This window comes from Alcanivorax borkumensis SK2, assembly GCF_000009365.1.
GTDB lineage: Bacteria > Pseudomonadota > Gammaproteobacteria > Pseudomonadales > Alcanivoracaceae > Alcanivorax > Alcanivorax borkumensis.
The window spans coordinates 522,029-637,371 of record NC_008260.1 but is presented as its reverse complement, the minus strand read 5'-3'; the positions used below and the strand labels follow the sequence as shown (position 1 = coordinate 637,371).

Here is a 115,343-nt window from a genome sequence, read left to right as displayed (position 1 = left end):
CGCCAGGGAAATGATCACCTGTGCGCCCCAGTAAGACATATTGCCCCATGGCAGCACGTAACCGAGGAAACCCTCAGCCATCAGAGCCAAGTAGATCAGCATACCAAAGATCCATACCAGCTCCCGTGGCGGCTTGTACGAGCCGTACATCAGGCCACGGAACATATGGATATAGATTACTGCGAAGAACGCAGACGCGCCGACCGCATGCATGTAACGGATCAACCAGCCCCACTCCACATCACGCATGATGTACTCAACAGAGGCAAAGCCTTCGTTTGGAGAGAAGAACATGGTCAACCAAATGCCGGTCAGCAACTGATTAATGAGCACGACCAGAGAGAGAACACCGAAGTAGTACCAAAAGTTAAAGTTCTTCGGCGCATAGTATTCGGACATGTGCCGCTTATAAGAGTCCACCACGGGCAGACGGGCATCTACCCAATCGACAACGCGATTCACCATTCCCATCATGCCTTAGTCTCCCCTTCCTCAGAGCCGACGATAACGACAGCTTCGCTCAGGTACGAATGTGGCGGCACCACCAGGTTGGTCGGCGCAGGAACACCCTTGTAAACCCGGCCAGCGAAATCAAACTTGGAGCCATGGCACGGGCAGAAGAAGCCCCCGAATTCCAGCTCGACCGTAGGCTGTTCCTCAAACAAAGGAGAACAGCCCAGGTGAGTACAGGTACCCACAAGCACCAAGTATTCTTTTTTAATTGAACGCCATTCGTTCCTGGCGTAATCAGGCTGCTGATCCACTTCTGACGCAGGGTCACGCAGCTTTTCATCCAGCTGAGGCAGAGTATCCAGCATATTTTCCGTGCGACGCACCACCCAGATGGGCTGGCCCCGCCATTCTTCTACTACGCGCTGTCCTGCTTCCAGCCGACCAATATCCACTTTTACCGGCGCACCGGCATTCTTGGCTTTGGCACTGGGTTGCCAGGACTTCACGAAAGGTACAGCCACGCCAACGGCTCCTGCGGCACCAATTGCCGAAGTTAAACCGATCAGGAAAGTGCGGCGGCTGCTATTAACACCGTCGTTGCTCATTGAGATGTTCTCCCCTTAGATCCCACGCTCGGGGTTAGTCCGAGACTCGAGGTTTATCCTCGCGTTACGGGCGGAGTAAGGCGGCGCAAATGGTAAAGAAAAAGCCCACACCTGACAACAGGTTATTACTCCGCCAGAAGCGCTAAACAGCTGATTCGAACACAAAAAAGCCCAGCAATGCTGGGCTTTTTTGTGAATCTGCAGTGCTTGAAGCTTAACGCTTGGAGAACTGCGGACGACGACGCGCCTTACGCAGACCCACTTTCTTACGTTCCACTTCACGCGCATCACGTGTCACATAGCCTGCACGACGCAGCTGACCACGCAGCTCACCGTCATACTCCATCAGCGCACGGGTGATACCGTGGCGGATGGCGCCAGCTTGACCGTTATTGCCGCCACCACTTACGGTAACGAGCACATCAAACTTATCAGTCGCTTCTACCAGTTCCAGAGGCTGACGAACAACCATCTGGTTGGTTTTACGACCAAAATATACATCCAGCGGGCGACCATTAACACTGATCTTGCCACTGCCCGGACGCAGAAAAACGCGAGCGGAAGAGGTCTTGCGGCGACCGGTTCCGTAGTTGGTTTCTACAGTTGCCATCGACAAACCCCTTAAATTTCCAGCTGCTGCGGCTGCTGAGCGGTATGCGGATGCTCAGTGCCAGCGTAAACTTTCAGTTTGCGGAACATGGCGCGGCCCAGCGGGTTACGCGGCAGCATGCCCTTGATCGCCTTTTCGATGATCATCTCAGGTTTTTCTGCCTGCAGAGTCGCAAAGTTGGCTTCTTTCAAGCCACCCGGGTAACCGGTGTGACGATAATACATTTTGTCTGACGCTTTCTTACCGGTAACGGCCACTTTATCGGCGTTGATCACAACAATGTAATCACCGGTGTCGACATGTGGAGTAAACTCCGGCTTGTGCTTACCGCGCAGACGGCTGGCGACTTCAGTAGCCAACCGACCCAACGTTTTGCCGGAGGCGTCTACCACATACCAGTCGCGCTTTACGCTTTCCGGTTTTGCGCTGTAGGTCTTCATGGAATTCTGCCCTAAATTCAATATGTTACGGGTAGCAAACACCCACCGGCGACAGTTACGCCGGGCAAGAGAGCGCGAATTCTACCCAAGCCCCCCAAAGAACACAAGCGGTTCACTGGCATTTGTTGTCATGACACTAAGTCCCCCTTAGCTAAGGCCATTCTCCGCCCTGCAAAAGGATCATTGTGAACCCGCCCCTGCCATGTTGTGATTGAGCGTAACTCTACACCTTTGCCCCACCCTTTTTAAAGGAACAAACAATGCAACATCGTCGTCTCGGGCGCACGGATCTTAAGGTAAGCGCCCTCTGTCTAGGCACCATGACCTGGGGAAGCCAGAACACCGCACAAGAAGGTCATGCCCAGATGGACATGGCTCTAGATCATGGCATTAATTTTTTTGATACTGCCGAAATGTATGCTGTGCCCGCCAGCCCGGATACCTCTTTTCGCACCGAGACCATCATTGGCGAATGGTTTGCGCGCACCGGTCAGCGAGATAAAGTTGTACTGGCCACTAAGGCCGCCGGCCCCGGTGAGTACGTTAAACATATCCGCGGCGGTCCGCGGTTCAGCGCGAAAAGCTTGCAGGACGCCGCGGAAGGCAGCCTCAATCGGCTACAAACCGATGTGATCGACATCTATCAGCTGCACTGGCCTGAACGCACCACCAACTTCTTCGGCCAGTTGGGCTATAAACATCGAGAGGGCGAAGAAGGCATCGCCATCAGCGAAACCGTTGCTGGCCTGAAAGCGCTGGTGGATACGGGGAAAATTCGCCACTGGGGCCTTTCCAATGAAACCCCTTGGGGCACCATGACCTTCATTCATGAAGCAGAAAAAATCGGCCTGGCGCCTCCGGTCAGCATTCAAAACCCCTATTCACTGCTCAACCGTAGCTTTGAGGTGGGCTTGGCAGAAATCGCCCATCGGGAACAAGTCGGATTGCTGGCTTACTCGCCGCTTGCGTTCGGTATGCTCAGCGGCAAATACCGCAATGACCAGTGGCCGGAAGGCGCCCGCCTCACGCTGTTCAAACAATTTGCGCGCTACAGCAATCCCCAAGCTATCGCTGCCACTGAAGCCTATTGCGAACTAGCCAGTGAACGAGGCGTCAGCCCAGCCCAACTCGCCTTGCAATTTGTCACCACACGCCCCTTCGTGACCAGCAACATCATTGGTGCCACCACCCTCGCGCAACTGGAAGAGAACCTGAAAAGCATCGACGTACCCTGGGACAAAGATTTTGGAAAAAGCGCTAAACGCGATTCACACCCGTTTCCCGTACCCAGCACCCTAACCAGAGTCACTAAATGCACCATGCCGCATTGATGCTGACCTCGATAATGGAATCGTAGGTCGAAAATCGCTTTAGCCGATTTTCGACCTACCAGCCCCAACCTTCTCCTAACCAATAAAAGACGATTGGCGGTAGCTTTACATACATGCCGATGTTAATGCTGTTAACGTAACCTGGAAGCAACATACCCAGAGCCGCATACCATCATGGTGTCCCCCACTCGCAAGCCCATGGCCAAAGCGACAGCGCCATCATCGGCTTTGCTGCCTTGTACCAACAGTTATTAGCCGTGAATCAGCATTCACTCGACGCGGCCCTAATCAACACCCTCCTATCGGGCGCCGCAACTCAGAGGTAAGGATGTGATAGCCTGTGCCGCAATCGACGCTATTGTTGACGGCCTTTTCATCACCGTAGCCATCAGCAGCTTAAAAGGCCTGCCGCTGTCGAAAAAATGTTCGTGGGCGAAGCTATGCACCTGCCTTTCTGGTTCACTTTTGGGATTCTCAGCCCCGTGGCCATCCCGTTGGCACTGTACACGCCGCACCGTGGTACGGCTACCCGAAGCCGACGGCGAGCCCTTGGGCCAGTGGGGCCATGGCGCCCCAGCCCATCGCTTACTGGTAGTCGGCGAGTCCACAGCGGCAGGCGTGGGCGTCCTTCACCACCATCAGGGACTGGCCAGCCAACTGGCCCTACAGCTGCACCAACAATCCGGGCAGGCGGTAGCCTGGCACACCTTTGGCGTTAACGGCATCCGTGTGGAGGAACTACTCGCCCGCCTTGCTGACACGGCCCTACCTCCAGTGGATCAGATATTCATCAGCATGGGAGTTAATGACACCACAGGCTTCACTTCCCGGCGCCGCTATCGCATAGGGTTACTGCAGCTGATTGAGGCACTGAGCAAGCAACATCCCCACATCCGAATAACCTTACTCGCCGTGCCCCCCATGCATAAATTTACCGCCCTTCCCATCCTGCTCAGGCAGCTACTCGGCTGGCGCGCCCGACAACTGGATCAACAGCACCGTCGCGTGGCCCGCAATGTCAGCCTCGCGCGCTACCTCGATTATCCTGCTCTGCAAGACCCTGCCCTGCTCGCTAAAGACGGCTACCACCCAAACGCCAGCGGCTACCGAGCCATGGCAGCCGCACTGACAGAACAAAAGAGCAGCAAACAAAAAACGTGACTCCTGCACCTACTCCTGAAGGGCGCCCAGTCCACAGTAACACCCCGCCACGGAGCCTCCCGGTGCACCAATGACGGCAGCCGGGTCATCCGCGGCTTTTAGAGCAACCTGATCACAACGACCGATGCGTTGCATGTTGCGTGAACAGTGCAGTAATTACATCGCGGCAAAAAAAAAGCGAACCCTAAGGCTCGCTTTTCTACTTCTGCCATCCCGCTGGTTTTAGAAACGATAGCTCAGCTGAGCACCGATAATATCGGCATCCAACTCAAAGTCTCCTTTCAGCAAGCCTCGTTCAGTCAGGTTTGTCTCTGCATCGTCAATGAAGATATGGCTATAAACCACATCAATGGTCATATTATCTGTTGGGTTAAAGCCTGCCCCAATAGACACACCGATTTTGTCTGAGTCTGGCGAGGCGGGAGAGCGATTCTCACTGCTCTGAGTGGAGTTCTCTTTATAGACACCACCTCGCAATACCGTTCCTTTGGCAAGCACATGCCGCACACCGGCAGAGAAACGGGTTGTATCACCCCAACCAAATTCCTGCACCGCCGGGCTTGGAATCGGCGCACCCGAGTGATCGACTACAAGCTCATCAAGGCTACTCCACTCCATCCACTCAACGCCGAATAAAATTTGTGTTCGCTCAGAAAGGTCCCCGGCATATGAAAATTGAGCTGACGCAGGCAAATCCACAGAGGTGCTCCCACTGTATTTACCCGCTAAGGCTGTAGCTACCGGCAATGGCTGCCCACTAGCCACCAAGGGCAAGGGGGAGAAGGTAATGTCGCCATCAAGGTCATACTCCACGGCTGAGCGATACGCCAAACCAAAGTGGTTGTTATCATCAGCATCAAACACCAAGCCGACGTTCCAACCATAGGCATCATCGTCCCCTTCAAGTCGGGTAAACGAGCTTTCAAGATCGGCCTCAAGACGCTGGTAACTAACCCCGACCCCCAGACGAAGACGATCCGTTACCTGAACACCCAACGCTGGGTTAATGTTATAAGCCTTTAGATCAGACATGGTGGCATAGCGGTCACCCGTCGTCGGAGACAGTGGCGCCAAAGGATCGGTAGCCACAGAGCCCCAGTTATCTTCATAGTCAATTTTCGAGCCAAAGGGAGCATTTATCCCCAAGCCAAACGTCATTTTATCACTGAGGGGAATAGCCAAAAACGCGCTTCCTACCACTGGGCTAAAATCTTCAAAATCACCGGGGCCCGAACCGCCCTCGGCTTTAAAGCTCGTATCGATGATGACTTGCTGAACAGCCGCTGTAATTTCTGTTTTCTTCAAGCCTGCCAATGTGGCCGGGTTATACCATTGATTTGACGCATTTTCGCTCAGTACTGCCGCGCCAGCAAAAGCGGTACCTTGCGCAGAAACAGATTGCTCACTGACAGCAAAACCTGTAGCTATCGCTTGCGTCGATAAAGCCGCAAAGGCTGAACCGATTAGTAGCGCACCTGTTTTTTTCATTGTTGTTCTCCTTCTTCCTAGAATTATTAGCTTACACGCAAGACCATCCCTCAATCTGAGTTCACTTACACTTATACACAACTTAGGCGAATAACAGCAACACCTCGATCACCTAATACTTTCCTATTAGCCCATTTTTTTGTAAAATATCCGCCATTGACAATGAGGCGGCCCGCTATCACGGCCAAAGAAAATCCTTTGTGGCAGCCCCCGATGGAGATATCCATGCATTAGGCAACCGCAAAAAGACAAAAAAAAGGGCTGCCGAAGCAGCCCTTTCATTTTGACCTGACCCGGAATTAATCGGCCAGCACCGCCTTGGCGATAATACCTTTCATAATTTCGTTGGTGCCGCCGTAAATCCGCTGCACCCGTGAATCTGCAAACATGCGGGCAATCGGGTATTCCCACATGTAACCGTAACCACCGTGCAACTGTAGGCATTCATCAATCACTTCACACTGCAGATCGGTAATGTAGTACTTACCCGCCGCAGCCGTAGGAATATCCAGCTCTTTTTTCAGGTGCAGCTCCAAGCAACGATCCACATAGGCTCGCGCCACTTCAAGCTTGGTATGCATTTCGGCAATTTTGAACTGGGTGTTCTGGAAGCCAGCGATAGGCTTACCAAAGGCCTTTCTTTCTTTCACATATTCAATGGTATGCGCCAATGCAGACTCGGCCATGGCCAGGCCACCAACGGAGATACCAAGGCGTTCCTGGGGCAGCTCTTTCATCAGATAAATAAAGCCCATGCCCTCTTCACCCAACAGGTTCTCTGCCGGTACGCGCACATCCTGGAAGAACAGCTCGGAGGTATCTTGGGCTTTCATGCCGACTTTCTTCAGATTCTTACCTTTCTCGAACCCTTCAGAGTCGGTTTCTACCACAAACAAGCTAATGCCCTTGGCCCCTTTAGTCGGGTCGGTCTTTGCCACCACAATGACGATATCTGCATTCTGGCCATTAGTGATGAAGGTTTTAGAGCCGTTTAGCACATAATGGTCACCGTCTTTTATTGCCGTGGTTTTCACACCTTGCAAATCAGAACCGGCACCGGGCTCTGTCATGGCGATGGCACCAATCATTTCACCGGTAACCATTTTCGGCAGATACTTCTGCTTCAATACTTCTGAGCCATTATGCTCAATGTAAGGCGCCACGATTTCCGTGTGCAGCCCCCAACCGATGCCAGTGAGGCCCAGCTTGGAAATTTCTTCATTGATCACCACGCTGTAAAGGAAGTCAGCGCCAATACCGCCATACTCCTCACTCACCATCGGACATAGGAAACCCTGCTCGCCAGCCTTTAACCATACGTCTTTGGGGACCACGCCTTGCTGCTCCCATTCTTCATTGAATGGCACGGCTTCGTTTTCAAGAAATTTGCGGACGGTATCGCGAAAAGTTTCGTGGTCAGAACTAAATAGCGTACGGGGAATCATCATGCTCTCCGGTAGTCAGGTTATCGGGGGGGCCCACGCCGGGCTGGCAGGGGTAGAGAATGCTCCATAATGTTGATAGAGCTTGCCGTTGAGCAATGACCAAAACGCTCACCCCCACGGCCAGTGATGAAAACCGGACAATGACCTTGCAACCACAAGCTGATCAGGCGCGGTGTTCGCGCCCTAAATATTCGGAGGATTGCATCTCCTGAAGGCGAGAACAGGTACGCTCAAATTCGAAATCCAAACGCCCTCCGGCATAGATATCCTCAATGGGCACTTCTGCGGTGATCACAAGCTTCACCGCACGGTCGTAGAATTCATCCACCAGATTGATGAATCGCCGGGCCATATCGTCCTTACTGGCCCCCATTTGCTCCACATTGGCGAGCAATACCGTGTGGAATTCACGAGCGATTTCGATGTAATCCGTCTGGCTGCGCGGACCATCGCACAACTCCTTGAACTCAAACCAGACCACATCATCAGCGCAGATAACAGTGGCGATCTTACGGCCTTCAATAAGCACATTGCCACGATCACGATGCCGGGAGTGATCCTGTTCCAATGTCTCGAAACGCTCCTGAAGAAACGCATCGGCCCCTTTCCCCAAAGGGCAGTGATAAAGCTCCGCCTGTTCCAGTAGCCGCAAGCGGTAGTCGTTCCCCCCATCCACGTTCAACACTTGAGTGTGCTCTTTAAGCAAATCAATGGCGGGAAGAAAGCGAGCCCGTTGCAGCCCATCCTTGTATAAACCATCTGGCTCAATGTTAGAGGTGGCAACCAGGGTTACACCGTTGGCAAACAGTTCCTGCATCAGGCCGGCCAGGATCATCGCATCGGTGATATCTGTAACGAAGAATTCGTCAAAACACAGCACCCTAGCCTGGCTGGCAAACTTGCGAGCGATACTGATCAGTGGGTTTTTTTCCCCCTGCCGTTCACGCATTTCACGATGCACCTTCTGCATGAAGCGATGAAAATGCATGCGACGCTTTTCCTCGAACGGCAGCGTCTGGAAAAAAACATCCATCAGATAGGTTTTTCCACGACCTACTCCCCCCCACATATACAAGCCCATCTGGGGCCGTGCTTTACGGAAACGCCCAAATAGCCCTCCCGAGGCAGGCTCTGCAAGTAATCGATGATAAAGCTCATCCAGCGCGGCGACCGCCCGCTCTTGGGCCGGATCCTGAAAGAAGTCAGCTCGCTCTAGGTCGGCCTTATATTGCTCAAGAGGGGTCATGGTTCGCAAACCTGCCACTATGTAGTAGTTGAAACCGGTTCCGGGCCTGAAATAGGCCCCACAAGGGGCGGTCAATGTAGCGCTGAGGCCACCAACTGACAACCGGCAGAGAGTGAAATTCACTCATAGAGCGACAGCGCTTAGCGAGGCAGGTGGCTGGCCGCCACTTGTTTTAAGTCCACCAACTTGCCGTGAAAAAAGTGGCCGCAATCAGGGAAGCGCAACAAATCGGGAGCTAATGGGGTTTGCTCTGCCCAGCGATACACCTGCTCAGCCGGGACGACTTCATCATCATCTCCCTGCACCACCGTCACCGGGCAGCCGGTGTCTTCAATTTCATCAAATGGGTAATGGTGTACCGGAGGCGCCACCAACAACAGCTCCCGAGCGGGCACCCCGTTAGCCTTGAGAATTTCCGCCCCACGCGCCGCAACGAAACTGCCAAACGAAAAGCCCGAGAGCCAGAGTGGCAATTGCGGATACTTGTGTGTCAGCCAGCTATGGATGGCCAGCAGATCTTCGGTTTCCCCAATGCCATCACTGTAAGCTCCCTGGCTTTCACCCACACCACGAAAGTTGAAACGCACCACCACAGCGCCTTCATCACGGGCCAAGCGGGCCAGGGTCGTCACCACCTTGTTATCCATGGTGCCCCCGAACAGCGGATGCGGATGGCAGACAATGGCGACGAACGGCGGCGCCTCACTACCGTACTCCACCACCACCTCTAACTCCCCTGCTGGTCCGGGTAAAGTTTGCCGTTGTGCCATCATTTTCTACTCCTGTTCCATCCTTTTACGCCTTTCACCCTTGGCGATTGCGCAGCTCTGTGCTGCAATAGCCAAAGCGTTATCGCCAGCGTCTTGGCGATACCTTACAGGAGTATGCCATGGATATGCTGACAACTGGGGTGCTGTGCTTTGCTGCCGGCGTGGTAACAGGTGCAGGACTGCTTTTCTGGTTGTTACCGGCACGGCGGCAAGCCGGCCAATTGATTCGCGATCGCGACGAGGCTCGTCAGGCACTGAATCATTATCGGGACAAAGTGGATGACCATTTTCTTCAGACCGCTGATCTGGTCAACGATATGACCCAGGCCTATCGCTCCGTGCACGAGCATTTATCGAAAGGGGTGCAAGTACTGTGCTCCGAAGTAGGCCGTAAGCGAGCCGTCGCCAAGTCTCTGGATTCCGCTCCGGGCAACGACAACAGCGAGCCCATGACACCGCCACTGGACTACGCGCCCAGCGCCAAAGGGACGCTATCAGAAGACTTTGGCCTGCAACAGAAACCCACGGGCCCTTTTGCTCCCGTAGATGTAGCAGACAACCCGTTACCAGACATAGTGGTGCAGCCGCCCCGGGATTATGCCGACGGCGACACGCAAGATACCGACACCACCAGCAACAAGACACCTGGCTGATTCCGGCAACGTTGCCATAACAACGCCAACCAGCAGACACAAAAAGCCCGCATCAGCGGGCTTTTTGTTAGATTCCACCAAATACTACCTGGCTGAGAGCCCTGGCTCATGGCTGAATAATCGGTCCGTTCCAATTTTACTTTCTCAAAGCCCTGTAAGCCGACGTAATACCGCCACATCACCATCATTGAGCGGCTTACCCAGCTTGTACCGGACATCAGCACACAGTCTGCCGCTTCGTGCGGGCAGGTACGCATGGAGGCTATGGTGCCGCACTTGTTGCACCAGAAGGTTCAGTCGTTCTTCAGCGGCTGGGTGATCAACGCGTCGTCAGCAATCTTGTCGAAAACGTAATAAGCGTCGAGCGGACCGTAGTAATCGCCAACACCCCACGCTTCACACTTTCCCTTCAAGACGTATAGCAAAGCCTTATGAATCAAATAGGGCTGGCACCCGCATTCGCACCGGCGCGCTTTCCACTTCAATCTCTGCAGGCAAGCTGCCCGCCGGGTCACCGTCTGCCTGGATTGGCTCATTCTGGTTTTCGCAACGGATATGCACCCGCTGGGCACGCAGGCTGGCCACGCCATCCACCCGCTCCATACGCCCGAATAACAAGGCGATCAGGCAGCGTAACAAGAACCGTACTCCCTGCTTCTGAAATAACAGCACTTGGACCTGCGGGCGCAGAATATTGGCTTCGCGGCTCAACACGAAACTGCCGCCATAGTGGCGGCCGTTGGTAATGATGGCCGAGAAACAATCCAGCGGCCGACCATCTACTTCCACCCGGTAGTGACTCTGGCCGTAACGGCCAATCTGGCCAAGCATGGATTGCACATAGGCCAGCTTGCCGAAGCGTTCTTTAATGCCTAGGTTCACTCCGTTTACCACCCAGGCATCGTAGCCGACCCCGCACATCATGAGAAACCGTCGGCCGTTCAAACGCGCCGGCGTCACCGATACACTTTTACCCTGCACCACCACCTGAGCGGCCTGTTCCGGCTTTTTCGGCAGTTCCAGCTCCTTGCCCAGCACATTGGCTGTACCGGTAGCGAAAACGCCCAGCGCGACGCCGGCGGCTAGCCCATTGAGCACTTCATTGGTGGTACCATCGCCGCCCACGGCCACCACGCAATCGCCCTGGTCTGCCAGCCCCTTGAGATAATCAGTAGCATCGTGGGGGCCTTTGGTATGGTACTGGCACACCGTCGCGCCCAGGCGCTCCAGTTCAGCCACAAATCGGTAAAGCAGCGCTTCCCTTCCGCCGCCGGCAGCCGGGTTATAAATCACAGTGACTTTCATCAGACAGGAAACCCTCGTACTACTCCCGGTTCAAGCCGGGTTATCGATATCAATAAAGGTATGCTCGATACCATAATGATCACTAAGCCACTGCCCTAGCGCCATGGCGCCATAACGCTCGGTGGCATGGTGACCACAGGCAAAATAGTGCATCCCGGTTTCCCGGGCAAAATGGGTGGTCGGTTCTGAAATTTCGCCACTCAGGTAAGCATCCACGCCCTTGCTCTGAGCCTTTTCGATAAACCCCTGGGCTCCGCCAGTGCACCAGCCGATGGTTTCAATTTCATCCCCAGGATCACCAATATGCAGTGGTGTACGCCCCAGCACCGCTTCCACATGGGCCGCGAATTCCGACGCGCTCATAGGGCTATCCAACCGCCCCACATTGCCGATAGGTCGAGGAGAGTCATCGAGCCCTCCCTCGGTGGTCAGACCCAACCGTCGAGCCAGCTGCGCATTGTTACCCAGCGTCGGATGGGCATCCAATGGCAAATGGTACGCAAACACGTTGATATCATGCCGTAGCAGGGTTTGCAGCCGCTGTTTCTTCATGCCTCGAATCTGCTGGCTTTCCCCTTTCCAGAAATAGCCATGATGCACCAGAATCGCATCCGCTTCTTCTACTATGGCAGCATCAATGAGTGCTTGGCAGGCCGTCACCCCGGATACCACACGGTGGATCTGCTCGCGGCCCTCCACCTGCAAACCATTAGGGCAGTAATCCTGAAAACAGTCCACCGCCAGTTCCTGGTCGAGCAGAGACAACATGTAATCGCGCTTGAGCATGGCACCTACCGGAAGGTCGGAAAGTATAAATATGGTCACAGAACCCGTGATCGTCGATCACCGCGCCAACCCGATCATCGGCTGCACGGTGTAAGCTAATCTATGACTATGTGCTGTCGAGAGCATAGCAATAGGGGGCGTGCGGCCGTTTGTAGCAGTCAGCGGGTGGTAGCAATCGCCCTTCACAGGTTCTACTATTGCGCGCAGTTTACCTATCTGACCCCACACTTGTCTCGCAGAGGCCCTTCACCAGGCTACTCACGAAAAGGGGAACCGCATAACGAGGGCATTACCGGTGATCAAACTGCTTCGTTTTCTGGCCGGCCCGGTGCTCACCGGCCTAGCCGTCGGCCTTGTCGCCCTCTGGTGGTACCAGTGGGGCCCAAACGCCGCACCGGCACAGCATGACACCGGCGTGGCCAGCTACGCTGGTGCGGTGAACCATGCGGCCCCAGCAGTGGTGAACATCTATACCACCCAGATTATTACCAATGAAGAGGTGGCCAAAGACCCCCTGTTCAATCGATTCATGGAACAGCCCCGCCGCGAACGCGCCCTGAGCAGCCTAGGCTCAGGGGTGATTGTCGATGATAGCGGCTATGTGCTGACCAGTTATCATGTGATACGCGATGCCGATGAAATTCTGGTGGCCTTGCGCGATGGCCGTGATGCTCCTGCCCGGGTGGTGGGCACAGACTCGGAAACGGACCTGGCACTGCTGCATATTGCTTTGGAAAACTTGCCCGAAGTGGAACTCAACGGCAATGGCCCGGTACAGGTCGGCGACGTGGTACTGGCCATCGGCAACCCGCTGGGCGTGGGCCAGACCGTCTCCATGGGCATTGTCAGCGCCACCGGCCGCAGCCATTTGGGGATCGCCACCTTCGAAAACTTTATCCAGACCGACGCGGCCATTAACCGAGGCAACTCCGGCGGTGCACTGATCGATACCCGCGGCCATTTGATCGGTATCAATACCGCCATCCTCTCCGCCGACGGTAGCTGGCAGGGCATCGGCTTTGCCACCCCTGCATCCATTGCCAGAGAAGTGATGGACGATTTGATTGACCACGGCCGAGTGATTCGCGGTTACTTGGGCGTCACCGTGCAGGATATGACGCCCTCGCTAGCTGAAAGCTTTGGCGTGGAAGACGTGCGCGGAGGCGTAGTAACCGAGGTGGTAGTCGATAGCCCTGCCCATAAAGGCGGCTTGCAGCCCGGTGATGTGCTAGTGGGTATCAACGGTGACATCATGGCCGATGGCTATGAAGCGATGAATCGGATCGCGGGTATGAAGCCTGATGACAAGGTGACGCTAGAGGTTATCCGTAACCGTCAGCCGGTATCCGTAGACGTGGTCATTGGTACCCGCCCACCAGCGGAAACCGATTAAAGAGTTGAAGGCTGAAATGCGCATAGACATAGCCTGTTCGTTTAGTGCCAACAGGTAACGCCAGCAGGCCGCGCTCAAACTTTTTAACGTTGGGCGCGGTCTGCTGGCTTAAAACGTAGCCTCTACACCCTTATCCGTTTCATTTTTCAACGTTGAACTTTCCTCACAAGCCCTCTACACCGCTCAGAATTGCATCTTCAGGGTAGCGAATTTCGAAACCTTGTTTGAGGCTTTCTTCGCCCCCGGCGGGCAAGGTGAACTGCCATCGTTGCAGTCCTTTCACGCCACTCACATCCTTGGCATCTGCGGCCTTGCCCTTGGCTGTGATAGTAATATTGTCGTTTCCGGCGACCGGAAGTCGATCCAACAAATTCACCGTCACGGCCTTATCGTAATGGGACGACAGAGTAATATTCTTCAACGCAGAGAGCGTGCTTTCTTTATTGATCAAGCCCACCTCTCCTTGCTGTGAGGGTTCGCGCACCACCGCAATCTGCAAGCGCGGATCATCACCGAAACTCATCTTCACGTGCTCGCCCTGCTTAATACTGTTGCCGCGGTAATAACGGGCCAAGCGTTGGCCATCACGCAACAGGGTAACGTGACCGGGCAACCAGGGCAGCGGGCTGGAGTTCTGCCACTCCCCCACCAGTAACACTGCCGGCTGCTGCCATAAGTAACTTTCGCGGGTCAAAGTTACCGGCAGCGCCGCCTGCTGATAAGGAAGCCGCGCGGTAGCGTCACCACTGGCCAGATTGAGCGGCGCTGAAAGCGGTACACGCATATCAAAACCGTGCGCCACAGGCGCTGCCACGGGCATCGCCTGGATACGCTGAGCCATATCTGTCTCATAGGCCGCAGATTCCGCCATTACGGAATGCAACGATGACTTACGCATCGCCGGCTGTGGTGTCGCCAGGCGTACCAGCCAAGGGTGCAGATCCGGGAGGGGGCGATAACCGGCGGGCACTAACCCTAGGGTGGCACTGACATTCTGCCAGTCCTCACCGGTACGGTTGTGAATCTGGGCAATGCCGGTCACCGCTACGGTCTCGTTGCCGCTATCCAGATCTACACGCAACTGATTCTGCCAACCGGCCTGGCCAGTAAAATAGGCAAGTTCCACCTGCGCGGTGGACTTGTTAGGAGCCGCCACGGTCAGTATCAACTGGCGGCTACGAGTCTGCCCCTGGCCCAGCAGCTGACGCTCCTGACGAAGGGCATCCAACTCCTGCTGCTGCCCATGCCGAATCTCCGCCCGCTGGTTGATAGCTGTTTGCCGTTGCGTCACCGCTTTGCCAATGGACTCCCAGGCGCTGGCCCATTTTTCTACCGGCACCTGGGCAAACACGGCCTGTCCTTGAGGTGCCTGGCCCATCAGGGATTGAAGGTGATTGATTTGCTGTTGATCAAGATCATCGGCTGCCTTGGCTTCGGCCATGGCCTGCTCCAGCTTGCGAATTGCCGCCTCCAACTCAGCCCGGTGAGCTGATACATCCACGTCCCCAACGGCAAACCCTTGCCGGATTGCCAGCAACTCAGCGCCGTTAACCGCCACTTGCAGACTATCCAGATCCAACTCAGGCAACCCCTTCACCACCAACTGGTGCTCACCGGCGGGCAAGGCCTGACTAAAAGTGCGAGTAAGATGCGCCTGAGCAGGAAACAACACGGCCTTATTCACCGGCGCGGTGACCGCAAAGTCGGCAGCGAAAAGAGAAAGCGGAATCAGGGCGCAAGTAAGCAGTAACACACGTTTCATTTTTAGGAGCCTTACCGTTGGGCGAATACCTGTTAGTACCGCAGGTAAGGGGAAAGGTTCAAGCAGGCGAGACTCTGCCAGCCTAAGCGACCGGGGTTGAGGCGTCTTCCCTGCTAAAAGCTCAAAAGCGAGTAAGCTGCAATGTTACTCCTTTACATAAAGAGGCCGCGCCCAAAGTTTGGGCACGGCCTCTTTATGTAATTTCAGCAAAAAATTACCCGGCGTTTTTCCACTTTGAAATCAACCCATCTAAAGCCACAATCAACGCCTGATTTTGCTCAGGCGTGCCAATAGTGATTCTCAGGTAGTCAGCGATACGCTCAGGCTTGCCAAAATGACGCACAATAATGCCTTGCTCGCGCAAACCCTGGGCCAGAGAGAGCCCACTATGCTGCTCGTGGCGAGTGAAAAGAAAGTTGGCCGCCGACGGCAAGCTCTCAAAACCTCGCTGCCCGAGCTGCTCGTTGAGCCACTCGCGCTGCATGATTACTTGCTCACAGCCTTTTTCGAACCACTCCTGATCTTTAAACGCGGCCACGCCAGCGGCAATGGCCAGACGATCCAACGGATAGGAATTGAAGCTGTCTTTAATCCGATTTAGCCCATCAATCAGCGCGCCATCACCAATCGCCAAGCCGATACGCAAACCCGCCAGAGAGCGGGATTTTGACAAAGTCTGAGTCACCAACAGGTTCGGGTAGCGGTTTACCAAAGCGATGGCCGTAGCGCCGCCCTGCCCTTGGGGGCCGGCAAAGTCGATATAGGCCTCATCGATAACCACCAGGGTTTGCGTATTCGCCTGCAACAAACGCTCAATTTCACTCAGCGGCAACAGCTTACCGGTGGGCGCATTAGGGTTAGGGAAGATGATGCCACCATTTGCGCGTGGCTTGTCGCCTTCTAGATAATCGTCCACCGCAATACCCAGAGCATCATCGAGCGGCACAGGCTGATAGTCGATTTGATACAGGCCGCAATAGACCTTGTAGAAACTATAGGTGATATCTGGGAAAAGTAGCGGCTGATGCTGTTTGAAAAAGCCCATGAACAAATGCGCCAGCACTTCGTCGGAGCCATTGCCAACGAACACCTGAGAACGCTTTATCCCATAGCCCAGGCCGGAATAATAGTCGGCGATGGCCTGCTTCAGCTGGCTGCTATCCGGGTCCGGATACAGCCGCAGCCGATCGTCCACTTCGCCCCGAATCGCCTCGATTACCTTCGGCGACGGACCCAGCGGGTGCTCGTTGGTATTTAACTTCACTAACTTGTCCATCTTCGGCTGCTCGCCGGGAACGTAAGGCTCCAAATGGTGAACGAAGTCGCTCCAATATTTACTCATACGTATTCCGCCTGCATGCATCAGGCAACACGCATCACCCGTGGAAACGTGATGCGTGAGGCGTGTTAGCGTTTCTTGATTCTATATTCCGCACTGCGGGCATGGGCCGTGAGGCTTTCGCCACGGGCAAGCGGAGAGGCAATTTTTGCAAGACTGCTAGCCCCTTCCGGGGAGCAGCCAATCAGCGAACTGCGTTTCTGAAAATCGTACACACCCAATGGCGAAGAAAAGCGGGCGGTGGCACTCGTAGGCAGCACGTGGTTCGGCCCGGCGCAGTAATCACCCAACGCTTCGGGAGTGTGGCGACCCAGAAAAATCGCACCGGCATGGCGAACTTTTTTCGCCCATTGCTCCGCGTCATCAATGGATAATTCCAGATGCTCAGAAGCAATGCGGTTGGCGATTTCGATGGCCTGATCCAGATCCTTCACCTGAATCAACGCCCCCCGGTGCTTCATGGACGTGCGAATAATGGTTTCCCGCTCCAGAGTCGCGGCCAAGGTTTCCATGGACTGCGCAACCTGCTTCAAAAAATCGGCGTCCGGTGACACCAAAATGGCCTGAGCTTCCTCATCATGCTCAGCCTGAGAAAACAGATCCATGGCAATCCAGTCCGGGTTGGTCTTGCCGTCACAGACCACCAAAATTTCCGAAGGGCCGGCAATCATGTCGATGCCTACTTTGCCAAACACCTGCCGTTTGGCTTCGGCCACATAGATATTGCCGGGGCCGACAATTTTATCCACCGCCGGCACCGTCTCTGTACCGTAGGCCAAAGCGGCCACCGCTTGCCCGCCGCCCAGAGTAAAGAGCTTGTCGACACCCGCAATAGCCGCCGCCGCCAGCACCATGTCATTGATGATGCCCTCTGGGGCAGGCGATACCATTATGATCTCGCCGACACCCGCCACCTTTGCCGGTAGCGCATTCATTAATACTGAGCTGGGGTACGCGGCTTTACCGCCGGGCACATAAATACCGGCCCGATCCAAAGGCGTCACCTGCTGGCCCAGCAAGGTGCCGTCCGCTTCCCGGTAGTGCCAGGAATCCTGTTTCTGCTTTTCATGGTAGCGACGCACACGATCAGCGGCCGCCTCCAGGGCTTCGCGTTGTTCAGCGGGAATACGCGCCAGCGCGGCCTGCAACTGAGCCTGATCCACTACCAGCTCATCCATGGCCGACACATCACGACGGTCAAAGCGGTTGGTGTACTCCACCAGTGCCACGTCGCCACGCTGGGCCACACCCTTGAGGATGCCGCGCACACGATGCGCCACCTCTTCGTCACGCTCTTCCGACCAGGCGGTTAGCGCGGCGAGCTTGGCATCGAAATCCGCATCTTGGGCGTTAAGCCAGGTGGTTTCCATGGTTGGCACCGTTTTAAAAGTCAGAATCTATTTTTACCACAGAGGGCTCAGGGTTCACGGAAAAAAAGCGACGCTTTTTCTATCGCAAAGATAAGCAAAACCTCTCGCTCAACATCACATCAAACAGGTATATTTTTAGCTGTTTACGCTATGCGATCTATGATGAAAGGCCTTTAACCTGCCTTGCGAGAGGCTACCGCCTCTACCAGCTTGTCCAAAATCGTTTGGATATCACTATGGCGAGTTTTCATGCTGGCGCGATTAACAATCACCCGGGTAGAAATATGGGCAATTAGCTCTGTGGGTTCTAGCCCATTAGCACGCAACGTGTTGCCGGTATCAACGATATCCACAATGCGGTCCGCCAGCCCCACTAACGGGGCCAGTTCCATCGCGCCGTATAGCTTAATCACTTCCGCCTGCTTGCCCTGCTGGGCGTAGTAGGCTTTGGCCACGTTTACAAATTTAGTGGCTACGCGCAGCCGGCTACCGGTTTCCGGAGCATCCTTCATAGCTGCCACCATCAATTTGCAGCGAGCAATATCCAGATCCACTGGCTCAAACACCCCGTCACCGCCATGCTCCATGAGCACGTCTTTTCCGGCCACACCAATATCCGCCGCACCATGCTGCACATAGGGGGGGACGTCCGTGGCGCGAATGATGATAATTTTTACATCGTCTCGGGTGGTGTCAAAAATCAGCTTGCGCGACGCTGCCGGGTCTTCCAGCAGCTCAATGCCTGCGGCTTTCAGCAGCGGCAGGGTTTCCTTGAGAATGCGCCCTTTAGAAAGGGCGATGGTCAATGGCTTACTCATCACAGGTCCCGATCCGGTCAGCGTGGTACGCGACGGATGATCGCGCCCAGCGATTGCAGTTTCTCTTCGATACACTCATAACCGCGATCAATATGGTAAATACGGTCCACGGTGGTTTCACCGGACGCGGCCAATGCCGCAATAACCAGTGAAGCAGAGGCGCGCAAATCCGTGGCCATCACCGGTGCTCCAGTGAGTTGCTCCACGCCACGGCAAATAGCCGTATTGCCTTGCACCTCGATATCCGCGCCCATGCGGTTCATTTCCTGCACGTGCATAAAACGATTTTCAAAAATGGTTTCAACAATAGTACCGGTGCCTTCGGCCACTAGATTCAGGGCCATGAACTGGGCCTGCATGTCAGTGGGCATGGCCGGGTATGGGGCTGTGCGCAACGACACCGCCTTCGGGCGACGGCCTTGCATATCCAGCTCAATCCAATCGTCACCGGTAGTAATCTTCGCACCAGCTTCTTCCAGTTTCTGCAGTACGGCATCAAGGGTACCCGGCACCGTGTCTTTAGTCTTAATGCGCCCACCAGTAATGGCCGCGGCAATCAGGTAGGTACCGGTTTCGATGCGATCGGCAATCACCTGATGATGACATCCGGTCAGGCGTTCCACCCCTTCGATGGTAATGGTATCGGTGCCGGCACCGCTGATCTTGCCGCCCATGGCATTGATGAAATCGGCCAGATCCACCACTTCAGGCTCACGGGCTGCGTTTTCAAGATAGGTAGTCCCTTCGGCCAGCGCCGCGGCCATCATCAAGTTTTCGGTACCAGTTACGGTGACCACATCCATGACGATGCGTGCTCCTTTGAGCCGGCCATCCACAGAAGCATTCACATAACCGTTAGTCACCTCGATATCCGCGCCCATGGCCTCCAAGCCACGCAGGTGAATATCCACCGGCCGCGAGCCAATAGCACAACCGCCGGGCAGCGATACCGATGCTTTACCAAAATGCGCAACCATGGGACCCAGCACCAGAATCGAGGCACGCATGGTTTTCACCAGCTCATAGGGGGCCGTCAATTCCTTGATGGTGGTGGCGTTCACTTCCACGTTCATGCGGTCATCGATCACCACATGGACACCCATCCGGCCCAACAATTCGATCAGGGTGGTCACGTCCTGCAAATGCGGCAGGTTGCCCACCGTTACCGGCTCGTCAGCCAACAAAGTGGCTGCCAGAATCGGCAGCGCCGCATTCTTGGCCCCAGAAATGCGAATGTCGCCGTCCAACCGCTGGCCACCGGTGATGATCAATTTATCCATGAACTGTCTCTAATGGTTTCTTTCTTCCAACCCGTTCAGCCAAAGGCCGGGGTCAGGACAGGCCCTGATTCTGGGCTTTTTCCCACTCCGCCGGAGTAAAAGTAATGATCTGCACGGCATGGATAGTGTTACTTTTAATCTGCTCGTCGATGGTGGCATACACCATCTGCTGCCGCTTTACCGGCATCAAGCCACTAAAGGCCTCCGACACCACGCGAATCTGGAACCGGTCACCGCCGCCTTCCACTGCCACGTCGGCACTCTCAAAACCAGCTTCTACCAGCGTGATTACGTCTTCCGGATTCATCTTTACTCCTCATCAGGGCCTTCGCCAGGCCCAAACAGCATTGGAGCGGCCCGGGGCCGCTCCATCAAAATTGTTATCAAGGGCGCAATAATACGCGAGCGCGTTGCCCCTTACCACGGCGGCACCGTCCCCAACACCATCCACGGCCCCAGCGCAGCAAGATTATTTACCCTGCTAGCCTTCTTCTTTTAGGCCCGCATCAATTTTGGCATCCGCAGACCAGTTATCGACCACTTTGTCGATATCATTGTACTGTTGCATGCCTTGGGCGAACTGGCTTTTGAAAGTGTCTCGCAGATCCAGACCATTCACGTACACATTGATTACCCTCCACTGATCATCACGCAAGAATAGGGTGTAGTAGATGGGCACCACCTGGCCGGAGTTAGTCTTCACTTCCATGCGCACTCGGGCGTAATCGCCTTTACGATCGCCATCCTGCATTGGCAAGATGTCGATTTTCTGTCCGTCATACAGGGTAATGCCGGACGCATAGGTGTTGATTAAGCTGTTTTTGAAGACATCCAAAAACCGGTATTTCTGCTCCTTGCTAGACGGCCCAAAGTAATCGCCCATGACCATGCGGGTGATGCGCTTGAAATCCACCAGATCCGCCAGCTCTTCACGCACCAGCTCTTTGGCCCTATCCGGATCGGCTTTCAACGTCTCTCGCTCCGCCTCAACACGAGACGTCATGCGCTCCACTGCATCCGCCACCACCTGGCGAGGATCACTCTGGGCCTGGACCAGTGCTGCCATTGCGGTCAGCATGACCACCAACCCGACGCGAAGCCAGGCGGCCATATACCATTGTAAATGCATAGATTACTCCCTATTTAGTCTTCGGCGGTTTTACGGTGTTCTTTACCTGCTGTCCAGTGATCAACAACCGCAACACACTGAACCTCAGTGCTTTTATTGGAGTCACAGAGTGCAAGGCGGTTCCCTTCAACGCGATCGAGTTACCGATTACGGGTCAACGTGGAGGCCACAACACGTGTATAATCGCCGCCAATATCAAGGAGAGCGCATGAGCCACAACCACATCAGCGTTGGCCAACGGGTACTAGAAATCGAAGCCCGGGCCGTGGATGCTCTGAAAGACAGCCTGGACACCAGCTTTTGCGCCGCCTGCGACCTGATGCTGAACGCCAAAGGCCGCGTCATCGTCACCGGCATGGGCAAAAGCGGGCACGTAGGCAGCAAGCTAGCCGCCACCCTTGCCAGCACCGGCACCCCCTCTTTTTTTGTTCACCCTGGCGAAGCCTCCCATGGTGATTTGGGCATGATTACCGCTGACGACGTGGTACTGGCACTGTCCAACTCCGGCGAAACCGCCGAAGTGCTGGCCATATTACCGGTCATCAAACGTAAGGGCACCGCCTTGGTCGGCATGACCGGGCGCCCACAATCTGCATTAGCGCAACTGTCAGATGTACATCTGACCGTGGCCGTAGCGGAAGAGGCCTGCCCCCATAATCTGGCACCGACTTCTTCGACCACCGCCGCGCTGGCCATGGGCGATGCCTTGGCTATTGCCCTGTTAGAAGCCCGCGGCTTCACACCGGAAGACTTTGCCCTCAGCCATCCCGGAGGCAGCCTAGGCCGGCGCCTGCTATTGAAAGTGGATGACATCATGCACACTGGTGAGCAGCTTCCCGTGGTCAGCACTACCACCTCGCTTAGCGAAGCCCTACTGGAAATGACCCATAAAGGCCTGGGGATGACCGCCATCACCCACACAGACGGCACTCTAGCCGGCATTTTTACTGATGGTGACTTGCGCCGCATCCTCGACCGGGACATCGATATTCGAAAAGCCACCATTGCCGAGGTTATGGTTTCTGATCCAATCACCATTGCCCAAGGTCATCTAGCCGCTGAAGCTTTACAAATCATGGAAAACCGCAAGATTAACGGCTTAATGGTTTGTGACAGTGATGGCAAACCGCTCGGCGCTTTCAACATGCAAGACCTACTGCGCGCGGGAGTAGTGTAAATGGCCATGCAACTGCCCCCTATAGATGTCCAGAACTTGCGCTTGATGGCGTTTGACGTGGATGGTGTGATGACCGATGGCCGTCTGCTGTTTGGCCCCAACGGCGAAGAGCTGAAAGTTTTCAATACCCTGGATGGCCACGGCCTGAAAAAGCTGGCGGCCAGCGGCGTCACCCTAGCTATCATTACCGGGCGCAACTCGCCCATGGTGGCCAAACGCGCAGCGGACCTGGGCATCAAGCATGTTATTCAAGGCCGCGAAGACAAGGGCGTCGCCTTGGAAGCTCTGGCTGACTCGCTGAACATGCGCGCCAGTGAAACCGGCTACGCTGGTGACGACGAACCTGACGTTAGTGCCTTGCTCTGGGCGCAACTGAGTTTTGCCCCAAACAACGCCCACGACTGCGCCAAAAATGCGGCAAATCACATCACTGTCCGTCGCGGTGGAGAGGGTGCGGTACGGGAAATCTGTGACGCCATTCTTGCCCTGCGGAGCCCGGCATGAAACGTCAGGGGCTATTAAGTGCCACCGGCATTCTGCTGCTGGGGCTGGTGATGCTGATGACCCTGCACGAGTGGGACAGCGCTCTGCCTGGCCAAGACAATGCGGTGGCTATGGCACCGGCAATCATTGCTGACCAGGTTAGCGCGCGAGCCTTCAGCGAAAAAGATGGTAGCCTGCAGTACCACTTAACTGCGGACAGTTTAGTGCAGTTCGACCACAATCCGCTCACCAAGATGCAAGCCCCAGTACTGATCATGGCCAACGACAAAGGCAGCTGGACCATCACTAGCGAGCAAGGCATCGTGCAAGAAGACGGCGACCTGATCTCTTTTCTTGGCAAGGTCAATGTGAATAATCCGATCCAGAAAATGACCGTGAATACAGAAGAACTGCATTTCAACAGCGACACTAACATCGCCACCACCCCCGGCGACGTAGAAATGCGGTTTGACTCCGGCCAGACCCGTGCTGGCGCCCTGGAAGCAGATCTCAACAAGGGCGTTCTGGAACTAAAACAAGGAGTAAAGAGTGAATTTGAAGCACCGGCTTCATAGCACCTGCAATCTCGCCGTACTGGCATTGCTTATAGCTTTCCCCTTGGGCGTTCAGGCCGCCCCCATGGAAGGCACGATCCAGGTCACGGCAGACAACGGTCGTTTCGAGCAGAGTGCCGGCAGCGGCGTGTACAGCGGCAACGTGGAACTGATTCAAGGCAAGCGCAAACTGTTTGCCGATGAAATGCGCATGTTCACCCAAAATAGCGAGCTGGTTCGGGTGGAAGCTACCGGCACCCCGGTGCGCATGGAAGAGGGTGAAGGCCTTAACGCCCACGCTGAAAATCTGGTTTACAATATTAAAGCTCGCACCTTGGTCCTGACCGGCGATGCCTACATCGAACACCAGGGCAACACTTTCGAGGGCGCCAAGGTAGAATACAGCCTAGACTCCAAGCGAGTGGACGCCAGCAGTGAAGGTGACCAACGGGTGCGGCTGGTAATCCCCGCCGAAAACCAGACAACCAATGCCCCTGTCGACGCGAATATTGAAGCGAATAACAGCAACCCAAACGACACCCAAAGTGAAGGCAGCGACAGCGCATCACCTAAGGCGGAGCCCAACACACCATGAGCCATTTACGCGCCCATCACCTAGCAAAAAGCTACAAGGGTCGCCGGGTTATCGAAGACGTTTCCCTGGATGTAGAAGCCGGCCAAATTGTCGGGCTACTGGGGCCCAATGGGGCCGGCAAAACCACCTGCTTCTACATGATTGTTGGGCTAGTGGAGGCCGATGCCGGTCGCATTGAAATCAACGACACGGACATTACCCACCTGCCTATGCACGGTCGCGCCCAGCGGGGGATTGGCTACCTGCCTCAAGAAGCCAGTATCTTTCGCCGTCTAACGGTGGAAGAGAACATCATGGCCATCCTAGAAACCCGCAAGGAGCTTAGCAAAGCAGAACGCCACGAGCGCATGGAAGGCCTGCTCAAGGAATTCCACATCGGGCACATCCGCGATTCGCTGGGGATGAGCCTGTCCGGCGGCGAGCGCCGCCGCGCGGAAATCGCCCGAGGCTTGGCCACAGACCCTGACTTCATTCTGCTGGACGAACCTTTTGCTGGCGTTGACCCCATCTCGGTTAACGACATCAAAGGCATCATTCGCCACCTCAAAGAACGCGGCATCGGCGTCTTAATCACCGACCACAATGTACGCGAGACCCTGGATATCTGTGACACCGCTTATATCGTCAGCGCTGGCCACATCATCGCCTCCGGTGACGCGGATATTATCCTTGCCAACCAACAAGTGCGAGACGTCTATCTGGGCGCCGATTTCAGACTATAAGGTCCGCCGCAAATCCTCTCTTCTATTGTGACTTGCGGTCATCCCTAGCACACAGTTTCACCTGGCACAAATATTGCTTAGCGTGTAGATAGACTGCTATCCTGGGTTTTTTGGGGACTAGCAGAATACTGAGCAGTATGAAGCCCACACTACAATTACAAATTGGCCAGCAGCTCACCATGACACCGCAGCTGCAGCAGGCCATTCGCCTCTTGCAGCTATCCACTTTAGACCTGCGCCAGGAAATCCAGCAAGCAGTAGAGAGCAACCCCCTGCTGGAATTGGCAGACGATTTCGGTGACGATGCCCTCCCCGAGCATGACGAAGAACGTCAGGATGAAGAGCTCGACACCGACCGTGATAACGCCCTAGAAGAACTGATACAAGACGAGCCCGAGGTGGAAACCGAATGGGATGACGTCTATTCCGGCCAGAGCACCAGCAACAGCGCCGCACTCCCCGACGATGCCGACGAATGGCAGCAACGACACGCCGTTTCCGGCAACTTACAGGACCACTTGCTCTGGCAGCTAAACCTCACCCCCATGAGCGATGTAGACCGGATAATCGCCATAACGATTATCGAGTCCCTGGACGACCGTGGTTACATCACTGCCCCCCTAAGCGATATCGTCGACATGGTGAATGCCCAGCCAGACCTACTCACCGAAGGAGACGAACTGGAGCACGATGAAGTGCTTGCCGTGCAGCACCGGTTGCAACAGTTCGACCCGGTGGGCGTCGCCAGCGTCAACCTAGCTGACTGCCTCGGCGTCCAGCTGCGCCAACTGCCAGCGGACACCCCATTGCGCGACGAAGCCTCTGCCCTACTGGAACATCTGAACCTACTAGAAAAGCACGATTACACCGCACTGCGCCGCACCCTTCAACTCTCTGAAGAGGTCCTTCTAGAGGCTTTATCCCTACTGCGCACCCTGGACCCAGCCCCCGGTGAGCAAATTGGCGAACCTCAAGTGGACTACGCCGTTCCTGACGTGATCGTCCGCCAACATCAAGGTCGCTGGCAGGTGAGCCTAAACGACGACGTCCTTCCGCGGGTCAACCTGCAACAGCAATACGCGAGCATTGCCCGTACCACCAGCGGTGAAGACGGGCAATATTTGCGCAATTGCGTTCAAGAAGCGAAATGGTTCATCAAGAGCCTGCAAAGCCGCCACGACACTTTGCTCAAGGTGGCCACCCGCATCGTGGACGTGCAACAAGGGTTCTTCGATTATGGCGATGAAGCCATGAAACCCCTGGTTTTGGCGGATATTGCCGATGCTGTTGAAATGCATGAGTCAACCATCAGCCGGGTCACCAATCAGAAATACATGATGACACCACGCGGCGTCTTTGAGCTGAAATATTTCTTTTCCAGTCATGTGGGAACCGACGGCGGCGGTGAGTGTTCCTCCACTGCTATTCGTGCCATTATTAAGAAACTGGTCGCTGCAGAGAATCCCCGCAAGCCACTCAGTGATAACAAGCTGGCGAGCTTGCTCAATGAGCAGGGAATCAATGTAGCGCGCCGGACCGTCGCCAAATACAGAGAAGCGATGAGAATACCGTCTTCTAGCGCCCGTAAACGTTTAGTGTAGAGCGCCAGAACGGACCCAGGAACGCGGGGAAAACCTTGCGAGGCCAGCCTGAAAGGCTGAATAAACAAGGTCTTTATCCCGGGTTTCTCAAACAGGTAAAGGAGCCAGCCATGCAAATTAATATCAGCGGTCATCACCTGGAAATTACCGATGCCTTGCGCACTTATGTGGGAGATAAATTTTCCCGCCTTGAGCGCCATTTCGACCAAATTACCAGCATCCAGGTGATTCTTTCCCCGGAACCCAAAAGCCACAAAGCCGAGTCCACAATTCATATTTCCGGGGCCGATGTCTTTGCCACCGCTGAGGCAGATGACATGTATGCTGCGATCGATAAACTGACGGACAAATTGGATCGTCAGATTCTTAAACACAAAGAAAAAGCCGTCAGCCACAAGCACGGTCACTAACCCAAAGCGACAATTATGCGAGTTCGCGAACTACTGACTCTGGCCCGCACCCATCACGGCGTGCAGGCCAGCAGCAAGAAACAACTGCTTGACCAGGTTGCACAGCTGGCAGCTGCCAGCTGTGGCAGCCTTAATGAGCAGGAAGTCTTCGACGCTCTGGTCGCCCGGGAAAAACTGGGCTCCACGGGCATTGGCGAAGGCATTGCCATTCCTCATTGTCGACTAGGACATTGCCAACAGGCTGTAGGCCTGTTGTTAAAACTAGAAACCCCCATTGATTTCGACGCCGTTGACGGTCAGCCTGTGGATTTGGTGTTTGTATTACTCGTCCCCCAGGACAACCCGGAACAACATCTCAAAACCCTCAGCCATCTGGCCTCCCTGTTCAACGACGAGACTTACCGTACAGAACTGCGACGCAGCATTGACAACCAGCAGCTCTACCAGGCGGCGATAGAATCTGAGGCAGAGTTACGATTGGCATCATGAAGCAACACAGCAGGCTCTCGCGCATTATGCCGCGCATCCAAAACACGTCCTCACCTATCGGTCTTGCGTTCCAATATACTGCGAGCCACCCGCGAGCGGTGCAACCATGAAACTCACCATTATCAGTGGGCGCTCCGGTTCAGGGAAAACCACCGCGCTGCAGGCACTGGAAGATCAAGGCTTTTACTGCGTCGACAACTTGCCAGTCGGCATGCTACCCACCCTGGCAAAACAACTCAGTGAAGGCGACCCCCCAATTGAGCGGGTCGCCGTTGGTATTGATGCTCGCAACCTCCCCGCCCAGTTACTGGCCTTCGACAACATTCTTCACGCACTTAATGAACAGCAGGTTCGCAGCGAAATCATCTACTTAGATGCGGATGATCACACTCTTCTTACTCGCTTCAGCGCTACCCGTCGCCGCCACCCACTGGGCACCGATCAACGCTCTCTGGCCGACGCCATCGGCCATGAACGTGAGCTACTGGCCAACATCCGCCAACGTGCCGACCTAGTCATCGACAGCAGCAACCATGACGTCCACACCCTGCGCAATCTCATGCGTGAACGGGTAGCTCGCCGTGAAGCCACACTGTCATTGCAACTGGAATCCTTTGGCTTCAAGAATGGCCTGCCCACCGATGCCGACCTTGTGTTCGATGTGCGAGTGCTGCCCAATCCTCACTGGCATGCAGACCTGCGTCCTTTCACCGGCAAGGATGACTGCATTATCGAGTTTCTTAGCCAGCACCAGGCCAGTCACGACATGCTCAAAGATATTGGCGATTTCGTTGTGCGCTGGCTACCGGCCTTTGCCAACAGCGACCGCAGCTATGTCACCGTGGCGATCGGTTGCACCGGCGGCCGCCATCGCTCCGTCTTCATCACCGAACAGCTGGCAAAAAATCTGCGCGCAGAAGGCATTGTCCTTCAGGTCCGCCATAGGGAACTCTAACCCAGCAAGCAGCCACCTCCTCCGACCACAAGATGACCGATGATTGAAAAACAACTCGATGTAATCAACAAACTCGGCCTGCATGCCCGCGCTGCCGCCAAAGTAGTCAGCGTGGCATCACGCTACAACAGCAGCATCCTAGTACTGCACAAAACGCAGACCATCGACGCGAAAAGCATCATGGGCTTGCTCATGCTCGGGGCGGCCAAGGGAAGCCGCATCACCTTTCGAGTGGAGGGCGATGATGAACAACAGGCTATGGACGAACTGAAAGACTTGTTCTCTCGCCGTTTTGACGAAGGAGAATAGACGCAGATCAAGGTTTTGTATCGTATACAGGGTTTATATCGATCACTTATTGCGCTCCCGCCTTTGCAGCTGTAACTATCCTAAACAGGCTTGTTAACAAGCCGCCCCCGTCATACAACCATGAGGCAGGGAGGTCCTATGGTTGCAGAAGGAATGGCACGTGCGGAGCAACGCCGCGCGCTAGTCTTCTCGACCTTTGCGTTCACCCTCTGTTTTGCAGTATGGACAATGCTGTCCATACTCGGGTTACAGATTAAGGATGAACTGAACCTCACCGATACCCAGCTGGGCCTGCTCATGGCAACCCCAGTGCTTACCGGCTCCATCAGCCGATTATTTCTTGGTTACCTAACCGATCGTTTTGGCGGCCGCAAGGTGTTCAGTCTGCTGATGCTGCTCACTGGCGTCTTTGTCTTCCTGCTGTCTCTGGCCAACACCTACTGGTTACTACTGCTCGGTGCGCTGGGCGTTGGCCTAGCCGGTGGCTCCTTTATTGTTGGGGTGGCTTACACTTCCGCCTGGTATCCCCCCGAGAAACAAGGTACCGCGCTGGGCATCTTCGGGGCCGGCAATGTGGGCTCGGCAATCACTAGCCTGTGCGCGCCCTCCCTGCTACTGGCCTTGGGCTGGACCGGTACCGCCCAGCTTTACGCGGTAGTTATCGCCGCCAGCGGGATATTTTTTCTGCTGTTCGCCCGCACTGACCCCCTAAGCCAGCAGCGTGCTGCCAACCCGGTCTCTCTTAAAGAGCAATTTGCTCCGCTTGGCGAACTACGAGTATGGCGCTTTTCCCTCTATTACTTCTTTGTGTTTGGTGGTTTCGTCGCTCTAGCGCTGTGGCTGCCTCACTATCTGGTGGAAGTCTACGGCTTGAGCATTACTGTCGCAGGTGTTGTGGCCGCCCTGTACACCATTCCCGCCTCACTATTCCGGATTCTCGGAGGCTGGCTGTCCGACCGCTACGGGGCCCGAAAAGTGATGTACTGGACCCTAGTCGTGTCAGTGCTGTGCTGCTTCCTGCTCAGCTACCCACCCACCGACTACGTCATTGATGGCGTCAACGGAAAATTACGCTTCTCCATGGCCATGGGACTGATCGGCTTTATTCCCCTAACTATGGTATTGGGCTTTTTCATGTCCCTGGGTAAAGCGGCAGTGTTCAAACACATCCCGGCCTACTACCCCAACAATGTGGGTACCGTGGGCGGCCTGGTGGGCATGGTCGGCGGGCTCGGCGGCTTCCTGCTGCCCCTCACCTTCGGCATGCTCAACGATGTCATTGGCATCTGGCAAAGCAGCTTCATGCTGCTGTTCCTAGTCTCGGCCTTTGCGCTACTGTGGATGCATTACTCCATTCTGCGCGCCAACAGAATAGAACTGGGCGAAGATATACAAAGCCGCGACCTGCCCGAGCTCTCTACCCCAAAAGCATTCGTACTGGATGACTGGCGTCCGGAAGAACCCGCCTTCTGGGAAGAACAAGGCAAGCGTATTGCTCAGCGCAACCTATGGATATCCATTCCTTGCCTGATACTGGCATTTTCAGTGTGGATGGTGTGGTCTGTGGTCGTTGCCAAATTACCCAGCGTGGGCTTTGACTACAGCCCCAACCAACTGTTCTGGCTCGCTGCTCTGCCCGGGTTATCCGGGGCGACTCTGCGAATCTTCTACAGCTTTATGGTGCCAATATTTGGCGGGCGGCGCTGGACCGCTCTTTCCACCGCGTCACTACTGCTGCCGGCATTGTGGATTGGTGTGGCAGTGCAAAACCCAAACACCTCTTACCTGGTCATGCTGATCCTGGCTCTGCTATGCGGTTTTGGTGGCGGCAACTTTGCTTCCAGCATGGCCAACATTTCTTTCTTCTATCCCAAGCATGAGAAAGGCAAGGCCATGGGCCTTAATGCTGGGCTAGGAAACTTGGGGGTCAGCCTGATGCAATTTGTGGTGCCCCTGATCATCACCACCGGGGTATTCAGCTTCGTGGCAGGTGGCCCACAAATTACCGCTAGCAACGACGCCATATGGTTGCAGAACGCCGCCTTTGTCTGGGTCCCCTTCATTGTCTTGGCAACCATTGCCGCCTGGTTTGGAATGAACGATATCGCCAGTGCGCAATCTTCGTTTAAAGACCAAGCCACCATTTTCCAGCGTAAGCACAATTGGCTAATGTGCGTGCTCTACACCGGAACGTTTGGCAGTTTTATCGGCTTTTCCGCCGGCTTCCCGTTACTCAGCGCCAACCTGTTCCCAGAAGTCGATGCTCTCAAGTATGCCTTTCTTGGCCCACTGGTTGGCGCCCTTAGCCGCGCGTTTTCAGGCGGCGTTGCCGACCGCTTTGGCGGCGGCAAGGTCACATTATGGGTCTTTATCGGCATGATCGTTGGCGTGAGCGGGACGCTGTTTTTCCTGCAAAAAGAAAGTTTTCAGGGTTTCTTTTTCATGTTCCTGTGGCTGTTCTTCGTTTCCGGGGTAGGCAACTCCAGCACGTTCCAAATGATCCCCACCATTTTCTCCACCTCGATCCCGCGCATCATGCCTTCGCTACCGCAAGACCAGCAGCGTATTCAAATCGAGCGTGAATCAGCGGCCACCGTAGGCTTCACCTCGGCTATCGCCGCCTACGGGGCCTTCTTCATCCCCAAGGCGTTCGGCACATCACTGAGTCTAAGCGGTAATGCCAATGTGGCGCTGTACGGTTTCATTCTCTTTTACGTGTTGTGCCTGGGTATTACTTGGTTCTACTACACACGCAAGAAGGCTGAGATTCCGTGTTGAGCGCCTGATATTCAACATCCATAGGGAGACATCCATGAGCCACTTTCTCGATCGTCTGAAGTACTTGGGAAAAAAACCAACCGACTTTTCAGACAAACACGGGGAGACCCGTGACGAGGACCGGCATTGGGAAGACGGCTATCGAAGCCGCTGGCAGCACGACAAAATCGTGCGCTCTACCCATGGAGTGAACTGTACCGGATCCTGCAGCTGGAAAATCTACGTCAAAAACGGCCTGGTGACCTGGGAAACTCAGCAGACGGATTACCCCCGTACTCGCCCCGACTTACCTAATCATGAACCCCGAGGCTGTCCACGTGGGGCCAGTTATTCTTGGTACCTATACAGCGCCAATCGCCTAAAGTACCCCCTAATTCGACAGACCTTGCTGAAATTGTGGCGCGACGCCATTAAGGAACACTGCGATCCAGTGGATGCATGGGCTTCCATCATGGAAACCCCGGACAAAGCGCAGCAATACAAACAAGCCCGCGGCATGGGCGGTTTTGTGCGCGGCGACTGGGACGAAATGAACCGTATCATTGCCGCGGCTAACATTTATACCGCCAAACAATATGGACCTGATCGGATCATCGGTTTTTCTCCGATCCCAGCCATGTCCATGGTGTCCTATGCTTCCGGGGCTCGCTACCTGTCACTGATCGGCGGGGTCTGCCTGTCCTTCTACGACTGGTACTGCGACCTCCCCCCCGCCAGCCCACAAACCTGGGGCGAACAGACCGATGTGCCAGAATCCGCCGACTGGTACAACAGTGGCTATATCATTGCCTGGGGCTCCAACGTACCTCAAACCCGGACCCCGGATGCTCACTTCTTCACCGAAGTACGCTACAAAGGCACCAAGACCGTGGCCATCACGCCCGACTATGCCGAAGTTTCCAAATTGTGTGACGAATGGCTGAGCGCCAAGCAGGGCACAGATGCCGCCCTGGGGTTAGCGATGGGGCATGTCATCCTCAAGGAATTCCATCTCAACAATCCCAGTGAATATTTCACCGACTATGTACGGCGCTACACCGACATGCCCTTCCTGGTGGAACTGGAACCCCGTGACGACGGCAGCTACGTTCCCGGTCGTCAACTCCGCGCCAGTGATTTCGACGCATCCCTCGGACAGGACAACAACCCGGAATGGAAAACCGTGGTGTGGGACCCTGCCCGAGATGCCCCAGCGGTTCCGCGAGGCTCCATTGGTTTCCGTTGGGGCGAAAAGGGAAAATGGAACCTAGAACCACTAGACGCCGCCGGCAATAGCATCACGCCACTACTCACTCTGGCCGATCACCATGACAACATCGCCAAAGTGGCGTTCCCCTATTTCGGCGGCATCGCACGTGAACATTTCAATCACGTGGCCGGTGACGACATCCTCCACCACTCGCTGCCCGCCAAGCAACTATCCCTAGCAGATGGGCGACAGGCGCTGGTAGTCACCGTGTTTGATCTGATGTGTGCAAACTATGGCATCGACCGAGGGTTCGGAGACGATGACGGTGCCACCCATTACCGCCAACTCAAACCTTACACCCCCGCTTGGCAAGAACAAATTACCGGGGTCCCCGCTGAACAAGTAGCACGGATTGCCCGGGAGTTCGCCGACAACGCTGACAAGACTCGGGGCCGCTCCATGATCATTGTCGGTGCCGGCATGAACCACTGGTACCACATGGACATGAATTACCGAGGGCTGATCAACATGCTGATCCTGTGTGGCTGTATTGGTCAGAGCGGCGGCGGCTGGGCCCATTATGTAGGCCAAGAAAAACTGCGTCCGCAAACCGGCTGGTTGCCTCTGGCCTTTGGCCTGGATTGGACCCGTCCGCCCCGACACATGAACGGCACCTCGTTTTTCTATAATCATTCAAGCCAGTGGCGTTACGAAAAGTTGGACGTCAGCGAGCTGCTATCGCCGCTGGCCAAACCAGAGGATTACCAGGGCAGCCTGGTGGATTTCAATGTACGCGCCGAACGCATGGGTTGGCTGCCTTCAGCCCCCCAACTCGGGCGCAACCCGTTACAGATTGCCCGGGAGGCACAAGCGGCAGGAAAACCCGTTACAGATTATGTAGTGGAACAGCTCAAGTCTGGCAACCTGCGTTTTGCCGCTGAACAACCGGATGACCCAAAAAACTTTCCACGCAACATGTTCGTCTGGCGCTCCAATCTTCTGGGCAGCTCCGGCAAAGGCCACGAATACATGCTCAAGTACTTACTTGGCACCCGCCATGGCCTTCAAGGCAAGGACCTGGGCGAAATGGATGGCAACAAGCCCATGGAGGTGGACTGGGTCGAGCAGGCACCGGAGGGCAAGGTGGATCTATTCACCACGCTGGATTTCCGCATGTCCACCACCTGCCTGTATTCCGACATTGTTCTGCCTACGGCCACCTGGTACGAAAAAAACGACCTGAACACCTCAGACATGCACCCTTTTATTCACCCACTCACCGCAGCCACCGATCCGGCTTGGCAATCGCGCAGCGACTGGGAAATTTACAAAGGTATCGCCCGCACTTTTTCACAACTGTGCCCCGGTCATCTGGAGGAAGAAACCGACGTGGTCACTCTGCCACTACAACACGACGCCCCGTCAGAACTATCGCAAAGCTGCGTACAGGACTGGAAAAAAGGCGAATGTGACCTGATCCCCGGCAAAACCATGCCTTCACTGGTTGAAGTCAAGCGGGACTACCCCGCAACCTATGAGCGTTTCACCGCCTTGGGACCGTTACTGGATAAACTAGGCAATGGCGGCAAGGGCATCTCCTGGAACACCGACAAGGAAATCCAGTTCCTCGGCGAACTCAATCACACCAAGCAGGACGGCCCGGCCAAAGGGCGGCCAAAAATTGAAACCGCCATTGACGCCGCCGAAGTCATCCTCTCTCTTGCACCAGAAACCAATGGCCAGGTCGCCATAAAAGCCTGGCAGGCATTATCAGAATTTACCGGTCGAGAACACGCACACTTGGCGCGCCCTAAAGAAGAAGAAAAAATTCGTTTCCGAGATATTGTCGCGCAACCGCGTAAAATTATCTCCAGCCCTACCTGGTCAGGTTTAGAGGATGAGCACGTCTCCTACACCGCAGGCTACACCAATGTGCACGAGCTGATCCCTTGGCGAACCCTCACTGGCCGCCAGCAACTCTACCAAGACCACCCCTGGATGCGAGCTTTTGGTGAAAGCCTGCTGGTTTACCGTCCTCCCATCGACACCAAAGCCGTGGCCAGTGCATTCAGCGTGCCCAACGGCAACCCAGAGAAGGCTCTCAATTTCCTGACGCCGCACCAGAAGTGGGGCATTCACTCCACTTACAGTGACAACCTGCTAATGCTGACGCTAAATCGCGGAGGCCCTGTGGTATGGCTATCCGAAAGTGATGCAGCTGACATTGGTGTGGCCGACAACGACTGGGTTGAACTGTACAACGCCAATGGCTCCATCGCTGCCCGCGCAGTAGTCAGTCAGCGGGTAAAGGACGGCATGGTAATGATGTATCACGCCCAGGAGCGCAATGTGAACGTGCCTGGCTCAGAAATCTCCGGCACCCGTGGCGGCATTCATAACTCTGTAACCAGAGTCTGCCCTAAACCCACCCACATGATCGGTGGCTACGCTCAACTAGCCTACGGATTCAACTACTACGGCACCGTCGGTTCCAACCGCGACGAATTCGTCATGGTCCGCAAAATGCGCAATGTGAACTGGCTGGACGGTGAAGGTCACGACAGCATACAAGAGGCCGTAAAATGAAAATTCGCTCCCAGGTCGGTATGGTGCTCAATCTCGACAAGTGCATTGGCTGTCATACCTGTTCCGTCACTTGCAAAAACGTATGGACCAGCCGGGAAGGTGTGGAATACGCCTGGTTCAATAATGTGGAAACAAAACCGGGCATTGGCTACCCGAAAGAATGGGAAAATCAAAAAAAATGGAACGGTGGATGGATGCGGCGGCTTGGCGATGGGAAAATCGAGCCTCGTATCGGCGGCAAGTGGCGAGTGTTGGCCAACCTATTTGCCAACCCGGATTTACCGGAAATTGATGACTATTACGAGCCCTTCGATTTTGACTATCAGCACCTGCATACGGCCAAGGCCGGCAAGCATCAACCCGTTGCACGGCCCCGATCGCTAATTACGGGCAAACGTATAAAAAAAATAGAATGGGGTCCCAACTGGGAAGAAATCCTCGGCACCGAGTTTGCCAAACGCCGCAAAGACATCAACTTCGAACAAGTTCAGGCAGACATCTACGGCCAGTTTGAAAACACCTTCATGATGTATCTGCCACGGCTATGCGAGCACTGCCTAAACCCTACCTGTGTTGCCTCCTGTCCCAGTGGCGCTATCTACAAGCGAGAAGAAGATGGCATCGTATTGATTGACCAGGACAAGTGCCGCGGCTGGCGCATGTGCGTATCGGGCTGTCCCTACAAGAAAATTTACTACAACTGGAAAAGCGGAAAATCAGAGAAATGCATCTTCTGCTACCCACGTATCGAAGCAGGGGAGCCCACCGTCTGTTCGGAAACCTGTGTTGGCCGCATTCGTTATCTAGGCATACTGCTCTACGATGCCGACCGGATTTCCGAGGTAGCGAGCACCGCCGACGAACGCGACCTATACCATCGACAACGGGATATTTTCCTTGATCCCAACAACCCAGAAGTCATCGCCCAGGCACAACGCGACGGAATCTCTGACAACGTCATTGCCGCAGCCCAGGCTTCGCCTGTGTACAAACTAGCCATGGACTGGGGGCTCGCCCTGCCCCTTCACCCGGAATATCGCACCTTGCCCATGGTCTGGTATGTCCCTCCACTCTCCCCAATCCAGTCAGCTGCGCAAGCCGGCAAGATCGAATACGACGGTGTACTGCCGCGTATCGAGTCCTTACGAATTCCAGTGCGGTATCTAGCAAATATGCTCACCGCGGGTGAAGAACAACCCGTAGTGCTGGCCCTCAAGCGCCTGATGGCCATGAGAGTTTACATGCGTGACAAGCATGTGGAAGGTCACATCAATAAGGAAGTCGTTGATGCCGTAGGCCTAAGTGAACAGCAGGTGGAAGAAATGTATCGCTATCTGGCCATCGCCAACTACGAAGATCGCTTCGTGATTCCCTCCAGCCACCGCGAACAGGCGCGTGAAGCCTTTCCGGAACGCGGCGGCTGCGGTTTCAGTTTCGGCGACGGTTGCCACAGCGGCCAAAGCAAAAGCAACCTCTTCGGAGCCCGCCCGCAAACACGCACTCTGGTCAGCCCCCAGACCTATGACCCGCAGGAGAGCCCCCATGAATGAGCCCATTCAACGCACCCTACGGGTGCTAGCCCGGCTGCTGGATTACCCCCAGGCTGAACTGCAAGACGCCAGCGAAACGATGCAGGCCATCATCCAGGCTGATCCGCGCCTGTGCGCCAAGCGCAAACAGGCATTAAACGCCTGGTGTGAACAAATCCAACATAATGAGCTGCTCGACCAGCAAGCGGAGTACGTGGCCCTGTTCGACAAGGGGCGCTCCACCTCTCTACTGCTATTCGAGCATGTTCACGGCGAATCGCGTGACCGTGGACAAGCCATGGTCGACCTGATCAATGAATACGCGCAGGCTGGCCTGATACTCGATAGTCGGGAACTGCCTGATTACCTGCCGCTGTTTCTGGAATACTTGTCCACACGTGACGAAACCACCATCGGCCAGTGGCTTGGCGATATTCGTCACATTCTGGCCCTTCTTACCGCTCGGCTGGAAGAACGCGATGCACCGCACGCACTCGTTACCCGCACCCTGCTCGCACTGATTGGCGCCGAGCAAGACGTGGCCCTCCATCGCCAAACCGTCAGTGAGGAAAAACCGGATCATACCCCCGAGGCACTGGATGCGGTCTGGGAGGAAGAGGCTGTTCGGTTCCATGCGGACTCAAATCAAGATTGCGGCAGCCAAACCGCCCAGCAACAACACCTGACCCAGCACCGTCACCGCGTGCAGACTCAAACAGTCACCATTAAGGATTCCACCCGCCCTGCGGCTGGAGGGCACCATGGATAACCTCTCCCAATATCTGAATACCGTCCTGTTCGGTCTTTACCCCTACTTTGCCGTCACCGTATTTCTGGTCGGCAGCCTGCTGCGCTTCGACCACGGCCAGTACACATGGAAAACCGGTTCCAGCCAGATGCTTTCCAGCCGCCACATGCGCCTGGCCAGCAACTGCTTCCATGTGGGCATTCTGGTGATTTTCTTCGGCCATCTAGTGGGATTACTGACCCCGCACTGGGCCTACGAATGGATTATTAGTCCGGGAAACAAGCAAATTATGGCGATACTGGTGGGCGGCATCGCCGGCATTTTTTGTTTCATCGGTGGCGCCATGCTGCTCTGGCGACGACTGTCCAATCCCCGTGTACGTGCCACATCCAGCGCGATGGATACCTTCATCATTTTTCTACTCGTGGTGCAGGTCACGTTAGGGCTGGGCACTATTATTCCCGCCATGGATCATCTCGACGGTGGGGTTATGCTGCAACTGGCAAACTGGGCACAGTCCATCGTTTTCTTTAAAGGTAATGCAGCGGTTCACCTGCAAGGTATCAACTGGGTCTACAAGATTCATATCCTTATCGGGCTCACCCTCTTTTTGCTCTTTCCCTTCAGCCGCCTAGTGCATGTATGGAGCGTGCCGCTGGGCTACCTGTTCCGCCGCTACCAAATTGTTCGTCGCCGCGGATAATCACACCAATAGAGGCAACCATGAAAAGAATTGATACCCATCAAGTGGAAGCCCCCAATGCCCTGCCCCTAATTACCGTGGGCGACCAAACCATCACCCAAGACGAGATAGCCCAGGAAATGCAGTATCACCCGGCTACCGATCTTAATCAGGCGCAGCACAATGCAGCACGGGCATTGGTGGTCCGTCAGCTACTATTACAGCAGGCCCAAACCATGGGCCTTGCTATCGACTGTGAGGGAGATGAAGCCGTCATTAGCGCCCTGTTGGAGCGGGAGCTCACCGTGCCAAAGCCTCAGGATGAGGACTGCCGCCGCTTCCATAAAGTAGAAATTGATCGTTTCAGCGAGCCTTGCCAGGTGCTTACCCGGCACATTCTGCTAGCCGCAGGCCCTGACGACGCCCGTTCCCGCGACAGCCAATACCACCAGGGACAAAAGTTGATCCAGCAACTGCGCGACGCCCCCCAGCGATTCCCCGAACTGGCCCAGCGTTTTTCACAGTGCCCTTCGAAGGATCAAGGCGGCGAACTGGGCTGGCTACAGCTTGGACAAACCATCCCGGAGCTGGACAAGGTGTTACAGCGCTTGCCTGAAGGATTGCATGCCCGCCCCCTTCCTACCCGTTATGGCTGGCATGTGGTACACATTATTGAACGTAGAGAAAGCCGCCCACTACCCTACGAACAAGTGGAAGAGCGAGTCCGTCATACCCTCACAGAACAGGCTACCCGGCGCGCCTTGCGCCACTATCTACTAGCCTTGGAAGCTGACATCGGGGTGAAGGGCTTTCAGCTCGACCCCGACTCCAACAGCCCGCTGATGCAATAATGGAGATCTCTTGCAGGTCACCCATGCCAGAACGACTGGACAGTTTAGACCCTCACATTTGTTATCTGCGCCTGACGTCCCAACCGCCGTAGGTAACCTGTGCTGCACGCAGCGTATGCGCGAAAGCGTAAACACGCCTACTTCGCGATCAAGTGCTAACACGGAAAAATGCATCAGCTAATTCGCAAATACTATTAGGGCACCTCAAAAAATTCCTTACCCGCTCAGTGTTTCAGGCAGGAGCGCACTCTACACCTCATTCAAAGCACAGAAGGCGCGCCCCTCAAAGGGCGCACTTTTGTAGGCACGCGCCTTGTTGTTAATGAAGTGCAGCAAAGGGGCCGTGCCACCCAGGAGGACCCGAAGGGCGTGGCCATAATCGCTCTCTTCAATCACCGGTCGATAAAGCGTAAAAACCCGTTAACCTTTGATCTTTAAACACTAAAACAGTACCACCGGCACAAAAGGGCTGTTAATGTCTGGTTCGAGACTTTCACCGCAGTGTGTAATTTGCTCGCTTTTTGCGTATGAGTAGGTGCGAAAAAGTCACCCGCTCATCGCTCACGGTATTTTCCCGCTGTTAACGATTCACGATTCACGGTTAACGAATTTTTCATGCCCGCCGATAGCAGCCGTAGCCAACAGCATCTAAAAGCCATTAACCGCGCCCTCGCCAGCGGGACCTATACGCAGGTACGCCAGCTGATCAATAACCTGCCCGGCGCTGAAGCGGCACATTTACTGGAATCCTCGCCGCCACGAGAACGGGAAATTCTGTGGCAACTACTGCATAAGGATCAGGAATCCGAAGTCTTGCAGTACCTGGGCGAAGAAGTGCGGGGGGAGTTACTGCGTGACCTGTCCACCGACGAACTGGTCTCGTTGGCCGAAGACCTCGACACAGACGACTTAGCCGACCTGCTGCAAGAGCTGCCGGACCATGTCACCTCCCAAATCATGGCCAACCTGGATGCTCAGAACCGAGAACGGCTCGAGCATGTCCTCAGCTACCCGGAAGACACCGCCGGTGGCCTAATGAATACGGACGTGATCACCGTGCGCCCGGAAATCACCTTCGAAGTGGTACAGCGCTACCTGCGTCGGCGCGGCGAAATCCCCCGCACCACGGATAACCTGGCGGTAGTTAACCGGAAAAACCAGTTCATCGGGCTGCTACCACTGACCAAGGTACTGATCAGTGATCCCGGCACCACTGTGCGCGAAGCTATGATCACCGACACAGAGTCCATCACTGCCACCCTGCCCGCCCACCAAGTGGCAAAAATCTTCGAACGCCACGATTTGGTCACCGCCCCGGTGGTGGACGAAGACGGCATGCTGGTGGGTCGGATCACCATTGATGACGTAGTAGACGTCATCCGTGAAGAAGCGGACCACTCTCTAATGAGCATGGCCGGTCTAGATGAGGATGAAGACACCTTCGGTTCCGTGTGGCAAACCGCACGCCGCCGGGCGCTATGGCTGGGCATCAATCTTCTCACCGCACTCGCCGCTTCCGCCGTTATCGGCCTGTTTGAAGCCACCTTGGAAAAGGTGGTGGCTCTGGCGATTCTGATGCCCATCGTCGCCAGCATGGGCGGCATTGCCGGCAGCCAAACACTGACACTGGTAATCCGCGCCATGGCGCTGGGTCAGATTCAGTCCAACAACACCCGTTACTTGCTGTTCAAGGAACTGTCCGTGGGCGCCATTAACGGTTTGCTTTGGGCTACGGTCATCGGCATTACTGCCGGGCTCTGGTTCAACGACCCGAATCTGGGTTTGGTCATCGCCGCCGCCATGGTGATCAACCTGGTGATGGCCGCCAGTGCCGGCGCCCTGCTGCCGATCACCATGAAACGGCTGGGCATAGACCCGGCACTGGCGGGCTCCGTGGTACTGACCACCATTACCGATATTGTCGGCTTTTTTGCCTTCCTCGGCCTGGCCACGGTGCTCTATGCCCACCTACTAGCGTGACAAAGAAGGCAGGCCATTATTGGCCTTTCCCCTAGCCAAAAAACAAACGAATCACAGGGGCAACTTATCGGCCAGCCACCTTAATGGGCGACAGCAGCAGAGACCCACAGGCAATATTGCCGCGATAGTCCACATCCGTACCGCTCCCTTGGATGCCTCTGAGCATCTCTCCCAGATGGCCGGCAATGGTAAACTCTTGTAGTGCACCTTTTACAACACCATTCTCAAACCAAAAACCGCTTGCCCCACGGGAGTAATCCCCGGTCACCAAATTAATACCCTGGCCCATGACTTCGGTAATTAGAATACCTTTGGGAACCTTGGCCATCAGCGCGGCCAGCGAATCACCGGTGTCAGTGAGGCGCACATTACGTACCCCTCCGCCATTGCCGGTGGGAGCCATATTCAGCCGCCGGCTGGCATAGAGCCCCAACGCATACTGTTTCAGCACACCATCTTCTACAAACGCTTGAGGCCGCGTGGGCAGACCATCTCCATCGAAAGGCGCTGACGCGTTACCCGCCGGCAGGTGAGGATTTTCCGTTAGCTGAAAACCGGCCGGTAACACTGGCTTGCCCAGGCTATCCTGCAAAAAAGAACTACGGCGATAAAGTGCACCACCACTGATAGCAGACACCAGATGCCCGAGCAAACCTGAAGCCACCTCTGGCGCAAAAATCACCGGCAGCTCACCAGTCTCCGGCACTTGTGCCCCCAGGCGAGCCAGCGCGCGCTCACGAGCACGCAGGCCCACCTCTTCAGCTGAAGCCAACTGATCACCCACCCGTCCACCGTCATACCAATAATCACGCTGCATGCCGGCATCATCCTCTGCAACGACGCTGCACACGCGGCTATGGTTAGTGCCACGATAGCCATGCAGAAAACCTTCCGAGGTGGCATACACCCTTAGGCTAGCGCCACTGTTCACTGACGCCCCTTCAGAATTGACGATACGAGCGTCATCACGAGCTACCGCTTCACAATGCAGAGCGTCCTCAATGGCGGATTGGGTATCCATGGCCCAGGGGTGGTACAGATCTAGGTTCGCCACGTCGCTAGCCAGCTGATTGGCTGGCGCTAGGCCCGCATAACGATCCTCTTCGGTGTAACCAGCAATGGCCGTGGCCGCCGCTAAGGTATCGCGCAAACTGTCACGATTATCGTCGGAGCTACTGGCGTGACCTTTACGCAGACCCTTGTACACGGTGACGGAAACCCCACGGTCACGGTGGAATTCCACCGTCTCCACCTCTCCCTGGCGCACATTTACCGAATAGCCCTGGGACAGGCTCACACCCACTTCCGCCGCATCGGCGCCCTGGCGTTTTGCCTCTTCTATCAGCCAGGCAGCAGTATCTTTTGCCTGTTCTAGCTGCGTATTGTCGAGTTCGGCTGTCGTTGCGGAGGAATCAGACATAAAATAGCGGTTCCATTGATGGGTATTAAACAGTTATGACCGAGTATAGCGACGAGCAAATCACCAGCAAGGGCCAGCAAAAACGCGAAGACAATGCCTTGCAAGAACTGGGTCTGTTACTGATGGACATGAAACAGGTAGAGCGCGAACGCTTGCCCCTGCGTGACGATCTGCAATATGCGCTGGCTGAAGCTACCCGCATCACCAGTCATGAGGCCCGCCGACGTCACGCTCAATACATCGGCCGGCTCATCCGCGAGACTAACAGCGAACAGATTATCAAAGCATTGGAATTGCTCAATGATCCCTTTCGACAACAGCGGCTCAGCAACTGGGTCGAGCAGATTGTTGCATGTGAACAGCTGAAAGACGCGGGAGCCACCCTACAACAAATTTTGGAATTCTTTCCTCACGGCGACCGTCAGCAACTACGCAATCTCACGCGCAATGCCCTGAAAGCTCAAGTCGAAGATCCGGCCACGGCTTCCACGGCAGAAAAAGACAAATTCAAACGCGAACGCCGCAAACTGATCAATTACCTCAACCAGCTGGATAAAACCGCACCGCTGTACTGACTCCACGAGTAGACTTGCAAGTGGAGTCAGGGCCTTACCGGAATCACCACTGCAGTTTTATCCGCCTGCCACCATTGCAAGAAGTTCCCGCCGACGGATTTCTGGGGCAAGGATAGGTCGTCATCTTCGGTGCCCCGCTCCTTTTCCATGAGCGAGACATTTTCTTCAGCCGCCTCAAACCAGGCGTCGGGGTCTTGGACCCCGGCCAGCATTGCTTCGCCATACAGCGCCTTACTGAACCAAGTTCGCTCGGAATCATCACCACAACCAAACGAGGTACGGTCCGCCGCAGCAGAGGAAAACACCACTCGCTCCGGTGAAGCCAAGCTTTCCACCCATTTACCCGAGTAACAGGCCGACACCACCAGCCATTGATGACGAGCAGCAAGCTCATCCAGCCACGCCTTACCATCAGCAACAGAAAGATTATTGAGCTTGAGGCTCTTATCATCCAGTACCAAATCCCCGTTGGGCGATCCGTGGCTAACAACATGCATCAGTAACAGATCTTCATTTGGGTCCATCAAGGCATCCAGCGCTTTAAGGCTTTCCTGGATACTAGTTCGGGTGGCCAAGGGCAAATCATCACTGCCCCCATTAATCAAACGCACGTGCCGCCGCTTCAAATTAAACACAGAGTCCAGCCGTTGTGCGACCCAATCCACTTCACGGGCAAACACCGCTTCAGTGCCATCTCCGCCCACCACCAATAAATAGACATCACGCACGCCCGGCCGCTGGGGCGCCAGTGACGACAACACCGACTGCAAACGGCTTGATTCCGTGTACAGCCTCGCTTCCATGGCTGCCGCCTGCCGCTGCTTACGCTGACGCCAGGCCTTTTCGCTAGGGTAATAGTCACCTCGCACAAAAAAACCCTTTTCCACCACCGCCGTTCCTCCATCATCGAAACGAGTGCGGGTGCCAGGGCCTTGCGCTTTGCCCTTTTCAAAATCGGCCCGAATCACGGCGCCGTCCGGGCGGGTCAAAACACCTTTTCCCTCGAAGGTAAAAAAATCAAATTCACCCTGATAATGATAGCCTTCATCGTTGCGGTAGGAACCTTTGACCATGTAGCCATCGGCGAATGTCCCTTCAAACTGCTCCCCGGATGCAGTAACCCACAGCCCCTGCCCATGGGGTTGAAAATCGCGAAATTCACCCTGGTAGGAATTATCATCCAGATATTCCACTGAGCCTTTAATCAGTTCGCCATCTTTGAACTCTCCCTGCCAAGAAGCATCTTGGCAGGTGTAAGCGCCTTCGCCATTAAGAACACCATTAACGAACTGGCCCTCCTGAACACAACCGTCGCGTTCCTCCAACCGACCCTCGCCGGTCATTAGCCCGTCCTGAAACTCCCCCTTATAACGCCGGCCACCGGGCCAAGTCAGAGTGCCCTCACCGTGAAACAAATTGCTCTTTACATCACCTTCATACACAGCGCCATCGGGCAGCCGCACATCCGCAGGTAACTGTCCCGGATCACAGGCCGCCAGCAACATTAGCCACACAAACAGACAAAGCGTTCTCATAAGCAACGGCTCTTCATTAACCCACCGGCAGTTTAAATTGTGCCAGCTGGGACGATGTACGACGCAGGTGAGTGCATAACAGGCGAGCAATATTTTCCATCACCAAGCTCACCGCATGAGGGCTGCGTTTGCGTAACTGTTCAATCCCTTTGCGGGTCAACACAATCAAAGTAGCGTCTTCTGCGGCACGCACCGTTGCCGACCGTGGCTCATGATCCACCAATGCCATTTCCCCCATGCAATCACCGGGTCGCAGGTGGGCAATCACCACTTCACCGCCTCCCTCATTGTTCTTCACAATATCCAGGCAACCTCGCACCACAAAACAAACAAAATCGCTACGGTCCCCTTCGCGGCAAACCACATCACCCACTGGCACCCGATTGACGAACACTAGTTTTTCCAATATTGCTAATTCGTCCTCGCTCAGACCGGCAAACAGCCGCATACGCGACAGAATATCCAGCACCTGGGACATCAGGCCGTGCCTCCGACGGTCAAAGCATCCACGCGCAGCGTCGGCTGCCCTACCCCCACCGGCACGGATTGACCATCTTTACCGCACACGCCAATTCCAGAATCCAGCGCCAGGTCATTGCCGACCATGGAAATACCGCGCATGACTTCCGCACCACTGCCGATCAAGGTGGCGCCTTTCACCGGGCAAACAATTTTCCCTTTCTCTACCAGGTACGCCTCGCTGGTGGAAAACACAAAACGCCCGGAAGTAATATCCACTTGCCCTCCGGCAAAATTCACCGCATAGATGCCACGGTCCAGGCTGGCAATGATGTCCTGCGGATCACTCTCGCCTGGCAACATGTAAGTATTGGTCATGCGAGGCATAGGCAGGTGCGCATAGGATTCACGGCGACCATTACCGGTAGGAGCCACCCCCATTAACCGAGCATTAGTTTTATCCTGCATGTAGCCTACCAACTTGCCGTTCTCGATCAGCGTGTTGCAAGCGGAAGGCGTCCCTTCATCGTCCACATTCAGGGAACCACGGCGGTCCATCAAGGTGCCGTCATCCACCACGGAGCACAGTGGTGACGCCACCTGTTCGCCCATTTTTTTAGCAAACATGGACGTACCCTTGCGATTAAAATCGCCTTCTAGTCCATGCCCAACCGCTTCATGCAACAACACGCCAGGCCAACCCGGCCCCAGCACCACCGGCATGGTGCCGGCCGGCGCCGCTTCTGCCTCTAAATTCAGCAGCGCACCGCGCACTGCTTCCCGAGTCCAGGTTTCAATACGCTCTTCTTGCAACAACCAATCGTAGGCAACCCGCCCACCGCCGCCGGCACTACCACGCTCACGGCGCCCTGCACGTTCAGCAATCACGCTCACATTGCAGCGAATTAACGGACGCACATCCGCGGCCAGCGTGCCGTCGCTAGCCACCACCATCACCACATCCTGCTCGGCACTGAGGCTGGCCGTTACTTCGACAATGGCCGGGTCCAGTGACCGGGCCATTGCATCGATACGCTGCAACAGGGCTACCTTCTCTGTTGCTGGCCAGTCTAGCAACGGATCCATGGCGCCATAGCGGGCGGGCGGGGCTGCACGGCTGGCCAGCTGAATTTGGCGATCCTGACCTTGCTGGGTAATCGCCCGGGCCGCGCCGCTGGCCTGCTGCAAAGCAGCCAAGGTAATGTCATCGCTGTAGGCAAAACCGGTTTTTTCTCCCTGCACAATACGGACACCGGCACCTCGCTCGGTATTGAAACTGGCATCGCGAACGATGCCATCTTCAAGAACCCACGCCTCATGACGACTATGCTGAAAATAAATATCAGCGTAATCCGCCTGCCCGGTGAGTTTGTTATTCAGCAGTGAAGCCAGGTGCTGGGTGTTCAGATTAGCAGGTGCAAGCAGCACCGATTCTGCAATAGAAAGAACGTCATCAGTTCGTGTCATAGGGGCCTTCAATACGTAATCGTTGATGCTGTTGCACCGGCATACGCTGCCGAAGCTCATACAAGGTAGCAAGGTCCAACGGCGTCACAAGTACACCCGGTGCATTCCCCAGACTTGCTACCACGTCACCCCAGGGTGACACTAGCATGGAATGGCCGTAACTGGCACGACGCGGGCTATGTTGCCCACACTGGTTGGCGCCCAGCACATAACAGCCCGTCTGCACCGCCGTCGCTCGCAGCAGCAGCTCCCAATGCGCCTTACCGGTTACCGCGGTGAACGCGGACGGGTATACCAACAGTTCTGCCCCGGCACTCGTCAGCCGCTGAGCCAGCGCGGGAAAACGCAGGTCGTAGCAAATCGCCAGGCCAACTTGAACACCGCCAAGCGGCGCGGTAACGATGGCTTCACCTGGCTCGAAAAAATCCGATTCTCTGTATTGGCCCTGGGCATCGTGTACCTGGGCATCAAACAGATGCAGCTTGTCGTAACGACCTACCACCTGACCTTCAGACGAAACCGCCAAAGAGCGAGTACGCACCCGTGGCGCCGGCACGGGTTCTCCGTCAGGACGGGTCAACGAAGGGATGCTACCGCCAATAATCGCCATACCCAACCGGGATGCCTGCTCACACAGCCACTGTTCCAACCTTTCATACTCAGCGGCCAGTGCTCGATAATCGACGCCATAACCAGCAAAATTTTCCGGCAGCACCGCTAGGCTAGCGCCCTGGTCATGGGCCTCCTGTAACAGCTGAGCAGCCTGCTCTAGATTGGCCTTTGCACTTTCTACGCTGGTCATCTGTATTGCAGCAACGTGTACCACGGCATCTGGCTCCATCATTCGAAAATCCCTTCTGTCTCAGACACATCGGGGCCCGACCAGCTACCACTTACTCGGTACTCCATGGTCGCGGTCTTGTCCAATTCATCGCCCCATATTCGCTCTACCACAAAGATACCGGCACACGCAGCAGGTCCAGCCAAACACCCAGCATACAAGTTACTGGACAGGGGCAACGTGACTTCCATTTGATGGTTCAGGGTTTCTTTTTCAAGATTGATCGTCCCTTTCACGCGAATTGCCGCAGAAGGCGAATCAATCGCTAGGTTGCTTGTAGACACATGAGGCCCGTCGAGGGCGAAGTCCCCGGTGATGCTGTCGCAACTCAAGCCTTTTTTATACAGATCAGAGAAATCCAGTCGCAAGCGACGCTGGATGGTGCCCAGATTGAGGATCCCCAACAGCCGCAAGAACGACGTTTTGGTATCGGTATCGGGTATCCGGCATTCACCAATATCTACCCGGGCCTGACCGTTCAGGGCAAGATAGTTTGGCGCCAACGGCCATTGCGCCCACCCTAGCGACACCTTGGCTGTGGCATCTTCTGATTCAATCATTTCCGGTAGCCCCCAGGCGCGCAATGAACGGCCCAGATTGTCCGACGTCAGCGAGCCATTGAAGCGGGTGTATTGGGCGCCGTCATCCTCCGTCCAGTCCACCGTGCCCAGAATGCGGCTAGCCCGCCAACGGCCTTGCAAATCATTGATTCGCAGCCCCTGCTCTGTGGGGCGTAGTTCCGCCTGCCACTGGCCAAAATCCTCGCCATCGATACGCAAATTAGCTAACCGGGCGTTTACCGACGGCAAATCCATTGGCGACAAGGGCGCGCCGGATTGTGGATCAGCGCTGTCTGGCAAAGTCAGGTTCATCCGCGAGACGGATAGATCGAGCGGCACCTTGCCTCGGGCCGAAAACCCTTCAGGGATGGCCACCGAGCCGGCCACGGACGGGCTGCTCAACGCCAGATCCCAACCATTAGCACGAGGCAACACGGACAGACTTGCCTCCGACACATCCACACCAAACAAATCCAGTGTGGCCACCTGCACATTAACCTTGTTCAACCCACCCTGCTGGGCCCCATTACCGCCACCGCCCGAAGCGTTCGAGTCCATGGCTGGCAGCAACTCATTGCTGACGAAATCAATCCACGCTTGCGCGCTGGCCCGAGCCAACCGCCCCTGCACATCGATGCCGGAAGCAGGGATGTGTGGAGTACCGACACCCAGTCTAACCCCACCCCGCACGGTTTCATTAAGAGCGAAAGCGCCGCGCACGGTATCACCATATTGTAACGCCAGATGTTGACCATTATGGGTAAGGTCCAGCGCCAGATTCCGCGATTGAGAGGCCGTCTTCCCCAGCGGAACAGGCGCATCCACTATGACGCCCTTAAGTGAAGAGGTGGCATGCAGGGCGAAAGAATTTCCCTGCCAAGGCACTTGGATTGCCATAGCCAACGGTAACGAGCCACTGGCCGGCGCCAGCCAATCGAAGCCCAACCAATTGCGCAACGACTCCACCGGCACTTCGCCATCCAAGGTCAGCGTGCTTTTACCCGATCCGGTAATCCATTTACCCGTCACCTCGCCGCCCAAAGTGGAGGCGCTAAGCCGTGACATTTGCAGCCCGTTACGCAAATGAAAATATACCGGCGCCTGTACGTCGGTGATAAGCAAATTACGCTCACGGTTTTCCACCTGCCCATCAGCCACGGACGCATTCACGATCACCATGGGCGAGGTCGACCCTTTCTTGAGTGGGATATTCAGGGTCAGCTGCCCTTTCATGTTACCGCCCAGATAGCGCCAGTCTTTTACCTCTTGGGGGAGCTGCTCAGCCAACGGCGTGTTCTGAAACACTGTATCCAGGTCTTCGAGCGGACCACTGACTTGGCCGGCCACAATCACGCTGGGGCCGCTCTCATCATCAAAAGCGGGCACGTCTACATGCACCTCGGTGAGCTGACTATTCAACAGGCTCCCTTGGCTGGCCACTCCTTGCACCTCACGACCATTAACCCACACATCCGCCTTAACACCAGTGGCCTCCGGCCAGTCCGGCAGAAACGACAGGCGCACATCGTCGGCCTGATAGCGCATCTGAAAAGTGCGGTCCTGCTGTCGACTTTTGTCGATTTTTACCGGCCCCTGATAGAGCAATTGCCCGCGCTGAAGATGACCATCGCCAATCGCTTGCGACAACCACCCGGACAGCCCATCCGGGAGCGGCTTCAGGGGAATGTAGTGACTGGCCCGCGCGCCATTTCCATCGTAAATTTCCGCGGCCAGACGCAGCTCGGGAATTTCTCCCGGGCGCAAGGTAACGGCCATCATGGCTTCGCCGTAGGCATCTGGGTTCACCACCCGCAAGCGGCTGGAGCGCACCGAGAGCGCCTCGCCCTCCCGCTGCCAACCAAACACGCCGGCCAGTTGGCCGCCCAGTGCATGATCGTACAGTCGCGGTAATTGCAGCGACACATTGTCACTGTAAAGGTGCGCCAACCCCTGATTCGGAGACCCTGCCACCCAGCCATTCAGCCCCTTAACACCAGGGATATTGTCATCCGCCTCGCTCGCCAGCCCAGCAAAACGCACCTGAAACTGCTCCAAGTCTCGCGCATGACCGCTCAGATACACCCCTTCCACTACTCCCCGGGGGGACGCCACCGCTATTTTTTCACGCCATTCACTGGCCAATTTCGGCAACGTAAACGGCCAGTCTTTGAATTGCTGAGTTATGGCATGCAAGGGCAACGCATTGGCCCGCAGCTGCCATTCACGCCGCTCGCCCTGGGTTTCCCATCGCAACGCCATATCCCCCAGCGTCAGCGGACCGGTAGGTGAGTTTCCTGTCAAATTGGATAGCGACAACGTGGCCTTCTGGTCCTCACGCAGCAGCGATGCCCGCAACGACAGGCCACTCAAAGGCAACACTGTATCTGCCTGGAATAGTGTCAGTGCAGGCACATCAACCTGCAGCTGCCCGGAGGTAGGCTCCCCCCCCTGCAGTGTCCCCCATAGGGCTACAGACGCATCCAGCGAGCCCAGTTCCAGCGGCATGGCGTCGATTTGAGGCAACCATTCGTTCAGCCGCTTGCCTTCAAAGCGAGTAAAAATATCCGCATCCACTTGATCCAACGTGTAGGCATCTTCATGCAGGTGAATTTTTGCCAGCAAAGACAGGGGCCGATCACGGGCCTCCACCCGCACCGCCAGCCGATGTTCGTCACCATCGTTGGTCATGGTGGCATCCAGCTCGGATGCTGCCAACGGTGGCATTCCTGGCCACTCTAAAGACAGCCGTGCATCGCTGATCGACAGTAATTGCTGTCGATAAAACAATTTTAGAATACGTTCCAACGGTGGACGATTATCAGGGTCACTTTGCCCAAGCACATCCAACCCTCGTAGACGAATCTTGCCGTCATCGCCGCGCACCAGACTCAAATCGACACCGCGCACACTGAGCTCTTCAAGCACCAGATCCCGGTGCCACAAGGAGCGCAAGACATCGATGCTAAGCACCACTTCGCCCAGCACCAAAGGCGCTTCGCCTTCGGGGGCTGGCAGGCGAATCTGGCGAGCCACAAATTGTGGCACCAACCCGGACATGGTGCCGTTCAGCTCGGCAATGGTTAGTGGGGTCTGGATACGTTTTTCAAATATCTGCTCAAGGCGCTCACGGTAATCGGGCACCAACAACATAAGCTGACGCCCCACCACCACGTAAGCGGCCATCAGCAATAAAACTGTCGCGACCGTCCACCACAGGGAAGGAAAAAATCGGCGCCAGCGTGCGAAGCGGGTCAATACCATAAGTTAGTCGATTTGCCAGTAAGGAATGTCGGCCCATTCAAGCAGTTCCACCGTTTGCTCCAGCGGCAGGCCAACCACCCCACTGTAACTGCCAGACAACGACTCCACCAGTGCGCCACCCAACCCTTGAATGCCGTAACTGCCCGCTTTGTCGCGCCCTTCACCCGTGGCCACATAGACCTCTAGCCGGGCGGCTTCAAACGGTCGAAATTGTACGGTTGTTACCGTGTGACGCACAGCCTGCCGACCTTCACTGCACACACACACCGCTGAGATAACCTGATGAGACGTCCCACTCAGCTGCGTCAACATGGCCAGCGCCTCTGTATCATCGGCAGGCTTACCCAGAATTTGGTCTCCCAGTACCACCGCCGTATCAGCCCCCAACACAGCACCAGGCGTAGGCATACGAGCCTGGCCCACCAATGCCTTTTCGCGGGCCATACGTCGCACATAGTCCACTGCCGCCTCGGCCGACCGAGGCGTTTCATCAATGGACGGCGCCGGTAGCACCGTAAAGGGAACCGCAATCTGCTGAAGCAATTCAGCACGGCGAGGAGAACCGGAGGCAAGGTAAAGAATCATAGGGCCAGAAAAAATGAATAATTGATAAGGGAAAATGGATAGCGAAGAATTCTAACTACTCGTCATTGCGCCCACTGCATGACGACAGTTTCGTTATCAATTATCCATTATCAACTGTCAATTGCTCTTTAGCGTACTAGAAAGCGCAACTGAATCCAGCGTAACACCGCACATACCGGACGCCACACTAAAGCGCTGGACACAGAAGAATAGAGAATGGTGTAAGGCGGATACAAGGTACGGCCCACGGATTCCTGCACCAGGAAAGCCAGCAAGCTCACCGTACCCACCAACAAGAAAATCACAGCGCACTGCTGTAGCCCGTTGAACACTCGCATGCGCTTGTACGCAGCGAGCATCACAAAAGCGCCTAGCGCTGTCGCCAGGCCCCATTGTCCCAGCGTAGTCCCCACCAGCACATCGTGATAAAGCCCCACAAAAAAGCCCCACAACACGCCAATACGATGCGGCAGGACAAGTACCCAATACACCAGCACCAGTAGCATCCATTCCGGGCGAATCCAGTCAATGCTCGCAGGTAGAGGGATTACCTCCAGCAGAGCCGCCAACAGTAAGGTAACGATGATAACGCCGGTACCGGCAGGACGATCACTGACCATTGTCAGCCTCCGCTGGAGTCGGCCTAGCCTGAGGCGCTTGCGTGGGCTGAACCAGCAGCACATGGCTGGCACGATCAAGTTGGGCTGTGGGCCGCGCAGTAATGTGAGCAAACGGTGTGCCCGCCTGATGGTTCACCGAAGTTACGCTCGCCACCGGGTAACCTCGAGGATACAGCTGCCCTAAACCGGTACTCACCAACAAATCCCCCTGTTGAATGCCCGCCGTGTCAGGTACATATAAAAGCTTCAGTCCACTGGACTGCCCCACCCCGGCTAATACCGCGCGCACGCCATTACGATTTACCTGCACACTCATCGCGTGGCTGGCATCGGTAATCAACAGCACCCGTGAACTGAGCGGACCGGCATCCACTACCTGACCAATCAGTCCTTGGGAATCGAGCACCGCCTGGCCTCGGAAAACATTGTCTCCCGTACCCTTGTTGATCACGATTTCCTGGCGGTTCGGGTCGGGATCCACACCGATGATTTCTGCCACCAGTACATTGGCATCCAAGTCGGCCGAAGAATTAAGCAACTCACGCAACCGCACGTTTTCCGCTTCCAGCACCGCCAAACGCTGCACCTTCTGCTCCAGAATCAAAGCCTGACGCTGCAAGCGACGATTCTCGTCGAGCAGCGTGCCACGGCTTTGGGTCTGTTCGGAGAGCCATTCACCACTGTCTACCGGCAGGTGGGCCAGATAATGAATGGGCGCAGTCAGGTAGCCCAGCACATGTCGCACCGGGGCGGCCCAGGGGGTTCGCTGATCCAACACCATCATGACGACAGCAAGGACCAGCGCGATAATGACGCGGTAGGAGGATTTGGCCGGGGCCACCATGGGAATTAACCCATGGCCAGCATGTCAAAGCCTTGGCTGTCCATCAGCTCCAGTGCCTTGCCGCCGCCACGGGCTACACAGGTCAACGGGTCATCGGCAACAATCACCGGCAAGCCTGTTTCTTCCGAGAGCAGACGATCGATATCGCGCAACAAAGCTCCGCCACCGGTAATCACCAAACCACGCTCGGCAATATCCGAGGCCAGCTCAGGCGGAGAGGCTTCCAGTGCATTCTTCACCGCATTGACGATGGACGCTAGGGGCTCTTTCAGAGCCTCCAGAATTTCTTCGGAATTCAGCGTAAAGCTGCGCGGCACACCTTCCGCCAGATTACGGCCACGCACATCAATTTCACGGATCTCGGCGCCTGGGTAAGCAGTCCCTATTTCGTGTTTGATACGTTCAGCGGTGGACTCACCAATCAGAGAGCCATATTCCTTGCGCACAAACGCCACAATCGCCTCATCAAAGCGATCACCGCCGATACGCACGGACTCAGAGTAGACCACCCCGTTAAGAGAGATCAGCGCGATTTCCGTGGTGCCACCACCGATATCTACCACCATGGAGCCACGGGCTTCTTCTACGGGCAGGCCAGCACCAATGGCCGCCGCCATAGGTTCTTCGATCAAATACACATCACGGGCGCCAGCACCATAAGCGGAATCTTGAATGGCACGACGCTCTACCTGGGTAGATTTGCACGGTACACACACCAGCACGCGGGGCGCCGGCGGAAAAAACCCGGTGTCATGCACTTTCTTAATAAAGTACTGCAGCATTTTTTCGGTCACGTCGAAATCGGCGATAACGCCGTCTTTCATGGGCCGAATAGCCGTAATATTGCCTGGGGTACGCCCCAACATACGCTTAGCATCAGCGCCAACGGCCGCCACACTTTTCTGTGCACCATGGTGACGGATGGCAACCACGGAGGGTTCATCCAATACGATGCCGCGGCCACGCACGTAAATAAGGGTGTTTGCGGTCCCCAAATCGATGGACAAATCGGTGGAGAACATCCCCCGAATACGCTTAATCATGGACATCCTGGCCAGTTTCCTGAACTTTTCGCGAAAAAACGATGCCTAGCGGGAAAAAGCCGAGCATCTCATAAGATGGCGCAACTCTAGCAACGGCAAGGTCATTGGGCAAGCTGACATACTGTGGGTACAGTGGCCCCGGATAGGCGGTCTATGGTACTTTTTGCGCCTTTCAGCCCTTAGTGCCTGTTTGTAATCTATACGCAACCGCGCCGGCGTTCCTTTTTTCGTTAGATCGTGCTTGCGAACGCGCTGTGTAGCTGCTCTATATAAACAGGCTCTTACCCTCCACCAGCCTTCGGCGGGGGATGCTTACGGAGAGAACCATGGCCATTAATTCCAAGGTGGTTGCCCAGGTGGCCCATCTGGCACGTCTAAAAGTGGACCCCCAGGACAGCAACGCCCTGTCCGACCGTCTGAATGACATCCTCGCGATGGTAGACCAGCTGCAGCAGGCCGACGTGGACGGCGTGGCCCCCATGGCCCACCCGCTGGACGTTACTCAACCTTTGCGCGACGACGTAGTGACGGAACCCAACATCCGTGACAAGGCACTGGCCATTGCCCCGGCAGTTGAAAACGGCTGCTTCTTGGTTCCCCGGGTCATTGAATAAACATGACCGTTTAAAGGCGAAAGAAAAAACATGCATACCAAAACCCTGACCGAACTCAAGGCTGGCCTAGCTGCCGGAGATTTTTCCTCCCGCGAGTTGACCGAACACTTCTTGGCCCGCATCAAACAGTATGACGGCGAACTCAACAGCTTTGTCACCGTGACCGAGGAACAAGCACTGGCCCAAGCGGATGCCGCCGATGCAACCCTTGCCACTAACCGTGCATCCTCCTCAGTGAGCGGCCTGCTCACCGGCCTGCCCATCGCCCACAAGGATATTTTCTGCACCGAGGGCGTGCGCACCAGCTGTGGCTCAAAAATGCTGGACAACTTTATTGCCCCCTACACCGCCACCGTGGTGGAAAAAATGGCGGCTGAAGGCGCCGTCATGCTGGGCAAGACCAACATGGACGAGTTCGCCATGGGCTCCTCCAATGAAACCAGTTACTACGGCCCAGTGAAAAACCCATGGGATCTAGAGCGGGTGCCTGGCGGCTCCTCCGGCGGCGCAGCCGCTTGCCTGGGCGCCCGCCTAGCGCCTGCTGCTACCGGCACCGACACCGGCGGCTCCATTCGCCAACCTGCGGCGCTGAATAACATCACCGGCCTCAAACCCACCTACGGGCGAGTCTCACGCTGGGGCATGATTGCCTTTGCTTCCAGCCTGGACCAAGCCGGCCCCATGGCCCAAAGCGCTGAAGACTGTGCGTTGATGCTGCAAGCCATGGCCGGCCACGATCACCGCGATTCCACCAGCCTCAACGAAAAGGTGGGCGATTATCTTGGCGCCCTTAAAGACGACATCCGCGGCCTGACCATTGGCATCCCGGAAGAGTTTTTCCCAGACACCCTGGATGGCGCTATCGCCGACAACAGCCGTGACGCGATCCGCGAACTGGAAAAACTCGGCGCAAAAGTAGTATCCGTCTCCTTACCCAGCATCAAGCTATCCGTACCAGCCTACTATGTGATTGCCCCGGCAGAAGCCAGTGCCAACCTTAGTCGTTTTGACGGTGTACGTTTCGGCCATCGATGTGATGACCCACAGGATCTGGAAGACCTGTACAAGCGCTCTCGCTCAGAAGGGTTTGGTGATGAAGTAAAACGGCGCATCTTAGTCGGCGCCTACGCGCTGTCCGCTGGTTACTACGACGCATACTATCGCCGCGCCCAACAAGTGCGCAGTTTAATCCGTGACGACTTTGCCCGCGCCTTTGAAAAAGTAGATGTGCTGATGGGACCCACAGCGCCTGAAACCGCCTTCAAGCTCGGAGCGAAGAAAGATGATCCGGTCAGCATGTACATGGCCGACGTGTTCACCATCGGCGTTAACTTAGCCGGCCTTCCTGCGCTGTCCATGCCCACGGGATTCATCAACGGCCTGCCCACCGGCACCCAGATCATCGGCAACTATTTCCGTGAAGGGCAAATTCTTAACGTGGCCCACAAATACCAGCAGGCCACAGACTGGCACAAACAAGCGCCAGCGTTTGGAGGTGCACAATGAGTTGGGAAATCGTCATCGGCCTGGAAGTCCACGTCCAGCTCAACACCGCCAGCAAACTGTTTTCCGGGAGCAAATTATCCACCGGCGCAGAACCGAACACTCAAGCCTCATTGGTCGACCTGGGCCTGCCCGGCACTCTGCCAGTGGTGAACAGGGAAGCGGTACGCAAGGCTGCTTTATTCGGCTTGGCCATTGATGCGGACATCTGCCGTCACAGCGTTTTTGAGCGGAAAAATTATTTTTATCCAGACCTACCCAAAGGCTACCAAACCACGCAGTTGGCCGAGCCTATTGTGGGTGCCGGCACCGTTGAAATTCAGCTTGATAACGGTGAGAAAAAAAGCATTCGCATCCACCATGCGCATCTAGAAGAAGATGCAGGCAAGTCTTTACACGAAGACTTCCATGGCATGACGGGCATCGATCTAAACCGCGCCGGCACCCCGCTGATTGAAATCGTCAGCGAGCCGGACATGGCCAACGCAGAAGAGGCCGTGGCCTTTGCTCGCAAGCTGCACGCTATCGTCACCTCCATTGGTATTTGCGATGGCGACATGTCCCAAGGCAACATGCGTTTTGATGTAAATATTTCTGTTCGCAAACCTGGCGAACCCCTGGGCACACGCACTGAAACCAAAAACCTCAATTCTTTCCGCTTCATGGAAAAGGCCATCGCCCTTGAAGTGGAACGGCAAATTGACGTTTTGGAAGACGGCGGAGAAATCGTTCAAGAAACCCGCCTATACAACGGCGACACGCATACCGCTCGCTCCATGCGCAGCAAGGAAGACGCCAATGACTATCGCTACTTCCCCTGCCCAGATCTGTTGCCAGTGGCCATTACCGATGCCGACATCGAAGAATTGAAAGCGGCCATGCCAGAGCTGCCTGATTCACGCAAAGCCCGTTTCACAAACGATTATCAGCTTTCTGAATACGATGCAGACCTGCTATCCGGCTCCATCGCTACTGCCGCTTTCTTTGAAGCGGCCGCAAAATCCGGCGGCGACGCCAAGCTGGCGGCAAACTGGGTGATGGGTGAGCTGGCCGCCAAGCTGAACGCCGAAGAAAAAAGCATAACCGACAGCCCAGTCAGTGCCGAGCAGCTTGGCCAGCTGATAGCACGTCTGAAAGACGGCACCATCAGTTCGAAAATTGCCAAGCAGGTATTTGAGGCCTGCTGGGCCGGTGAAGGTAATCCGGACGAGATTATCGAAGCCAAAGGCCTGAAACAGATGAGCGACACCGGCGAGCTGGAAAAAATTGTCGATGACATCATCGCCAACAATGCCGCTCAGGCAGACGACTACCGCAACTCTGATGATGCCAAGAAAAAGAAAAAAATCGGTTTCTTTGTGGGCCAGGCCATGAAAGCCACCCAAGGCAAAGCGAACCCGCAGCAATTGAACAAACTGTTGCAGGAGAAACTGCAATGAGCCTGATCCGCGACCGGGTAAAACTGGAAAAGAAAGACGGCATTGCCTACGTCACCCTGAGCCGAGCCGACAAGTATAACGGCTTGGATTTTCCGATGATGGAAGGGCTGGTAGAAACCGCTCGACTGATTCGTAAAGATCGTCAATTGCGCGCCGTTATTCTTCAGGGCGAAGGCAAAGCGTTCTGTGCGGGGCTGGATTTCGGCACCGTCATGAAACAACCGGTCAAGCTACTTCGCAGCTTTACCAAATACGGCATCAAAAAAACCAATCTGTTTCAGGACGTCTGCTGGTGCTGGCGCGAACTGCCAATTCCGGTGATTGCGGTACTCCACGGCTACTGCTACGGCGGTGGCATGCAGATCGCCCTGGCTGCAGATTTCCGTATCACTACGGCGGATTGTGAAATGTCCATCATGGAAATCAAATGGGGCATGATCCCCGACATGACAGGTACGGTAACCCTTCGCGAGTTAGTCCCCATGGATGTGGCCAAAGAACTGACCATGACCGGGCGGCTGTTTAGTGGCGACGAAGCCAAAACCATGAACCTAGTCACCCGCGTGGCGGCGGATCCACTAGAAGAGGCCGAGAAGCTGGCTCAAGCCATCATAGGGCGCTCCCCAGATGCCATCAGTGCCAGCAAGGCCCTGTTTCAACAAAGTTGGAATGTACCGGAGGCCCAGGCGTTCGACGTGGAAAGCAAACTGCAGTTCAAACTGCTGCGTAGCAAAAACCAGCGCCGCGCTATGCAAGCTAACATGAAAAAAGAAACGCCCCAATTCGGCCCCCGCGAACGCGATTACTGAGCGAATTTGCTCGCATCAAAACGCCTTACCCGCGAGCCTGTTTTAGACTGATATTGTGCGGCAGACTCAATAGAAAAACCGAGCATTGTTGGTTGAGGCAACACATGTTTTGTGTAGCCGCTTTTGCGCTCAGCCCCGCCGGCATAAGCACCCCATCAACACACTGATGGGGCTGCGGCTGTTACAGCCGAGAAATCTGCCTCTAGGCCCGCACAGACGACGCCTTAAAGTACGACGTGTGCCGCCCACACCACACTATCGATATAGAAACCAAGGGAGCATGGCCCACCCTGACGCGCAAACGCGCCCTTGTTGCCGACGAACAGATCGCTCGGCTCTGAGCACACATCACCACCAACCAGCAGAGCATGCTGACATGACTCTTGCCCCCTATATTTCTGACAAGCATCACACCACATTGAGCATCGCCTATTTTGAGTTCGGCGATGCTATTATTTGAAAAAGAAAACCCGCCAATTATGTATTCAGCCTATTCGAGGCTAATGTAGAGGCTCTGGTGGATAACCCGGCGGTTGGTCATGCCGGCGAAGGGAGAGGTTACTGGCGCTATTGGCCCCGCGCAGTGCGGCAGCCCGCTGCTCGATAGTCAACAAGCCCAAGCGCGTGTCCATTAATCTGATTCGAACCAGCCCAAGCATGATCCATCAGCTTGGTAGCGGCATAGCCTGGCAGGGAACATCATGGTGTAGTCAGGTAACGGATATCTGTCGGCCTGATTCGATAGCGCCGACGCCTAGGCAACAAAGCACAACGTAAACAACCACCCAAGGAGGGGCGCTCACAATGAAACATCTCATCGGATGGGCTTTTTTGATTGTTGTCATCATTCTGGTTCTGATTGGCTTAATGGCGGAAGAACCGCCGATCATGGCCGAAGGCATGGAAGATATACCCACGGCCACGGACAATCAGCCCGACAACTAATTCATCGCGCAAACCGGGCATTCGGGGTCACGGGGAATCGCCACTTGGCGCCAACTCAATGTCCGACCGTCAAACAAATGCAGAACCGATGCCACAGAGGTACCGGTGAGGGTTCGTATGGCCGCCAATGCCTGCAAGGTGCCCACCATACCCACTACAGGCCCGAGAATCCCCGCCTCGCTACAGGCCAGATCCCCCTCTGAACCCTCGCCGTACACGCAGGCATAACAGGGGCTGTCTTCCGTGCGTAAATCGAACACCGCCAACTGACCATCCATGCGAATAGCGGCGCCACTGACCAGCGGTGTACGGTGCGCCACACAGGCACGATTGATGGCCTGGCGAGTGGAAAAATTGTCAGTGCAGTCCAGTACTAGGGTGGCGTCAGCAACAGCCTCATTCAGCCACGCATCATCCACCCGCACCACAGCGGAACGAATATCCACATCCGCATTCAACAGTTGCAACTGATCGCGCAAGGCTTCCGCCTTGGCCTGATTCAGCTGGTCACCCCGAAACGCCACCTGTCGATGCAGGTTGCTCAACTCCACCCGGTCGTCATCCGCTAGCACCAGCTGCCCCACCCCAGCACCCGCCAAATACAGCGCAGCAGGATTGGCTAGGCCACCACAACCCACCACCAATATCCGCGCCTTGCTCAAAGCTTCTTGCCCAGGCAAATCGAATTCTTCCACCATCAACTGGCGACTGTAGCGAAGCAGCTGGTCATCGTTGAGCATAATCGTCTCCCTGGCACTCAAAGGCGTGGGATTCTATGGTACAGCTTGCTGCACTTCGTGCACCCAACAGATCCGTTCCTGGCTTTGCTGTGCAAATGTTCAACTCTTGGATCCAGCAGCACATTGCTTGCCTAAGGTTACCCGATCATTTCCGCCCAGATCCTGCTCTGTACGCACGTCTTCAAAGCCAATGTCGGCCAACAACGCCCGTACCGCGTCACCCTGCTCAAAGCCATGCTCCAGCAACAACCAACCGCCAGCAACCAGCTTACCTGCTGCTTGCTGCGCAATGGTGATCAGATCCGCCAACCCCTGATCGCCGGCCACTAGGGCCGAGCGAGGCTCGAAACGCACATCGCCTTGTGCCAAATGGACGTCGCCATCTTCAATGTAAGGAGGGTTGCTAACGACAAGGTCAAAAAAACCATCACAGGGGGTCAGCCAGCTGCCTTGCAGGCAACGCACTGTAGCCCCCAACTGGCGGGCATTTGCCGCTGCCACTTGCAGCGCCGCCGCGCTATTGTCCACCAGCGTCACCTGCCAAGCCGGCTGCTCCAAAGCGAGGGTAATACCGATAGCACCGGTACCGGTTCCCAAGTCCACGACCCGTGCGTTAGCAGGCAATGCCAGCGCAAGCACCTGTTCCACCAAGGTTTCAGTATCGGGGCGTGGAATCAGAGTATCGGCGGTTACACTAAACCGGCGGCCAAAAAACTCCCGCTCTCCAATCAGGTGGGCCACGGGCTCACCCTGCTCACGGCGAGCCAGCAGGGCTTCAAACTCCGCCTGCTGAGCCCTGGTCAGTTCCCGCTCCGGCCAAGTAAACAGCCATGTACGAGATTGCTCCAGCACATGGCAAAGCAACACTTGGGCATCCAGCGCTGCGCAAGGGGATGACGCCAACCGATGGCGAGCCTGGCGCAGGGCGTCATCAATGCGCACGGTTAATGCTCGCCTAAGGCCGCTAGCTGATCCGCCTGATACTCTGCCAGCAACGCACCCAAAATCTCATCCAAATCTCCTTCAACGATTTCATTTAACCGGTAAAGGGTAAGATTAATACGATGATCAGTGACTCGTCCCTGAGGATAGTTATAGGTACGGATACGCTCTGAACGATCGCCGGACCCGACGAGGGATTTACGCTCCGCAGCCTGCTCGGCATGGGCCGCATTCTGCTGCGCGTCATACAGCTTAGCGCTCAGTAGGCTCATAGCCCGAGCCTTGTTCTTGTGCTGGCTACGCTCATCCTGGCACTCCACCACCACCCCGGTGGGTAAGTGAGTAATGCGCACAGCCGAATCCGTGGTGTTAACGTGCTGACCGCCAGCACCGGAGGAACGATAGGTATCAATACGCAGGTCTTCAGTGCGAATCTTGATATCCCCCAGGTCTTCCGCTTCAGCCATAATCGCCACTGTGCAGGCAGAGGTATGAATACGCCCCTGGGATTCTGTGGCCGGCACCCGTTGCACCCGGTGGGCTCCGGATTCAAATTTCATCCGCGAATAGACGCCATCGCCAATCACCCGTGCAATCACTTCCTTATAGCCGCCATGCTCGCCCTCACTGGCGCTCACCATCTCCACTTTCCAACCCCGTTGATCCGCATACTTGGAATACATGCGGAATAGGTCTCCGGCAAAAATGGCCGCTTCGTCCCCCCCCGTGCCGGCGCGAACTTCAAGAAACACATTGGCTCCATCGCGGGGATCCTTCGGTAGCATCAGCTTTTGCAGCTCTGCCGCTAACGCCTCCATGCGCTCCTGAGCATCACGGGCTTCTTCCGCGCCCATCTCACGCATATCCGCGTCGCTGTCGTCCTGCATCGCTTTAGCCGCACCATGATCCTCCACGGCCTGCTGGTATTGGCGATAACACTTCACCACTGGATCAATTTCAGCGTATTCCCGGGACAGGTCACGGAATTGGTTCTGGTTGCTAATCACATCCGGATCGGACAATAGCCCCGCCAACTCTTCAAACCGGTCTGCAAGCTTATCGAGCTTGCCTTGCAATGACGCTTTCATAAATTCGCTTCCACGCTTCACGCAAATACGCCGCCCGGCGGGCGCACGCAAAAATTCGATACATCGAGAGAGTTCTTTGCGCTACGACTGGTCGTCGTCGAGCAGCAACTCACGAGCCAGCAACAGGGCTTCGGCGCGGCCATCCGCGGCCATTTTGCGCAAGGTCACGCTGGGGGAATGCAGCCACTTGTTCACCAGCGAATGCTGAAACCTGCGCAGCACCTGCTCCGCATCGCCACCATTGCGCAACTGCTGCAACGCTTTTTCCAGTTCGCTTTCCGCCATAGCCTTGCGCTGCTCACGATAATCACGCAGCACCTTAACGGCATCCTGTTCACGGCGCTGACGACGGTGGCGCACAATGGCATCTCGAATCAGCTCTGAGGCCTCCTGGGCCGCCTGCTGACGAGAACGGACATTTTCCTGAATCGCTTCTTGCAGATGGTCCACCGTATACAGGTAGACATCACCCAGTTCGCCCACTTCCGGTTCGATATCCCGTGGCACGGCAATATCCACCATAAACATGGGTCGGTGACGGCGTTTTTTCAGCGCCCGCTCCACCATACCCTTGCCCATAATCGGCAACGGCGCAGCGGTGCATGAGATCAGGATATCCGCACGCTCCAGCGCCACCGGCAATTCTTCTAGGCTGATACCACGCCCCCCCACGGCGGCGGCCAACTCCGAGGCTCGCTCCTGAGTGCGATTGGCAATGGTAATTTCCTGCACCTGCTGCTCACTCAAATGTCGCGCCACCAGCTCAATCATTTCACCGGCACCAATCAGCAGCGCCCGGCTTTTTTTCAGGTCAGCAAAAATGTGACGCGCAAACGAAACTGCCGCATAGGCCACAGACACCGGGTTAGCACCGATACCGGTTTCCGTACGGATCCGCTTGGCTACCGAAAAGACTTCCTGAAACAAACGCGACAACTCGCCGTTGAGCAAGCCAGCCTCATGGGCTCGAGCATAGGCTTCACGCATCTGACCAAGAATTTGTGGCTCGCCCAGTACCAGCGAATCCAGACCGCCAGCTACCCGCATCATATGCTCCAGCGCCTGCTCACCGGTATGCTGATACAGCACCGTGGAGAGTCGTTCGACGGACAGATTGCGGCTAGAGGCCAGCCATTGAGCAAAATTTGGAGTGACGTCGTCAGTGAGGCAATACAGTTCGGTGCGGTTACAGGTAGACAGCAATGCAGCTTCCCGCACCCCGGGCATCTCACGCAAGCTGGCCAACGCCACCTCCGCCTGCTGCGTTGAAAACGCCAGACGTTCGCGTAGTTCCACATCCGCGGTGGTGTGATTTACGCCGACAGCGACTAGATTCATAGTTTCCTGTGCCCGACAATGACAGCGGGCGATCGTACCCGGCCAGCCCGGAGCCCCGGAAAGCCGGGGCGCAAGGGTGTGGCATTTTGCGCGAAAGCGCCCTTCAAAACAATGTCAGGGCCGATAGCGAAGGCGCATCGCTCAAACCAACAACGTGGAGGTTTGGGCAATAGCCAATCGCTGTGCCATGATAGCCGAAACAGAAAATAGGCATACCGACCTTAATGACCCGCTTCTCAATTCTGCCTCTGTGCTGCGCCCTTCTGATCCATGGCTGCGCTAGCCAGACCACCACCCCGGCCACCGAAACGGGGCCTTCCACGTCGATGGCCAGCGCCCCCACTTACGACAGCGAAACGCTGTCTGACCTGCTAGTGGCAGAAGTCGCCGCCCAACGTCAATCGCTGGGCGTCACCCTGGGCTATTACAGTCGAGCCGCCCAGAGTACACGTGATCCGAACGTAATAAGTCAGGCAGCCCAGCTGGCCCATTACCTGGAAGACCCGCTACAGGCACTAGCCATGAGCGAACTCTGGCTGGAAACGTCGCCACACAACGAAGACGCCCTGCAAGTGGCCATCCTGTCCGAAATTCGGCTTGGCAATACCGCAACGACCACCCGTTATCTGGATCAGCTACTCAGCGCCCACGGCGAAGACGCCCTGGGCCGATTGGTCAACCAAGCCCGCGGGCTGGGTGCGCAAGGAAACTTACAGCTAGTGGAAGCGCTGGCCCAGCTAACCCATCGCTACCCGGATCAGGCCCCACTGTGGTATGCCCGGGCTCTGTGGCTGGAACACGAAGAGCAACCTCAACCCGCCCTGGAGGCCACCGAGCGTACTCTCAAGCTGATGCCGCGCCATGAAGATGCCTTGTTGCTCAAGGCTCAGCTCCTTTACGAAACAGGAGACCAGAAAAAAGCCCTGCGCCACCTAAAAAAACTGGTGCGCAAGTACCCTCAGGCACAACGCCCGCGCATCGCTTATGTGCGTATGCTACTAACATCCGGCGAGCTGGAAGACGCAGAAAAGCAGCTGGCGATTATGGCTGAGCAAAACCCTCAAGACTTGGATCTGCGATTTTCTCTGGCCCTATTGGCGCTGGAAGCAGGCGCCAGCAACGCAGCCCAGACCCACCTCAAGGCTCTGCTCACCTACAACTACCGGCCCGACGATATCCAATTGTACCTGGCCCAAGCCGCCGAGCAGGAAATGGACCTAGATAACGCCGTCGAGCATTACCTGAAAGTGGGCGGCCCCCAAGCTATCCGCGCTCGGGTGCAGGCAGCCCAACTTCTCTACCAGCAAGGCAATACCAGCCAAGGCCATGCCCTAATGCATAACCTGGCTCAACAACAGCCAAAATTACAAGACAGCTTGACCATTACCGAAGCGGAAATGCGCAGCAATAACGGCGACCCATTAGGCGCCATCTCCCTGATCAATGATGCCTTGCGCGACCAGCCCGACAATACCGAGCTACTATACAGCCGCGCCATGGCCGCCGAAAAAATAGGTGACATTGCCCAGCTGGAAAAGGACCTGAAGCGTATTATCATTCTGAATCCGGAGGATGCCAGCGCCCTCAATGCTCTGGGTTATACCCTGGGCAACCGCACTGACCGGCTAGACGAAGCGTATCAGTACGTGTCCAAGGCACTAGAGCTGCGCCCGGAAGATCCAGCCATTCTCGACTCTATGGGCTGGGTGCTTTACAAACGCGGCGAACCGGATGCCGCCCGGAACTACCTGCGCCAGGCCTACGAAAAATTCCCCGACCCAGAAGTGGCCGCCCACTACGGGGAAGTCCTATGGATATTGGGTGAGCAAAATCAGGCCCGCCAGGTTTGGCGCGACGCCTTGGAACACACCCCTGACGCCCCTCATATCCGTGAAGTCATGGAAAAACTCGGAGCCCGCCTGTGACCCTGAGCCTTGCCCGCATTATTGGCCTTACGCTGACCACCCTGGTCCTAGGCGCCTGCCAATTACGCCCGACCACCACAACCCAGTTCGAGCACCCCAGCCAGATCCAACAGTGGCAGATGAATGGCAAGCTGGGTTACCGCACCGTCAACGATGGTGGCAGTGCCACCTTTGACTGGCGCCAGCAACCACAACGGGGCAACATCCACTTCTCCGGCCCGCTGGGCTTTGGTAGCGCCGATTTACATTGGGACAGCGGCCGCGCGGAACTAATCACCGCCAAGGAAACCTACCAAGCCCGCAGCCCCGGCGAGTTGGCCTGGCATCTCACCGGCTTCTGGCTGCCCGTATCCGCACTGCAGTACTGGGCTCGCGGCCTGCCTTGGCCCGGCGCACCCTCTGAAGCCGGGTACGACGATCAGCAACGCCTGATCACCCTTGAACAGCTGGGCTGGTCGCTTACCTTCGACCGTTACGAACCCACCGCCGGCATCACCCTTCCCTACAGAATCAAAGCCCAGCAGAATAGCAATCGCTTTACTTTGCTGATTAAAGACTGGCAGCCAGGCGGCGGCGCACAGTGACACTAACGTTACCCGCTCCCGCCAAGCTCAATCTGTTCCTGCACATCACCGGTCGCCGTGACGACGGCTATCACCAGCTGCAAACCGTGTTCGCCCTGCTCGACCATGGCGACACCTTGCGTTTCTCCCCGGCAGACACCCTGTCACTACAATGTCATCAGGAAGGTGGCGCCAGCGACCTGCCCACGGACGACAGCAACCTGATTTTACAGGCTGCCCGGGCGCTGCAAGCCCACACCGGCAGCTCAAAAGGTGCCGCCATCACCCTGACCAAGCGCCTGCCCATGGGCGGCGGCGTGGGCGGCGGCTCCTCCGACGCGGCTACCGCCTTGCTGGGCCTGAATGCATTTTGGGCCCTGGGCCTCACTCTGCAGGAGCTGGCTCACATCGGCTTGACCTTAGGGGCTGACGTGCCCGTTTTTGTGTTTGGCAAAAGCGCCTGGGCTGAAGGGGTCGGCGAGAAAATAAACCCCATTATTTTGCCAAATGATGCTTTTTTGGTCGTTCATCCCGGAATTCATGTGTCAACTGCTCGAATTTTCGGCGACCAGCAATTGACAAGGGATACACCCATCAGTAAATTACCGGCCTCGCTTGAGACGGTGCTAACCCGCGAATTTCACAACGACTGTGAAGCGGTAGCAACCCAGCATTTTCCGGAAATCGGAAAAACGCTGGACTGGCTCAAGCAACATACGGGTAATGCCCGTATGACCGGCACAGGCGCTTGCTGTTTTTCTCGTCTGACCGGATTGCAACAGGGGCAGCAATTGCTGCAACAGTTGCCACAACACTGGACAGGTTTCGTCGCTCGAAGCTGTAACACTTCCCCTCTCCACCAGATTCTGGGAGAGGCACTGGCGAAGTTTCGAGAGACAAAGAATTCAGGCAAACCCGCTTAAGCGGGCCTGAGACCGAGTGTTGGGGTATAGCCAAGTTGGTAAGGCAGCGGGTTTTGATCCCGTTATTCCCAGGTTCGAGTCCTGGTACCCCAGCCATTTTTCTTCTGAGGAACCTCTTACCCTTCCCCTTAGTGGTTCCCAAATTCACGACGCAAGACCCCAGGGGGCGCCAGTGTCCAAGCTCGTCGTTTTCACCGGTAACGCAAATCCCGAACTGGCCAAAGCCATGGTCAAACACCTGAACTTGCCTATCGGCAACGCCGATGTGGGCACCTTCAGCGATGGCGAAGTTGCCGTGGAAATCCAGGAAAACGTGCGCGGCAAAGACGTTTTTATCGTGCAATCCACCTGCAACCCGACCAACAACAACATCATGGAATTGCTGGTCATGGCCGACGCCCTGCGTCGCTCCTCCGCAGGCCGCATCACCGCGGTTGTCCCCTACTTTGGTTATGCCCGCCAGGATCGCCGCGTGCGCTCCGCCCGGGTGCCTATTACCGCCAAAGTCGTCGCCGACATGATCACGGCGGTGGGCATTGATCGCGTCGTCACCGTTGACCTTCACGCTGATCAAATCCAGGGCTTCTTCGATATTCCAGTGGACAACGTCTACGCTACCCCGCTGATCGTGGCGGATATCGAACGCCAGAGCCATGATGACCTAATGGTAGTCTCCCCGGATGTGGGCGGCGTGGTCCGGGCCCGCGCCTTAGCCAAGCAGCTCAATGATGCCGACCTAGCCATCATCGATAAGCGTCGCCCCAAGGCCAATGTTTCTCAGGTCATGCATATCATCGGTGAAGTAGAAGGCCGCACCTGCGTGCTAGTGGACGACATGGTCGACACCGCTGGCACTCTGTGTAAAGCCGCCGACGCCCTGAAAGAACACGGCGCGGCCAAGGTCTACGCCTACATCACCCACCCGATTCTATCCGGCCCGGCCATCAACAACATTGCCAACAGCTCATTGGATCAACTAGTGGTCACCGACACCATTCCATTATCCGATGCGGGCCGCGCTTGCAAAAATATCCGCGTTCTCAGCCTCGCGCCGATGCTGGCCGAAACCGTACGCCGAGTGAACAACGAAGAATCCCTGAGCGCTATGTTCGATCGGTTAGAGCTCGTATAAAACGCCAGATAACAACAGGCTAATCCCGACCCCAGAAACCCGCCCCTCAAGCGGGTTTTGTTTTTTATGTCCTCTTGCTACAGGCATCTGGCGTCTGGCGTGCTTTTCCTGCATAATCGCGCCCCCGCGGAATCCTCCGTGGTTTTATATCAACCTCTCTGGCCAACCTGGTCGCGGGAAGCCCGAGAGCATACTGGAGACATACCATGTCCAATGAATTCCTGCTGAATGCAGAAAGCCGCAGCGATACAGGGAAAGGTGCGAGCCGCCGCCTGCGTCGTCTGCAAGAACGTGTTCCTGGCATCCTCTACGGTGGCGAAGCCGAGCCGCAGATGATCAGCGTTGAACTGCGCGAGCTGAAAAAAGCCCTGGAAAACGAAGCGTTCTACAGCCACATCCTCACCCTCAAGCTAGACGGTGCTGATGTTCAAGCCGTACTGCGTGACATGCAGCGTCATCCGGCCAAAGGCCACCCGCTGCACGTGGATCTGCTGCGCGTCGACAAGACCCACAAGATCACCATGAGCGTTCCCTTGCACTTCACCAACGAAGAAAGCTCCATCGGCGTGAAAAAGCAAGGCGGCGAGATCCAGCACAACTTCGCAGAAGTAGAAGTGAGCTGTCTGCCCCAGCACCTGCCTGAGTTCATCGAGGTGGACATGGCTAACGCTGAGCTAGACTCCGTTGTTCACTTGTCCGATTTGAAACTGCCGAAAGGCGTGGAACTGACCCAGCTCGCACTGGGCGAAGACCACGACCAGCCGGTGGCCGCGGTTCACCAACCCAAAGTGCGTGCGTCTTCCGATGATGACGACGCAGCAGAAGGCGAAGAAGCCGCAAGCGAGGAATAAGACCTACCGTGGCGGATCCCGTTCGACTGATCGTAGGCCTGGGCAACCCGGGCCGCGAATACGAAGACACCCGCCACAATGCTGGCGTCTGGTATGTGGACGCCCTGGCCCGACGTCAGGGCGTCTTCCTTACCGAAGACAAGAAATATTTCGGCCTCACCGCCACCTTTTCCTTTGAAGGCGAAACAATCCGCCTCCTGGTACCGACCACCTTCATGAACCGCAGTGGTCAGGCCACCGCCGCTCTGGCGAATTTCTTCAAGATCCCCGTTACGCAGATACTGGTTGCTCACGACGAGCTCGACCTGCCCCCCGGCTGCGCCCGCTTCAAGCAAGGCGGCGGCCACGGCGGCCACAACGGTCTGCGTGATATTATTAGCCGGCATGGCAACAGCCGTGATTTTTACCGCCTGCGTCTAGGCATCGGCCACCCCGGCTCTGCTGACCGGGTTACGCCCCATGTGCTGAGCAAACCCTCCAAAGCCGACCGAGACCTGATCGATCGCGCCATCGATGAAGCTGTCCACAACACCGCCGATATGCTTCGCGGCGACCTGAATAGCGCCATGAACCGACTCAACGGCTTCAAGGCATAAAAGCCGCTGCTGCGCTTCAAGTTGTGGAGCAATCCTGATACCACAACCCCGCGCCCACACCCTGCCCGCAACTCGTTGCTTTAAACCAAGAAAAGTGACCCTCGCGTTGAGGCTTGTAGCTTGTAGCGTGTCGCTCATGTAGCATTGCGGCCTCGAAAAATGGAGGTCTGTCATGGGTTTCAAATGCGGTATCGTCGGTCTGCCCAACGTGGGCAAATCCACCTTGTTCAACGCGCTCACCAAAGCGGGTATTGATGCCGAGAACTTTCCGTTCTGCACCATTGAACCCAATACCGGTGTGGTTCCAGTACCGGACCCCCGCCTGGACAAGCTGGAAGCCATCGTCAATCCGGAGCGAGTGCTGCCCGCCACCATGGAATTCGTCGACATCGCAGGCCTGGTAGCCGGCGCCTCTAAAGGTGAGGGCCTGGGCAACAAGTTTCTCGCCAACATCCGCGAAACTGACGCTATCGCCCACGTGGTTCGCTGCTTCGACGATGAAAACGTCATCCACGTATCGGGCAAGGTATCCCCACTGGACGATATCGCCGTGATCAATACCGAGCTGGCCCTCGCCGACCTAGACACGGTGGAAAAAGCACACTTCCGCGCCACCAAGGCGGCCAAAGGTCAGGACAAGGACGCCAAAGGTTTGCTGCCGGTACTGGACAAGGTACTGCCCGCCCTTAATGAAGGCGACCCGGCCCGTTCCGTGGAACTCACAGACGATGAGCGCAAGGCGATTAAAAGCCTCAATCTACTGACGCTGAAGCCGACCATGTACATCGCCAACGTGGACGAAGGGGGCTTTGAAGACAATGCCCTGCTGGACGCCGTGCGCGACCTGGCCGAGAAAGAAAATTCCTCAGTAGTGCCCATCTGCGCCAAAATTGAATCGGAAATTGCTGAGTTGGACGACGAAGAAAAAGCCGACTTCCTCGCCGACCTGGGCATGGAAGAGCCGGGCCTGAATCGAGTCATTCGCGCCGGCTTTGATTTGCTCGGCCTGCAGACCTACTTCACCGCCGGCGTTAAGGAAGTACGCGCCTGGACCGTGCGCGTTGGTGCCACCGCGCCCCAGGCCGCAGGCGTGATCCACACGGATTTTGAGAAAGGCTTCATCCGTGCCGAAGTCACCGGCTACGAAGACTATATCGCCAACAATGGCGAACAAGGCGCCAAGGAAGCCGGTAAATGGCGCCTTGAAGGCAAGGAATACATCGTCAAAGACGGCGACGTGGTGCATTTCCGGTTCAACGTTTAAAGCGACACGGCTCCTGGCCACAAAAAAGCCGCGCCCAAATTTTGGACGCGGCTTTTTTTGTTCTACTCAAGCCAAAACTCATTCGCGCCTCAGCTTTACACTTTTAATGGTTTGAACGTTGAACGTTGAACGTTGAACGGATTCTAGTCCGTACCGCCCGCGTTCACCGGCTCGAAATCTTCATTATTCAACTCCGGCAGTTTCTCATCGCAACCCTGAATGCCCTGCTTCTTCAGGTTGGTGCAGACCCGATCCAGTTTGTTATCCACCGCATGCATGTGATCCAGCAAAAGATGGATCGCTTCAGCCACCGGGTCTGGCATATCATTGCTGACCCCATACGCCTGAAAACCAATTTTTTCGGCCATTTCCTGGCGAGTTTTCTCTTTCTCGGTCAACGGATGATTAATTACCCGACCAGGAATACCCACCACCGTGGCTCCTTCCGGCACTTCTTTGGTGACCACGGAGTTAGAGCCAATCTTGGCATTCTTGTGCACGGTAAACGGGCCCAACACTTTCGCCCCCGCACCGACAACCACTCCGTCTTCTAGGGTCGGGTGGCGTTTACCTTTACTCCAACTGGTCCCGCCCAGGGTCACGCCATGATAAAGCGTCACGTCATCGCCGATTTCCGCGGTTTCGCCAATGACCACCCCCATACCGTGGTCGATAAAGAAACGGCGGCCAATTTTGGCACCAGGGTGGATTTCAATGCCCGTCAACCAACGTGAAAAAGTGGAGAGCAAGCGCGCTAGCTGCTTAAAGTTTCGGGTCCACAAGCCATTCGCCAAGCGATGAAAAAGCACCGCGTGCAAGCCAGGGTAATTCAGCAGCACTTCCAGCGTATTGCGTGCCGCCGGGTCCCGGTGAAAGACCGAACGAATGTCCTCGCGCACTTGATTCAACATAACTACCTCATTTTGAAACCTAGGACCAAGGCCCATTAGGATGACACCAGTGGCCGTTTGCTATGGCCTATCGGCCCTCATCACGCTGCATTTTTTTCTCCAGCGCCACCAATACGCCGCGCAAAATGCTCATTTCCATTTTGTCCGGGCGAGCGCGCATGAACAAACGACGCATGCGTGTCATTACTTGACCTGGCTGTTGCGGATTTAAAAAACCACTCTGTGCCATCACCTTCTCCAAATGATCGAGAAAACCAGAGACCGCTTCATTGGTGGCCGGCGGTTCATCCCAGAACATTTCTGGCAGTGGCATCACTTCACGGCGGGAGCGAGATTCCTGCAACTCGAAATCATCCCCCAACAACGCAAGACGCAACTCGTAACTGATTAATTGAACCGCCGACGCCACATTCAAGACCCCATACTCTGGATTAGCGGGCACACTCACGTGGAGATTGCAGCGGCGCAGCTCGTCGTTGGTCAGCCCCCGGTCCTCACGACCGAACAACACCGCAATGCGGGTATCCTGCGGCGCATTGGCCAAATCGTGGGAGAGCTGTGCAGCCAACTGGCGCGGCGTCAGGCAGGGCCAGGGAATACGGCGTTGGCGCGCGCTAGTACCGATCACCAAAGTGGCGCCTTCCAGCGCCTCATCCACGCTGTTGCACACTTGCGCCGCCTCCAGCACGTCCCCGGCACCGGAGGCACGGGCGGTCGCCTCCACGCTGGGATAGGACTGTGGCTGCACCAACCGCAAGTCCGACAGGCCCATGGTTTTCATAGCCCGGGCAGCCGCGCCGATATTGCCGGGGTGGGAGGTTTCCACCATCACGATGCGCACATTTTCCAACATGGGAGGCCTCTCATTAAAAAAGGCGCTAATCTTAACACGGCGGCTGCCCTGATCGCGCGGGCTCTGCTACAATCCGCGCCCCGGAACGGGAACCTTGAGTCTCCCTGCCCCGCGCTCTTTAAAAACCGTTACGCCACACGTCATATTGAGGATAGATGCCATGCATGCGCCGCAAGTGAATATCGCCCTGCGAGCCGCCCGTCAGGCGGGTACTCTGATTCGTAGAGCTGCCGAAAGCAGTGATCCCTTATCAGTTACGCAAAAAGGCATGAACGACTTCGTTACCGAAGTAGATCGTGCTGCAGAAGCACGCATCATCGATGTGATCCGCAAGGCCTACCCGGACCACAGCATTCTGGCTGAAGAATCCGGTGCTCTCGAAGGCAGTGGCGACGGCAAAGACTACCAGTGGATCATCGACCCACTGGACGGCACGACCAACTTCATTCATGGCTTCCCGCAATATTGCGTCTCCATTGCCCTTAAATACAAAGGCAAAATGGAGCATGCCGTGATCTACGATCCCAACCGCGACGAAGAATTCACCGCCAGCCGTGGCCGCGGCGCCGCCCTCAACGGCCGCCGCATCCGCTGCACCAACCGAGCAGGGCTAGAAGGTTGCCTGATTGGCACCGGCTTCCCGTTCCGTAAAGACCAGGCGCCGCATATGGACGCCTACTTAGGCATGTTCGCCGATGTGGCCGCGGCCACCGCCGGCTTACGCCGCCCCGGTTCTGCGGCACTGGATCTGGCCTGGCTGGCCGCCGGCCGATTGGATGGTTTCTTTGAATTCGGCTTGGCCGAATGGGACATGGCCGCCGGAGTACTGTTAATTACCGAAGCAGGCGGCTTGGTGGGCGACCTGAGCGGTGGGCATAAATACCTGGAAAGCGGTGGCATCGTCGCCGGCAGTCCAAAGGTCTTTAAGGGGCTGCTACAAAAAATCAAACCGCACCTGACGGAAACGCTGAAACGCTGAAACAAGCCCAAGCTACAACGCGGCTCCAGCACAGCTTGAGTCGCGCTTCATTATCCTCCTCCCCAACCTCCGAATCGCGGCTCCATCCCATCACCCCATAGCCAACTTTCCTGGTGTTGCAGCTTGGCGCTAAACACTTATTGCTGCTTTTTTCCTTAGATCCCAAACCAATTTTTTCATTTCCGCATGGACATCTCGGCATGCTTTGCTAGCGTGGTAAGCACAACAGTTCAGCAAAGAGGTGCTTCATGACAATGGTTTCTCTCACTGATAACGGCCTATTTCGCCAGCAATGCTACATCAATGGTCAATGGTGTGATGCGGATGACGGCGCCACCTTTGCGGTCGACAACCCGGCAAGTGGGGAAGACATCGGCACCTCGCCTCGTATGGGCGAGACGGAGACTCGCCGCGCCATTGACGCCGCCCACCAAGCCTTTCCTGGCTGGCGCGATAAGACCGCCGCTGAACGTGCCAATCTGCTCATGGCCTGGCACGACCTGATGATAGAGCACCAGGACGATCTGGGTCGGCTGATGACCTTGGAACAAGGCAAACCGCTGCCCGAAGCTAAAGGCGAAATAGCCTACTCAGCCTCTTTCCTGAAATGGTTTGCTGAAGAAGCCCGCCGAGCCTATGGCGATACTATTCCAGCGTCCAAACCCGGGCAGCAGATTGTAGTCATCAAACAACCCATTGGGGTCACCGCTGCAATCACCCCCTGGAATTTCCCTTCTTCCATGATTACCCGCAAAGCCGGCGCCGCACTAGCTGCGGGCTGCACCATGGTGGTCAAACCGGCCAGCGCCACCCCTTATTCGGCTCTGGCACTGGCTGAACTTGCCGCCCGCGCGGGCATCCCCGCGGGTGTCTTCAACGTTATCACCGGCAGTGCCAGTGCCATTTCCACCGCCATCACCGATTCTCCCATTGTCCGCAAACTCAGCTTTACCGGCTCCACCGAGGTGGGCAGCCAGCTGATGGCTCAGTGCGCCAAACACATCCAGAAAGTCTCACTGGAGTTGGGCGGCAACGCTCCCTTCCTCGTATTTGATGACGCCAACCTGGATAAAGCGGTTGAAGGCGCCATGGCCAGCAAGTTCCGCAACACTGGCCAGACCTGCGTCTGCGTGAACCGCTTTCTGGTCCAAGAAAGCATCCACGATGCCTTTGTGGAAAAATTTAAGGTGGCCATCGAAGCCATGAAAGTCGGCGACGGCTTTGATGAAGGCGTTTCTCAAGCCGCATTGATCAACCGCGGCGCCTCCGACAAGGTGATGGAGCACTTGGAAGATGCTCTGAGTAAAGGCGCCAAGGTGATCACCGGTGGACAGCGCCATGAACGCGGCGGCAACTACGTACAGCCCACCCTGATTACCAATGTCTCCACCGATGCCCAGCTCTGCCAAGATGAAACGTTCGGGCCGCTGGCAGCCATCATTCCTTTTAAAACCGAAGAAGAAGCCCTGCACATTGCCAACGACACCCCCTATGGGCTGGCTGCGTACTTCTACAGTGACAATATCCACCGCTGCTGGCGCGTCGCCGAAGCGCTGGAAAGCGGTATGGTCGGCGTTAACGAAGGCCTAATCTCCAACGCCACCGCGCCGTTTGGCGGAGTCAAGGAATCCGGACTCGGTCGCGAAGGCTCCCACCAGGGCATGGAAGAGTATCTGGAAACAAAATATCTGTGCATGGGAAGCTAAATACAGCGACGCGCGACAACGCGAGGTAAATGAAGCATCAATCTGGTAGGCATGGGCCCGCACTTTACCGTATTGGTCGCGGGCTCAGGAATCTGGCATTGCTCATACCTACCCTCGTGTTGCAGCTTGAAGCATAAATAGGAGTTAAGGATGACGAAACGGCTAAACATCGCCCTGCTCCCCGGCGACGGCATCGGCCCTGAAGTTATGGCCGTAGCCGAACACGCTCTAACCCTGCTGATCGATCGCTTTCAGTTACCGTTGACCTACACCTCCTTTCCTTGGCCCTCCCACGCTTGGCACCAACAGCACGGGCACATGATGCCGGAAGACGGCGTAAAGCAGCTTCGAAGCTTTGATGCCATTATACTAGGTGCTCTGGGCGACCCCGGGCCGCTAGACGCCCCGGATCGTTTTGTACTCCCCGACAGTATTTCCCTGTCACCGCTGCTGGCCTTGCGCAAACAACTGGACCTGTGGGCCTGTGAGCGCCCCGCCCGCTGGCAGCCCGGTGCTCCCCAATATCTCAGCGACCCGCGTGCCAACGATGTAGACATGCTGGTGATTCGCGAAAACAGCGAAGGCGAATACAGTAATCAGGGCGGTCGTCTGCGAGCCGGCACTCCTCACGAGGTGGCCACCCAAGTGGAAGTGTTCACCGCCTCTGCTACCGAACGATTGATTCGCCATGCATTCGAACGGGCTCGCCAGCGGGCCAAGCAACGCCCCATTCCTCGGCATTTCAAAGATGAAAAGTCCGCCCAGGTATGTTTGATCACCAAACGCAATGCCCAACCATTCTGGGGCGACCTGTACACCGAAACCTTCCTACGCTTGGCTCGGGAATACCCCGATGTGGACACCCACCATGAGCTGGTGGATGCCGCCTGCATGAAATTCGTGCAATGCCCTTGGCGTTTTGATGTGGTGGTGGCCAGCAACCTGCATGGAGACATTCTCACCGACTTGGCCGCGGTACTCTGTGGCGGTCCAGGGCTAGCGCCGTCCGCCAATCTCAACCCGGAAGACGGCAGCATCCCCGCCCTGTTTGAGCCGGTGCACGGCAGTGCCCCGGATATCGCGGGAAAAAACCTGGCGGACCCCCGCGCAACCCTGCTCAGCTTAGCTATGACGCTGGAATGGCTGGCCCACCACCACCCGGCATTGGGCAATGCGGCACAACATCTGCATGACACAGTGAACGCAGACTTGGCGAAGGAAGGAGACACTTCGCCACAGCACAGACAAGAGAAAGGAACGCTGGAAACAGGACAACGGCTTTATGCATTGCTGGCCCAGTAACATCAACCAGTAACGTGAATTTACCCGCGAGGCGTATTCCACGCTCCGCTGGCACAGAGTTGCACAGGTGGCGACAAAACAGTTCACCAAGGGCCACCGCAACAGACAACGACGGCAATGAGTAATTGAGAAAGGAGGCACCATGAGTCATTTGTCCCCCTTACTGGTTCAATCCAGCGGGATTTGCGCAGAGCGCGGTGAAGGAAGCTGGCTCTACGATGAACAGGGAAATCGCTGGCTGGACTTCACCTCCGGCATCGGCGTGACCTCCACCGGCCATTGCCACCCCAAAGTAGTCGCGGCAACCCAGGCCCAAGTTGCCAAGCTGGTGCATGCCCAATACGCCACGGTAACCCACCCCAGCATGCTGACTCTCACCGACCGGCTCTACGAACACTTGCCCAAAGGCTTGGATGCAATCGCTTTTTCCAACTCTGGCAGCGAATCCGTAGAGGCAGCCATTCGCCTGGCCCGCCAGGCCTCCGGGCGCACCAATTTAATCGCTTTCCGAGGCGGCTTCCACGGTCGCACCCTCGCCGCCGCATCACTAACCACCTCCACCAGCAAGGTACGCACCGGTTGGCAACCGCTGATGGCCGGGGTCAGTATTGCGCCGTTCCCTCACGCCTATCGCTATGGCCAGGACATGGACCAATGCGTTACTGATTGCCTCAACGAGCTGGACCATATCTTCATCACCGAGTGCAATCCGGCAGATACCGCCGCGATGATCATTGAGCCGGTGCAGGGGGAGTACGGTTACTACCCCGCCTCTATTGCCTTCATGAAAGGCCTGCGCGAGCGCTGCGATAAATATGGCATTCTGCTGATTGCAGATGAAATTCAGGCAGGCTTTGGTCGCACCGGCAAGTTCTGGAGCCACGAACATTTTGCCGTTCAGCCAGACATGATTATCACTGCTAAAGGCCTAGCCAGCGGCTACCCTTTGTCTGCTATCGCCGCCAGTAAGGAGATCATGGCTCAGGGTTACCCCGGCTCTCAGGGTGGCACCTACGGCGCCAATGCGGTGGCCTGTGCCGCCGCATTAGCCACCCTAGACGTGATCGAGAAAGAGCAGCTGGTGTCCCGCGCAGACGCTCTCGGTCAGCAGTTACTTACTCACCTGCAAGGTCTGCAAAAACAGCACGATTGCATCGATGAAATACGCGGCATGGGCCTGATGCTGGGTCTTGAGATAGTCAGCGCCCCACACACGCCCGACGGGGAGCGTGCCGGAAAATTGCTCAAGCATTGCGAAAGCAACGGCATGCTAATGCTGCGCTGTGGCACCCACGGGCAGGTGGTACGCTGGTTGCCACCACTCACCGTCAGCGAAGCGGAAATCGAGCAGGCGGTCGCGCTATTCGATACCGCACTGAAAGAAACCTGAAAAACAGCTACAAGCTCTAAGCAGCAAGCGCGGGCGCAGATTCTGGAGTCCCTATGACTTTCCCCGCGTTGCCGCTTGTAGCAAGAGAAAGGAGCCCTGATGACCGAGACCACCATCACCGTGCTATTGGCCGAAGATGAACCCGCCCTGCCTGGGTTGGAGTCCCTAGAGGGCTTAGCTCGGGTTCAGGAAGCACGAACACCTGCGCAGTTAGAACGCGCACTATTGGAGACCGACATTCTGGTGGTCACCGATTTTCGCACCGATCTGCTGGCTGAAGTGTGGCCAGATGATTGCCCGGTGCGGTGGGTCCACGCTACCAGCGCCGGTGTGGATGCGTTAATGATCGACCCCATCAAGCACAGTGACATTGTGGTCACCAATGCCCGTGGCACCTTCGACCACGGCATCGCCGAGTATGTACTGGGCGCCTTGCTAATGTTCGCCAAAGACTCCTTCGGCAACCTTGCGCTGCAAGCTCAACACCGTTGGCAACACCGAGAAACCGCCATGCTACGCGGCGCCAATGCACTGGTGGTTGGCGCAGGCTCTATTGGCCGGGAAGTCGCCACATTATTGCGTGCTATGGGCATGCAGGTGGTAGGCACTGCCCGCAACGCTCGCCACGACAGTGCCTTTCATCGGGTACACCGCCAGCAGGATCTGCCTGCCCTGCTCTGCGATGCGGATTACGTTGTCATCACCGCACCACTGACGCCGGACACTCATGGTTTGTTTGACGACACCACCTTTCGCCAAATGAAGCCCGGTGCTGCACTCGTCAACGTGGGGCGTGGCCCCATTGTGCGCACGGAGGCTCTGCTGCGCGCCCTACAGCAAGGCCGGCTAGCCGGCGCGGCACTGGATGTGTTTGAAGAAGAACCACTCCCCCCCAACCACCCACTGTGGGATCAACCCAATGTCATGATTTCCGCCCATATGGCCGGGGATTTTATTGGCTGGCGACAGGCTTTGGGCCAGCAATTTGTCGATAACTTCCACCGCTGGCGCCGGGGCCAGCCACTGGACAACCCGGTCAACAAGGAACACGGCTATGTGAGTAATGCCTGACCCAGAATGCCAGACAAGGCGGTATAGCCTATACCTGGTGTCCTACTCAGGCAGTATCAAAATCAGGAGGATCGTCGATGAGCAAGGAACTACTGACCATGAGCGCCCAGGCGCTGAAAGCCGCTTACCAGGCCGGCGCCCTCTCCCCCGTGGAGGTTTGCAATACTCTGCTTGACCATATTGAGCGCCATGATGAGGCACTCAACGCCTGGTGTCTGATTGATCGAGACACCACCTTACAGTGGGCTCGCGACGCGGAGCAGCGATACCAGAACGGCACCGCTGAAGGCCTTCTCGACGGCGTCCCTGTGGCCGTCAAAGACGTGTTCCTCACGCCCATGTGGCCTACGCTGAAAGGGTCTAAAACCATCGACCCGGCCAGCACGCTGGAAAAGCGCTCCCCCGCCGTGGCCGCACTGGAACGTCATGGCTACGTACCGCTAGGCAAAACCACCACTCCGGAATTTGGCTGGAAAGGGATTACTGACAGCCCCCTTTGTGGCCCCACCAACAACCCTTGGGACCCAAGCAAAACCTCCGGCGGCAGCAGTGGCGGCAGCGCCGCCGCAGTATCCGCCGGTATGGTACCGCTGGCACTAGGGACCGACGCGGGCGGATCCATCCGTATTCCCGCCGGGTTCTGCGGCATCGTCGGCCACAAACCCACATTCAGCGAAGTTCCTCACTGGCCCGCCAGTCCTTTCGGCACCCTGGCACACGCGGGTCCTATGACCCGCTCCGTGGCTGATGCCGCGTTGATGATGACCGTAATGAGTGAGGCTGACGCCCGCGACAGCCTAGCCGCGCCGCGCCGCGGCATTGATTATGTAGCTGCGCTACAACAGCCAATGAAAGGTCTGCGTATCGCCCTAAGTACCACCCTAGGTTACGTGGACGTCAATCCTGAAATCGAAAAGGCCACCCGCGAAGCGGCCCGGGTTTTCGAATCCTTAGGCGCCACCGTCAGCGAAGTGGATCCGGGATTCAGCAACCCTCTTGCCGCTTTCAGTCACCTATTTTATAGCGGCGCTGCCAACGCCATGCGCGACTTAGGTGAACGCCAGCGCAGCCTAATGGACCCTGCTCTGGTCGAAGTAGCAAGCAAAGCGGAAAAGCTAAGTATGTTGGACTATCTCGGCGCCATGAATGAACGCATGGCGGTGAGTGAACGGATGGCCCTATTCCATACTAAATACGACCTGCTTATCACCCCCTGTCTGCCTATCGAGGCATTCGACACCAACCGGGAAGTGCCCGTGGACTGGCCCAGCACCCGTTGGCCCACATGGACGCCCTTCACCTACCCCTTCAACATGACCGGTCAGCCAGCCCTGTCTGTCCCGCTGGGGCTCAGCAGCAATGGCCTACCCATGGCGCTACAGATTGTGGGGGCCCGCTTCGACGATGCCCGAGTGCTCGCCGCTGGCCACGCCTTCGAGCAGGCACAGCCGTTTGTGCACCTCCCCCCTCTGCTGGATGAACTGCTGAAAGGCGCCTAAGGAAAGGAGATCTTTAATGGGAAACAGCAATCTGGACACAGATTTCTACGAAAGCGAAGACCCCATCTGGAACCCGGCCCTGCTGACCATTCCAGTGCCAGGTATCCGTCGTATGGTGAACTTGGCCGCGGACATGGATGATGTCATTCATTTATCCATCGGTCAGCCCGATTTCAAACCGCCAGAGCATGTAATTCAGGCCGGGGTGGACGCACTTTATGCTGGCCAGACCGGTTACACCATGGATGCGGGCCTACCCGAACTACTGGACTCTTTGGCCGAGTATTACAGCAAGCGGTACCAGCGCACCCTAGTGCCGGAAAACTTCTTAGTCACCACCGGTGCCACCGAAGCTCTGTATCTGGCATTAACCGCCACCTCGGCGCCCGGCCGAGAATTCATCGTGCCGGACCCCTCTTTCATGCTCTATGGCCCACTGATCCGCATGAACGGCGGCATCGTGCGCAGCATTGCCACCCGTGCCGAGAACAATCACCAACTGGATCCGCAGGAGGTCATTGATGCCATGGGCCCCAACACCTTTGCGGTGATCCTTAACTCACCCAGTAACCCCACTGGCACCATCTACCCGCGGGAAACCATTGACGCCATTGTCGAAGAAGCCGCCTACCGTGGCATCCATGTGATCAGCGACGAGGTCTACGACCATCTAATTTACGATGGAAAAGATTACCCTAGCGTACTCTCCAGCTGCCCAGACTTGGATCATGTCATGGTCATCAGCAGCTTCTCGAAAACCTTCTCCATGGCGGGCATGCGTGTTGGCTGGCTCATTGGCAGCCAAGGGGCGATTAAAAAACTACGCCGCTACCATATGTTCACCACCACCGTTGCCAACACCCCCTGCCAATGGGCCGGCGTTGCGGCACTGCGTGGCAGCAATCAATTCATCGACAGCATGGTAGAGGAGTATCAAGGTCGCCGAGATCGGTTGGTAGAACTAGTAGAGCAAACGCCGCACCTAACCGGCTACAAACCCGACGGAGCCTTCTACCTTTTCCCTTCATTACCGGAAGGGGTCGATGGCGCTAACGTGGCCCTGAAATTACTGCGCGAAACCGGGGTCTGTACTATTTCTGGCGATACCTTTGGGGACGCAGGCCGAAATGCCCTACGTATCAGTTATTCCACATCATTGGATCAGATAGAAGAAGCCTTTAGCCGAATTATTCCCTGGATGGAAAAACAGAACTTCAGCTGAGTTAAAAACTGCAGGCCGGGTTGGGCGAATTGCCATACCATACCGGCCTGCATTCTTTCCCTCGCACATGCCGGTTTACCCCACAGCGAAGGAGCCACACAGCCGAACCTTTCTTATTCAGCCACATTAGTTTTATTGCTTTTGCACTTCAGTATGAGCCAGCTCAGCTTCCATATCAGAGAACATTTGCCGCAAGGACGGCATCACATGCTGCATTTGCCGCTGGGAAATCTGCACGGACTCTGCCATCACTTTCGGCATCTTTTTCATGATCGCTTGACCACTTTCTGACTGATAGAAGGTGGCCATATCCTGCATCTCTTTCTGCGAAAAAGTCCGTTGATAAATATCCAGCATCTGTGCCTCCATGGCGCCCCAATTTAATCCTTCATCAAGAATACTTTGCACACGCTTTTTATAACGTTCCACCATGCCCTTTTTATCAGCAGGAATTGTTTTCGCCAACGCCTGGTCGGTCATACTTTCTATTTGCTTGCGCGCTTCAGTAAAAATGGCTTTAGCGTTACTGGCCACTAAAACCTCTTTTGCTGCTGCAACCTTACCTCCCGGCTCTTCACCGTGTACGGCTACCGACACCAAAGACAGCAATATTATCGTTAAAAAATTTTTCATTGCTTGCTCCACTTATTGCGCTATTTCCACCGCCAACCCAAAAACAAAAAGGCCGTGACAACGTCACGGCCTTTCACTATCGATTAACCACTATTAACGATCCATTACCGTTACGGCATTTCATCCACTTCTTCCGGCTCCGGAATCATAAAGTCTTCCTTGCTGACCTTCATCATGAAGAGGATGTTGCTCACCACATAGATGGACGAATAGGTACCCACTAAAACCCCCACCAGCAATGCCTCAGAGAAAGCTCGCATCACTTCGCCACCAAAGAAGTACAACGCCACCAATACCAGCAAAGTAGTAACCGAGGTGTTAATCGTCCGGGTAAAGGTCTGGTTCACCGCACCATTAATGATAGCCACCGGATCCGTCTCCCGGGTACTGCGAAAATCTTCCCGTATCCGGTCAGCCACCACGATGGAGTCGTTAAGCGAGTAACCGATCAGCGCCAGCACCGCCGCCAGCACCGTCAGGTCGAAAGGCCACTGAATCAGTGCAAACAACCCCAGCACAATGATCACATCGTGAAACAGTGCAAGTACGGTAGCTACACCGAACTTGTTGGAGAACCGAAACCACACGTACAGCATCATCAAGCCAAGGGCCAATAGCATGGCGGTGCCGGATTCATCACGAAGTTCGTCACCCACCTGAGGACCAACAAACTCTACTTTCAGTAGTTCCAGATCTGCATTGTGCTCTTTAAGCACATTGAAGACATTCTGGCCGACTTTATCCGCATCCGCATCGTCCTTGGGTGCAACACGGATATTCACCTCCTTAGGTGAGCCGTAATGCTGCACAACGGCATCGCCGAAGCCGGCCTCAGTAAGATCATCACGGGCTTGGGACAGCTCCACATCTGTCGGGCTTTTCACCACGACCGTCGTACCACCGGTAAAGTCCAAGCCCAGGTTGAGCCCTCGGGTCAGCAACAATACGACGGAAATAATTACCAACGCCAGCGACAGAACACCCAGCGGTTTGCGGGCGGCCATAAAATTGATGTTCATGGGTGCTTTACTCATAACCGCCTCAGATGCTCAATTTGCTCGGGGCGCGAGCGCCTCGACCGTAAATCATTTCTGCCATGGCACGGGTACCGATAATCGCCGTGAACATGGAGGTGAGGATGCCAATGAACAAGGTCACCGCAAAACCCTGTACCGAACCGGTCCCTGCTGCAAACAAAATCACCGCCACAATCAGGGTCGTAATGTTGGCATCAAGAATAGTGGTAAATGCACGGGCGTAACCTTCTTCGATAGCCTGGCGTGGACTCAGACCCCGGCGCAGATCTTCACGAATACGTTCGAAGATCAGAACGTTAGCGTCTACCGCCATACCCACCGTCAGTACGATCCCGGCAATACCCGGCAGAGTCATGGTAGCGCCGGGAATCAACGACATAACACCAACAATGATTACCAAGTTACCGAGCAGCGCCACATTAGCAATCAAGCCAAATACTTTGTACCAAAGCACCATGAAGGCCAGCACTAATGCCAGCCCTAAAGCCATGGACTTAAGGCCCGCTTCAATATTCTCCGCGCCCAAGCTCGGCCCAACCGTACGCTCTTCAACGATACTCACCGGCGCAGCCAGTGAGCCGGCACGCAGCAGCAGTGCCAATTCGGAGGCTTCCGCCGGGTTATCCAGCCCGGTAATCCGGAAACGGCTACCCAGGGTGCTCTGAATAGTCGCCACGTTGATGACGTACTTATCAGTGCTGCTGGTCATCTGCTCAACGCTGTTGCCGTCTTCGTCGATCACCTTTTTCACGTCGGTCTTGGTTTCGATGAACAGCACCCCCATGGGGTTACCCACGTTCTTGCCGGTAACACGCTGCATACGGCGGGCGCCATCGGAATCCAGTGTTACGTTGACTTCCGGTTGACCGTTCTGCTGATCAAAGCCCATCTTGGCGTCAATCACCTGATCCCCGGTGGCAATGCTGGACTTGTTCAAGGCCACTATCCGGCCTTCTTGCCCCTTGAACGGAAAAAACTCCAACCCCGGCGGCGCCATGCCAGAACGTAGGCGAGCGGAGGACACGCTATTGTCCACCAAACGAAACTCCAGCGTCGCGGTGCGGCCCAAAATCCGACGCGCGGTGGCCGCGTCCTGGATGCCTGGCAGCTGCACTACGATACGGTCTGCCCCCTGACGCTGAACCACCGCTTCCGCCACACCCAGTTCGTTCACCCTTTTGTTCAAAGCGGTGCGGTTCTGGTCTACGGCGTAGTCCTGCATTTCTTTCAGGGCCGTTTCGTTCAGGGTCATAACAATTCTGGGGCTATCTCCGGCCGGTTGCATGGCCAGCTTGTCCAGCGCCTGGCGCAATGGCGCCCGCGCTGCATCTGCAGCAACCTGATCTCCAAAGGTGGCGATCAGGGTTGTGCCATCCACAGACACCTCGCGATAACGCACCCCTGCGTCACGCAGGGTCAACTTAGCGGTGCCTTCCCAGGCTTCCATGCGGCTCTTCACCACCGAATCCATGTCCACCTGCAGCAAGAAGTGAACCCCGCCACGCAGATCCAACCCCAAATTCATGGGGCTAGCGCCGATATCACGCAACCACTGAGGAGTGGTTGCCGCCAAGTTCAACGCCACCACATAATTATCGCCCAAAGTAGACGCTGCAATATCCTTGGCGCGAAGCTGAGCTTCGGTATCGTTCATACGCACCAGCAATGAACTACCAACAACCTCACCGTCTCCATGGGCCAGGCCGGCGGCATCCAGGGCACTTAATACGCGCTGCCTAGCCACAGCCGACACTTCGCCACCAGCCTCGGAATGACTGATCTGAATCGCAGGCGCATCCGGGTACAAATTAGGAAGCGCATAAAGGCTGCAAACAACGAGTGCAGCCATAAGCAGGAAAAATTTCCAGCGTGGATAGCGGGTCATAGTTCTTTCCAGTAGTGCCGATTTCTTAATCATAAACAGTGCATTAAACGCCTAAAAAAGACATCAACGGGCCTTGATCGGAGCAACCCACAAGGCGTATATGATTAATTAATCGCTCGATACATTGGATTTTGCTGACGTCAAAAACAGCAAAGGCCCCGCACAAGACGGGGCGGCTGTTCTTCTAGATCGATTTAATCGTGCCTTTGGGCAGGGTCGCCTGAACGCTGCTTTTCTGCAGTTTAATTTCCAGGTTGTTGCTGATTTCTACCACTACAAAATCATCGGTAACTTTCGCCACTTTGCCCAGAATACCGCCACTGGTCACTACTTCATCACCCTTACTCAAGCTTTGGACCAAGTTTTTGTGTTCCTTGGCACGCTTCTGCTGGGGACGAATCAGGAAGAAATAGAAAACCACCATCATCACTACCAGCATGATTAGCTCTACACCGCCCGGGCCAGCAGGGGCAGCAGGAGCTGCAAACGCCGGAGAAACCATGGCCGCAGCCATCAGGGCCAACAGGGAACGCATTGCGATGTTCATTAATTACTCCAATCAATAAATAGCTACAGCGCCGGGGTTTGTTGACCTCGGGCTGCATAAAAGTCGTCCACAAAGGCGGACAATGTACCCCCTTCAATGGCCCCCCGCAATCCAGCCATCAACCGCTGGTAATACCGCAGGTTATGGATAGTATTGAGCTGGGAGCCCAGCATTTCATTGCACCGATCCAGATGGTGCAAATAGCTGCGGGAGAAATTCTGGCAGGTATAACAGTCACACTCTGCCTCCAGAGGAGCCAGATCATGGCGGTGCCGGGCATTCCGAATTTTCACCACCCCTTCGGCGATGAACAGGTGGCCATTGCGGGCATTGCGGGTAGGCATCACGCAATCAAACATGTCCACCCCCCGGCGTACCGCCTCAACAATATCATCCGGCTTACCCACGCCCATCAAGTAACGGGGGTGGTCTTCCGGCATATGCGGGGTCAGATTACCCAGCGTTCGTAACATCTCGTTCTGGGGCTCGCCCACACTCAAGCCACCTACCGCGTAGCCGTCAAAGCCAATATCCACCAGCCCGGCCAGGGATTCGCGGCGCAGATCATCATACATGCCACCCTGCACGATACCGAAACAGGCGGCATCATTGCCTTCATGGGCGTCTTTTGAGCGCTTCGCCCAGCGCAGGGACAGCTCCATGGAATCACGGGCCTGTTTTTCAGTGGCCGGGAAAGGAGTGCATTCATCAAAGATCATGCAGATATCGCTGCCCAGCGAGCGCTGTACCTGCATGGCTTTTTCCGGGCTCAGTTCAACCTTGTCACCATTGATAGGGTTTCTGAACACCACGCCCTGCTCGGAAATCTTGCGCATCTCACCAAGGCTGAACACCTGAAAGCCGCCGGAATCCGTCAAGATCGGTTTGTCCCACTGCATAAAGCCATGCAAGGAACCGTGAGCCTCAATGACTTCAGTGCCCGGGCGCAGCATCAAATGGAAGGTGTTTCCCAGACAAATCTCGGCGCCAGTATCGGCAAGATCCCTAGGCAGCATGCTTTTCACCGTGCCATAGGTGCCTACCGGCATAAAGGCCGGCGTTTGAATGGTGCCGCGGGGAAACGTAATTTCACCACGGCGGGCAGCACCGTCGGTGGTGCTGAGCTTGAACGTCATTCGGGACATGGATAAGCGCTCACTTGCATGCGCCACGCAATACGCAGCACGCCAAAAAAGGAAATCTTGGTCATTCGTCAGCTCCGCTTTTCACGTGCTGGGTATTGCGTGATGCCGGCTGCGTTCCCTCAATAAACATGGCATCGCCATAACTGAAAAACCGGTATTGGGCCTCAATGGCCGCCCGGTAGGCGCCCATGATCCGATCTCGGCCGGCGAACGCACTAATCAGCATCAGCAGTGTCGATTTAGGCAAATGAAAGTTGGTCACCAAAGCATCCACCAAGCGGAACCGGTAACCAGGAAAAATAAAGATATCCGTTTCACCCTGACCAGCGTGCAAACCACCTGACTGACTGGCCGCTTCCAGCGCACGCAGCGCAGTAGTGCCTACCGCCACCACTCGACCGCCCCGAGCATGAGCCTGGGCCACCTGCTCCACTAGCGAACCGGGAATCTGGTAACGCTCACTGTGCATATGGTGGTCTTCCACTTTATCCACACGCACCGGCTGAAACGTCCCTGCGCCCACATGAAGAGTGACAAAACCGATATCAACCCCGCGCTGTTCCAAAGCCGCCAGCATCGCATCATCAAAATGCAGACCGGCCGTCGGAGCCGCAACAGCCCCCGGCTCGCGAGCATACACCGTTTGGTAGCGTTCCATATCACCGTCCTCATCTGGGCGGTCGATATAGGGAGGCAGTGGCACATGGCCAATCAGTTCCAATGCGCTCAGAAGAGTGTCACAGCCGTTTCCTGGCAACGAGAAGTGCAGGATAAACAGAGCACCCCGGCGCCCTGTTACCTGGGCACGAATGCCTTTAGCAAATTCCAACCAGCTACCGGGTTTCGGTGACTTGGAGGCGCGCACGTGGGCAAGCGCTTCATGATCATCCACCACTCGCTCTATCAACACTTCTACCTTGCCGCCACTTTCCTTCTGGCCAAACAACCGGGCAGGAATGACGCGGGTATCGTTGAAGATCAATAGATCACCGGGGTGCACATGGGAGAGCAAATCAGGAAACTGCTGATGCTCAAGCGCATCGCAGGTAAGCGCCAACAAACGCGCATCACGGCGTTGCGCAGGCGGGTGACGGGCGATTAACCTGTCGGGGAGCTCAAAATCAAAATCGTCGACATTCACGTACTGTACCGGCACGGAAATTAAAGGGGCCGCAAGGATACTCGCTATCCGGCCGGGAAAAAATACCTGTATCCACTACAGAAAGCGCAAAATTCACCTAGAGCGCTCATAACCTTCTCAGTAATCCCTACTAAATTTTTGATGAAGAAGGCAGTCAGGTTTTGGACTTTTTCGGTAACTGCACCGTCGCCGTAGCAGACAAGCGATCGTGCAGCGCTTGATGCGGCGCAATCAGCACCACCAGATAGCCAGCCCCGAATAAGCTCCAAGAGAGGCAAGCGCCCAAGAAACGTGCCAGGGTTTGCCAGAACTTCACCGGACCGCCACGGTAATCGCGCACCTGCAGCCGCCAGGCTCGCATCCCCAGGGTTTGTCCTCCGCGCATCCAGAACCAGGCGTAGAACAACCAGGTTTCCACCAACAACAGGGGCAGCAGGATCCCCTTCAGATAGTCCGGTGCTGCGCGGGTGACACCGTTTATATCTTCCATTGGCAACCCTGTTTTAGGATAGACCAACACGAAGATACCCGTGGTCACAAACCACAAGGCCAACACCAGAAAGCCATCATAGACCAACGCCATCAAGCGTTTAAGCAAACCAGCGGGCGGGGCATAGTCGGTCATGACGCTCTCCTGGGCAGACTGTTTGAGCTAGCGAGGGCCAGAAACGCCCGACATAAAAAAGCCCGCTAGAAGCGGGCTTTTTTATTGTTTGGTACCAGAGGCCGGACTTGAACCGGCACGCCCGTGAAGGCAACGGATTTTGAATCCGTCGTGTCTACCAATTCCACCACTCTGGCAGTGGGGCGCGAGTATACCAGCCCTTCACAGCTTTTCCAGCCTTTACATTCATCGAACGCAATTTTGATTGCCATCACGTCATCCCGACGGCCTGAATTGAGGCCAACTTTGTGAAGGACAGCGACATTGGCATCCTCAATTCACAGGGGATGCAACGCGGGCTCCGCCAGCATCGAATGCACGCAACCGCTGGTCAACCGCAAAGCGAGCATGCTCCAGTTTCAGCTAGTCGTCATTATCGATGAAGTGATAGATCACATGATCACAGGGGTGGCGCATCGTTCATTGGCCCCTGCGTGGGCACATCCATGTGGCCAGGTGCCCGCTAGCCGGTCACATCAACGCACTCGCTGCAACAACCAGATCCCCAGCACCAAACACAATGACGGGGGAAGAATAGCGGCTAGCAACGGGTCAGTATGAAATACCAGCGACAGTTGGCCAAAGAATTGCTGGCCGTAGTGGAAAATCAGCCCAGCCACGATGCCTGCCGTCAATCGCAACCCCATGGTCACTTCTCGAAGGGGGCCGAACACAAAAGAAATAGCGATTAGCACCATGCCGATAGTCGCCAATGGCATGAACAGTTTCTGCCAGAAACTGAGCATGTAGTCTGCCGTTTCCAAACCTTGCCGTTTCAGATAACGGGTATATTCCAGCAACTTCACTAACGCCAAGTTGTCGGGCTTAAGCACCACAATACTCAGCAACTGCGGGGTCAGCTCCGTTTGCCATTCCCCCTGATCTTTCTGGTAAGTCTCGACATGATCAGCAAACAACCGGGTGCCTTGAATACCTTCCAATGACCAGGATTCTCCCTGATAGATAGCCCGATTCACGTACTGGGTTTCCGTCAGCTTCTGCCCATCGCTGAAACGGTAACGGGTCAAACCGTGCAACACCCCATTGGGCTGCACCGCATTGATATGAATAAACTCCGGCCCTTCCCTGTGCCAATAGCCGTATTTGGAGCGCAAGGCTTCACCGCCCCCCTCGGCCATGGAACGATTACTCTGCGCCACCTGCTCACTATAGGGGGTGAGATATTCACCCAGCGGAATAGACAAGATGATCAGCACCAACACCGGACGCAGCACCAGCCAGCTCACCTTCAGGGTAGACACGCCCGCCGCTCGAATCACCGACAGTTCACCACTGTTCGCTAGTAAGCTCAAACCAATCAGGGTGCCTAACAGAATCGCCATAGGCATGTATTCGTAAAATCGTCGCGGTGTGGTGGTCAGAATAAACTGCAAGGCCTCCATCACCTGATAGTTGCCCCGCAGGAACTCTAGTTCATAGATAAAGCCGAACAAACAATCCAGCCCGACGATAATAAACAGAATGGCCAAGGTCGGAATCATCACCGCCCGCCAAAAGTAACGCTTGAGCAATTTCATGGGCGCGCCCTCCGCCGGAATAGGCGAGCGCCGAAATAAAGGAGGAAGACAACTAGCCCCGCACTCACATGGATCCAGACCATGCTCAAGTACCAGGGCAGCACCCCCTTGTGATCTTCAATGGCACTGCGGCATACCAGCAACATGCCCACATAAAGCATGTAACCTAATACGGCCGGAATTAATCGATAGAAACGCCCTTGTCGGGGATTAACCCTCGCCAAGGGGATCGCCGCCAATGCCATGATCGGAACGGTGAGGATTAGCGAGATGCGCCACTGCAGTTCAGCCAGTGCCTCTTTGTTGTCGGCCTGCTGCTCCATCAATTCTTGGGTGGAGCGGCCACGCACCTTGGGCGGACGACTATCGGTTTTTTCGCCACCAATACGAACCCGGGCTTCCTTGAATCCCACTTCCTTATAATCCAGCTGCCCGGGCTTACCCTGATACTGAAGACCATCGGTCAGCAGCAGATAACTGATGCCATCTTCCACCACCAGCTTGCCGCTTTTCGCCCAGACAGTTAACAACCTTCCTGCCCCACCTTGGCTTTCAAAACGCGCATCGGCCACAAACACATTTTCCAGCACGCCTTTTTCCCGGTTCAAATGCTCCGCGTAAGTAGCACGCTGGGAATCACTGGAGCCTTTTACGTGAAAACGGCCCGGGGTGAGCAATTCCAGCACCGACCGGTCCTTTTGTTCTTCAAAAATCCGGTTTACTTCTGCGTCCCCCCGCGGGGTCACATAGAGTGAAAACATGCCTACCAGCATGGTGGCCATCAATATGGGCACCACCAACGAGCGCACCACACGGCCATTGCCCTGCCCTCCGGCCTGTAACACCACCATTTCGTTATCCATGTGCATACGCCCCAACACCAACAACAGGGCGACATACAAACTTAAGGGAACGATCATTTGCAGAAATTCCGGCATTCGGAATGCCATCACTAGGAACAAAGCATCGGCAGCGATTTGACCGGCGGCGGCCTCTGCTAAATATTTGATAAAGCGGCCACTGACCAGCACCATTACTAGAATAAAGGTGACCAGCACTGTGGTCATAAACACTTGCCGGTTAATATATCGATGAAGAATCAAAGGAAGGCCCACTCATTGCTGTCTGCAAAACGTGCCGAGCAGAATAAAGGCAGGCAGGTGGCCCGCAGCGCGGCACACACCGCCGGGCAAAAACGCCTGCGGCAGCAGTGAATGCCGCCTAGTGTAACTGAGAGCTAGACAAAGGTGATAATTCCCTTTCAATTAGGTGGTCGCCTGGGCTCCTTCGCAGATTGCGTTTCCTTGCGTGACGGCCCACTATTTCCTTTATTTATCGGGTGAATCGCGCCCCACCCTTTTATCAATTTGGAGAAAGCATGGACTTCGCAGTAAGCAACAGGCCCTTGGAGAAAAGCAAAGCAGATGCGCTAGTGGTATTGCTAGGCAAAAAAAATGACCTTCCTCAGGCCTTGCCCTCCGCCACTCGCGAGCAAATTAGTCAGTTCACCAAGGCCGGCGATTTCAATGCTAGCAAGGGGCAGCTTGTTTGGTTGCACGCGCCCCAAGACCTTAACGCTGACCGCCTGCTGCTGGTCGGCACCGGTGATAGCCCACTCAGCGACCAAGGCTGGCTCTCATTGGTACACAAGGCCACCAAAACCTTGGCCAGCTCTCCGGTTAAGCAGGCTATGTGGCTGCTTGATGACACACACACACAAACACTGGAGTGGCAAGTCCGCGAAGGCAGCCGTGTAGTAGAAGAAAGCACCTACCGTTTCGACAACTACCGTAGCAAGCCGGCACCGGCCAGCAACCTAGCCAAACTGACCTTCTGGCATGCCGAGAAGGACACTACCCTTACGAAAGCACACAAAACAGGCAAAGCCGTGGGCCTTGGGGTCAACGTAGCTCGAGATTTGGGCAATTTGCCTCCCAACGATTGCTACCCGGAATATCTGAGCGGGGTAGCTCGGGATCTGGGCAAAGAATATGAAAAGCTTACGGTGAAAGTATTGAGCCAGGCTCAGGCAGAAAAAATGGGCATGGGAGCCTTCCACGCGGTAGCCAAAGGCTCCGAACGCCAGGGCCAAATCATTGTGATGGAATACAAGGGCGCCAAACCCACCAAGCAAGGCCCGGTTGCCCTGGTCGGCAAAGGGATCACCTTCGATACCGGCGGCATTTCTCTAAAGCCCGGCGCCACCATGGATGAGATGAAATATGACATGGGCGGCGCTGCCAGTGTTTTCGGCTCAGTAAAAACTGTGTGCGAACTGGACCTGCCTATCCATCTAGTTGCCGTCGTGGCAGCGGCGGAAAACATGCCCGATGGCCGCGCCGCTCGCCCGGGAGATATCGTCAAAACCCTATCCGGCCAGACCGTGGAAATTCTCAATACCGATGCTGAAGGTCGACTGGTACTGTGCGACGCGTTGACCTACGTGCAGCAAAAACACAAACCACACACAGTCATCGACATCGCCACCCTGACCGGCGCTTGCGTTGTCGCCCTCGGCGCCCACGCCCAGGCAGTCTACTCCAACGACGATGACCTCAGCGAAGCTCTGCTCGCCGCGGGTAAAGAAACCGGCGACCGCGGCTGGCCGATGCCCCTGTGGGATGAGTACCAGGGCCAGCTGGACAGCCCCTTTGCCGACATGCAAAACATTGGCGGCCCCAAAGCAGGCTCCATCACCGCCGCCTGCTTCCTCTCCCGCTTCACCAAAGAAGTAAAATGGGCGCATCTGGATATCGCCGGCACCGCCTGGATCAGCGGCGGCATGAGCAAAGGCGCCACCGGTCGCCCTGTGCCTATGCTTACACGGTATTTGATGGACAACGCCTAATGCTAGGCACCGAACGCCTGGCACAACACTATGCGTCAGGCGTTTGGCGTCAGCCGCTAGGCTTTTACCTATGACTGAAGTCACTTTCTATCTCAGCAGTAAAGTCGGGGAGGGCGTTCGCCAGGCTCTGGCTTGGCGGATTGCCGATAAAGCGCTGAAACAGGGCCGGCAAGTCTATGTGCATTGCCAAAATGAGGCCCATGCACGGCAGCTGGACGCGCAATTCTGGCAATCTCCCCCAACAGGCTTCTTGCCCCACGCACTAAGCAGTGAAGGTCAGGCTCCGGTATTACTCGGATTCGGTGACGACCCAGGCCATCAGCACGATGTACTGATCAACCTGAGCGATGGAGTGCCCGACTTTTCCTCCCGCTTTCAGCGGGTGGCCGAAATGATCAGCGGCGATGAAGCCGAACGACAACAGGGCCGGGAACGTTTTCGTTTCTACCGGGACCGAGGCTTCCCCGTCACCACCCATGAACTTGGCTGACCACTACTGCGAGCAACACGGCTATGAGCGACAACAAGGAAACGGCAAAGCACGCCTTGCTCAAAGAACTGGATGATGTCCAGTCCTTGCTGGACGATGCTGAGCCGCCGCTGCTACAAGCATCTGCAGAGGCAACCCCGCCGGAGGCTCAACGAATACGGCAGCTTGCCAGCGAACGGACCAACCCGTTCTTAGACCGCACCGCTAACCAACACGCCCCCACCCTCAGTGGGCCATCGATTTCCACTCCCGCTCAGCAAACAACAGCAACAGCACGCCCAACGTTGACCAACCGTGACATTGATAACGCCATTGATGAACTAGTGGCCGAGGCCCTGCCCAAGCTGGAAAAAGCCCTACGTTTGAAGCTGCGCGCCGCCCTGCGAAGGAATGCCAGAGGCTAATCGCTCTACAAACTTTCTGGGGGCAAGCGTTTTTCTTTTCAGGCGTCTGGCAGCCTAGGTAAGGGGTTTTCCTACAACCCGCGACGAACCCGCCCCGCTTCGCTATAATTCGCCCTCATTTTTTCTGGTTAGAAGCGGTGATCATGGACAAAACCTACCAACCCGATCGCATTGAGCAGTCTTGGTACGAAAACTGGGAACAAGCCGGTCATTTCAAGCCGAGCGGCCAGGGTGACCCGTTCTGCATCATGATCCCGCCCCCCAATGTGACCGGCAGCTTGCACATGGGCCACGCCTTCCAAGACACCATTATGGATACCTTGGTCCGCTACCGCCGCATGCAGGGCCGCAACACCCTCTGGCAGGTGGGCACCGACCACGCCGGCATCGCCACCCAAATGGTGGTAGAACGCAAATTGGCCGGCGAAGGCACCAACCGTCACGAGCTAGGCCGTGAGAAATTTCTGGACAAGGTCTGGGAATGGAAAAGGGAATCCGGCGGCACTATTACCCGCCAGCTGCGTCGCATGGGCGCCAGCGTAGACTGGACTCGTGAACGCTTCACCATGGACGACGGTCTGTCTAACGCCGTGCGCGAAGTGTTTGTCCGTCTGCACAAGGAAGGCTTGATTTACCGCGGCAAGCGGCTGGTCAATTGGGATCCAGCCCTGCACACCGCCATCTCCGACCTAGAAGTGGAGAACGTGGAAGAGCAAGGCCACATGTGGCACTTCCGCTATCCGCTGTCTGATGGCTCCGGGCACCTGGTGGTCGCCACTACACGCCCGGAAACCATGCTCGGTGATACCGCCGTAGCCGTTCATCCGCAAGACCCACGCTACAAGGACATGATCGGTAAGAGCATTCGCCTGCCGCTAGCTGACCGCAATATCCCTATTATTGCCGATGACTACGTAGACCCGGACTTCGGCTCCGGCTGCGTGAAAATCACCCCGGCCCACGACTTCAACGATTACGAAGTGGGTAAGCGCCACGACCTGCCGATGATCAATATCCTGACCATCGATGCCGCGCTGAATGACGAAGTGCCGGAAGGCTATCGCGGCTTGGACCGTGTAGAGGCCCGCAAAAAAGTAGTAGACGATCTAGATGCCTTAGGGCTGCTGGAAAAAGTGGACGACCACACCCTACAGGTGCCCCGTGGTGATCGTTCCGGTGTGGTTATCGAACCCTACCTGACCGACCAGTGGTTTGTCGCCGTAGAAGAGCTGGCCAAACCGGCCATTGCCGCCGTGGAAAATGGCGACATCCAGTTCGTCCCCAAAAACTATGAGAACATGTACTTCTCCTGGATGCGCGATCTGCAGGACTGGTGTATCTCCCGCCAACTGTGGTGGGGCCATCGCATCCCCGCCTGGTACGATGCCGACGGCAACGTCTATGTGGGCCGCGACGAAGAAGAGGTCCGAGCAGAAAATAACCTAGGCGATACCCCCCTGAGCCAGGATGACGATGTCCTAGATACCTGGTTCAGTTCCGCCCTGTGGACCTTCTCCACTCTGGGCTGGCCGGATGACACTGACGCCCTGCGCACCTTTCATCCCACCGATGTACTGGTAACCGGCTTCGACATTATTTTCTTCTGGGTTGCCCGGATGATAATGATGACTCTGAAGTTCACCGACCAAGTGCCTTTCAAGAAGGTCTATGTTCATGGTCTGGTCCGCGACAATGACGGCCAGAAAATGTCCAAGTCGAAAGGCAACGTGCTTGATCCGCTGGACATGATTGACGGGATCACCCTAGATGCGCTGATCGACAAGCGCACCAAGGGCCTGATGCAGCCGCAGAAAGAAAAACAAATCACCAAGCGCACTAACAAAGACTTCCCTGACGGCATCAACCCCTACGGCACCGACGCTCTGCGTTTTACCTTCCTGTCTCTCGCTTCCACTGGCCGGGACATCAAGTGGGACATGGGCCGCATAGAAGGCTACCGGAATTTCTGTAACAAAATCTGGAATGCAGCCCGCTATGTAATGATGAATACCGAAGGGGAAGACTGCGGCATCGACACCGATAGCGAAGTGGAACTATCTCTGGCAGACCGTTGGATTATCTCCGCCTTACAGCGGGCCGAACTGGAAGTCAGCGAAGCACTAGACAGCTTCCGTTTCGACGTGGCCAGCCACGCCGCCTATGAATTCATCTGGAACGAATACTGCGATTGGTATCTCGAGCTATCCAAGCCGGTACTGTGGGGTGACGAGTATTCCGATGCCCAAAAACGCGGCACACGCCGCACCCTAGTGACCGTACTGGAAGCCATCCTTCGCATGGCCCACCCCTTTATGCCATTCATCACTGAAGAAATCTGGCAAAAAGTCGGACCACTGGCGGGCAAGGCGTCGGCGGCAGGTAAAGGCGAAAAAACCGACACCATCATGTTACAGCCCTTCCCGGCCAGCGAACCCGCCAAAATCGATACCAATGCGGAAACCGGTGCAGAATGGGTAAAAGCGGTTATTAGCGCGGTACGTAACATCCGTGGTGAGATGGGCATTCCACTAGGCAAGGCACTGCCGATTTATCTGCATAATGGTAAAGACTCCGACAAGGCCCTGCTGGACGCCAACCGAGTCTTCCTCTGCAAACTGGCCAAACTGGAATCCATTACCTGGCTGACCGCAGAGGATTCCGCCCCCGCCTCTGCCACCGCCCTAGTCGGCGACATGGAAATTTTGGTCCCCATGGCCGGGCTGATCGACAAGGAAGCAGAGATCGAGCGTCTTTCTAAGGAAATCGAGAAACTACGCAAGGAAGTGGGCCGCGCCGAAGGTAAATTAAAGAATCCTAAGTTTGTCGATAAAGCGCCACAGGCCGTGGTAGACAAGGAAAAAGCCAAACTGGACGACTATCGTTCACAACTGGCCAAGCTTGAAGAGCAGCTGGAAAAAATCAAGTACCTGTAAAGCCCGCCATTATGGCGATTACGCTGCATCTTCTTCTCACCTGCGCACAGGAAGCCTTCGCCAGCGAAGGCTTCCGCAGGGCGGAAGTGGATACCATCGCAATCGAGCCGATCTAGACAAAACCACCATCTATACGCTGCTTGCCTCCTAGGAAGCACTACCGCTACCGCTCGTAGAAGGGAACCGAAGACCAGCTGCGCGCCCTCCCTCTGAGCTAATCAGTATAGTATTGCCTGCCCTTGGCGCGGCCGACGAACCTGCGCCAGCACCTAGTTTATGGAACCAAACGCACCCTTTGCCGATGTTTTTTAAGCGAACGTTATAAAGAAGGCTATTTCGTTGCTCTGCCCACTCGCGATACGATGCTGATAATAGTGAACTGGATGGCCGGAGCCACCTACCGTGAGCGAACACTCACAGCAGAGAGGAGCTTCGAATAACAAACCGCAGATCACAGGAACGCGTGTTGACCCGTGACATCATAGGAGAAATCATGCGCATCACGTTTGTTCTAGCTGCGGTTCTGGCTTTTTCCCCGCTATGCGTTGCATACACCCAGGCCGACAGCTTGGACGATACTCTTGACGCTCCCCACCGCACGTCAGCGGAAAAGGCCCGTGACTCTTACCGCCACCCGGCCAAGACCCTTCGCTTTTTCAACGTAGAAGCCGACATGGCCGTGGTGGAAATCTGGCCTGGCTCAAAGGGGTGGTATACCGCCATTCTGGCGCCTTATCTGCGCGACAATGGCACTTATTATGCTGCCCAATTTCCGCCGGATAGCAACATCCCGTTTTACCAACGTTCACTGATCCAGTTTAAAACCCGCCTGGCCAAGCAGGACGAGATTTACAACAAGGTTCGCATTACCCACCTTTATCCCCCTGTCTACAATGACATTGCCCCAGCAGGCACAGTCGACCGGGTTCTCACTTTCCGCAACGTGCATAACTGGGCAAAATCCGGCAAGGGGGAAGCCGCCTTCAAAAGCTTTTACAAGGCTCTCAAGCCGGGCGGAGTGCTGGGCGTAGTGGAACATCGGGCACCAGAAGTACGCCCACTGGAAAGGCAAATCGAAACGGGATATATGAGCGAGGGGTATGTCATCGCCCTTGCCGAGAAGGCCGGTTTTACACTGGTGGATCGATCAGAGATCAATGCCAACCCGAAGGATCAGATCAACCACCCTGCCGGAGTCTGGACACTTCCCCCCACTCTACGACTCGGCGACAAGGACAGGGAAACCTATGAAGCAATCGGGGAAAGTGACCGGATGACACTGAAGTTTCTCAAGCCGGAGCATTGAACCAATCCAACCGGAGTCTTACTACGCGGGGCGCTCCAACATGCTTGGCGCAGCCTTTCCCAGCACCAAGGATTCAGTCACACCCACCGCGACCCGCAAGCACAGGTCCAGTCGCTGCTGGGAAAAGCCGCCATCGTCGAAAATATAGAGTGAGTAGTTCTCTAACATCCACAACACTGTCAGGAAAACTAACGGCTCGTAATCCTTCCCCGTATAACGGTTAATCTGAACAGCTAGGACTTCAGATGCCAAGGTTTGGGCACGGATGCGGTGAGGCGCCAGAGCTGAATCAGAAGAGCGAGCCTCCTCCATCATCAACTTGATTACCGGGCCCATACTCACATGGTGATCAAAATAAACCTTAGTGGTATTACGAATGATATCGTTCACAGATGAGGCCTGCTTCACCTCTCTGTGAAAATGCAGCATCATATTATCCACAAAGATACGATAGATGCTTTCCAGCACATCCATCTTGTTGCGAAAGTATTTGTAGAACGTGCGTCGAGATACATTAGAGGCATCTAACAAATGCTGTACCGTGGTTCGCTGGAGCCCACGAATAGCAAACACCTGCATTGAGTGAATCAGAATTTCAGCCCGAGCCTGAGAGCGCTGCCCTCCTTCTTCGAGGGCATGAACTTCCAACACTTGATTCACCACCTGGCGAATCGCATCTATGTCGCTGCTTGGTCTCTGCACGTGACGCCCCTTAAAATCTATAGCCTTCGGTAGCTTAACTAACGGCCCTAGCAGAGTAAACATTGAGTTTATCCTAAACCATAATCGCTCCGCTCACCGGGGCAGGGTCAGCCTTCTTGTTAGTCTTCCAGATTTTTTCATGAAAGTGGTAGGCCACGGTATTCACACAAGGCTCAACCAAAGCCGTCAAACCACCAATACGCCAGTCACCTGTCATGGCCCAAACGACCAAGAACGCCACTGAAATATGCATTACTCCGAAACTAATTGTCTTAGTCATGACATACCCTCCAATTGAAGCCCATCATGCCTCACTCCATTCGCATAGCATAAAGCTCTTGATAAATAGCATCGATAGACACATCAAATAGCAAACAATCGCTAACCATCAAGGATTGTTAACTTACTTATCCTGGTCCTGCATCAAAGCAGCCGCATGCTTTATTCTATGGCACCAGTCAACGACAGAGTTCTCCCCATGAGCAAGAAAGCCTTACTTATCCTTCACGGCAAGCAGGCCGACAACCAGTCCGTTCGCAATGCGGTCATTGACTGGCGTAACCAGGGCCATGAGTTAGCCGTCCGCGTAACGTGGGAGGGGGGCGACGCGGAACGCTATGTCCGCGAAGCGCTCGATAACGGCTTCAAAACGATTATTGCCGGCGGCGGAGACGGCTCGGTACGTGACATCACCCAAGCACTGATGGAAAACGGTAATAGCGAACTGGAACTAGCGATTATCCCGCTCGGCACGGCCAACGACTTTGCCACGGCTGCAGAAGTTTCGGAGGAGCCCGCCGACGCCTTGTCATTGCTTAATAGGCCTGCTCAGCCGTGTGATGTAATCCGAGTAAATAACCATTATTTTCTCAACATGGCCACCGGCGGTTTCGGCACAGAGGTCACCACACAAACGTCCGAAGAGTTGAAAAAAATGCTTGGCGGTGCAGCCTACTTGCTTACCGGCCTAACTCGGTTTTCGGAAATTGAATCCGCCAAAGGTCACTTCAAAGGAGAGGATTTTGAATGGGAAGGTGATTTTCTGGCTCTCGGCCTAGGCAATGGCCGGCAAGCCGGAGGTGGGCAACGCCTGTGTCCAGACGCCCTGGTCAACGATGGGCTCTTCGATGTCGCCATCCTGCCCGCAGACATGGATCTACTCGCTGGAGTGAAAGAGCTGTTCGACAGTGAAGCGCGACAAGATCCCGACCAAGAAGGGCTTTTTGTTCGTACCCGACTTAGCGAAATGAAAATTGAAACTCCAACGCCCATGAACCTGAACCTGGATGGTGAACCAATTCAGAATACAACTTTTCAGATTCAAGCCATTCGCAATGCGCTGCGCCTTTACCTGCCCGAGGGCTGTCCACTGTTAGGCTGAAGCCTTGTGCGCACGGCCACAGAGCTGAATAAACTCTCGGACCTTTTGTCGCCGTCTATCTAGTTTGTGGCCATATAGTGGAAAGTGCTGCCATACCGCCATCTCGGTTACCCCATAACAGCGAGTCGCCACTGCTACCACCATCATCCCTGTACGAATCACCCCCATCTCACAATGCACCAAGCAGCGGCTGTCTGCCCGACCCAACTCTTCAATAAATGCCACAATTTGAGCCTCAGTTGGCGGTGTATCCTGCGCCATGGGGATATTCACAAGCTTCACTCCATGCCGGCGACAATAATCCAACTGTTTAAAGTACCAACCGTTTTTACTGTACTCCGACTCAAGGCGTAGATTAACAATTGTGTTAACGCCCAAAATACGATGCATGATTCGTATACCGATAGGCCCCAAGGTTCCGCTACGGTAAAGTTTTCTCCGTTCCACCACACGAAAGTGGTACATCAGCTTACGATAGCGATAGATAACTAACGCAAGAACAGAGATAACAATGGCGATATACAACAGCATGACGAAGACTCCCGGCATTGAAGGTAAGCGAATAATGCCGGGCGATGTTGGCAGAGTGATTACAGGGTAATCATTACTGCTCCGGCTAAGCTACGAGGGCGACGCGAGAAGGCATGTTTGAAGCAGGATATAAAAGCCCGCTAGGAATGGCATCTATAGGTATGCGGGCCCTCCGCTGAGGATAGCCTACAAACAGAGCGTGACAAGAACGGTTGGGGAGCGCCTAAAGCACTGGTGACGATTGAGTGATTCGGGTGGGGCTTGCATCGATAGTTATAATTTGATTTTAGGCTGCCCGGACAGGCGCCAATAAAAAAACCCCCGCCACTGACGCGACGAGGGTTTTTCTGTATTTAAGAGCCTGACGATGACCTACTCTCGCATGGGGAAGCCCCACACTACCATCGGCGATGTACTGTTTCACTTCTGAGTTCGGCATGGGATCAGGTGGTTCCAATACTCTATGGTCGTCAGGCAATCTGGTTTGGTTTTCCTGATTAAATCAGGAGGACCAAATAGGTTGCCTTCCCGGTGTTTTACCTAGGTAAATACTGCACACCGGCAAAGCCAAATTGGGTAACGAGAAGTTTGCTATTCAACTGCAAGGTTAGTTATCTCTCACACCGTATCTTTGCGTTACCTGGCGATAAGCCGAGTAACTGCTTTGGTGTTATATAGTCAAGCCTCACGGGCAATTAGTACTGGTTAGCTTCACGCCTTACAACGCTTCCACACCCAGCCTATCAACGTTGTGGTCTTCAACGGCCCTTCAGGGGAATCAAGTTCCCAGGGAGATCTCATCTTGAGGGAGGCTTCCCGCTTAGATGCTTTCAGCGGTTATCCCGTCCGAACGTAGCTACCCGGCAATGCCACTGGCGTGACAACCGGAACACCAGAGGTTCGTCCACTCCGGTCCTCTCGTACTAGGAGCAGCTCCTCTCAAATCTCCAACGCCCACGGCAGATAGGGACCGAACTGTCTCACGACGTTCTAAACCCAGCTCGCGTACCTCTTTAAATGGCGAACAGCCATACCCTTGGGACCGGCTTCAGCCCCAGGATGAGATGAGCCGACATCGAGGTGCCAAACACCGCCGTCGATATGAACTCTTGGGCGGTATCAGCCTGTTATCCCCGGAGTACCTTTTATCCGTTGAGCGATGGCCCTTCCATACAGAACCACCGGATCACTAAGACCTGCTTTCGCACCTGCTCGACTTGTAGGTCTCGCAGTCAAGCACCCTTCTACCTTTACGCTCGTTGCACGATGTCCGACCGTGCTGAGGGTACCTTTGTGCTCCTCCGTTACTCTTTGGGAGGAGACCGCCCCAGTCAAACTACCCACCACACAATGTCCCCGATCCCGATAAGGGACCTAGGTTAGAACCTCAAACATGCCAGGCTGGTATTTCAAGGACGACTCCACAGTAACTAGCGTCACTGCTTCAAAGTCTCCCAGCTATCCTACACAAACAGGTTCAAAGTCCACTGTGAAGCTATAGTAAAGGTTCACGGGGTCTTTCCGTCTAGCCGCGGGTACACAGCATCTTCACTGCGATTTCGATTTCACTGAGTCTCGGGTGGAGACAGCGCCCCCATCATTACGCCATTCGTGCAGGTCGGAACTTACCCGACAAGGAATTTCGCTACCTTAGGACCGTTATAGTTACGGCCGCCGTTTACCGGGGCTTCGATCAAGAGCTTCGCCGAAGCTAACCCCATCAATTAACCTTCCGGCACCGGGCAGGCGTCACACCCTATACGTCCGCTTACGCGTTTGCAGAGTGCTGTGTTTTTAATAAACAGTTGCAGGGGCCTTTTCACTGCGACCGCCGATAGCTCAGAGAGCAAGTCTCATCACCTTCAGCGGCGTACCTTCTCCCGAAGTTACGGTACCACTTTGCCTAGTTCCTTCACCCGAGTTCTCTCAAGCGCCTTAGAATACTCATCCCAACCACCTGTGTCGGTTTGGGGTACGGTTCCTTATAACCTGAAGCTTAGAAGATTTTCCTGGAAGCATGGCATCAACCACTTCCCGGTCACAAAGGACCAGTGGTCTCGACTCTCAGCCTTAAGGTGCCGGATTTGCCTAACACCTCAGCCTACAGCCTTTCCCCGGGACAACCAACGCCCGGTAGGCATAGCCTTCTCCGTCTCTCCATCGCAGTTATAAGAAGTACGGGAATATTAACCCGTTTCCCATCAGCTACGCATTTCTGCCTCGCCTTAGGGGCCGACTCACCCTGCGCCGATTAGCGTTGCGCAGGAAACCTTGGTCTTTCGGCGTGGGAGTTTTTCACTCCCATTATCGTTACTCACGTCAGCATTCGCACTTGTGATATCTCCAGCATGCTTCTCAACACACCTTCACAGACTTACACAACGCTCCCCTACCCCGCATACATAGTATGCAGCCGCAGCTTCGGTATCCAGTTTGAGCCCCGTTACATCTTCCGCGCAGGCCGACTCGACTAGTGAGCTATTACGCTTTCTTTAAAGGGTGGCTGCTTCTAAGCCAACCTCCTAGCTGTCTGAGCCTTCCCACATCGTTTCCCACTTAACTGGAATTTGGGGACCTTAGCTGGCGGTCTGGGTTGTTTCCCTCTTCACGACGGACGTTAGCACCCGCCGTGTGTCTCCCGGATAGTACTCACTGGTATTCGGAGTTTGCATCGGTTTGGTAAGTCGGGATGACCCCCTAGCCGAAACAGTGCTCTACCCCCAGTGGTATTCGTCCGAGGCGCTACCTAAATAGCTTTCGGGGAGAACCAGCTATCTCCGAGCTTGATTAGCCTTTCACTCCGATCCACAGGTCATCCGCTAACTTTTCAACGGTAGTCGGTTCGGTCCTCCAATGCGTGTTACCGCATCTTCAACCTGCCCATGGATAGATCGCCCGGTTTCGGGTCTAATCCCAGCAACTAAACGCCCTATTAAGACTCGGTTTCCCTACGGCTCCCCTAAACGGTTAACCTCGCTACTGAAATTAAGTCGCTGACCCATTATACAAAAGGTACGCCGTCACCCCACATGGAGGCTCCGACTGCTTGTACGTACACGGTTTCAGGTTCTATTTCACTCCCCTCTCCGGGGTTCTTTTCGCCTTTCCCTCACGGTACTGGTTCACTATCGGTCAGCCAGGAGTATTTAGCCTTGGAGGATGGTCCCCCCACATTCAGTCAAAGTTTCACGTGCTCCGACCTACTCGATTTCACTTGATCAGACTTTCGGATACGGGGCTATCACCCACTATGGCCGGCCTTCCCAGACCGTTCTCCTAATCATTCACAAGCTTAAGGGCTAATCCGCGTTCGCTCGCCGCTACTAACGGAATCTCAATTGATTTCTGTTCCTACGGGTACTTAGATGTTTCAGTTCCCCGCGTTCGCCTCACATACCTATGGATTCAGTATGTGATACCTGCCTTATGACAGGTGGGTTTCCCCATTCGGAAATCTCCGGATCAAAGTCTGTTTGCCGACTCCCCGAAGCTTATCGCAGGCTACTACGTCCTTCATCGCCTCTGGCTGCCAAGGCATCCACCGTGTACGCTTATTCACTTGACTATATAACCCAAAACAGTCACCTCAAATCCGCCTCTCGACAAATCTTCAATCACCGCCCAGGTCTTTCATCGTGATAACGATTCACCATAAAGACACAAATGTCAGAGATAATATCTAACGCTTGCATTCTCATTGAATACTTGGACTTCTCATTTCCCAAATTGTTAAAGAGCTTCTTATACCAGCAGATATAAGACCGATTAAAAAACCGGAAACAAATAATCCATTACCTTCCTTCAAAGAAAGAGAATCACTTGTTTCCGGCTTCTAGCCGGCAACAACAGACAAGCAAACGTGTGAGCCCTGAACGGGACGGAAATCTTTGTCGTTAAGGAGGTGATCCAGCCGCAGGTTCCCCTACGGCTACCTTGTTACGACTTCACCCCAGTCATGAACCACACCGTGGTGAACGTCCTCCCGAAGGTTAGACTATCCACTTCTGGTGCAATCCACTCCCATGGTGTGACGGGCGGTGTGTACAAGGCCCGGGAACGTATTCACCGCGGCATTCTGATCCGCGATTACTAGCGATTCCGACTTCATGGAGTCGAGTTGCAGACTCCAATCCGGACTACGAACAGTTTTAAGGGATTTGCTTGGCCTCGCGACTTTGCTGCCCTCTGTACTGCCCATTGTAGCACGTGTGTAGCCCAGGCCGTAAGGGCCATGATGACTTGACGTCGTCCCCACCTTCCTCCGGTTTGTCACCGGCAGTCTCCCTAGAGTTCCCACCATTACGTGCTGGCAACTAGGGACAAGGGTTGCGCTCGTTACGGGACTTAACCCAACATCTCACGACACGAGCTGACGACAGCCATGCAGCACCTGTCACTTGGCTCCCGAAGGCACCAATCTATCTCTAGAAAGTTCCAAGGATGTCAAGGCCTGGTAAGGTTCTTCGCGTTGCATCGAATTAAACCACATGCTCCACCGCTTGTGCGGGCCCCCGTCAATTCATTTGAGTTTTAACCTTGCGGCCGTACTCCCCAGGCGGTCTACTTATCGCGTTAACTTCGTCACCAAGAATACTAAGATTCCCAACGACTAGTAGACATCGTTTACGGCGTGGACTACCAGGGTATCTAATCCTGTTTGCTCCCCACGCTTTCGCACCTCAGCGTCAATGTCAGTCCAGGAGGCCGCCTTCGCCACTGGTGTTCCTTCCGATCTCTACGCATTTCACCGCTACACCGGAAATTCCACCTCCCTCTACTGCATTCTAGCCTGCCAGTTTCAAATGCAGTTCCCAGGTTGAGCCCGGGGCTTTCACATCTGACTTAGCAAACCGCCTACGCGCGCTTTACGCCCAGTAATTCCGATTAACGCTCGCACCTTTCGTATTACCGCGGCTGCTGGCACGAAATTAGCCGGTGCTTCTTCTGTAGGTAACGTCAAGTACTCATCCGTATTAAGGATAAGCCTTCCTCCCTACTGAAAGTGCTTTACAACCCGAAGGCCTTCTTCACACACGCGGCATGGCTGGATCAGGGTTGCCCCCATTGTCCAAGATTCCCCACTGCTGCCTCCCGTAGGAGTCCGGGCCGTGTCTCAGTCCCGGTGTGGCTGATCATCCTCTAAGACCAGCTACGGATCGTCGCCTTGGTGAGCCATTACCTCACCAACAAGCTAATCCGACGCGAGCTCATCCATCAGCACAAGGTCCGAAGATCCCCTGCTTTCCCCCGTAGGGATTATGCGGTATTAGCCTGGGTTTCCCCAGGTTATCCCCCTCTAATGGGCAGATTCTCACGTGTTACTCACCCGTCCGCCGCTCGACGCCTCCTAGCAAGCTAGGATCGTTTCCGCTCGACTTGCATGTGTTAGGCCTGCCGCCAGCGTTCAATCTGAGCCATGATCAAACTCTTCAGTTAAGAAAAGCGTTTAAAGTGCCTACGCACTTAATACATGCTCAGTTCGTCATCTGAATTAACAAAAACTTTGTTGACTCGTTCAGAACTGAAATCTCTTAAAGATCCCATCCCGAACAGGTCCCACACGTTTGCTTGCCTGATTGTTAAAGAGCGTCTCGTCCGTGGCGCCGCGCTGCTCTGCGTTGTTGCCCCGTCGAGGAGTGCGCATTCTAGAGATTTACCCGGGGCCGTCAACACTTTTTTTCATGTCTTTTTTATCAAACGGTCATCTTCTGTCTGGACGGATAAAAAACCATCAGAAACGGCCTAAAACGCTCATTTATTATGCGCCCCAACCTCCTAACCAACAGCTCTCTTCTACCAAAACAGCCCCCCCAAAATACCATCACCTCCTGTCTTCTCTGCCTTTTTGTTTTTTTTTCATGGCCCCAGCAGCAAGGCTGCCATTGGCAGATAAAAAAAGGCGCCCTGGGGACGCCTTTTTTTATCTCGAACCTGACTAATGTTTACGCAGCTGCCAAAGTGTCATCAGTAAACCCGCGGCCACATAGGTCACTGCTACCCCCAACAACACTAACGGGGGGTCCAAAAAGACAATGGCAAAAGCAATAATCACCCCAAGAAGCATCTTGAAGGGGACTCTGCCAATATGGAATTCTTTAAAAGAGTGGTACTTCACTGACGACACCATCAGCAAACCGGCACCCCCAACCACAATGGCCACTAGCCAGGAAATATCCGCCCCCTCAATGCCACGACTAGCTCCCAGCCAGACAAGCGTCGCCACCAACCCCGCTCCGGTAGGGCTAGGCAAACCGATAAAAAAGCGTTTATCCGTGCTTTCCGCCTGTACATTGAACCGAGCTAGGCGCAAAGCAGCGCAGGCCACATAGATAAAGGCCGCCACCCAACCAAACTTACCCAGCCCTGATAGCGCCCAAGCATAAGCCACCAGTCCCGGAGCCACGCCAAAAGCCACGCAGTCTGACAGCGAGTCATACTCCGCTCCGAACTTACTTTGGGTGTTGGTCATTCTCGCCACACCGCCATCCATCCCGTCAAGGATACCGGCAATGATGATCCCCAAAGCGGCATTTTCGAAATGCCCATTCATCGCAGCCACAATGGCGTAGAAGCCGGCGAACAAGGCCGCTGTGGTAAACAGATTGGGCAGTAGGTACACGCCCTTGTGGCGAGTCCCTGTTCGATACTCAGCTTCAACCACTTCAAATGTGTCTTGAGTGTCCGTCGCTGCTGTCTTGTCGTTATCCTGCATGGTTATCCACCCATTTATGATGGCGCTAGTGTAACGCAGTACTCCCAAACAAAAAAACGCGGCCGAAGCCGCGTTTTTTTGGGTCCCTAAGACAAGGGAGCCTCTGAGTGACCCCTTGCATACTCAACATGCAAGAAGTTTTTCAGTGAGCCCTTAGTTCTTGGTTTTGTCTACGATCTGGTTCGCCTGGATCCACGGCATCATGCCACGTAACTTCTCACCCACCTGCTCGATGGGGTGCGCCGCATTGTTACGACGCGCCGCAGTCATGGACGGGTAGTTATGCGCGCCTTCAGCAATAAACATTTTTGCGTATTCGCCACTTTGGATACGCTTGAGCGCATTGCGCATGGCGGCACGAGACTCATCGTTGATCACTTCTGGGCCCGTCACATACTCACCGTACTCCGCATTATTGGAGATGGAGTAGTTCATGTTAGCGATGCCACCTTCGTACATCAGATCAACAATCAGCTTAAGCTCGTGAAGACACTCGAAATACGCCATTTCTGGCGCGTAACCCGCTTCGGTCAGGGTTTCGAAGCCCGCCTTCACCAGCTCAACAGCCCCACCACACAGTACCGCCTGCTCGCCGAACAAGTCGGTTTCAGTTTCGTCCTTGAACGTAGTTTCGATGATACCGGTACGGCCTCCGCCCACACCACAGGCATAGGAAAGAGCCAGTTCTTTAGCGCTGCCGGACGCGTCTTGGAAAATCGCGATCAGGTCGGGGATACCGCCACCCTTGGTGAACTCAGTGCGCACAGTGTGGCCCGGCGCTTTAGGAGCGATCATGATCACGTCCAGGTCCGCACGCGGTACGATCTGATTGTAGTGAATAGCAAAGCCGTGCGCGAAGGCCAAGGTAGCCCCCTCTTTCAGGTTCGGCTCAATGTCGGACTTGTACAGGTGCGCCTGGAACTCATCAGGCGTCAGCACCATTACCACGTCAGCGGCGGCAACGGCGGAGGGTACGTCAGTTACGCTAAGGCCATGGGCTTCAGCTTTGGCAATGGAAGTAGAACCAGTACGCAGCCCGACAACGACGTCTACACCGGAATCTTTCAGGTTACAGGCGTGGGCATGGCCTTGAGAGCCGTAACCGAGAATGGCTACTTTCTTGCCTTGGATAATGGAAAGGTCGCAATCCTTGTCGTAATACACTTGCATGCTCATAGCTCTGACTCTTTATAAATAGAAGAAAAAGGTAAAGGCCCGATACACATAAAGCACCAGCCTGATAGGCCGGTACTTTAGGGGATTCACATCATTGCGTAAAATGATATATTTGAAACACCACATTCCTTATTCTGCAACACAGCAAGTGTCTCACTCCTTCAGCAGCAAGCGGATACCTGATGGACACCAAACCCCTGCGGCTGTTCCTGACCCTAGCCGACACCCTGCACTTTGGGCGCACCAGCTCCATGTGCCACGTAAGCCCTTCCACACTCAGCCGTACCATTCAACAGCTGGAAGAAGAGCTGAACGTGCCATTGTTCTACCGTGACAACCGCAGCGTTACCCTGACTCGAGAAGGCCAACGCTTCCAGGAATATGCCCGCGACACACTGATGCGCTGGGATGGCCTGCGCCATGCATTACAGGAGGATCGCCGCATTCTGCAGGGTGAGCTGCGCCTGTATTGCTCCGTGACCGCCAGCTATAGCTTTCTCTACGATCTACTCAGCAGTTTTCGGCACCAATACCCTCGTATCGAACTAAAGCTGCATACTGGCGACCCGGCTCAAGCCGTGCAGCGCATCCAGCAGGGCGAAGAGGATATCGCGATCGGCGCACGACCTGATCACCTCCCCAGCGGCATCGCCTTTAGGCCCATTGCCCGGTCCCCTTTACTGTTTATTGCCCAGGCCGGACAAACCCAGTTGGCGGAACGGCTCAACGGTGTAGCCAAGCAAGCGGACTGGAAAGACACTCCCATGATTCTCTCGGAGGAAGGGTTGGCACGGGAACGGGTAGATCGCTGGTTTCGCCAGCTTGGCGCGAAGCCGCATATCTATGCTCAGGTCAGCGGCAACGAAGCCATCGTCAGTATGGTCAGCCTAGGATTTGGGGTGGGCGTGGTGCCGAAGATTGTGCTGGATAACAGCCCGCTAGCCGGACGCACCCGATCATTGGATGTGCAGCCCGCCCTTGCACCTTACGAAGTAGGGCTGTTTACCCAGGAGCGACGCCAAGAAGAACCGCTCATTAATGCGTTTTGGTCACAATTAGGTGATACCTGACGCCAGACAACAAAAAACGGCTCACTCTTGGAGCCGCTTCGGGAGGGAGACCGAGCAAGGCGTGTTACGGTACCGGCTCATCTCCCGCGGTGCCGCCATTGCTAGGCTTCGCTTCGACATCGTCCGCTGCCTGCTCCTGGCGCAGATACCCGGCAGCGTCCTCATCAGCTCCCGCCGTCGGCAGTGACACCTGAGCTCGAGTTTGCTGATTGAGCTGATAAATTTGCGATGCATTACCCAAATCCCTCTCACTTGTAATCGACGCGATGGACTCGCGGTCCTTCAAGAAAGTGACCACATCAGCCCTAATTGAGGCTAACGCTTCTGGAGCCTTATGCATTTCCATCACGTAACGCGGGAATTCAAGGTTACGCATACCAGTGGCTGCGAACGTGGACGTCACCAACCTTGAGACCACAATCCAGGGTGTAATGCTGCTGCGCATTAAGGTATTTTCTGAACGAGTACTATCATGGATGCCCGTACCCGTGGACATTTTCGACTCCGTAAATGTGCCTTCACACTTGAAGTAAATCATCACCGATTCGAACTGCATTTCAGAAAAAAACAAGTGGGCCGCTCCGCGTAACAGCGCCGCGAAAGCTCTAAAAATAACGCCCCACACCAGTAAATTCACCGCCAACGACAGTGCACTGCTATCACCAGACAACAACGCCTCCACCGATACGCCTTGCTGGGCCAAAGCCTCATAAAGATCCACCGTGGCAAACGCTAACCACAAGGTTAGCCCTGTCGCTATCAGCACTAAGATATTACCCCCGATGAGCAGAGCCATTCGTACTTTGTCAAAACCTGCCCCCAAGTTCATCGGTTTCACTTTCGGCTGGATTTCCTGGATCATCTCACCCTTGAATCCCCCCTTGCCCTCCACCTGTTCAACCAATTGCGGGTCCAGTTCCCGATACACCCGGTTGGGCACTTCTTTATAACGACGGTTAGCCATAACTAGATTATCTAGGTTGATAAAAATTTCATTGGGGTGCACCGACTCCTGCCAATTTTCCCGCAACTCAGACACTTCCGACACCGGATTCGCCAACGCCAAACGACGACGAAGCAGCTGATAAATGCCCACGCTAGCCACTGCAGCAAACAGCAATGACACCAACAAATACGTTAACGGATAAAGGCCGTCGAGCACGCTAATCCACTGCTGCCACTGCTGAATACCCACATTGCCCACTTGGGAAACCGAGCCCAGCATAAGACCCACCATCACCGGCAGCACAATAGACACCGCTATCACCATAACCAGGTCGCCACCGCCCATGGACTCCACCTGCCGTTCCGGATGCCGAGCAATAGCGCGACCGGCTCTCCACCACAACACAATCACATAAATGCTCAAGATCACCGAATAGAGGGGAAAGATCACGGTACCCATATCACCGACAAAACCCGCCAGCGTGACAAACGCCACAAACAGATACGCCATGATAGCCACTGCTGTTTTCACCCAGGCGCCAAATAAGCGCTGCCCAAGGTTACGAATGGGATACGGCATGAACAACAACTTAGGAAGTAGACTGTGCAGCGCGCGCGCCAGAAACCCTTCTGGCTCCACAAAAGTGGGATTCTTACGACCAATCAACATTTCTTCTAGCGTACTGCCTTTGTAGCCCACATAACGGGACTCTTCCTGCGCAGTGCTGCTTTCCGAGGGGCTGTAATTATAGGCCAGCGAGGTGGGATGGTTACGACCTACAAAATAGCGCAACATGGCAAAAGCACCCCCACTCAAGGCGCGAACCCCGCCCCCTAGAAGCACTACCGCAAACACTATATAAATCCAGCCCGCCACGGTATTTTCCTTCACCGTTGCCGCCGCTATCAGCAGCACAGCCAGCCCCACACAAGCACTCAGCCCACCCGTTACCGCAGTAACCAAGCCTTCTTTTTTAAACGGGTTCCGCAGCCCCAAATCAATGGACCCATAATCAAACGCCATAGCGACTCTCCTTTCCTTGGTGCGGCCGATTAGGCCGTGCGCTTTTCCGTGAATCGATTCTAAAGACTTTTATGTTGCTATCATGAAAAACAAAAAAAGCCGCTCCGAAGAGCGGCTTTTGCATCTAGCATTCAGCGTCAACCGCTGAGCACGACTACAAGCTCAAAACCTTCTCGCCACGAGCAATGCCGGATACTCCAGACCTCACCACTTCTAGCACCTGGGTTTCCCCAATAGCACCAATAAAGGCGTCCAGCTTGTCCGATGCACCCGTAAGCTGAATGGTATACACCGTACTAGTCACATCCACAATCTGGCCACGGAAGATATCCACCGACCGCTTCACTTCAGCCCGTTGGGCACCGGTAGCCTTCACTTTGATCAGCATCAGCTCGCGCTCAATGTGCGCGCCTTCTGTCAGGTCCACCAGCTTGACCACTTCGATCAATTTGTTGAGGTGCTTAGTAATCTGTTCGATCTTCAGATCATTACCGTAAGTGGTCAGCGTCAGGCGAGACAGGGTGCTGTCTTCCGTAGGTGCTACCGAAAGGGTTTCAATGTTGTACCCCCGCTGGGAGAACAGACCGATTACCCGGCTCAGTGCGCCCGGCTCGTTTTCCATCAGAATAGAAATAATTCGACGCATCAGGTCCGCTCCGTCTTGCTCAACCACATATCACGCATGGAACCGTCTGCAATCTGCATAGGGTATACGTGCTCGGTGGAATCAACATAAATATCCATGAATACCAAACGGTCTTTCAGGGCAAAGGCTTCGTCCATAGCCGCGTCCAGATCCTCGATCTTGGTGATCTTCATGCCCACATGGCCATAAGATTCGGCCAGCTTGACGAAGTCCGGCAGGGACTCCATGTATGACTGGCTGTGACGGCCGCCGTACTGCATGTCCTGCCATTGGCGAACCATGCCCAGCGCCTGGTTATTAATGTTGATGATTTTCACCGGCAAGCCATACTGCAGGCAGGTGGACAGTTCTTGGATATTCATCTGAATAGAGCCTTCGCCCGTCACACAGGCCACCGTCGCCTCGGGGAACGCAAACTGCACCCCCATGGCCGCCGGCAAGCCGAAGCCCATAGTCCCCAGGCCACCGGAGTTGATCCAGCGGCGAGGCTTGTCGTACTGATAGTACTGGGCTGCGAACATCTGGTGCTGACCCACATCGGAAGTCACATAGGCATCACCTTTGGTTGCCTTATATAGCGCCTGCACCACCTGCTGGGGCTTCATGGGACCATCTTCGTTGATCTCATAACGCATGCCATGCACCTTGCGCCAGCCGTCGATCTCTTCCCACCAGCGCTCAAGCGCCTTGCGGTCCGGCTCGCCACCGTGCTCATCCAGCGCCGCCAGCATCTCTTCCAGCACCTGCTGCACCGGGCCCACGATGGGGATGTGCGCCATGATGTTTTTAGAGATAGTCGCCGGGTCGATATCGATGTGAATGATCTTGGCGCCCGGGCAGAACTTCTTCACATTGTTAGTCACCCGGTCGTCCAGACGGGCACCCACAGCCAAAATCACATCCGAGTTATGCATGGTCATGTTGGCTTCATAGGTGCCGTGCATGCCCAGCATACCCACGTTCTGACGGTCGGTACCGGGAAAGCCCCCCAGTCCCATCAGGGTATTGGTCACCGGGAAATTAAGCCGGTGGGCCAACTGGGTCAGCAACTCGCTGCCTTCACCCTGCACCACGCCACCGCCGGCATAAATCACCGGGCGCTTGGCTTTCATCAACTCGTCCAGCGCCTTACGGATCTGCCCGGAATGGCCGCGGCTCACCGGAGAGTAAGAGCGCATCTTCACTTTCTTGGGATACTCGTAGGGATTCTTGACGTTCGGTGCCGTCTGATCCTTAGGAATATCCACCAGCACCGGGCCGGGACGGCCGGTGGTGGCGATGTAGAAGGCCTTCTTCATGATTTCGGGAATGTCTTTGGCATCACGAACCATGAAACTGTGCTTCACCACCGGACGGGACACACCAATCATGTCCGTTTCCTGGAAGGCATCATCACCAATCCAGTCAGAACGCACTTGCCCGGACAGCACTACCATAGGAATCGAATCCATAAAGGCCGTAGCCAAGCCAGTGATCGCATTAGTCGCGCCTGGCCCGGACGTCACCATGACCACACCGGCCTTGCCGGTGGCACGGGCATAGCCGTCGGCCGCATGGGTGGCCGCCTGCTCATGGCGGACCAGAATATGGTTGACCTTGTCCTGCTGGAACAGCGCATCATAAATGTGCAGTACGGACCCTCCGGGATACCCGAAGATGTACTCCACTCCCTCGTCTTGCAGCGCACGGACCACCATTTCCGCGCCGGATAACATTTCCACGGTTGCTACCTCAAATTTAAATGCATACTACCCACTGCCACGCAGCGGGACGGTGTGGCTGTTGAACAGCCTGCTAGCTTGCTGCCTGCGGAAAGCACCGTATTTAGGTGCTCTGGAACCCTGTCGGAGGTGGCCGACAAGAACACAGGCGGGAGGACTACACGGAAGATCTGCAAACCTGAAAGGGAATACTCCCGCTTTAGGAATGAGAAACCTCCGGAGGCTCCCACAGCGGGACGAGAGTGCAGTGGTACTGCTGGCAGGACATCGCGGTAACGGTGCCCCGGGTCCCGGCCTCACACACGCCGGTAAGCGAATGCGGGTCCCGATCTCCGGAAAGTCATAATCTTCGCAGAAATGTGCAGTCAATCAAAGCCCTTGGTCGACTTTAGGTTGCAGAAAATCCCCTTCTCACGTCATGCTAAAGTCTGATGGATCAACCGAAATCATAAGAAGACGGACATCATGACAAAATTCAGCCTGTTTCTCGGCGGCGCCTTACTTGCCCTTTCGAGCCTGAGCCCGGCGGCCAAGTTCTATAAATGGGTAGACGACAAAGGCGTTACCCATTACGACGCCCAGGCTCCACAGGGCGCGAATACGACCGAAATAAACACCCGCGCCACTGCCAGTTCGAGTCAGAGCGAGGCCATCGAAGCCCTTGAGACCAAAAGGAACGCGGCACAAAAAGCCAAAGAGGCTGCCGCGAGTCAAGCCAAGGAGCAAAAGCGACTGGAAACGGAACCAGAAGCGGTCGCTCAAGAACGCTGCGAACAACACCGCAAGAATCTGGAAACCCTGACCAACAAGCCCACCGTACGGCGCAAAAACCCGGAAACAGGTGAACTGGAAGTGATCGACCAGCAAGTTAGAGACGAGATGCTCGCCGAGACCCGTAGTGCCTTGGAGAAATGCGAAGGCCGCTAAGCTGAGACTAAAAGCCCGCCCACAAAAAAGCCGCCGGCGTTACCACCGGCGGCTTTTCTTTACTTGGCCCAAAGGGACGATTAACGGCCAAACGTAAACC

The 115,343-nt window shown here is 55.5% G+C and carries 99 protein-coding genes, 2 tRNA genes, 3 rRNA genes and 1 pseudogene (2 of these 105 running past the window's edge); 50 read left to right on the top strand and 55 right to left on the bottom strand.

Annotation, left to right across the window (positions count from 1 at the left end; genetic code table 11):
• From ABO_RS02995 to rplM, 4 genes are all read right to left on the bottom strand, one after another.
• Positions 1-465: the start of a cytochrome b gene (locus ABO_RS02995; RefSeq protein ID WP_231483481.1), read on the bottom strand. 810 nt of this gene lie to the left of the window's left edge; only the first 465 of its 1,275 coding nucleotides appear in the window; it begins with the start codon at positions 463-465; the stop codon falls past the left edge of the window.
• A gap of 5 nt (positions 466-470) precedes the next feature.
• Positions 471-1,058 (bottom strand): ubiquinol-cytochrome c reductase iron-sulfur subunit, encoded by a 588-nt coding sequence (gene petA / locus ABO_RS02990; protein ID WP_011587864.1) that lies wholly within the window; start codon positions 1,056-1,058, stop codon positions 471-473.
• Between the two features lie 214 nt (positions 1,059-1,272).
• A complete protein-coding gene (gene rpsI / locus ABO_RS02985; protein WP_011587863.1) occupies positions 1,273-1,668 on the bottom strand; it encodes a 30S ribosomal protein S9 in 396 nt (131 codons plus the stop codon).
• A gap of 11 nt (positions 1,669-1,679) precedes the next feature.
• The gene (gene rplM / locus ABO_RS02980) at positions 1,680-2,108 is read right to left on the bottom strand and encodes a 50S ribosomal protein L13 (RefSeq protein ID WP_011587862.1); all 429 of its coding nucleotides are present in this window, start codon (positions 2,106-2,108) and stop codon (positions 1,680-1,682) included.
• A gap of 260 nt (positions 2,109-2,368) precedes the next feature.
• Here rplM and ABO_RS02975 point away from each other — a divergent pair.
• Together ABO_RS02975 and ABO_RS02970 are read left to right on the top strand one after the other, a co-directional pair.
• A pseudogene (locus ABO_RS02975) lies at positions 2,369-3,407 on the top strand (aldo/keto reductase).
• Between the two features lie 548 nt (positions 3,408-3,955).
• Entirely contained in the window at positions 3,956-4,600 is a 645-nt protein-coding gene (locus tag ABO_RS02970) for an SGNH/GDSL hydrolase family protein (protein WP_198407803.1), read from the top strand.
• Between the two features lie 222 nt (positions 4,601-4,822).
• On the opposite strand, the gene ABO_RS02965 is transcribed toward ABO_RS02970, so the two are convergent.
• The 4 genes from ABO_RS02965 to ABO_RS02950 form a co-directional block, all read right to left on the bottom strand.
• Positions 4,823-6,142 carry an OmpP1/FadL family transporter gene (locus tag ABO_RS02965; RefSeq protein WP_231483475.1) on the bottom strand — a complete coding sequence of 440 codons (1,320 nt, stop codon included), beginning with the start codon at positions 6,140-6,142 and terminating at the stop codon, positions 4,823-4,825.
• A 245-nt stretch (positions 6,143-6,387) separates the two neighbouring features.
• A complete protein-coding gene (locus tag ABO_RS02960) occupies positions 6,388-7,533 on the bottom strand; it encodes an acyl-CoA dehydrogenase family protein (protein WP_035460610.1) in 1,146 nt (381 codons plus the stop codon).
• 163 nt (positions 7,534-7,696) lie between these two features.
• Positions 7,697-8,779: a cell division protein ZapE gene (gene zapE, locus ABO_RS02955; RefSeq protein ID WP_011587856.1), complete on the bottom strand. Its 1,083-nt coding sequence runs from the start codon at positions 8,777-8,779 to the stop codon at positions 7,697-7,699.
• Positions 8,780-8,919: 140 nt separating this feature from the next.
• Complete coding sequence (locus ABO_RS02950) at positions 8,920-9,552, bottom strand: alpha/beta hydrolase (RefSeq protein WP_011587855.1); 633 nt, start codon at positions 9,550-9,552, stop codon at positions 8,920-8,922.
• A gap of 116 nt (positions 9,553-9,668) precedes the next feature.
• Between ABO_RS02950 and ABO_RS02945 the strand changes: the two genes are divergently transcribed.
• Complete coding sequence (locus ABO_RS02945; protein WP_011587854.1) at positions 9,669-10,202, top strand: YhcB family protein; 534 nt, start codon at positions 9,669-9,671, stop codon at positions 10,200-10,202.
• 429 nt (positions 10,203-10,631) lie between these two features.
• On the opposite strand, the gene ABO_RS02940 is transcribed toward ABO_RS02945, so the two are convergent.
• Both ABO_RS02940 and ABO_RS02935 read right to left on the bottom strand, forming a co-directional pair.
• Positions 10,632-11,507 (bottom strand): diacylglycerol/lipid kinase family protein, encoded by an 876-nt coding sequence (locus ABO_RS02940; RefSeq protein ID WP_011587853.1) that lies wholly within the window; start codon positions 11,505-11,507, stop codon positions 10,632-10,634.
• A gap of 30 nt (positions 11,508-11,537) precedes the next feature.
• Complete coding sequence (locus ABO_RS02935; protein ID WP_035460604.1) at positions 11,538-12,293, bottom strand: Nif3-like dinuclear metal center hexameric protein; 756 nt, start codon at positions 12,291-12,293, stop codon at positions 11,538-11,540.
• Between the two features lie 295 nt (positions 12,294-12,588).
• On the opposite strand from ABO_RS02935, the gene ABO_RS02930 reads away from it, so the two are divergent.
• Complete coding sequence (locus ABO_RS02930) at positions 12,589-13,686, top strand: trypsin-like peptidase domain-containing protein (protein ID WP_011587851.1); 1,098 nt, start codon at positions 12,589-12,591, stop codon at positions 13,684-13,686.
• A gap of 163 nt (positions 13,687-13,849) precedes the next feature.
• On the opposite strand, the gene ABO_RS02925 is transcribed toward ABO_RS02930, so the two are convergent.
• The 7 genes from ABO_RS02925 to ABO_RS02895 form a co-directional block, all read right to left on the bottom strand.
• Entirely contained in the window at positions 13,850-15,448 is a 1,599-nt protein-coding gene (locus ABO_RS02925) for a DUF4139 domain-containing protein (RefSeq protein ID WP_011587850.1), read from the bottom strand.
• A 214-nt stretch (positions 15,449-15,662) separates the two neighbouring features.
• Positions 15,663-16,790: a histidinol-phosphate transaminase gene (hisC, locus tag ABO_RS02920; protein WP_011587849.1), complete on the bottom strand. Its 1,128-nt coding sequence runs from the start codon at positions 16,788-16,790 to the stop codon at positions 15,663-15,665.
• A gap of 65 nt (positions 16,791-16,855) precedes the next feature.
• The gene (hisD, locus tag ABO_RS02915; RefSeq protein ID WP_011587848.1) at positions 16,856-18,157 is read right to left on the bottom strand and encodes a histidinol dehydrogenase; all 1,302 of its coding nucleotides are present in this window, start codon (positions 18,155-18,157) and stop codon (positions 16,856-16,858) included.
• 173 nt (positions 18,158-18,330) lie between these two features.
• Positions 18,331-18,975, bottom strand: a complete 645-nt coding sequence (gene hisG / locus ABO_RS02910; RefSeq protein WP_011587847.1) for an ATP phosphoribosyltransferase — start codon at positions 18,973-18,975, stop codon at positions 18,331-18,333.
• Between the two features lie 17 nt (positions 18,976-18,992).
• Positions 18,993-20,255, bottom strand: coding sequence for a UDP-N-acetylglucosamine 1-carboxyvinyltransferase (gene murA, locus ABO_RS02905; protein ID WP_011587846.1), 1,263 nt, complete (start codon positions 20,253-20,255; stop codon positions 18,993-18,995).
• Between the two features lie 52 nt (positions 20,256-20,307).
• On the bottom strand, positions 20,308-20,562 hold the full coding sequence (locus ABO_RS02900; RefSeq protein WP_011587845.1) for a BolA family protein: 255 nt from the start codon (positions 20,560-20,562) through the stop codon (positions 20,308-20,310).
• Between the two features lie 174 nt (positions 20,563-20,736).
• The gene (locus ABO_RS02895; RefSeq protein WP_011587844.1) at positions 20,737-21,384 is read right to left on the bottom strand and encodes an MlaC/ttg2D family ABC transporter substrate-binding protein; all 648 of its coding nucleotides are present in this window, start codon (positions 21,382-21,384) and stop codon (positions 20,737-20,739) included.
• Positions 21,385-21,592: 208 nt separating this feature from the next.
• Between ABO_RS02895 and ABO_RS02890 the strand changes: the two genes are divergently transcribed.
• The 17 genes from ABO_RS02890 (at position 21,593) to mgtE (ending at position 41,022) form a co-directional block, all read left to right on the top strand.
• Complete coding sequence (locus ABO_RS02890; RefSeq protein ID WP_011587843.1) at positions 21,593-22,561, top strand: KpsF/GutQ family sugar-phosphate isomerase; 969 nt, start codon at positions 21,593-21,595, stop codon at positions 22,559-22,561.
• The gene (locus tag ABO_RS02885; protein WP_011587842.1) at positions 22,562-23,065 is read left to right on the top strand and encodes a KdsC family phosphatase; all 504 of its coding nucleotides are present in this window, start codon (positions 22,562-22,564) and stop codon (positions 23,063-23,065) included.
• Positions 23,062-23,619 carry an LPS export ABC transporter periplasmic protein LptC gene (gene lptC / locus ABO_RS02880; RefSeq protein ID WP_011587841.1) on the top strand — a complete coding sequence of 186 codons (558 nt, stop codon included), beginning with the start codon at positions 23,062-23,064 and terminating at the stop codon, positions 23,617-23,619. Before ABO_RS02885 ends, lptC begins: the two co-directional genes overlap by 4 nt.
• The gene (gene lptA, locus ABO_RS02875; protein ID WP_011587840.1) at positions 23,594-24,193 is read left to right on the top strand and encodes a lipopolysaccharide transport periplasmic protein LptA; all 600 of its coding nucleotides are present in this window, start codon (positions 23,594-23,596) and stop codon (positions 24,191-24,193) included. Before lptC ends, lptA begins: the two co-directional genes overlap by 26 nt.
• Positions 24,190-24,915 carry an LPS export ABC transporter ATP-binding protein gene (gene lptB / locus ABO_RS02870; protein ID WP_011587839.1) on the top strand — a complete coding sequence of 242 codons (726 nt, stop codon included), beginning with the start codon at positions 24,190-24,192 and terminating at the stop codon, positions 24,913-24,915. Before lptA ends, lptB begins: the two co-directional genes overlap by 4 nt.
• Before the next feature lie 137 nt (positions 24,916-25,052).
• Complete coding sequence (locus ABO_RS02865; RefSeq protein ID WP_035460588.1) at positions 25,053-26,516, top strand: RNA polymerase factor sigma-54; 1,464 nt, start codon at positions 25,053-25,055, stop codon at positions 26,514-26,516.
• 110 nt (positions 26,517-26,626) lie between these two features.
• Positions 26,627-26,926, top strand: a complete 300-nt coding sequence (gene hpf / locus ABO_RS02860) for a ribosome hibernation-promoting factor, HPF/YfiA family (RefSeq protein ID WP_011587837.1) — start codon at positions 26,627-26,629, stop codon at positions 26,924-26,926.
• 15 nt (positions 26,927-26,941) lie between these two features.
• On the top strand, positions 26,942-27,415 hold the full coding sequence (gene ptsN / locus ABO_RS02855) for a PTS IIA-like nitrogen regulatory protein PtsN (protein WP_011587836.1): 474 nt from the start codon (positions 26,942-26,944) through the stop codon (positions 27,413-27,415).
• Between the two features lie 106 nt (positions 27,416-27,521).
• Positions 27,522-28,370, top strand: a complete 849-nt coding sequence (rapZ, locus tag ABO_RS02850) for an RNase adapter RapZ (RefSeq protein ID WP_011587835.1) — start codon at positions 27,522-27,524, stop codon at positions 28,368-28,370.
• 39 nt (positions 28,371-28,409) lie between these two features.
• The gene (locus ABO_RS02845) at positions 28,410-28,679 is read left to right on the top strand and encodes an HPr family phosphocarrier protein (protein ID WP_011587834.1); all 270 of its coding nucleotides are present in this window, start codon (positions 28,410-28,412) and stop codon (positions 28,677-28,679) included.
• Between the two features lie 138 nt (positions 28,680-28,817).
• Complete coding sequence (locus tag ABO_RS02840; protein WP_011587833.1) at positions 28,818-31,457, top strand: nitrate/nitrite transporter; 2,640 nt, start codon at positions 28,818-28,820, stop codon at positions 31,455-31,457.
• 34 nt (positions 31,458-31,491) lie between these two features.
• A complete protein-coding gene (locus tag ABO_RS02835) occupies positions 31,492-35,232 on the top strand; it encodes a nitrate reductase subunit alpha (protein ID WP_011587832.1) in 3,741 nt (1,246 codons plus the stop codon).
• On the top strand, positions 35,229-36,782 hold the full coding sequence (narH, locus tag ABO_RS02830) for a nitrate reductase subunit beta (protein WP_011587831.1): 1,554 nt from the start codon (positions 35,229-35,231) through the stop codon (positions 36,780-36,782). Before ABO_RS02835 ends, narH begins: the two co-directional genes overlap by 4 nt.
• Positions 36,775-37,530, top strand: coding sequence for a nitrate reductase molybdenum cofactor assembly chaperone (gene narJ, locus ABO_RS02825; RefSeq protein ID WP_041704852.1), 756 nt, complete (start codon positions 36,775-36,777; stop codon positions 37,528-37,530). Before narH ends, narJ begins: the two co-directional genes overlap by 8 nt.
• The gene (gene narI, locus ABO_RS02820) at positions 37,523-38,212 is read left to right on the top strand and encodes a respiratory nitrate reductase subunit gamma (RefSeq protein WP_011587829.1); all 690 of its coding nucleotides are present in this window, start codon (positions 37,523-37,525) and stop codon (positions 38,210-38,212) included. Before narJ ends, narI begins: the two co-directional genes overlap by 8 nt.
• Before the next feature lie 20 nt (positions 38,213-38,232).
• A complete protein-coding gene (locus ABO_RS02815; RefSeq protein WP_011587828.1) occupies positions 38,233-39,042 on the top strand; it encodes a peptidylprolyl isomerase in 810 nt (269 codons plus the stop codon).
• Between the two features lie 615 nt (positions 39,043-39,657).
• The gene (mgtE, locus tag ABO_RS02810; RefSeq protein ID WP_011587827.1) at positions 39,658-41,022 is read left to right on the top strand and encodes a magnesium transporter; all 1,365 of its coding nucleotides are present in this window, start codon (positions 39,658-39,660) and stop codon (positions 41,020-41,022) included.
• Between the two features lie 64 nt (positions 41,023-41,086).
• Here the strand turns inward: mgtE and pmbA are convergent, their stop codons facing one another.
• Positions 41,087-42,442 carry a metalloprotease PmbA gene (gene pmbA / locus ABO_RS02805; protein ID WP_011587826.1) on the bottom strand — a complete coding sequence of 452 codons (1,356 nt, stop codon included), beginning with the start codon at positions 42,440-42,442 and terminating at the stop codon, positions 41,087-41,089.
• Positions 42,443-42,477: 35 nt separating this feature from the next.
• Between pmbA and yjgA the strand changes: the two genes are divergently transcribed.
• Entirely contained in the window at positions 42,478-43,017 is a 540-nt protein-coding gene (gene yjgA, locus ABO_RS02800) for a ribosome biogenesis factor YjgA (RefSeq protein WP_011587825.1), read from the top strand.
• A 26-nt stretch (positions 43,018-43,043) separates the two neighbouring features.
• Here yjgA and ABO_RS02795 read toward each other — a convergent pair whose 3' ends face one another.
• The 9 genes from ABO_RS02795 to ABO_RS02755 all read right to left on the bottom strand — a co-directional run bounded on the left by ABO_RS02795 (position 43,044) and on the right by ABO_RS02755 (position 54,232).
• Positions 43,044-44,552, bottom strand: coding sequence for a C13 family peptidase (locus tag ABO_RS02795; RefSeq protein ID WP_041704847.1), 1,509 nt, complete (start codon positions 44,550-44,552; stop codon positions 43,044-43,046).
• Positions 44,553-44,568: 16 nt separating this feature from the next.
• Positions 44,569-45,030, bottom strand: a complete 462-nt coding sequence (locus tag ABO_RS02790; protein WP_011587823.1) for a Crp/Fnr family transcriptional regulator — start codon at positions 45,028-45,030, stop codon at positions 44,569-44,571.
• Positions 45,030-46,478 (bottom strand): metalloprotease TldD, encoded by a 1,449-nt coding sequence (gene tldD / locus ABO_RS02785; protein WP_035460571.1) that lies wholly within the window; start codon positions 46,476-46,478, stop codon positions 45,030-45,032. The genes ABO_RS02790 and tldD overlap by 1 nt, the downstream gene beginning before the upstream one ends.
• On the bottom strand, positions 46,465-47,322 hold the full coding sequence (locus tag ABO_RS02780; protein WP_011587821.1) for a carbon-nitrogen hydrolase family protein: 858 nt from the start codon (positions 47,320-47,322) through the stop codon (positions 46,465-46,467). The genes tldD and ABO_RS02780 overlap by 14 nt, the downstream gene beginning before the upstream one ends.
• The gene (locus tag ABO_RS02775; protein WP_011587820.1) at positions 47,319-51,140 is read right to left on the bottom strand and encodes a YhdP family protein; all 3,822 of its coding nucleotides are present in this window, start codon (positions 51,138-51,140) and stop codon (positions 47,319-47,321) included. Before ABO_RS02775 ends, ABO_RS02780 begins: the two co-directional genes overlap by 4 nt.
• A gap of 3 nt (positions 51,141-51,143) precedes the next feature.
• Positions 51,144-51,725 (bottom strand): Maf family protein, encoded by a 582-nt coding sequence (locus ABO_RS02770; RefSeq protein ID WP_011587819.1) that lies wholly within the window; start codon positions 51,723-51,725, stop codon positions 51,144-51,146.
• Between the two features lie 128 nt (positions 51,726-51,853).
• Entirely contained in the window at positions 51,854-52,345 is a 492-nt protein-coding gene (mreD, locus tag ABO_RS02765; RefSeq protein WP_011587818.1) for a rod shape-determining protein MreD, read from the bottom strand.
• Positions 52,335-53,189, bottom strand: coding sequence for a rod shape-determining protein MreC (gene mreC / locus ABO_RS02760; RefSeq protein WP_011587817.1), 855 nt, complete (start codon positions 53,187-53,189; stop codon positions 52,335-52,337). The genes mreD and mreC overlap by 11 nt, the downstream gene beginning before the upstream one ends.
• Before the next feature lie 5 nt (positions 53,190-53,194).
• Positions 53,195-54,232 carry a rod shape-determining protein gene (locus ABO_RS02755; RefSeq protein ID WP_011587816.1) on the bottom strand — a complete coding sequence of 346 codons (1,038 nt, stop codon included), beginning with the start codon at positions 54,230-54,232 and terminating at the stop codon, positions 53,195-53,197.
• Between the two features lie 326 nt (positions 54,233-54,558).
• On the opposite strand from ABO_RS02755, the gene gatC reads away from it, so the two are divergent.
• From gatC to ABO_RS14445, 5 genes are all read left to right on the top strand, one after another.
• On the top strand, positions 54,559-54,846 hold the full coding sequence (gene gatC, locus ABO_RS02750) for an Asp-tRNA(Asn)/Glu-tRNA(Gln) amidotransferase subunit GatC (RefSeq protein WP_011587815.1): 288 nt from the start codon (positions 54,559-54,561) through the stop codon (positions 54,844-54,846).
• 30 nt (positions 54,847-54,876) lie between these two features.
• Entirely contained in the window at positions 54,877-56,352 is a 1,476-nt protein-coding gene (gatA, locus tag ABO_RS02745) for an Asp-tRNA(Asn)/Glu-tRNA(Gln) amidotransferase subunit GatA (RefSeq protein WP_011587814.1), read from the top strand.
• On the top strand, positions 56,349-57,788 hold the full coding sequence (gene gatB, locus ABO_RS02740; RefSeq protein WP_011587813.1) for an Asp-tRNA(Asn)/Glu-tRNA(Gln) amidotransferase subunit GatB: 1,440 nt from the start codon (positions 56,349-56,351) through the stop codon (positions 57,786-57,788). The genes gatA and gatB overlap by 4 nt, the downstream gene beginning before the upstream one ends.
• Positions 57,785-58,597 carry a crotonase/enoyl-CoA hydratase family protein gene (locus ABO_RS02735; protein ID WP_011587812.1) on the top strand — a complete coding sequence of 271 codons (813 nt, stop codon included), beginning with the start codon at positions 57,785-57,787 and terminating at the stop codon, positions 58,595-58,597. The genes gatB and ABO_RS02735 overlap by 4 nt, the downstream gene beginning before the upstream one ends.
• A gap of 804 nt (positions 58,598-59,401) precedes the next feature.
• Complete coding sequence (locus tag ABO_RS14445; RefSeq protein WP_155849259.1) at positions 59,402-59,542, top strand: hypothetical protein; 141 nt, start codon at positions 59,402-59,404, stop codon at positions 59,540-59,542.
• On the opposite strand, the gene ABO_RS02730 is transcribed toward ABO_RS14445, so the two are convergent.
• The 4 genes from ABO_RS02730 to hemA all read right to left on the bottom strand — a co-directional run bounded on the left by ABO_RS02730 (position 59,539) and on the right by hemA (position 63,650).
• Positions 59,539-60,282 (bottom strand): HesA/MoeB/ThiF family protein, encoded by a 744-nt coding sequence (locus ABO_RS02730; RefSeq protein WP_011587811.1) that lies wholly within the window; start codon positions 60,280-60,282, stop codon positions 59,539-59,541. The two genes, ABO_RS14445 and ABO_RS02730, sit on opposite strands and share 4 nt — an antisense overlap.
• Before the next feature lie 99 nt (positions 60,283-60,381).
• Positions 60,382-61,224 carry a peptide chain release factor N(5)-glutamine methyltransferase gene (prmC, locus tag ABO_RS02725; protein WP_011587810.1) on the bottom strand — a complete coding sequence of 281 codons (843 nt, stop codon included), beginning with the start codon at positions 61,222-61,224 and terminating at the stop codon, positions 60,382-60,384.
• A 2-nt stretch (positions 61,225-61,226) separates the two neighbouring features.
• Positions 61,227-62,312, bottom strand: a complete 1,086-nt coding sequence (prfA, locus tag ABO_RS02720; protein WP_011587809.1) for a peptide chain release factor 1 — start codon at positions 62,310-62,312, stop codon at positions 61,227-61,229.
• 81 nt (positions 62,313-62,393) lie between these two features.
• The gene (gene hemA, locus ABO_RS02715; RefSeq protein ID WP_011587808.1) at positions 62,394-63,650 is read right to left on the bottom strand and encodes a glutamyl-tRNA reductase; all 1,257 of its coding nucleotides are present in this window, start codon (positions 63,648-63,650) and stop codon (positions 62,394-62,396) included.
• Positions 63,651-63,874: 224 nt separating this feature from the next.
• On the opposite strand from hemA, the gene ABO_RS02710 reads away from it, so the two are divergent.
• From ABO_RS02710 to ychF, 8 genes are all read left to right on the top strand, one after another.
• A complete protein-coding gene (locus tag ABO_RS02710; RefSeq protein ID WP_035460566.1) occupies positions 63,875-65,575 on the top strand; it encodes a tetratricopeptide repeat protein in 1,701 nt (566 codons plus the stop codon).
• Positions 65,572-66,159, top strand: a complete 588-nt coding sequence (lolB, locus tag ABO_RS02705) for a lipoprotein insertase outer membrane protein LolB (RefSeq protein WP_011587806.1) — start codon at positions 65,572-65,574, stop codon at positions 66,157-66,159. Before ABO_RS02710 ends, lolB begins: the two co-directional genes overlap by 4 nt.
• Positions 66,156-67,061, top strand: a complete 906-nt coding sequence (gene ispE, locus ABO_RS02700; protein ID WP_011587805.1) for a 4-(cytidine 5'-diphospho)-2-C-methyl-D-erythritol kinase — start codon at positions 66,156-66,158, stop codon at positions 67,059-67,061. The genes lolB and ispE overlap by 4 nt, the downstream gene beginning before the upstream one ends.
• A 20-nt stretch (positions 67,062-67,081) precedes the next feature.
• Positions 67,082-67,157: transfer RNA gene (locus ABO_RS02695), tRNA-Gln, on the top strand.
• A 76-nt stretch (positions 67,158-67,233) separates the two neighbouring features.
• Positions 67,234-68,193 carry a ribose-phosphate pyrophosphokinase gene (locus ABO_RS02690; protein WP_011587804.1) on the top strand — a complete coding sequence of 320 codons (960 nt, stop codon included), beginning with the start codon at positions 67,234-67,236 and terminating at the stop codon, positions 68,191-68,193.
• Positions 68,194-68,399: 206 nt separating this feature from the next.
• A complete protein-coding gene (locus tag ABO_RS02685; protein ID WP_011587803.1) occupies positions 68,400-69,044 on the top strand; it encodes a 50S ribosomal protein L25/general stress protein Ctc in 645 nt (214 codons plus the stop codon).
• Positions 69,045-69,052: 8 nt separating this feature from the next.
• A complete protein-coding gene (gene pth / locus ABO_RS02680) occupies positions 69,053-69,640 on the top strand; it encodes an aminoacyl-tRNA hydrolase (RefSeq protein WP_011587802.1) in 588 nt (195 codons plus the stop codon).
• 172 nt (positions 69,641-69,812) lie between these two features.
• The gene (gene ychF, locus ABO_RS02675) at positions 69,813-70,904 is read left to right on the top strand and encodes a redox-regulated ATPase YchF (RefSeq protein ID WP_011587801.1); all 1,092 of its coding nucleotides are present in this window, start codon (positions 69,813-69,815) and stop codon (positions 70,902-70,904) included.
• Between the two features lie 143 nt (positions 70,905-71,047).
• On the opposite strand, the gene cysE is transcribed toward ychF, so the two are convergent.
• Both cysE and ABO_RS02665 read right to left on the bottom strand, forming a co-directional pair.
• Positions 71,048-71,815 (bottom strand): serine O-acetyltransferase, encoded by a 768-nt coding sequence (gene cysE / locus ABO_RS02670; RefSeq protein WP_011587800.1) that lies wholly within the window; start codon positions 71,813-71,815, stop codon positions 71,048-71,050.
• Between the two features lie 67 nt (positions 71,816-71,882).
• A complete protein-coding gene (locus ABO_RS02665; protein WP_011587799.1) occupies positions 71,883-72,668 on the bottom strand; it encodes an RNA methyltransferase in 786 nt (261 codons plus the stop codon).
• Between the two features lie 160 nt (positions 72,669-72,828).
• Here ABO_RS02665 and suhB point away from each other — a divergent pair, with 160 nt between their 5' ends.
• The 7 genes from suhB to ABO_RS02630 all read left to right on the top strand — a co-directional run bounded on the left by suhB (position 72,829) and on the right by ABO_RS02630 (position 81,837).
• Positions 72,829-73,647 (top strand): inositol-1-monophosphatase, encoded by an 819-nt coding sequence (suhB, locus tag ABO_RS02660; RefSeq protein WP_011587798.1) that lies wholly within the window; start codon positions 72,829-72,831, stop codon positions 73,645-73,647.
• A gap of 254 nt (positions 73,648-73,901) precedes the next feature.
• Positions 73,902-75,353, top strand: a complete 1,452-nt coding sequence (locus ABO_RS02655) for an NAD-dependent succinate-semialdehyde dehydrogenase (RefSeq protein WP_231868079.1) — start codon at positions 73,902-73,904, stop codon at positions 75,351-75,353.
• A 150-nt stretch (positions 75,354-75,503) separates the two neighbouring features.
• Positions 75,504-76,655 (top strand): isocitrate/isopropylmalate dehydrogenase family protein, encoded by a 1,152-nt coding sequence (locus ABO_RS02650; protein WP_011587796.1) that lies wholly within the window; start codon positions 75,504-75,506, stop codon positions 76,653-76,655.
• 142 nt (positions 76,656-76,797) lie between these two features.
• Entirely contained in the window at positions 76,798-78,045 is a 1,248-nt protein-coding gene (locus tag ABO_RS02645; protein ID WP_011587795.1) for an aspartate aminotransferase family protein, read from the top strand.
• A 99-nt stretch (positions 78,046-78,144) separates the two neighbouring features.
• Positions 78,145-79,116, top strand: coding sequence for a D-2-hydroxyacid dehydrogenase (locus ABO_RS02640; protein WP_011587794.1), 972 nt, complete (start codon positions 78,145-78,147; stop codon positions 79,114-79,116).
• 77 nt (positions 79,117-79,193) lie between these two features.
• On the top strand, positions 79,194-80,615 hold the full coding sequence (locus ABO_RS02635; RefSeq protein WP_011587793.1) for an amidase: 1,422 nt from the start codon (positions 79,194-79,196) through the stop codon (positions 80,613-80,615).
• Positions 80,616-80,631: 16 nt separating this feature from the next.
• Positions 80,632-81,837: a pyridoxal phosphate-dependent aminotransferase gene (locus tag ABO_RS02630; protein WP_011587792.1), complete on the top strand. Its 1,206-nt coding sequence runs from the start codon at positions 80,632-80,634 to the stop codon at positions 81,835-81,837.
• 132 nt (positions 81,838-81,969) lie between these two features.
• Here ABO_RS02630 and ABO_RS02625 read toward each other — a convergent pair whose 3' ends face one another.
• From ABO_RS02625 to lptF, 10 genes are all read right to left on the bottom strand, one after another.
• A complete protein-coding gene (locus tag ABO_RS02625) occupies positions 81,970-82,470 on the bottom strand; it encodes a DUF2059 domain-containing protein (RefSeq protein WP_011587791.1) in 501 nt (166 codons plus the stop codon).
• Positions 82,471-82,580: 110 nt separating this feature from the next.
• Entirely contained in the window at positions 82,581-83,504 is a 924-nt protein-coding gene (secF, locus tag ABO_RS02620; RefSeq protein ID WP_011587790.1) for a protein translocase subunit SecF, read from the bottom strand.
• Between the two features lie 7 nt (positions 83,505-83,511).
• Complete coding sequence (secD, locus tag ABO_RS02615; RefSeq protein ID WP_041704835.1) at positions 83,512-85,392, bottom strand: protein translocase subunit SecD; 1,881 nt, start codon at positions 85,390-85,392, stop codon at positions 83,512-83,514.
• A gap of 184 nt (positions 85,393-85,576) precedes the next feature.
• Positions 85,577-85,939 carry a preprotein translocase subunit YajC gene (gene yajC, locus ABO_RS02610; protein WP_011587788.1) on the bottom strand — a complete coding sequence of 121 codons (363 nt, stop codon included), beginning with the start codon at positions 85,937-85,939 and terminating at the stop codon, positions 85,577-85,579.
• Between the two features lie 23 nt (positions 85,940-85,962).
• Positions 85,963-87,075 (bottom strand): tRNA guanosine(34) transglycosylase Tgt, encoded by a 1,113-nt coding sequence (gene tgt / locus ABO_RS02605; RefSeq protein WP_035460537.1) that lies wholly within the window; start codon positions 87,073-87,075, stop codon positions 85,963-85,965.
• A 70-nt stretch (positions 87,076-87,145) separates the two neighbouring features.
• Positions 87,146-88,225 (bottom strand): tRNA preQ1(34) S-adenosylmethionine ribosyltransferase-isomerase QueA, encoded by a 1,080-nt coding sequence (gene queA, locus ABO_RS02600; protein WP_011587786.1) that lies wholly within the window; start codon positions 88,223-88,225, stop codon positions 87,146-87,148.
• Positions 88,226-88,379: 154 nt separating this feature from the next.
• Positions 88,380-88,850 (bottom strand): RDD family protein, encoded by a 471-nt coding sequence (locus ABO_RS02595; RefSeq protein ID WP_011587785.1) that lies wholly within the window; start codon positions 88,848-88,850, stop codon positions 88,380-88,382.
• An 89-nt stretch (positions 88,851-88,939) separates the two neighbouring features.
• A tRNA-Leu gene (locus ABO_RS02590) sits at positions 88,940-89,026 on the bottom strand.
• A gap of 339 nt (positions 89,027-89,365) precedes the next feature.
• Positions 89,366-90,427 (bottom strand): LPS export ABC transporter permease LptG, encoded by a 1,062-nt coding sequence (gene lptG, locus ABO_RS02585; protein WP_011587783.1) that lies wholly within the window; start codon positions 90,425-90,427, stop codon positions 89,366-89,368.
• On the bottom strand, positions 90,424-91,542 hold the full coding sequence (lptF, locus tag ABO_RS02580; protein ID WP_101235016.1) for an LPS export ABC transporter permease LptF: 1,119 nt from the start codon (positions 91,540-91,542) through the stop codon (positions 90,424-90,426). The genes lptG and lptF overlap by 4 nt, the downstream gene beginning before the upstream one ends.
• Positions 91,543-91,805: 263 nt before the next feature.
• On the opposite strand from lptF, the gene ABO_RS02575 reads away from it, so the two are divergent.
• From ABO_RS02575 to ABO_RS02555, 5 genes are all read left to right on the top strand, one after another.
• Positions 91,806-93,275, top strand: a complete 1,470-nt coding sequence (locus tag ABO_RS02575; RefSeq protein WP_011587781.1) for a leucyl aminopeptidase — start codon at positions 91,806-91,808, stop codon at positions 93,273-93,275.
• 70 nt (positions 93,276-93,345) lie between these two features.
• Complete coding sequence (locus tag ABO_RS02570; RefSeq protein ID WP_035460462.1) at positions 93,346-93,765, top strand: DNA polymerase III subunit chi; 420 nt, start codon at positions 93,346-93,348, stop codon at positions 93,763-93,765.
• 23 nt (positions 93,766-93,788) lie between these two features.
• Positions 93,789-94,169 carry a hypothetical protein gene (locus ABO_RS02565; RefSeq protein ID WP_011587779.1) on the top strand — a complete coding sequence of 127 codons (381 nt, stop codon included), beginning with the start codon at positions 93,789-93,791 and terminating at the stop codon, positions 94,167-94,169.
• 143 nt (positions 94,170-94,312) lie between these two features.
• The gene (locus ABO_RS02560; protein ID WP_041704831.1) at positions 94,313-97,102 is read left to right on the top strand and encodes a valine--tRNA ligase; all 2,790 of its coding nucleotides are present in this window, start codon (positions 94,313-94,315) and stop codon (positions 97,100-97,102) included.
• A gap of 493 nt (positions 97,103-97,595) precedes the next feature.
• Positions 97,596-98,408 carry a class I SAM-dependent methyltransferase gene (locus ABO_RS02555; protein ID WP_011587777.1) on the top strand — a complete coding sequence of 271 codons (813 nt, stop codon included), beginning with the start codon at positions 97,596-97,598 and terminating at the stop codon, positions 98,406-98,408.
• 21 nt (positions 98,409-98,429) lie between these two features.
• Here ABO_RS02555 and ABO_RS02550 read toward each other — a convergent pair whose 3' ends face one another.
• Positions 98,430-99,110: a TetR/AcrR family transcriptional regulator gene (locus ABO_RS02550; protein WP_035460458.1), complete on the bottom strand. Its 681-nt coding sequence runs from the start codon at positions 99,108-99,110 to the stop codon at positions 98,430-98,432.
• A 73-nt stretch (positions 99,111-99,183) separates the two neighbouring features.
• Positions 99,184-99,390 carry a DUF2061 domain-containing protein gene (locus ABO_RS02545; protein ID WP_011587775.1) on the bottom strand — a complete coding sequence of 69 codons (207 nt, stop codon included), beginning with the start codon at positions 99,388-99,390 and terminating at the stop codon, positions 99,184-99,186.
• Positions 99,391-99,588: 198 nt separating this feature from the next.
• Here ABO_RS02545 and yegS point away from each other — a divergent pair, with 198 nt between their 5' ends.
• Positions 99,589-100,491, top strand: a complete 903-nt coding sequence (gene yegS, locus ABO_RS02540) for a lipid kinase YegS (protein ID WP_035460457.1) — start codon at positions 99,589-99,591, stop codon at positions 100,489-100,491.
• On the opposite strand, the gene ABO_RS02535 is transcribed toward yegS, so the two are convergent.
• From ABO_RS02535 to ilvC, 6 genes are all read right to left on the bottom strand, one after another.
• On the bottom strand, positions 100,483-101,022 hold the full coding sequence (locus ABO_RS02535; protein WP_011587773.1) for a fused DSP-PTPase phosphatase/NAD kinase-like protein: 540 nt from the start codon (positions 101,020-101,022) through the stop codon (positions 100,483-100,485). The genes yegS and ABO_RS02535 overlap by 9 nt on opposite strands.
• 359 nt (positions 101,023-101,381) lie before the next feature.
• Positions 101,382-101,497: ribosomal RNA gene (rrf, locus tag ABO_RS02530) — 5S ribosomal RNA — on the bottom strand.
• A 199-nt stretch (positions 101,498-101,696) separates the two neighbouring features.
• Positions 101,697-104,587 (bottom strand): 23S ribosomal RNA (locus ABO_RS02525).
• 329 nt (positions 104,588-104,916) lie between these two features.
• A 16S ribosomal RNA gene (locus tag ABO_RS02520) occupies positions 104,917-106,458 on the bottom strand.
• The 16S, 23S and 5S rRNA genes sit together here, the layout of an rRNA operon.
• Before the next feature lie 499 nt (positions 106,459-106,957).
• Positions 106,958-107,734: a CDP-diacylglycerol--serine O-phosphatidyltransferase gene (gene pssA / locus ABO_RS02515; RefSeq protein ID WP_035459239.1), complete on the bottom strand. Its 777-nt coding sequence runs from the start codon at positions 107,732-107,734 to the stop codon at positions 106,958-106,960.
• Between the two features lie 153 nt (positions 107,735-107,887).
• Positions 107,888-108,904, bottom strand: coding sequence for a ketol-acid reductoisomerase (ilvC, locus tag ABO_RS02510; RefSeq protein ID WP_035459332.1), 1,017 nt, complete (start codon positions 108,902-108,904; stop codon positions 107,888-107,890).
• Between the two features lie 188 nt (positions 108,905-109,092).
• Between ilvC and ilvY the strand changes: the two genes are divergently transcribed.
• Positions 109,093-109,980: an HTH-type transcriptional activator IlvY gene (ilvY, locus tag ABO_RS02505; protein ID WP_011587770.1), complete on the top strand. Its 888-nt coding sequence runs from the start codon at positions 109,093-109,095 to the stop codon at positions 109,978-109,980.
• A 64-nt stretch (positions 109,981-110,044) separates the two neighbouring features.
• Here the strand turns inward: ilvY and ABO_RS02500 are convergent, their stop codons facing one another.
• The 3 genes from ABO_RS02500 to ABO_RS02490 all read right to left on the bottom strand — a co-directional run bounded on the left by ABO_RS02500 (position 110,045) and on the right by ABO_RS02490 (position 114,316).
• Entirely contained in the window at positions 110,045-111,949 is a 1,905-nt protein-coding gene (locus ABO_RS02500; protein WP_011587769.1) for a hypothetical protein, read from the bottom strand.
• 154 nt (positions 111,950-112,103) lie between these two features.
• Positions 112,104-112,595, bottom strand: a complete 492-nt coding sequence (ilvN, locus tag ABO_RS02495; RefSeq protein WP_011587768.1) for an acetolactate synthase small subunit — start codon at positions 112,593-112,595, stop codon at positions 112,104-112,106.
• The gene (locus ABO_RS02490; RefSeq protein ID WP_011587767.1) at positions 112,595-114,316 is read right to left on the bottom strand and encodes an acetolactate synthase 3 large subunit; all 1,722 of its coding nucleotides are present in this window, start codon (positions 114,314-114,316) and stop codon (positions 112,595-112,597) included. The genes ilvN and ABO_RS02490 overlap by 1 nt, the downstream gene beginning before the upstream one ends.
• 465 nt (positions 114,317-114,781) lie before the next feature.
• Between ABO_RS02490 and ABO_RS02485 the strand changes: the two genes are divergently transcribed.
• Positions 114,782-115,243 carry a DUF4124 domain-containing protein gene (locus ABO_RS02485; protein WP_011587766.1) on the top strand — a complete coding sequence of 154 codons (462 nt, stop codon included), beginning with the start codon at positions 114,782-114,784 and terminating at the stop codon, positions 115,241-115,243.
• Positions 115,244-115,323: 80 nt separating this feature from the next.
• Here ABO_RS02485 and clpB read toward each other — a convergent pair whose 3' ends face one another.
• On the bottom strand, positions 115,324-115,343 hold the final stretch of the coding sequence (gene clpB, locus ABO_RS02480; RefSeq protein WP_011587765.1) for an ATP-dependent chaperone ClpB. The gene runs 2,578 nt beyond the window's last position; only the last 20 of its 2,598 coding nucleotides appear in the window; the start codon falls outside the window, past its right edge; the stop codon is at positions 115,324-115,326.

What these genes read in the sequence shown, in the direction of transcription:
- petA (WP_011587864.1), bottom strand. Translation starts at nt 1,058, where the DNA reads ATGAGCAACGACGGTGTTAATAGCAGCCGCCGCACTTTCCTGATCGGT.
- rpsI (WP_011587863.1), bottom strand. Translation starts at nt 1,668, where the DNA reads ATGGCAACTGTAGAAACCAACTACGGAACCGGTCGCCGCAAGACCTCT.
- rplM (WP_011587862.1), bottom strand. Translation starts at nt 2,108, where the DNA reads ATGAAGACCTACAGCGCAAAACCGGAAAGCGTAAAGCGCGACTGGTAT.
- ABO_RS02960 (WP_035460610.1), bottom strand. Translation starts at nt 7,533, where the DNA reads ATGATTCCCCGTACGCTATTTAGTTCTGACCACGAAACTTTTCGCGAT.
- zapE (WP_011587856.1), bottom strand. Translation starts at nt 8,779, where the DNA reads ATGACCCCTCTTGAGCAATATAAGGCCGACCTAGAGCGAGCTGACTTC.
- ABO_RS02950 (WP_011587855.1), bottom strand. Translation starts at nt 9,552, where the DNA reads ATGATGGCACAACGGCAAACTTTACCCGGACCAGCAGGGGAGTTAGAG.
- ABO_RS02945 (WP_011587854.1), top strand. Translation starts at nt 9,669, where the DNA reads ATGGATATGCTGACAACTGGGGTGCTGTGCTTTGCTGCCGGCGTGGTA.
- ABO_RS02940 (WP_011587853.1), bottom strand. Translation starts at nt 11,507, where the DNA reads ATGAAAGTCACTGTGATTTATAACCCGGCTGCCGGCGGCGGAAGGGAA.
- ABO_RS02935 (WP_035460604.1), bottom strand. Translation starts at nt 12,293, where the DNA reads ATGCTCAAGCGCGATTACATGTTGTCTCTGCTCGACCAGGAACTGGCG.
- ABO_RS02925 (WP_011587850.1), bottom strand. Translation starts at nt 15,448, where the DNA reads ATGAAACGTGTGTTACTGCTTACTTGCGCCCTGATTCCGCTTTCTCTT.
- hisC (WP_011587849.1), bottom strand. Translation starts at nt 16,790, where the DNA reads ATGAGTAAATATTGGAGCGACTTCGTTCACCATTTGGAGCCTTACGTT.
- hisD (WP_011587848.1), bottom strand. Translation starts at nt 18,157, where the DNA reads ATGGAAACCACCTGGCTTAACGCCCAAGATGCGGATTTCGATGCCAAG.
- hisG (WP_011587847.1), bottom strand. Translation starts at nt 18,975, where the DNA reads ATGAGTAAGCCATTGACCATCGCCCTTTCTAAAGGGCGCATTCTCAAG.
- murA (WP_011587846.1), bottom strand. Translation starts at nt 20,255, where the DNA reads ATGGATAAATTGATCATCACCGGTGGCCAGCGGTTGGACGGCGACATT.
- ABO_RS02900 (WP_011587845.1), bottom strand. Translation starts at nt 20,562, where the DNA reads ATGAATCCGGAAGACGTAATCACGCTGGTAGAAGCTGGTTTTGAGAGT.
- ABO_RS02895 (WP_011587844.1), bottom strand. Translation starts at nt 21,384, where the DNA reads ATGCATTTACAATGGTATATGGCCGCCTGGCTTCGCGTCGGGTTGGTG.
- ABO_RS02890 (WP_011587843.1), top strand. Translation starts at nt 21,593, where the DNA reads ATGAGCCACAACCACATCAGCGTTGGCCAACGGGTACTAGAAATCGAA.
- ABO_RS02885 (WP_011587842.1), top strand. Translation starts at nt 22,562, where the DNA reads ATGGCCATGCAACTGCCCCCTATAGATGTCCAGAACTTGCGCTTGATG.
- lptC (WP_011587841.1), top strand. Translation starts at nt 23,062, where the DNA reads ATGAAACGTCAGGGGCTATTAAGTGCCACCGGCATTCTGCTGCTGGGG.
- lptB (WP_011587839.1), top strand. Translation starts at nt 24,190, where the DNA reads ATGAGCCATTTACGCGCCCATCACCTAGCAAAAAGCTACAAGGGTCGC.
- ABO_RS02865 (WP_035460588.1), top strand. Translation starts at nt 25,053, where the DNA reads ATGAAGCCCACACTACAATTACAAATTGGCCAGCAGCTCACCATGACA.
- hpf (WP_011587837.1), top strand. Translation starts at nt 26,627, where the DNA reads ATGCAAATTAATATCAGCGGTCATCACCTGGAAATTACCGATGCCTTG.
- ptsN (WP_011587836.1), top strand. Translation starts at nt 26,942, where the DNA reads ATGCGAGTTCGCGAACTACTGACTCTGGCCCGCACCCATCACGGCGTG.
- rapZ (WP_011587835.1), top strand. Translation starts at nt 27,522, where the DNA reads ATGAAACTCACCATTATCAGTGGGCGCTCCGGTTCAGGGAAAACCACC.
- ABO_RS02845 (WP_011587834.1), top strand. Translation starts at nt 28,410, where the DNA reads ATGATTGAAAAACAACTCGATGTAATCAACAAACTCGGCCTGCATGCC.
- ABO_RS02840 (WP_011587833.1), top strand. Translation starts at nt 28,818, where the DNA reads ATGGTTGCAGAAGGAATGGCACGTGCGGAGCAACGCCGCGCGCTAGTC.
- ABO_RS02835 (WP_011587832.1), top strand. Translation starts at nt 31,492, where the DNA reads ATGAGCCACTTTCTCGATCGTCTGAAGTACTTGGGAAAAAAACCAACC.
- narH (WP_011587831.1), top strand. Translation starts at nt 35,229, where the DNA reads ATGAAAATTCGCTCCCAGGTCGGTATGGTGCTCAATCTCGACAAGTGC.
- narJ (WP_041704852.1), top strand. Translation starts at nt 36,775, where the DNA reads ATGAATGAGCCCATTCAACGCACCCTACGGGTGCTAGCCCGGCTGCTG.
- narI (WP_011587829.1), top strand. Translation starts at nt 37,523, where the DNA reads ATGGATAACCTCTCCCAATATCTGAATACCGTCCTGTTCGGTCTTTAC.
- ABO_RS02815 (WP_011587828.1), top strand. Translation starts at nt 38,233, where the DNA reads ATGAAAAGAATTGATACCCATCAAGTGGAAGCCCCCAATGCCCTGCCC.
- mgtE (WP_011587827.1), top strand. Translation starts at nt 39,658, where the DNA reads ATGCCCGCCGATAGCAGCCGTAGCCAACAGCATCTAAAAGCCATTAAC.
- pmbA (WP_011587826.1), bottom strand. Translation starts at nt 42,442, where the DNA reads ATGTCTGATTCCTCCGCAACGACAGCCGAACTCGACAATACGCAGCTA.
- yjgA (WP_011587825.1), top strand. Translation starts at nt 42,478, where the DNA reads ATGACCGAGTATAGCGACGAGCAAATCACCAGCAAGGGCCAGCAAAAA.
- ABO_RS02795 (WP_041704847.1), bottom strand. Translation starts at nt 44,552, where the DNA reads ATGAGAACGCTTTGTCTGTTTGTGTGGCTAATGTTGCTGGCGGCCTGT.
- ABO_RS02790 (WP_011587823.1), bottom strand. Translation starts at nt 45,030, where the DNA reads ATGTCCCAGGTGCTGGATATTCTGTCGCGTATGCGGCTGTTTGCCGGT.
- tldD (WP_035460571.1), bottom strand. Translation starts at nt 46,478, where the DNA reads ATGACACGAACTGATGACGTTCTTTCTATTGCAGAATCGGTGCTGCTT.
- ABO_RS02780 (WP_011587821.1), bottom strand. Translation starts at nt 47,322, where the DNA reads ATGATGGAGCCAGATGCCGTGGTACACGTTGCTGCAATACAGATGACC.
- ABO_RS02775 (WP_011587820.1), bottom strand. Translation starts at nt 51,140, where the DNA reads ATGGTATTGACCCGCTTCGCACGCTGGCGCCGATTTTTTCCTTCCCTG.
- ABO_RS02770 (WP_011587819.1), bottom strand. Translation starts at nt 51,725, where the DNA reads ATGATTCTTTACCTTGCCTCCGGTTCTCCTCGCCGTGCTGAATTGCTT.
- mreD (WP_011587818.1), bottom strand. Translation starts at nt 52,345, where the DNA reads ATGGTCAGTGATCGTCCTGCCGGTACCGGCGTTATCATCGTTACCTTA.
- mreC (WP_011587817.1), bottom strand. Translation starts at nt 53,189, where the DNA reads ATGGTGGCCCCGGCCAAATCCTCCTACCGCGTCATTATCGCGCTGGTC.
- ABO_RS02755 (WP_011587816.1), bottom strand. Translation starts at nt 54,232, where the DNA reads ATGATTAAGCGTATTCGGGGGATGTTCTCCACCGATTTGTCCATCGAT.
- gatC (WP_011587815.1), top strand. Translation starts at nt 54,559, where the DNA reads ATGGCCATTAATTCCAAGGTGGTTGCCCAGGTGGCCCATCTGGCACGT.
- gatA (WP_011587814.1), top strand. Translation starts at nt 54,877, where the DNA reads ATGCATACCAAAACCCTGACCGAACTCAAGGCTGGCCTAGCTGCCGGA.
- gatB (WP_011587813.1), top strand. Translation starts at nt 56,349, where the DNA reads ATGAGTTGGGAAATCGTCATCGGCCTGGAAGTCCACGTCCAGCTCAAC.
- ABO_RS02735 (WP_011587812.1), top strand. Translation starts at nt 57,785, where the DNA reads ATGAGCCTGATCCGCGACCGGGTAAAACTGGAAAAGAAAGACGGCATT.
- ABO_RS14445 (WP_155849259.1), top strand. Translation starts at nt 59,402, where the DNA reads ATGAAACATCTCATCGGATGGGCTTTTTTGATTGTTGTCATCATTCTG.
- ABO_RS02730 (WP_011587811.1), bottom strand. Translation starts at nt 60,282, where the DNA reads ATGCTCAACGATGACCAGCTGCTTCGCTACAGTCGCCAGTTGATGGTG.
- prfA (WP_011587809.1), bottom strand. Translation starts at nt 62,312, where the DNA reads ATGAAAGCGTCATTGCAAGGCAAGCTCGATAAGCTTGCAGACCGGTTT.
- hemA (WP_011587808.1), bottom strand. Translation starts at nt 63,650, where the DNA reads ATGAATCTAGTCGCTGTCGGCGTAAATCACACCACCGCGGATGTGGAA.
- ABO_RS02710 (WP_035460566.1), top strand. Translation starts at nt 63,875, where the DNA reads ATGACCCGCTTCTCAATTCTGCCTCTGTGCTGCGCCCTTCTGATCCAT.
- ABO_RS02685 (WP_011587803.1), top strand. Translation starts at nt 68,400, where the DNA reads ATGTCCAATGAATTCCTGCTGAATGCAGAAAGCCGCAGCGATACAGGG.
- ychF (WP_011587801.1), top strand. Translation starts at nt 69,813, where the DNA reads ATGGGTTTCAAATGCGGTATCGTCGGTCTGCCCAACGTGGGCAAATCC.
- cysE (WP_011587800.1), bottom strand. Translation starts at nt 71,815, where the DNA reads ATGTTGAATCAAGTGCGCGAGGACATTCGTTCGGTCTTTCACCGGGAC.
- ABO_RS02665 (WP_011587799.1), bottom strand. Translation starts at nt 72,668, where the DNA reads ATGTTGGAAAATGTGCGCATCGTGATGGTGGAAACCTCCCACCCCGGC.
- suhB (WP_011587798.1), top strand. Translation starts at nt 72,829, where the DNA reads ATGCATGCGCCGCAAGTGAATATCGCCCTGCGAGCCGCCCGTCAGGCG.
- ABO_RS02655 (WP_231868079.1), top strand. Translation starts at nt 73,902, where the DNA reads ATGGTTTCTCTCACTGATAACGGCCTATTTCGCCAGCAATGCTACATC.
- ABO_RS02650 (WP_011587796.1), top strand. Translation starts at nt 75,504, where the DNA reads ATGACGAAACGGCTAAACATCGCCCTGCTCCCCGGCGACGGCATCGGC.
- ABO_RS02645 (WP_011587795.1), top strand. Translation starts at nt 76,798, where the DNA reads ATGAGTCATTTGTCCCCCTTACTGGTTCAATCCAGCGGGATTTGCGCA.
- ABO_RS02640 (WP_011587794.1), top strand. Translation starts at nt 78,145, where the DNA reads ATGACCGAGACCACCATCACCGTGCTATTGGCCGAAGATGAACCCGCC.
- ABO_RS02635 (WP_011587793.1), top strand. Translation starts at nt 79,194, where the DNA reads ATGAGCAAGGAACTACTGACCATGAGCGCCCAGGCGCTGAAAGCCGCT.
- ABO_RS02630 (WP_011587792.1), top strand. Translation starts at nt 80,632, where the DNA reads ATGGGAAACAGCAATCTGGACACAGATTTCTACGAAAGCGAAGACCCC.
- ABO_RS02625 (WP_011587791.1), bottom strand. Translation starts at nt 82,470, where the DNA reads ATGAAAAATTTTTTAACGATAATATTGCTGTCTTTGGTGTCGGTAGCC.
- secF (WP_011587790.1), bottom strand. Translation starts at nt 83,504, where the DNA reads ATGAGTAAAGCACCCATGAACATCAATTTTATGGCCGCCCGCAAACCG.
- secD (WP_041704835.1), bottom strand. Translation starts at nt 85,392, where the DNA reads ATGACCCGCTATCCACGCTGGAAATTTTTCCTGCTTATGGCTGCACTC.
- yajC (WP_011587788.1), bottom strand. Translation starts at nt 85,939, where the DNA reads ATGAACATCGCAATGCGTTCCCTGTTGGCCCTGATGGCTGCGGCCATG.
- tgt (WP_035460537.1), bottom strand. Translation starts at nt 87,075, where the DNA reads ATGACGTTCAAGCTCAGCACCACCGACGGTGCTGCCCGCCGTGGTGAA.
- ABO_RS02595 (WP_011587785.1), bottom strand. Translation starts at nt 88,850, where the DNA reads ATGACCGACTATGCCCCGCCCGCTGGTTTGCTTAAACGCTTGATGGCG.
- lptG (WP_011587783.1), bottom strand. Translation starts at nt 90,427, where the DNA reads ATGAAATTGCTCAAGCGTTACTTTTGGCGGGCGGTGATGATTCCGACC.
- ABO_RS02575 (WP_011587781.1), top strand. Translation starts at nt 91,806, where the DNA reads ATGGACTTCGCAGTAAGCAACAGGCCCTTGGAGAAAAGCAAAGCAGAT.
- ABO_RS02570 (WP_035460462.1), top strand. Translation starts at nt 93,346, where the DNA reads ATGACTGAAGTCACTTTCTATCTCAGCAGTAAAGTCGGGGAGGGCGTT.
- ABO_RS02565 (WP_011587779.1), top strand. Translation starts at nt 93,789, where the DNA reads ATGAGCGACAACAAGGAAACGGCAAAGCACGCCTTGCTCAAAGAACTG.
- ABO_RS02560 (WP_041704831.1), top strand. Translation starts at nt 94,313, where the DNA reads ATGGACAAAACCTACCAACCCGATCGCATTGAGCAGTCTTGGTACGAA.
- ABO_RS02555 (WP_011587777.1), top strand. Translation starts at nt 97,596, where the DNA reads ATGCGCATCACGTTTGTTCTAGCTGCGGTTCTGGCTTTTTCCCCGCTA.
- ABO_RS02545 (WP_011587775.1), bottom strand. Translation starts at nt 99,390, where the DNA reads ATGACTAAGACAATTAGTTTCGGAGTAATGCATATTTCAGTGGCGTTC.
- yegS (WP_035460457.1), top strand. Translation starts at nt 99,589, where the DNA reads ATGAGCAAGAAAGCCTTACTTATCCTTCACGGCAAGCAGGCCGACAAC.
- ABO_RS02535 (WP_011587773.1), bottom strand. Translation starts at nt 101,022, where the DNA reads ATGCTGTTGTATATCGCCATTGTTATCTCTGTTCTTGCGTTAGTTATC.
- pssA (WP_035459239.1), bottom strand. Translation starts at nt 107,734, where the DNA reads ATGCAGGATAACGACAAGACAGCAGCGACGGACACTCAAGACACATTT.
- ilvC (WP_035459332.1), bottom strand. Translation starts at nt 108,904, where the DNA reads ATGCAAGTGTATTACGACAAGGATTGCGACCTTTCCATTATCCAAGGC.
- ilvY (WP_011587770.1), top strand. Translation starts at nt 109,093, where the DNA reads ATGGACACCAAACCCCTGCGGCTGTTCCTGACCCTAGCCGACACCCTG.
- ABO_RS02500 (WP_011587769.1), bottom strand. Translation starts at nt 111,949, where the DNA reads ATGGCGTTTGATTATGGGTCCATTGATTTGGGGCTGCGGAACCCGTTT.
- ilvN (WP_011587768.1), bottom strand. Translation starts at nt 112,595, where the DNA reads ATGCGTCGAATTATTTCTATTCTGATGGAAAACGAGCCGGGCGCACTG.
- ABO_RS02485 (WP_011587766.1), top strand. Translation starts at nt 114,782, where the DNA reads ATGACAAAATTCAGCCTGTTTCTCGGCGGCGCCTTACTTGCCCTTTCG.